Raw genomic sequence first — 112,270 nt, 5'->3', positions numbered from 1 at the left:
GGCGTGATGGCGCCTCCGTTCGTCAACGGCTACGACAAGGCCATGGCGGCCTACCCCAAGGCCGACGTGAACAAGGCCAAGGCGCTGCTGAAGGAAGCGGGCTACCCCGAAGGCTTCACCATCACCCTGCACACCCCCAACGACCGCTACGTGAACGACGAAGCCATCAGCACCGCGATTGCCGGCTTCCTGGGCCGCGTGGGCATCAAGACCGAAGTGTCCTCGCGCCCCATCGCGCAGCACAGCGTGTCCATCGTCAATGCCGACAGCGACTTCTACCTGTACGGCTGGGGCGTGCCGACCTATGACTCGGCCTACATCTTCGACTTCCTGGTTGCCACGCGCGGCAAGGAAGGCCGCGGCGCGCAGAACGCCACGCACTACAGCAACCCCGATCTGGACGCCAAGATCATCTCGCTGTCCTCGGAAAGCGATGTGGCCAAGCGCAACGCCACGATCAAGGACATCTGGAAGGTGGTGCAAAAGGACCGTTTCTACATCCCGCTGCATGACCAGGTCATCCATTTCGCCTCGGTCAAATCCATCGACGTTCCCGTGCACCCCGACAACGTGTTGCACTTCAAGGACGTGAAGATCAACAAGAACGCGAAGTAAAACCATGCTGGTCCATCTGCTGCGCAGACTGGGCCAGTCAGTTTTGGTACTGCTGGCCGTCTCGCTTATTTCCTTCATGGTGTTCCGCCACATCGGCGATCCCACCATCAGCTTGTTGGGCGAAGACGCCACGCTGGAAGAACGCACAGCCCTGGTCGAAGAGCTGGGCTTCAACAAATCCGTCCCCATGCAATACCTGTCCTATGTGGGCAAGGTGGTGCAGGGGGATCTGGGGATCTCGTACCGCTTGAAGCGCCCGGTGGCCGACGTGATTGCCGAACGTCTGCCCGCCACGCTGGAGCTGGCCATGACCGCCGCCGTGCTGGCGCTGGTGATCGGCGTGGTGCTGGGTGTCTATACCGCGATCCGCAAGGATGGGTGGCTCAGCCGCTCCATCATGACGGTGTCGCTGGTGGGTGTGTCACTTCCGACCTTCCTGATTGGTATTGGTCTGATCTATCTGTTCGCCGTCGAATTGCGCTGGCTGCCGTCCTTCGGGCGGGGCGAGACCGTCAAGATCGGCGGCTGGGAAACCGGTTTCCTCACGGCCTCGGGCTGGGCGGCGCTCATCATGCCGGCCATCACGCTGGGCTTTTACAACATGACGCTGATCATGCGCCTGGTGCGTGCCGAGATGCTGGAGGTGCTGCGCTCCGACTACATCCGCTTCGGCCGTGCGCGCGGCCTGCATGAGAAAAGCCTGTACTTCGGCCATGCGCTGCGCAACACGCTGATCCCCGTGATCACCATTGCCGGCCTGCAGATCGGCTCGCTGATCGCCTTTGCCATCGTCACGGAAACCGTGTTCCAGTGGCCGGGCGTGGGCCTGTTGTTCATCTCCTCGGTGCAGGGTGTGGACGTGCCGCTGATTGCCGCCTACCTGATGTTCATCGCGCTGCTGTACGTGGTGATCAACCTGTTCGTGGACTTTTTGTATGTGCTGGTGGACCCCCGCCTGCGAAAGAAATAAGGGGGCTGCAATGACCGAATCTCTCAAACCCGCGCCGGCCCCGACCGGCTGGAAGGCCAGCGACTCGCCCGTCAAGCGCGCTTTTGCCCGTTCGCGCCTGGTCCAAGTGGCCACCGGCGTGCTGGCCCTGCTGGTGCTGGCCACCATTTGCGCGCCGCTGCTGGCGCTGCACAACCCCTTCGATCCGGGCAGCCTGGACCTGATGGACGCCTTCACCCCACCCTGGAGCCAGGGCATGGGTGAGATGTTCTACCCCCTGGGGGCGGACGACCAGGGCCGTGACGTGTACTCGGCCATCCTGTATGGCCTGCGCATGTCCGTGTTCGTGGGCGTGTCGGCCGTGGCGCTGTCGCTGATCATCGGTGTGCCGCTGGGCCTGATCGCCGGCTATGCCGGTGGCTGGTTCGACACCCTGCTGATGCGCATCGCCGACGTGCAGCTGACCTTCCCGGTCATCCTGGTGGCGCTGCTGATCTTCGGCATCGCGCGCGGCCTGCTGCCCGAGGGCTACCGCGACGACATGGCCGTGTTCGTGATCATCATCGCCATCGGTCTGTCCGACTGGGTGCAGTACGCGCGCACCGTGCGCGGCGCCGTGATGGTGGAAAAGCAGAAGGACTATGTGCTGGCCGCCCAGCTCATCGGCCGCAGCAAGACCGCCATCCTCACCAAGCACATCCTGCCCAACATGCTGGCGCCCATCCTGGTGATCGCCACCATCAGCTTTGCGCACGCCATCGTGGCCGAGTCCACGCTGTCCTACCTCGGTGTGGGCCTGCCACCCACCGCGCCCTCGCTGGGCACGCTGATCCGCATCGGCCAGAGCTTCTTGTTCTCCGGTGAATGGTGGATCTTGCTGTTCCCCTCGCTGGTCCTGCTGGCCCTGGCCTTGTCCGTGAACCTGGTCGGCGACTGGCTGCGCGACGCCCTGAACCCCAAGCTGCAATGAACATGACCCCAGACACACACCAACCCGTGCCTGCCGGTGATGTCACCGGCACCCCCGTGCTGCGCGTGCGCAACCTCAGCGTCACCTTCGACACCTACAAGGGCCCCGTGCACGTGCTGCACGACGTCTCCTTCGACATCTTCCCCGGCGAAATCCTGGGCGTGGTCGGTGAATCCGGCGCCGGCAAGTCCATGACCGGCTCGGCCGTCACCGGCCTGATCGAGGCCCCGGGCCGCATCTCCGGCGGCACGGTGGAGCTGCAGGGCCTGCGCATCGACCACCTGCAGGGCGAAGACCTGCGCCGCATCCGCGGCAAGCGCATCGGCACCATCTTCCAGGACCCGCTGACCAGCCTGAACCCGGTCTACACCGTGGGCGACCACCTGGTCGAAACCATCCGCACTCACCTGCCGGTGAGCGAGAAGGAAGCCGAAGCCCGCGCCCTGGCGCTGCTGGAAGAGGTGGAGATTCCCCATGCCAAGGAGCGCATGGCGCAGTACCCGCACCAGTTCTCGGGTGGCATGCGCCAGCGCGTGGCGATTGCCCTGGCGCTGTGCGCCGAGCCCGAGCTGATCATTGCCGACGAGCCCACCACGGCGCTCGACGTGTCGGTGCAGGCGCAGATCATTGCCCTGCTGCGCCGCGTGTGCAAGGAGCGCGGTGCCGCTGCCATGCTGATCACGCACGACATGGGCGTGATCGCCGAGACGGCCGACCGCGTCATGGTCATGTACCACGGCCGGGTGCTGGAAACCGGGCCCGTGCGCCAGGTGCTGGACGCCCCGCGCGACCCCTACACCCAGGTGCTGATGGCCGCCATCCCCAGCGTGCACCAGCGCGTGGAACGCCTGCCCGTGCCCGAAGTGGGCGGTGGCCCGGTCGCCAAGGCCGTGCCGTGGACGCCCAAAGATGTCGCTGCGGGCGCCGATGCCGCCAGCGCCAAGCCGCTGTTGGAGGTCAAAGACCTGTGCAAGGACTATGACCTGTCGGCTGGCTGGCTGGCCCGCCTGCTGGCGCGCGAGGAGAAGAAGATCCTCAAGGCGGCCGACCACGTCAGCTTCCGCATCCGCAAGGGCACGACCTTCGGCCTGGTGGGCGAATCCGGCTCCGGCAAATCCACGGTGGCGCGCATGGTGGCCGGGTTGACCCCGCCCACCAGCGGGCAGATCCTGTTCGACGGCGTGGACAAATGGAGCCCCGCGGCCAACACCGTGGCCATGCGCCGGCGCTTCCAGATGATCTTCCAGGACCCGTACGCCAGCCTGAATCCACGCTGGACGGTGGAGCAGTTGATTGCCGAACCCCTGGTGGTGCTGGGCCTGACCTCAGGCCCCGCCGAGACGGCCGAGCGCGTGCAGGAAGCCCTGCGCCGCGTGCGCATGAAGCCCGACGACGCCAAGAAGTACCCGCACCAGTTCTCGGGCGGCCAACGCCAGCGCATCGCCGTGGCGCGCGCTCTGGCCAGCAAGCCCGAGTTCATCATCTGCGACGAACCGACCTCGGCCCTGGACGTGTCCGTGCAGGCCCAGGTGCTGAACCTGATGCGCGACCTGCAGGACGAGTTTGGCCTGACCTACCTGCTCATCAGCCACAACCTGGCCGTGATCCGCCACATGTGCGACGACATCGGCGTCATGCAGCGCGGCAAGCTGGTGGAAGTGGGCGATGCGCAGGTGGTGCTGGACGATCCGCAGCATGCCTATACCAAGGATTTGATGGCAGCGATTCCGGACATTGCGCACGTGCATTGAACGTGGGGCAGCGTTGGGAAAGCTGCTTTCAAAACTTGGTTTTTATTCAAAGGCTCACGGCTGAGGTTGTGGGCCTTTTTTAATTGTTAGTTTTTTTTGGCTCTAGCGCTTATCTGGTAAGCGCTGGTAGCTATGTTTTTGTTGTGCTTCTTGGTTTGGCGTTTGCGGTGTGTTTGTTTGCAGAGGCCGCTTATCGCGCGGCGGCGACCCGGTTTCTTTTGCTTCGTCAAAAGAAACCGGGGAAAGAAAAGACGACGCTTGCAGTGGGCTGGTCCGGCGGAACTCACTGCGCTCCTGCGTCGCTGCGTTCAAACAGCCGCCGGAAATATGAAGGACACCACCCAAGTGGGGCGCGACGCTTGCGCGCGCGGGGGCTTTGGCAAGTAGAGCTAAGAAGTTTGAGAGGCTGCTTTCGACCCGTTGCTGTCGTTCGCGCCTCGGTGCCCAATGTCTGCTGCCGACGTTAGCGTTCGTTCCCTGACGCAAGATTCTGCGCGCCAACCCTACAAGGCTGAGTTCCCCGCCAGCGGTCGTCGCGTCGACCAGCAAACGACCCTGAGTGGTCCCCGTCGCAAGCCATGGAAGCGGACCTTCAACGCTTAGGTTTACCTGCGCCGTAAGGAGCGCAGCGACTGAAGGGCACCAACACAGGCCATGAAAATGCCGAAGGCATGGCCAGTGTTGGCGTCCGCGTTGAACCGACAGTTAGATTTTTTCAAGGCTATCGAGCGTTGAAAATTGGACCCAGCAGACGTCGAAGTTGACCAATATTTTTGCCGGAGTATTTGTGTTTGCAATACTCGTTGTACATGGTGCGTCTCACGTGAATTTCATCTATGCCGGTTACCCCAGCAACTTTTGTGACAATATTCTTCAGTCGGTCTTTTGAGCGATCTCTGATATTGGCTTTTGTTAGCTGCAAGTAGTCAACTGCCGTTGTTAGGCTTCTAATATTTATCGCATGCCCCGGGAACATCCCGTTTAATTGATTTAGCAAATCATTGTTTGCTACTGCCTGGACTTCGAAGAGATCAATTAGGCCTTGCTCCGGTGTGCACGGCAGGTATGTTACACAATTCGCACTATTGTTGAATAATGCCAATAGGGCTTGGTTGTTTTGTCGTTGCGCTTCTGCCAGTGATTCTGTTTTTACGTCTGCGTCCAGCAAGGCATATCGCTTGACATGGCTGGGGAAGATGCCAGATGAGCTATTGAGCATTTCTAGGACTTGCACAAATCCGCCCACTGGAGCAACTTTGTATAAAGGTCTATATTTTGCATCCGGGTGACAATGTGCCATGTACATGCCAAACATCTGTTCGGCAAGCAGTTTTGCCTGCTTGTCTTCAACATAGAAGACAAAATCTGCCGCGAGCTCGTCATCGAATGCAACGTCGCCCAATACTTGCGCAGGGAAAGCCCCCTTCGTCACAGAAACGACACCATCGTCACCGGTTTTGAGATGGATTAGATTTTTTCTGTTAGCGTTTTTTATGAGGGTTGCGGAGTGCGTTGAAAAAAGAACTGTCAAATTCTTCTCTGTCGCCACTTCGGCAATTTTTCGCAAAAGACGTACTTGCGCCTGCGGATGCAGAGCCATTTCGACTTCATCGATTAACAGCAAGCTACGCTCCTCCACTGCGCATATCTTCTTTCCCAGCTTTAATACGCACAACTCACCCAGGCTAAAGCTCTTCTCAGAATAGTAGTAATTCCTGCCGCCTACTTTATAGGGGATTAGATATGCGGCGCTGCCTACGCCACGTTGTGTGTTCACGTAGTGAAGGTTGTCCCATTTCTCGTCGCCTAGCACATTCTCCAGAAATGACTTTAGTTGGGCGGATGCCTGCCTGAGTCGTCTTGGCTGTATTTCATCAGGAAATGGCTCAATTCGATCGGCGCTTGCCTCTATATACTCAATTGATGGGTAGGGGGAATGGTCAAATAACTTGGCGTTTCTTCTGGGGGTTGCCCTCCAACGTTGCCCGCCGTAGTGATATTTGACCACTTCCTCGTTTATCTCATACTCAATCTCTGCCGAATCGTAAGAGTCTAGGCGGTGTTCAAGTGGGCTTGTTTTATAAAATCTTTGAAATGCATGCTGAGCATGCATTCGATAGATTGAAGCAAACAGACTGGTCTTTCCGGATCCATTTAAACCAGTTAGAACCCATACGCCAGAACCTGGGATATTAAATCGCAACTCGCGAATTCTCTTGATGTTCTTAAGCGTAACAATCATCTTTGCTCACTGATGGAAGGGTTTGGTCGGAATGGGGGTGGTCGAAAAATCTAACGTTCAAATTAACGGGCGCCATCAGGCGTCCTTCTCGACTTGCCACTTGTGATACCCACAAAGGCCGCCGTTGTCCTGATCGTCAGGTCCAAGGGACTCACCGCAGAAGGCGCATTCTGTGTGCTGCAACGTACCGCGGCAGAGCAAACAGGCACCGGTTTCGACGTGAAAGGCGTGCTGACCGCAGTCGTGACAATCAACAATTGGAGGGTCACCACCGTCGGTCATGGCTATGTACGCTTCTCCAGCGAAAGCCTCGGAGATTGCCTCTCCCACGACGTCATCAAACTCGGACACTTCGCCACAAGACGTGCATAAGAACTCAAGTGACTGAAGATACTCGACGTCCGTTTCGACGGGCTTCACTAGTTCAGAATGACAATGAACGCAGCGAAGTTCTGATGCTATGTCCGCATACACGGCATCAGGCCAATCAATCTTGTCCAGATCGGCGCGGCAGGCTGCAAGCTGGGCTTCGAATACGGTGGATTGCTCCAACAGGAAATGCCAAGTCGCTACACCTAGCAAATCGAGCGGCTCGGCTTCAAGCTCTACTGTCACGAAGGAGCGAAGAACGGCGAACGTATCGGCGAGAGCACCTTGCACGGCGGCAGGCGCAGCGGTTGTGTAGTAATGTTCGAGGTCGTTCCGAAAGCGGACTAGTTGGTCGAAGCGCTTCCAATCGACAGATACCCCGAGGGCTTCAAAGCGGTCTTTGATTTGTTGAACATCAACAGTCTTTCGACCGGCCCCGATAAATGTGAGTTGTCCAGTCGAAGAAAGTGTGGGACGAAGCCTTTCCTTCAGCAATACCTCATCTGAGCTTGGCGGAGAAAGTCGCCGCAGTTTCTCTTTGAACAGTAGCAGTACACCCGCGGTGATGTTTCTTACTGCCGACGTAAGCCGGGCACGATCAGGCGATTGGTAGTCCTCCACTCCAAGTCGGACTGCGGAAATGGCGTTAGTGAGGAGGGTGTTCATGACGCCGAACGTAATGTAGACCGCAAAAAAGCGCATTCCATATCTGGCGCTTCCGGTCTAAATTTGAACGCAAGAAATACCGCAAGGGGCTTGAAGCCAGGCCTTGCGGTAGGTGTACTGGATGAAAATACAGTTCTAAATTCGGCCATGAAACCCGCCGCTTCTCCTGTGTTACGCACTGCACGGTTGTTGAATCAGATCCACTAGCTAATTTGTAACAAGCACTATAACCTCCGCACGGAGCATGTCTATGTGCAATGTACGGTTTGCGACCTCGCGTGACATGGGCTTGCAGGAAGTCGAGGTTTTCAGACCATATTGGCCAATGAGTGACGGCTTTCGCGCTTATCGCTGGATGGCGGCTCAGGGTCGATCGCTGGCCGTCATGAAGGACCGCTGATGGGTGCCCTCGGTTTATCGCGTTGCCCCATCAAGCTGCCATCCGGCGACAGACCGCTCACGCAGCCAAAAGCAGTCCCTTGCAGGAGCAGCCCCAAGGACTGCAACTGGCCGATAGCCGCCATAGTTGGCGGAGCGCTAACGGCACTACCCCACGCGCGCGTAAGCGTCGCGCGTGCCAAGGATAAACAATCAAATTTCCGGCGGCTGTTTGAGCGAAGCGCCAGAGGCGCGCAGCGAGTTCCGCCGGATCGGCCGCCTGCAAGGCGCGCCTTTTCTTTCCCCGGTTTCTTTTGGCAAGACAAAAGAAATCGGGTCGCCGCCGGTCGACTACCGGCCTCTGCAAGCAAACACACAGCAAAAACCAAACAAGAAGCACACCCACAAAAAAGGCTTGAAACCACGTCCAACGGTTTCAAGCCTTTGAAGCCTCTAGCGCTGATGCAGAAAGCGCTACCAGCTATGCTTTTAGATCAAGCAGCCTCCGCCACCGCGGGCACCGGCTTGGACCGCCGCGCCTGGGCCGTCAAGGCGCAGCCCATGGAGGCGGTCATGATCAACGCAATTGCCACGCACTGCGTGAAGCTCAGCACCTCGCCCAAAAACACCAGGGCCAGGAGCGCGGCTACGGCGGGTTCCATGCTGATCATGGTGCCGAAGACGTGTTTGGGCAGGTGCTTGAGGGCGAACAGCTCCAGCGAGATCGGGATGGCGCTGGAGATCAGGGCCACGGCCAGGCCGGTCAGCAGCACGCTGGGCGACAGCAGCGCCGCGCCGGCATGGGCCACGCCCACGGGCACCACCACCAGGGCGGCCACCGCTGCGCCCAGGGGGGCGGTGATGCTGATGGGCAGGTGGCCCACGCGCTTGCCAAAGACGATGTAGGAGGCCCAGCCAATGGCGCCGAACGCGGCGTAGGCGATGCCGGCGGGGTTGAGCGTGTTCACGTCGTGGCCCAGGGGCAACAGCAGGCCCAGGCCCAGCACGGCCAGGGCGATCCACCCATAGTCCAGCGGCCGGCGCGATGACCAGACGGCGACGGACAGGGGGCCGGCAAATTGGATCGCTACGGCAACGCCGAACGGCAGGGTGCGCAGCGACAGGTAGAACGACAGGCACATGACGCCCAGCGTGGCGCCGTACAGCGCGATGGAGCGCAGATCGTGGCGTGCGATGGGGGCCCGCCAGGGGCGCCAGAACAGCAGCATCAGCGCGGCGGCAAAGCCCAATCGCAGCGCCGTCGTGCCCTGCGCACCGATCTCCGGGAACAGGCTGTGCTTGGCCCAGGAGGTGCCGGTGCACAAAAAGGCGATGGAGCCCAGGATGGCCAGGATGGGAAGCAAAAAGGTGGGGCGCTGCGCAGACATAGGGCGTGAATGTAGCGCTTTGCGGGCCACCTTGGTGCGCGTGCGGCGGCAGGCACAGAGCGTGCGGTGGTGTAGCCGATCCACGGGACCGTCAGAGGCCTGTGGGGGGGATCCGGGCTTGCCGCTGGTGGACATGGCCGCCCGGTCTCTGTGGCCTGCCGTGGAGCCGGCATGTGGGCCTGGGCGCACGTGCGGCGGGTGGGCTGCAGGGCACCAGGGAAGTCCCAAGATCTGGGGTGCGTGCTTTGTTGGGTGCTTTCACTCTCTAGCACACGCAGGATCAGCGCAGTCTGCTCTGTTTTTTAGGGTGTGCACGCCTGCCAACCCTGCGTGGCGCAAGGGCTTGACCTTCCCATCATGGCAAGCCTTAGTCTGGCGCCATTGCATTTTGACCAGGAGTTTTGCCATGCAATTTCACATCGACAGCATGACCTGCGGCGGCTGCGCCCGCAGCGTGACCAAGGCGATCCAATCCGTGGATGCCGCCGCGCAGGTGACGGTGGACATCCCCACCCACACGGTGCAGGTGCAGACCACGGCCCCGCAGGCCGCGGTGGTGGCTGCGCTGGAAGAGGCGGGCTACCCCGCGCAGGTGCAGTAAGCGCGCTGCGCCACCCCGTGGGGGTTGGCGGCAGCGCCTGACCCACGCCACGCGCGTCCCAAAGGCCATGGCACATGCCATGGCCTTTTTTGTGGGGCGTTGCGGTGATGGGGGGCGGTTAACGAACGGGCGGGCAGCAGGTAGTTTGGGCCGGGGCCGTACCATCGTCCGCGCCGGGGGCGGAGAGGTCGGCCGTCTCCAGCCCTTGCAGGATGGGGCAGTCGGGCCGTTCATCGCCCGCGCAGCAGGCGGTCAGCGCCTGCAGGGTGTCGGACATCTGCTGCAGCTCCTGGATGCGCCGCTGCAGGTCCTGGATGTGCTGCAGCGCCACGCGCTTCACGTCCGCGCTTTTGCGGCTGCGGTCCCGCCACAGGTCCAGCAGGTCGTGAATCTCCGCCACCGCAAACCCCAGGTCGCGTGCGCGGCGGATGAAGCGCAGCATGTGCACATCCGACCCGCTGTACGCGCGGTAGCCGGACTCGGTGCGCTGGATGGGTGGAATCAGCCCCACCGACTCGTAATAGCGAATCATCTTGGCCGACACGCCCGAGGCCTTGGCCGCTTCTCCGATATTCATAGGCGTTCTCCGAAAATTTTCACAGTGCACCGATGGTTGGGAACATGTGGCACAGCGCTGGCACTACGGCAGACCTGCCGCAGCGCTGCTGCGCGACAGGTCGGCATCCATCTCCTGACGCGCCATGGATGTTTGAGCGGCGCGCTGGTACAGCGCACAGCGAGTTCCGCGGCGGGTAGGCCCAAGCGCATCTTTGGTGACCTTCTGGGCGCACCCAGAAAATCACTCGGCCGCCGGGACGAACTCCCGGCCTCTGCCGTCAAAGACGGGATGGTCGCCATCGATCAGGCCGCAGCCTCTGCCATCGGCGCCTTAAAGCTGCGCAAGCGCAAGGCATTGCCCAGCACAAACACACTCGACAGCGCCATGGCACCGGCCGCAAAAATCGGCGACAGCAGGACACCATACGCGGGATAGAGCGCGCCGGCGGCCACGGGGATCAGCGCCGTGTTGTAGGCAAAGGCCCAGAACAGGTTCTGCCGGATGTTGCCCATGGTGGCCTTGGACAGCGCAATCGCATTCGGCACGCCCTGCAGGCTGCCGGACATCAGCACCACGTCGGCGGCTTCCACGGCCACGTCGGTGCCGGTGCCGATCGCGATGCCGACATCGGCCGCGGCCAGTGCGGGCGCGTCGTTGATGCCATCGCCCACAAAGGCGACATGGCCGTGCGTGGCCTGCAGCTGCTGCAGTGTGGTCACCTTGCCTTCGGGCAGCACTTCGGCCACCACTTCGTCAATGCCCAGGCGTGCGGCAATCGCCTGTGCGGTGCGGGCGTTGTCGCCGGTGATCATGATGACCTTCAGCCCCAGGGCATGCAGGGCGGCAATGGCGCCGGGCGTGCTGGGCTTGATGGGGTCGGCCACGGCGATGATGGCGGCCAGTTGCCCATCGACCGCCACGTACAGCGGCGACTTGCCTTCGCTGCCCAGGCGGGCCGCCGTGGGGGCGAAGCGCGCCACGTCCAACCCCAGGGCGTGCATGAAGCGGTCGGCACCGACCTCCACGCGCTGGCCCAGGGCCGTGGCGCGCACGCCCATGCCGGTGATGGAGGCAAAGTCGCTGAGGGCGGGCACGGTCAACTGCTCGTGCTCGGCGGCTTGCACGATGGCGCGGGCAATCGGGTGCTCGGAGCGCGATTCGGCGGCCGCGGTCAGCGCCAGCACCTGGGCGCGGTCAAAGCCCTCGGCCACTTCCAGGTCGGTCAGCGCGGGGTGGCCTTCGGTCAGGGTGCCGGTCTTGTCCACGGCCACGGCCTGGGTGTGCTTCAGCAGCTGCAGCGCTTCGCCCTGGCGGAACAGCACGCCCAGCTCGGCGCCCCGCCCGGTGCCCACCATGATGGAGGTGGGGGTGGCCAGGCCCATGGCGCAGGGGCAGGCGATGATGAGCACGGCCACGGCATTGACCAGCGCAAAGCTCAGCGCCGGCGTGGGGCCGAACACCAGCCACACCAGGAAGGTGAGCACGGCGGCGGCCATCACGGCGGGCACGAACCACAGTGTGACCTTGTCCACCACGGCCTGGATGGGCAGCTTGCCGCTCTGGGCCTGCTCCACCAGCCGGATGATCTGCGCCAGCACGCTGGCGCTGCCCACGGCCGTGGCGCGCAGGGTGAAGGCCCCGGTCTGGTTGACCGTGCCGCCCACCACGCGGTCATCGATGGTTTTGGCCACGGGCACGGGCTCGCCGGTGATCATGGATTCGTCCACATAGCTTTGGCCTTCCAGCACCGTGCCGTCCACGGGCACGCGCTCGCCGGGGCGCACCTGGATGAGGTCGCCGGTCTGCACGTCGGCGGCCGGCAGCTCCACCCACTGCCCGTCGCGCTGAACGCGCGCCGTCTGCGGCTGCAGGCCGATGAGCCGCTGGATGGCCTGCGAGGTGCGGCCCTTGGCGCGGGCCTCCAGCATGCGGCCCAGCAGGATCAGCGCGACGATGACGGCGGCGGCCTCGAAGTACACATTCACCGTGCCGGCCGGCAGCAGGCCGGGCAGGAAGGTGGCGACCACGGAATAGCTGAATGCCGCCAGCGTGCCCACGGCGACCAGGGAATTCATGTCCGGCCCGCCGCGCAGCAGGGCGGGCAGGCCCTTGGTGTAGAAGCGCCGCCCGGGAATCAAGAGCACCAGCGCGGTCAGCACACACTGCAGGTACCAGCTGTTTTGCAGGCCGATGGTGCCCGCCACCCAGTGGTGCATGCCGGGGATCAGGTGCGAGCCCATCTCCAGCACAAACACCGGCAGTGCCAGCACCGTAGCAAGGGTGAAGTCGCGCTGCAGCGCGGCGTATTCGGCTTCCTTGTGTGCGGCCTGGGCCTCGGCTTGCGCCCGCGCGGCCTGGGTGTCGATGGGTTGGCCGGGGTAGCCGGCCTTGTCCAGCGCGGCCAGCAGGGCCTCCAGCGTGGCGCTGCCTTGGACCGTGGCGCGTTCGGTGGCCAGGTTCACCTGGGCCGCGGTCACGCCGGGCACTTTTTGCAGGGCACGTTCCACCCGGCCCACGCAACTGGCGCAGGTCATGCCTTCCACGGCCAGCTCGACGGTCTGGCTGGGCACCTCGTAGCCGGCCTTTTCAATCGCTTGCACCACGGCGGCAGTGTCCAGCGGGCCAGCAGGCTGGATGTGGATGCGCTCGGTGGCCAGGTTGACACTGACCTCGGCCACGCCGGGCACCTGGCGCACGGCCTTTTCGACCCGGCCCACGCAGCTGGCACAGCTCATGCCGTGCACGGGCAGGCTGAGGGCCGCCGCGGTGGCGGGGTGGGCGTGGGGCGTGGATGGTGGGGTGTACATAGGCAGAACCTGTGGTGCTAGAGGGAATAGGGTGCAGCGTAATCCTTGACATCATGGGAAGGTCAAGCGCAGGGGCATGGTGTCGTCTCCGGACAGCAAAAAGGCTTGCACAGCGTGCAAGCCTTTTGACCTTCCAGCGCTTGTCGCGTAAGCGCAGGCAGCTACGGTTTTGGTGGTTAGAGCAAGGACTTGGCGTTGTCCAGCACCAGGTCGCAGGCCTTTTCCTTGAGGTCGCCCTGGAGCTTGTCCATGCTGAAGCTCTGGCCATTGCTGCCAGTGATGGTGCCCGCCAATCCCTGGAGGTAGCCCGGGTCCTTGGGGGCGGGCTGCTGGGGTGTCACGCCCAGCTTGCCCAGCAGCTGGGTTTTCACCTGCTCGGCCTTGTTGGGGTTCAGGTAGTTGTTCTTCATGCAGTAGGTGATGACACCCGCCGCGTTGCCGGCCGTGCCGGAGGCCGGGACCCCCAGCGAAGACAGCATGCCGTTGGAGGCGGCGCCACTGTGGCCCAGCAGGCCACCCAGGGCCGAGGCGTTGTCGCTGGCTGCGGTGCTGCCACCGCCCAGCGAGGATGCCTGCTGGCGCAGCGTGTCGCCCCAGTTGGCGGCGTGGGCGCCCAGGGAGAGGCCGCCGGCAGCGGCACAGAGCAGGGTGGAAGCGATCCAGCGAGTCATGGCAGATTCCTTAATCGGGTGAAAGGGCCGCACCCAGGCGAGCGCGGTCCGGGATGGTGTCAGCGGGCGGCCCCTGCCGCGGCGGGGGCGGCGGTCGGCGTGGTCGTGGTGGTTGCGGGCGCGGGCGCGGGCGCGGGCTTGGCCTCCAGCGTGGTGCGGACCTGGCGCGTGCCGGCAGGAGGATTCGGGAAATCGGTCAGCGCCGCATCGAACAGCACGTTCCAGATCACCTGATCGTCCATGCGCACCTCGTCGTACTCGGCCGAGGTTTCGTAGACGATCTGCTGGGTCTGCTGATCGCGCAGCACCAGCTTGACGGCGCGGTAGTAGACCATGGGGGGCGTGTCCATCATCCAGTTCATGCCCAGGCCGCCGCCCCAGCGGCCACCGTAGGCCATGCCCCAGCCAAAGCGCGGGCCGTAGAACCAGTCGTCATAGGCGGGGTGGTAGGCCCGGCCCTGGGACGCCGTGGCCCCGACCTGGACCACCAGGCGTGCCAACTCGGGGCGCGGGTCGCGCGTCAGGCCCACGCGGCGCAGGGCCTGCTCGGCCGCGGCCTCGACCCGGGCAAAGCTCTGCTGCTGGGTCTGGGAGGGCAGCAGCTCCAGCCGGTAGGTGGCGGGCAGTTGCACGCCACCCATGCTGGCATAGGTCTGCACGCTGCTGGTGATCTGGCGCGGGCCGCTGGCGCAGCCAGCCAGCACGGCGGCGCTGGCCAGCACGGCAACCAGGGCCCAGCGGCGGCAAGTGGAGGGAAGGCGGTGTGGCTGCATGGACGCTCCTTGGTCGGTAGCTGGGACAACGTTCCTGCCCACCATTGTGCTGACAAGCACGGGCCGGGGGAACCTGGGGTCTGAAGATGGCCGTTGGAACCGCCGTGACCGCCACAAGTTCCTGTGGTTGCCGCAAGGGCGGGGCCCAGCGCCCACAAAAAAACCCCGCACAGGGCGGGGCTGGATGCCGGCGCAGGCGTGGCTTAGCCGATCTGCACCACCTGCACGCCGCCGGGCAGCGTGGGGGTGGTGGGCAGCTCTTCGTGGTCGAAGGCCATGTCGCCATTCGGGTCGGCCACGCCGGTGGCCTGGGCGTCCTTGAAGTTGTGCAGCGCGGGATCCATCATGTGTGTGGTCACGATGTTGCCCATGGCGCGGAACATGCTCTCGATGCGGCCGGGGAACTTCTTGTCCCACTCGCGCAGCATGTCGCCCACGGCCACGCGTTGCAGGCCGTCCTGGCTGCCGCAGAGGTTGCAGGGAATGATGGGGAAGTTCTGGTACTGGGCCCAGCGCGTGGTGTCCTTTTCGGGCACGTAGCACAGCGGACGGATGACCACGTGCTTGCCGTCGTCGCTGACCAGCTTGGGCGGCATGCCCTTCATGCGGCCACCGTAGAACATGTTCAGCATCAGCGTCTGCACGATGTCGTCGCGGTGGTGGCCCAGGGCCACCTTGGTGCAGCCCAGGCGGTCGGCCACCGAGTACAGGATGGCCCGGCGCAGGCGCGAGCACAGGCCGCAGGTGGTCTTGCCCTCGGGGATCACACGCTTGACGACGCTGTAGGTGTCCTGGGTTTCGATGTGGTAGTCCACGCCGATGGACTGGAAGTACTCGGGCAGGATGTGGTCGGGGAAACCGGGCTGCTTCTGGTCCAGGTTCACGGCCACGATTTCGAACTTCACGGGCGCACGCTTTTGCAGCTTGCGCAGGATGTCCAGCAGGGTGTAGCTGTCCTTGCCGCCGGACATGCAGACCATGATCTTGTCGCCGTCCTCGATCATGTTGAAGTCCATGATCGCGCGGCCCACTTCACGGCACAGGCGCTTTTCCAGCTTGATCTGCTCGCGTTCGATCTTGATCTTGCCGGGCTTGGTTTCGGCGGCGGTCTCGCCTTGCGCAGCTGCCTCGGCGGCTTCGTCGGCGATCCAGGGGTTTTCAGTCACAGCATTCATGTGCGGCACGTGGATGGAGGGTGTTGTCAGCGTAGGTGGGCGCCGCAGATGGGTGTGCAGCTTGTGCCCAAAACGTGCATTGTCGGGCCAACCGAATGGTCATGTCCGGGCTTGGAAAATTTTTGCCCCCCGTCCCTGGCCGGACGAAGAGCTGCAGAGCCTGCGGTGAATATTTTTCTTTTTTGATGATTCACGATTTGTTTATTTTCTTTTGTCAGTGATTTTGTATAAATGATTCAAAAAGTAAGAATAAATGTACAAGTTCACCGAAATAATCACTACATATTTCAATTAATACTGAAACAGTTAAATATATGTAATGCGATTGATTTTGATTTGCTTGTTTTTGATGGGCTTGCTGGGTTTGTTTCTATGTAATTGTGCTGATGCAAAAAAATGTTTTTTTGCGAGACAATCGTCAACAGCAATCTCGCTGTTTTCTCAATATTTTCAATTGGCTGTATTGGCTGAATGAATATTTTCAAATCCATCGAGAAATAAGAGGCTGGTTATTCAACGGGTCTGAAGCAGGCACATTCCATGCGCAAATCAAAGGGTTTTACGCTGATTGAGTTAATGGTAGCGGTGGCGGTCATCGGCATTTTGGCGGCGGTGGCCTATCCCAGCTACATGGAGCATGTGCGCAAGACACGCCGGGTGGAAACGCAGACGCTGATGATGGATGTGGTGACGCGCCAGCAACAGCGCATGCTGGATGTGCGCAGCTATGCCACGACTTTGTCTGACCTGGGGGTGACGTTGCCTGCGCAGGTCGACAGCGCCTACACCCTGACACTGACCCTGAGTGCAGCTGGTACGGTGCCTGCTTTTACGCTGACCGCAGCCCCGAAGGGGGCGCAGGCGCGCGAGTCGTGTGGCACGCTGAGCGTGACCAACCGTGCGGTCAAATCCCCGGCAAAGTGCTGGTAGGAGGCAGTGATGACCATCCCTTCCTCACCTTCCCGGCAGCAGGGCTTCACGCTGGTCGAGCTGATGGTCACGCTGGTGGTGCTGAGCGTCTTTCTGGGCCTGGCGGTGCCATCGTTCCGCGGGCTGCTGGACGCCCAGCGTCTGAAGGCCATGGCCTATGACATGGTGGCCGACCTGAGCCTGGCGCGCAGCGAGGCGCTCAAGCGGGGCAGCGACATCACCTTGACGCCGCAGCAAACCGGAGACTGGACCGCAGGCTGGACGTTGACGGTTGGTTCGGAAGTGGTGGCGCAGCGCGCAGGGGCCGGATCCAGCGTGCGTGTGGTGCAGGCGCCGGCGACCGTCACTTTTGATCGCAATGGCAGGGTGGCGAATGCCACCGCTGTCACGCGTTTTGGCCTTGAGGACCGGCAAGCGCACAACCACCGGTGCATTTCGCTGGACCCCTCGGGGCGGCCCAAGAGTGTGCTTTCGCCATGTCCAACGCCATGAAACCCTCTCTCGCCGTGCGCCACCGTGAACGTGGCGCCTCTTTGCTCGAAGTGCTGGTCGCCATGCTGGTGGTGGCCTTCGGCCTTCTGGGTTACATCGCCCTGCAAGGCAAAAGCGTGGCCGCCACCATGGAAGGGGCGCAGCGCACCCAGGCCTTGATGCTGGTGAACGATCTGGCGCAGCGCATGGAACTTAACCGCTGGAATGCCGATGCCTATGTGGCCAACGACATCGGTGTGACCGCGCCGGGAGATTGCACAACGGCCGGCTGGACGCAGGCGCAGCGTGATTTGTGCGAGTGGAGCCTGAACATCCGTGGGGCGGCGGAAACGGTGGGCACCAGCCAGGTCGGGTCCATGCTGGCGGGCAGGGGATGTGTGAGCAAGCTCAGCAGCCTGTCCACCCCGGCCATGCATTACTACCAGATCACGCTGGCGTGGCAGGGCATCAACGCCAGCGCTGCCCCTGTGGCCGTGTGTGGTAAGGATGCGTATGCGTCTGAAAATACCCGCCGGGTGGTGACTGCCGTGGTGCAGGTCGCACAGTTGCAGGAGGCCACACCATGACGCGGCGCAGTGCACCCCGTGCCCAGCTGGGCCTGAGCGTGGTCGAGCTGATGGTCGGCATGGCGGTTGGCCTGGTGCTGGTCGCCGGGCTGGCGCTGATGTTTGCCAACAGCAGCCGCTCCAGCAATGCGCTGAACCAGAGCTTGCGTCAGATCGAGAACGGCCGGTACGCCATGGAGTTGCTGCAGGACGACCTGAGCATGGCTGGTTTTTATGCCGAAGTCCCCATGGACAGTCTGGCGTATTCCTTGCCTGCAGCGTGTGCGACCGCGCTCAATGCCCTGGGCTGGGATGCCTCTTCACCGGCTACCCCCTTGGCACCGATGCCGCTGGTGGGGGTGGGTGCGACGGAGGCGCTGGCGTGCATCAGCAACCGGCGTGCGGGGACGCCGGCGTTCGTGGTGCACCGCTTGGGCACGGACAGCGTGGCTGTCGCATCGGCGCAGGCGGGCACGGTGTATGTGCAGACCTCACGTTGCAACAGTGATAGCGCCAGCACCCCGTTCGTGGCGGCAACGCAGACCGCCAGCTTTGTGCTGCGCGAGCGCAAGTGCAATCAGCTGACCGCAGTGCGCCCCTATGTCTCGCGCATCTACTACATCGCGTCGTGCAGCGAGTGCACCGGGGCCGGTGACGGCATCCCCACGCTGACCATGGCCGAGCTGCGCGGCGCGGCCTATGTGCCTGTGCCCCTGGTGGAAGGGGTGGAGAACATGGTGCTGGAATATGGGTTTGACACAACAGCCAGCAGTGCTGCAGCCAGCAGCAACGACAGCAAAGGCGCTCCCGATGTGTACCGCACCGCACTGAGCGGCGTGGCCGGGGCTGCAGACAACGACTGGAGCAATGTGATGAGCGTGCGCATGCATTTGCTGGTGCGTTCCCAGGATGCGTCGCCTGGCTTTGACGATGGTGGGCGCAAGTACCACCTGGCCGATGTGGAGCACGGGCCTTTCACCGATGGCTTCAAGCGGCGCGTGTATTCCAGCACGGTGCGGCTGAACAATGTGGCGGGGCGGCGTGAAGTGCCGGTGCCGACCGTGCCTGCCTCGTCGGGTGGCGGCGCGACCACGGGAGGGACGACACCATGAAGGCACGCATCCCCCACGCCGCGCAGCGGGGTTTCTCCCTGGTCGTGGCCTTGATCTTCCTGGCCATCCTGAGCATCTTGGCGGTGGCCGTTTTCCACAGCGTGAACAACGAGCTGCGCATCGTCGCCAATGCACAGTCGCGCCAGGAAAGCCTGTATGCCGCGCAGCTGACCATCGAGGAAACCATCGGCGCGACCGACTTTTTCAAGAACCCCGACGGCGTGGCCAACAAGTCGTTCGAAGTCGACATGAATGGCGATGGCGTGGCCGATTACGTGGCCAAGGTGGTGCCGCGGCCCACCTGCTACCGTGCCAAGAACATCCAGGCCTCGGAGCTGCCTGCCGCACCACGCGGCGGCACGGCGGCAGACCCGTACGCGCCTTGCCGTGCGGAACAAAAACAGGGCAGCACGTTTGTGGAGTCCGAGGCGGCGGTGGCCAGCGCCAGCCCCGAAAGTTGTGCGAACAGTGACTGGGATATCGGCGCACAAGTCACCGATGCCGCATCGCAAACCCGGGTGGCAGTCCACCAGGGGGTGAGTGTGGTGATCTTTGGCAATGAGGTCGCAAACTATTGCGGCACGGAATAAAAGAGGTCCGCTATGCAGACTGCCATCTGGAAAAAATTACCGCGCACCGTGCTGTGCATGCTGTGGGGTCTGGTAGCCGGCAGTGCCTCGGCACAGTACAGCAGCGATATCGACATCTACAGCGCGGCGGGCGGTTCAGGTGTGGCCAACGTGCTGTTCATCATCGACAACTCGGCCAACTGGAACGCCAACAACGGCCAGGGACCTTGTTATTACGAAGGCACCCAGGGTCCGACCACGAATGGCAAGAAGTTCAGCGTCGAACAGTGCGCGCTGTACCAGGTCATCAAGGGCTTGAGCGTGGGTGCGGGCGACGTGCCGCTGTTCAATATTGCGTTCATGGTCTTCAACGAGACCAATGTGGGTACCGGTGCGCGCGTCATCCAGGCGTTCACCCCGGTGAACGCGGCGGGCAAGACGACCTTGCTGAACACGGTGAAGAACCTGACGCAGAACCAGTCGCCCTCGCCCAGTTCGTACGGTCTGGCGATGCACGAGGCTTACCTGTATTACGCCGAGAAAGCGCCCTACGGTGGCCAGCGTGCCGGCACCTTGCCGTACGACCCGAATGCCTTCGAGGGCGGCAAGTACAAGCTCAACGCGACCGCGGCGAATTGCCCGAAAAACTACGTCATCCTGATTGCCAACGGCCCGCCGCAGGGCGACTTCGTCAAGGATTCGGTGGTGCAGGGCCTGCTCGATTCCATGGGCGGCAGCACGGCACAGATCACCTATTCCTCCGGCACGGTGGACACCAAGGACGCCAACAACTGGACAGATGAGTACGCCCGGTTCCTGCGTGGCGTCAACGCCAAGTCGACGGCACAGCTGGTCAATGTGACCACCCATGCGATCGCGGTGACCGGTGCGTCCAGCGACAAGGCCACCTATCCCGCGATCTACAAGGGCGTGGCCAGCCAGGGCGGGGGCGATTTCTACGAGGCCAGGACCGTGTCCGAGCTGACCTTGGCCCTGGGGGACATCTTCAACCGCATGCAGGCCGTGGACAGCGTGTTCTCCGCCGCCAGCCTGCCGGTCAGCGTGAACGCCCAAGGCACCTACCTGAACCAGATCTTCATGGGCATGTTCCGCCCCGATGGGAATGGGGCGCCCCGCTGGCGCGGCAACCTCAAGCAGTACCAGTTCGGCTATGACGTGGTGACCGACGGTTTGTTCCTGGCTGGCGCCAACGGGCGCAGCGCGGTCAGCTCCACCACCGGCTTCATCGAGCCGGGTGCGGTGTCGTTCTGGACGCAGCCGAGCAGCTTCTGGGCGAACGACCCCATGGGGACGCCGAAATCCACCTCGGACTCGCCCGATGGTGAGGTGGTCGAGAAGGGGGGCGCCGCGCAGATGCTGCGCGGGGTGTACGCCACCTCGCAGGATGCCCGCAAGGTGCTGACCTGTGTGGGCTGCGCCAAGGACACCAACCTGGTGACCAATGCGGCGACCCAGTTCTCGGTGGCAAACAGCAGCAACCTGAGCGCCGTGGCGGCCGACACCACCGAGCGCAACCAGCTGATTGCCTGGGTGCGTGGCACGGACAACCGCAGCCCGTCAGACGAGAAGGGGCCCGGCGGCACGACCACCATCCGTTCCAGCGTGCACGGGGATGTGCTGCATTCACGGCCCGCCGTGATCAACTACGGCACTGACAAGGCGCCGAATATCGTGGTGTTCTACGGATCCAACGATGGCATGCTGCATGCCATCAATGGCAATGTCCCGGCCGATTCCGCCGATGCCGGCAAGGAGCTGTGGGGCTTCATTCCTCAGGAGTTCTTCCCCAAGTTCAAGCGTCTGCGCGACCAGTCGCCCGACATTCGCCTGTCCACCACCACCCTGGCCAGCGCGACGCCCAGGGACTACTTTGTCGATGGGCCGATCAGCCTGTACCAGCATGTCAACTCATCGGGGACGACCACCAAGGCCTGGCTCTACATGGGCATGCGCCGCGGGGGGCGCATGGTCTATGCCCTGGATGTCACCGACCCGAGCAACCCCAAGTTCCTGTGGAAGAAGACATCGGCCGACACCGGGTTCTCGCAGTTGGGCCAGACCTGGTCGGAACCCCGGCTGGCCAGAATCCGGGATACCGCCGTCACCTCCAAGCTGGTGCTGATCATGGGGGCCGGCTATGACGCTACGGCCGAAGATGTCACGCCACCGGGCACCACCACCATGGGCAATGCGGTGCTGGTGCTGGATGCCGAAACCGGCGCCCTGCTGAAGTCGTTTGCGACCGTGCGCAGTGTGCCGGCGGATGTCAGCCTGCTGGACTCGGACGGTGATGGCTATACCGACCGGGCCTATGCGGTGGACACTGGGGGCAACCTGTACCGCATCGATTTTGAAACCATGGATACGGTCGGTGCGGATGTGTGGAAGAGCTTCCGGCTGGCCGCCTTGAGCAGCGATAGCGCCGTGCGCAAGTTCTTCTATGCCCCCAGCCTGGTCATGACCCGTGATTTCACGGCCATCCAGGTGGGTTCCGGGGACCGCGAGAAGCCCCTGGCGACGCAGAGCAGCGATGCTTTCTTCACGGTGTTTGACGATCACCTGGCCAAGGGCTGGACGCCACCTGCGGATTTCACGCCCGTGGCTTTCAGTGGCTTGGGGCGGGTCGGCGGGGAGAACCAGAACATGCAGGCCGGGTGCTACATCGCCATGGCCAACGGTGAGAAAGTGGTGAATGCCTCCACCACCTTCCGTGGGGTCACGTATTTCGGCACCAACCGGCCCGTGGCCAGCAACCTGTCGTGCACGGCCAACCTGGGCGAGGCCAAGTCCTATGCGGCCCCCTTGTTCTGCCGCGCACCCAGCTCGCAGATCCTCAATGGTGGTGGTCTGCCGCCCAGCCCGGTGTCCGGGTTCGTGAGCATCTCGTACACGGACAGTAACGGCCACACGGTGACCAAGAAGAAGGAATTCCTGATCGGCGCACCGAACGCCAAGGGCTCGGGCATCGAGACCAGCAACACCCCTTCCACCATCAACGTGCCGCGCAAGCGCCGCTACTGGTTCGAGGAATCGGCCCGCTGAAGGCGCGCGGAGGGCCTGCCGGGGGCAGGCCCTGGCCTCACCACTGTCCGGCTTCCAGGCGGATGGCCACTTCGCAATCGTCAAAGATCGCCAGCTTGGCCACCGTCACACGCACACCGCGCACACCGGGCAAGGCCAGCAGGTTCTGCGCCAGCAGGCCGGTCAGGCGCTCCAGCAGGTCGGAGTGGCCCGCCGTGCAGGTGGCGATGATGGCCTCGCGCGCCAGCCGGTAGTCCAGCACCTCGGCAATGTCATCGCGCGCCGGCAGCAGGGGCTGCGTTCCCAGGTTCAGTTCGGCATCCACCCGGATCGGCTGTGCGGCCGCGCGCTCGTGGTCCAGGATGCCCAGGTGCGCGTTCAGGCGCAGCCCGGTGAGGAAGATCGTGCGTTGGCCGGTGGCAGCAGAGGACATGGTGCAGCAGGTGCCGCCCCGGCTGGCGTGCAGCCGCGGACAGCGTGGTGGTGAATCGGGGGTGGCAGGGGTGTCCATCGTCGCCCTGGGCAGGTGCCGCATGCAGCTTGTGCGCCTGGGCTTTCGACTGCGACGACAATGCAGGGGTGATGACAGAACCCGCAATTTTAATGAGCGCCTTGCGTTCGCACATCGATCAGGCCATTGCCGAGGCCGGTGGCTGGCTGGGCTTTGACCGTTTCATGGCCCTGGCCCTGTACACCCCGGGGCTGGGCTATTACGCCAACGACACGGCCAAGTTCGGGGCCATGCCCGATTCCGGCAGTGATTTCGTGACCGCGCCCGAGCTGTCCCCCGTGTTTGGCCAGTTGCTGGCCGCGCAGGTGGCCGAGGCCCTGGCCGCCACCGGCACGCGCGAGGTGTGGGAGTTCGGTGCCGGCACCGGGGCCCTGGCCCTGCAGGTGCTGGATGAACTGCAGCGCCTGGGCGTGGCCATCGAGCGCTACACCATCGTCGACCTGTCCGGCACGCTGCGTGCGCGCCAGCAGGCGCGTCTGGCGGCCCATGCGCCGACCGTGGTCTGGGCCGATGCCCTGCCTGCGCGGATGCAGGGCGTGGTGATCGGTAACGAGGTGCTGGATGCCATGCCCGTGCAACTGCTGGCCCGTGTAGGCGGCGTGTGGCACGAGCGCGGCGTGGCACTGCAAGGCGAGGCCCTGGTCTGGGCCGACCGCCCCACCGACCTGCGCCCCCCGCTGGAGGTGGAGGGCGAGCACGATTACGAGACCGAAATCCACGCCCAGGGCGAGGCCTTCATCCGCACCCTGGGCGAGCGCCTGGAGCGCGGTGCCGCCTTCTTCATCGACTATGGTTTTGGCGAGTCGGAGTACTACCACCCGCAGCGCCACATGGGCACCACGGTCTGCCACTACCAGCACCAGGTGGACAGCGACCCGCTGGACAAGATCGGCCTCAAGGACATCACGGCCCACGTCAACTTCACCGGCACCGCCGTGGCTGCGCAGGAGGCCGGCCTGGAAGTGCTGGGCTACACCACCCAGGCGCATTTCCTCATTAACTGCGGGCTGCAGCAAAAACTGGAGCAGCTGACGCAGGTCCAGCGCGTGCCAGCGCTCAAATTGATGATGGAGCACGAGATGGGCGAGCTGTTCAAGGTCATCGGCCTGTGCAAGGGCGTCGAGCCCTGGAGCGCCCTGGGCTTTGTCCAGGGTGATCGCACCCACCGGCTCTGAGCCCCGCACCGGACGCTGCACATGATTCGCTGGATGCTGCTGATCTTTGTCCTGCTGGTGCTGCTCAACAGCGCCACCGGGGTGATCCGCAAGGTCGGCTTGGGCCGCCTGCCCGGGGACTTCACCTTCCGCCTGCTCGGGCGCGAGGTTTTCCTGCCCTGCGCCAGTGCCGTGCTGGTGACGGTGCTGCTGTTCAGCACCATCAAATTGCTGGCCTGGTTGTTCTGAAAAAGTGAGCTGCTGGCGCAGGCTGCGTCAGCGAAAAACCGCTTTTTGCTCAAGCACTGCCCGGCCGAGGGGCGCGCCTGACCGACTTGCAAAAGGCGGGCCCACCACCATGTGCAGGCTTTGAGAGTTCCTGGAGCCGCCATGACCACGCCCGAAGCCCTGCACATCGTCTGCCCCCACTGCCACAAGACCAACCGCGTGGCGGCCCAGCACCTGGGCCATGCGCCCGACTGCGGCAGCTGCCACCAGCCGCTGTTCACGGGGGAGCCCGTGGCGCTGGACGCCGACAGTTTTGCCAAGCACGTGGGGCGCAGCCACATCCCGGTGGTGGTGGACTTCTGGGCCCCCTGGTGCGGTCCCTGCCGCATGATGGCGCCGGCCTTTGCCCAGGCCGCCCAGCAACTGTCACCCCAGGTGCGGCTGGCCAAGCTGGACACCGAGGCCCACCCCCAGGCGGCCGCACCCTACAACGTGCGCAGCATTCCCACCATGATCGTGTTCCAGCACGGCGTGGAAAAGGCGCGCATCTCCGGGGCCTTGCCGGCCGGCGAGATCGTGCGCTGGGTGCGCTCGGTGGTGGGCTGAGCGCCGCTCAGCAGCGCAGGTCACGCAACTGGAGGCGGGCTTGGTAGAGCGCCAGCTCGGCCTGGCCTTTTTGGTCGGCGCGGGCCTGCGCAACCTGGGCTTCCAGGCTGGGTAAGCGCAGGTCCAGCCATTCGCAGTGCAGCTTCTCGGTGGCGCTGAGTCGCATTCTGCGTCGGTCGACAGCCAGTGCTTCCGGTGACTTGCAGGTGATCGGACGTATGGCTTCGGCGCGTGGGCGCTGGGTGATTGCGCGTTGCACATCGGGGTGGCGTTGTACGGTGCCGGTGGCGCGGCTGAGCCCCTGCGTCGGGCTGGTGTCAATCGCCTGGGCTCCGGGACAGGGTGCGTGGGAACAACGGGTGTTGCCGTGGATGTCACAGCGGTAGACCTGCTGCGCCTGTACGTGGCAGGCGACCAGGCCCCACAGCGCCGCCATGGCGAGAGGTGTTGAACGCATGCACCGGATGGTAGGGGCTACCTGCGGGTGACGTCCAGCGATGCCCGCAGGCCAGCCCCTCCACGGTGTTGCCTCCAGCAGACGCAGCCGCTCAGCGGGCGGGTGCTGCAGACAGCGTTTGCAAGGCCTGCACCAGCGCCTGGATGTCGGCATCGGTGGTGTGGGCGCTGACCGAGGCGCGGACCACGGCGCTCAAGCCGCGGGCCTGCATGTCCAGCGGGGTGAAGCCCATGCCGCTGGCGGCCACCTGGATGTGGCCCTGCAGCAGTGCCTGCTGCACCTGGGCAGGGGTGTGGCCCTGCAGCGTGAACGGCACGATGCCGCAGTCGGCGGGGGCGGCTGCCAGGCTGTGCAGGCGCAGGCCCGGCACATCCGCCAGGGCGCTGCGCAGTTGCCGCGCGCGCTCGGCGATGGCGGCAAAGCGCTGCGTCCAGCCCTCGGCCTGGGCCGTGTCCAGCGCGGCCAGCAGGCCCAGCTTGAGGGCGACCGAGGATTCGGACTGCTCCAGCATCCGCGCATCCTGGCGCAGCACCGGGCCGGTGGGGGTGATGGGGCAGGACACATGGTCCACCGTCATGGGCTGCAGCCGGGCGGCAAAGCCGGGTTTCAGGTACACCAGCCCGGTGCCGCGCGGGCCACACAGCCATTTGCGGCCCGGGGCCGTAAGCACATCGCACTGCAGGGCCTGCACATCGACGGGGATGTGGCCCAGGGCCTGGGCCGCATCGATGATGTAGGGGATGCCATGGCGGGCGCACAGCTGGCCCAGGGCCTGGGCGTCATACACCGTGCTGCCGTTGGCCGGCACCCAGGTCAGCGCGATGAGCTGGACGCGTGCGTCCAGCCCGGCCTCCAGCGCCTCCAGGTCGATGTGGCCGTCCGCGGTGCAGGGCATGGTCTCCACCACGCAGCCGGTGCGGGCCTGCAGCTGCAGCAGCATCGCGTAGTTGCCACCCCATTCGCCCGGCGTGACCAGCACGCGGTCCCCGGCCTGCAGCGGCAGGGCGCCGACCACGGCACACCAGCCGTGGGTGTTGCCGGTGGTCAGGGCGATATCGGCCGGCTGGCAGTGCAGCAGCGCCGCCAGCTGGGCATAGAGCTGCTGCAGCTGGGGCTGGGCCTGCTGGGCGGCCACGTAGGAGCCCAGGGCCTGCTCGCGCTGCATGTAGTCGGTGACGGCCTGCAGCACGCGGTCCGGCATCAGTCCGCCGGCGGCTTGGTTGAAGTAGTGCATGGTGGGGAAAAGAGGGGGCAGGGGCCCATGCTAGCGCGACCCGGCGGCGCGGCAGGGGCCGGGGCCGTGCTCACAGGCGGTCAGCCCCTTCGTGCATCGGCAACAGGCTAGCAGCGCAGTGCGCGAAAACGCGCCTGGGCCTGTTCCAGCGCGGCCTGGGCGGCGGCCTTGTCGGCGGGCGCCGCACGGTGCAGGCTGCGCGCCAGCACGGGCAACTGGGTGTCCTGGGCTGCACATTCCAGCTGGGCGGCATGGGGCAGCTGGCGCCGGCGTGCGGCAATCAGCAGGTGCTCGGGCGACAGCCCTTGCAGTTGGGCGGTACCGGCGCTGACCCGCAGGGCCAGTGCGCCCCCTGGCGGGGCACTGTGCGCCACCAGGGGCTGGGCCATGGTGGTTGGCGTGGCCAGGGCCCAGACAGCCCAGGCCATCGAGCGGCAGATGCTGCGCTTGCGGCGTGGTGGGCGTGGGATGGGCATGGCAGGCCGCACCGGGATGTCAACTGGCCCGCAGTTGGGCCAGCTCGGCATCGGTGAACACGCGCGAGCGGGTCAGGAAGGCCTTGCCTTCAGGGCCTTCCAGCGACAGGGTGCCGCCGCCATGGCCGTCGATCACGTCGATGATGAGCTGGGTGTGCTGCCAGTACTCGAACTGCGAGGCGCTCATGTAGAACGGCAGGCCGCCGATCTCGCCCAGCTGCACATCGCCGGGGCCGATGGTCAGCTCGCCCTCGATGTAGCAGTTGGCAGCGCTGTTGTCGCAGCAGCCCCCGGATTGGTGAAAGAACAGCCGGGGCCCGTACTTGGCGCGCAGCACGTCGATCAACTCCAGCGTGGCGGGCGTGGCAATGACGCGATCGACCATGGGGTGCTCCTGGTAAGAAAAAGAGAGCGCGGTGCGCAGGCTGTGCAAGCGCTATCAGGTGATTTCATTCAGATCCTGCAGCACCTGCAGTAGCTGCCGCCACCGGGTGGAGCGTGCCGCCGGCCCACCGTGGGCCCCAGGGCCACGGTGGTGTGGCGGCCCAGGGGGTGGTGGCGGGGGCGCGCTCCAGGCCCGGTTTAGAAGAAGCCCAGCTTGTGCTCGGAGTAGGACACCAGCAGGTTCTTGGTCTGCTGGTAGTGGTCCAGCATCTGCTTGTGGTTCTCGCGCCCGATGCCCGACTCCTTGTAGCCCCCGAACGCCGCGTGCGCGGGGTAGTGGTGGTAGCAGTTGGTCCACACGCGCCCGGCCTTGATGGCGCGGCCCATGCGGTAGGCCACGTTGCCGTTGCGGCTCCAGACGCCGGCGCCCAGGCCGTAGAGCGTGTCATTGGCCAGCGCCAGGGCTTCTTCCTCGGTCTTGAAGGTGGTCACGGCCAGCACGGGGCCGAAGATCTCTTCCTGGAAGATGCGCATCTTGTTGTGGCCCTTGAAGATGGTGGGCTGCACGTAGTAGCCGCCGGACAGGGCGCCGCCCAGCTGGGCCTGGGCGCCGCCGATCAGCACCTCGGCGCCTTCCTGCCGGCCCAGGTCCAGGTAGGACAGGATCTTGGTCAGCTGCTCCTTGCTGGCCTGGGCGCCCATCATGCTGCTGGGGTCCAGCGGGTCGGCGTGCTTGATGGCCGCCACGCGCTGGAGCACGCGTTCCATGAACTTCTCGTAGATCGACTCCTGGATCAGCGCGCGGCTGGGGCAGGTGCAGACCTCGCCCTGGTTGAAGGCGAACAGCACCAGGCCTTCGATGGCCTTGTCGAGGAAGCTGTCGTCCTTGTCCATCACGTCGGCGAAGAAGATGTTGGGCGACTTGCCACCCAGCTCCAACGTGGCCGGGATCAGGCTGTTGGCCGCCGCCTGGGCGATCACGCGGCCGGTGCTGGTGGAGCCGGTGAAGGCGATCTTGGCGATGCGCTTGCTTTGCGCCAGCGGCATGCCGGCCTCGCGGCCGAAGCCGTTGACGATGTTCAGCACGCCGGGCGGCAGCAGGTCACCGACCAGGCCCATCAGCACCAGGATGGACACGGGCGTGGATTCGGCGGGCTTGAGCACCACGCAGTTGCCCGCGGCCAGCGCGGGCGCCAGCTTCCAGGCCGCCATCAGGATGGGGAAGTTCCAGGGGATGATCTGCCCGACCACGCCCAGCGGCTCGTGGAAGTGGTAGGCCACGGTCTCGTTGTCGATCTGGCTGATGCCGCCTTCCTGGGTGCGCACCGCGCCGGCAAAGTAGCGGAAGTGGTCGGCGGCCAGCGGAATGTCGGCGGCCAGCGTCTCGCGGATGGCCTTGCCGTTGTCGATGGTCTCCACATACGCCAGCAGCTCGCGGTGGGCATCAATGCGGTCGGCCATCTGCAGCAGGATGTTGCTGCGCTCGGTGGCCGAGGTCTTGCCCCAGGCATCGGCGGCAGCGTGGGCCGCGTCCAGCGCCTTTTCGATGTCGGCCGCCGTGCCGCGTGCCACGCGCGTGTAGACCTGGCCGGTGATCGGCGTGACCACATCGAAATACTCGCCACCGCTGGGCGGCACCCACTGGCCGCCGATGTAGTTGTCGTAGCGGTCTTGGTAGTGGTGCAGCGCACCGGATTGGCCGGGAAGGGCATAAGCCATGGCAAACCTCCAGAACAAAGGAAACGAGGGTGGGTGTGGGCCGACGGGGGCCCAACCGGCACATGTTCCTCTGTGTCCCTGCCCGGGTGTTTGGCGGTTTTCCCTGGGAAGCGCTGCCTCGGCGTCCCCGCCTACAGCACCTGGGCCACGGCCTGCTGGCGCGCGCTGGCCACGGCCTCGCCAATCGCCGGGCCCTTCAGCCCGCGCTGGGCCGCGGCCTGTGCAACGGGCGCGGTGTCCACGGCCAGGGCCGCGTCCAGCGCCGTCTGCAGGCGCTGGCGCTGGGGATAGGGGCGGTCCTCGAAGCCGGTGCGCCCCCGGGCATCGCATTCGCAGGCCAGCAGGGCCTCGGCAAAGCGCGCGGGCTTGCGCAGGGCGTCGCAGCGCTCCAGCAGGCGCAGCACGGCCGCGGCGTTCAGCTCCCCGCTGCGGTGGATGTTGCCGTGTTCGCGCGCCACCACGTCGGCCAGTTCCTTGCAATCGTTGGGCACGCGCCAGCGCGCGCACACGCCCTGCAGCAGGCGGGCGCTGCGCTGCTCGTGGCCGATGTGGCGCGGCAGCATCTCGGCCGGTGTGGTGCCCTTGCCGAAGTCGTGGCACAGGCAGGCAAAGCGCACGCTCAGCGGCGATTGCAGCTGCGCGGCCATGTCCAGCACCAGCATGGCGTGCACGCCGCTGTCCACCTCGGGGTGGTATTCGGCGCGCTGGGGCACGCCCCACAGGCGGTCCAGCTCGGGCAGCAGCACGCGCAGGGCGCCGCAGGCGCGCAGCACCTCGAACATGCGCGAGGGCCGGGCTTCCATCAGCCCGCGGCTGATTTCCTGCCAGACGCGCTCGGGCACCAGGTGGTCGGCTTCGCCCGCGTCGACCATCTCGCGCATCAGTTGCAGGGTCTCGGGGGCCACGTGGAAGTCGGTGAAGCGCGCGGCAAAACGCGCCACGCGCAGGATGCGCACCGGGTCTTCGCGGAAGGCCTCGGTCACATGGCGCAGCACCCTGGCCTGTAGGTCGGCCTGGCCGTGATAGGGGTCAAAAACGTCTTCAGTGCCCGTCCAGCCTGCGGGAGCTGCTATCGCATTAATGGTCAGGTCGCGCCGCGCCAGGTCTTCTTCCAGCGTCACGTCGGGGGCGGTGTGGACCACAAAGCCGCGGTAGCCCCTGCCACTCTTGCGCTCGGTGCGCGCCAGGGCGTATTCCTCGTGGGTCTCGGGGTGCAGGAACACCGGGAAATCGCGCCCCACGGGTGTGAAGCCGCGCGCCGTCATGTCCTCGGGGGAGGCGCCCACGACCACCCAGTCGGTGTCGTGCACCGGGCGCTGCAACAGGCGGTCGCGCACCGCGCCGCCAACCATGTAAATCTTCATGTAGCCAAGTGTAGGGCCGCTGCCGTCGCCGACGCCCGGCAGCGTGCGATGCACCGCGCCCGCCGGGGGACGGATTTTGTTTGTATAGTCGCCCCCTTCTTGCCCTGGGGTGCGCCATGTCCTTGCTTTCTTCCCTCACCATTGCCCAGTTGAACCCGGATGGCAGCGTGCCCGTGCCCGAGGCCCCGGACGCCCAGGCCCAGGCCGCCGCCGCGGCACTGGAGCGCGAAGCCCAGTTGGAAACCCTGCAGGAACAAATGGAGGCGCTGCAGGAGGTGCTGGCCAAGCCGCTCAAGGACATCCTGGCCGACCACGCGCAGAGCCAGAAGACCGCCGCCGCCTGGGAGGCCTTCGGCGCCATGTGGATGCTGTCGCAGCGCGCCATGCGCCGCGTGGCCATGGAGCTGGCCGCGCAGCAGGGCGTGAGCGAGGACGAGGTGGTGGCCCGGGCCCTGCGCTACGCCAACGCGGTGCTCAACACCGAGGACGAGGACCTGGGCGGCACCCTGGCCCCGGCCCAGCTGGCGCACATTGCGCGGCACAAGCCCATGCTGCGCAAGCAGTTCAAGTAGGCCCGCCCGCCAGGGGCGCACCGGTGCGCCGCCGGCGCGTTTCAGCGCTGGGTGCGGTAGGGTTCGTCGAAGTCGCGGAAGTCGTGCTCGGCCTCGGCCTGCGTGATCCAGGCCTGGACGGCCGGCACGGCGCGCACGCGCTGCACGTAGTCGGCAATCGCGGGTGGCACGGGCAGGCCGTAGGTGTGCAGGCGCATGCACACCGGGGCGAAGTAGGCGTCGACCATGCTGAACCGGCCGAACAGCATGGGGCCGCCGTGGGATTGCAGCAGTTCGCTCCACATGTCGACCAGGCGGGCCACATTGGCGCGCACGGCCGCCTGCTCGGCCCAGATCTTGGCGCCGACCTCGGGCAGCCGGGCCTCGATGTTCATGGGACAGTGGCTGCGCAGGGCGGTGAAGCCGCTGTGCATCTCGGCGCAGAGGCTGCGGGCGCGGGCGCGGTCGGTCACCGACGCCGGCCAGATGCCGGCCTTGGGGAAGGTCTCGGCCAGGTACTCGGCAATCGCCAACGTGTCCCAGATGGCCAGATCGTCGTGCACCAGCACGGGCACGGTGCCCGTGGGCGTCAGCGGGCGCAGCGTGCGCTTGAACTGCGAATCGGGCGCGAAGCTGTCGAAGCGCACCATGACCTCGTCGAAGGCGATGCCCAGCTGGCGCATCGCCACCCAGGGGCGCATGGACCAGGACGAGTAGTTCTTGTTGCCGATGTAAAGCTGCAGCATAGGAGGTCCGTTCTCACAACCATGTGACGTCGTGGCACTGTAGCGCGTGTTGTAATTCCGGCCTATGCATACCTCTGCGCTTGTGATGTTTTCGGGTGGACAGGACTCCACCACCTGCCTGGCCCACGCCCTGTCGAAGTACGACCGGGTCGAATCCCTGGGCTTTGACTATGGCCAGCGCCACAGCGTGGAGCTGCAGGCGCGGCTGACGGTGCTGCAGCAGCTGCGCACGCAGTTTCCCCAGTGGGCGCCCAAGCTGGGTGAGGACCATGTGCTGAGCCTGGACGTGCTCAAGCAGATCGGCGGCTCTTCCCTGACCGAGGACGTGGCCTTCGCCATGCAGGCCGATGGCCTGCCCAACACCTTTGTGCCCGGGCGCAACCTGCTGTTCTTGACGCTGGCCGGCGCCCTGGCTTACCGGCGCGGGCTGCAGGTCCTCGTGACCGGTGTCTGCGAGACGGATTTCTCCGGCTACCCCGACTGCCGCGACGACACCATGAAGGCCATGCAGCTGGCGCTGAACCTGGGGCTGGAGCGGCGCCTGCGCATCGAGACGCCGCTGATGTGGATCGACAAGGCCGCCACCTGGCAGATGGCCCAGGACCTGGGCGGCGACGCCCTGGTGCAGCTGATCGTGCAGGACACGCACACTTGCTACGAGGGCACGCGCGATGTGCTGCACGCCTGGGGGCACGGCTGCGGCCACTGCCCGGCCTGCGAGCTGCGCGCCAAGGGCTGGCAGCGCTGGCGCGCGGCCCAGGCCATCTGAGCGCGGAGGGGGCGGGTTAGACCCGGGCGATGGCCGGATGCTCAACCCTTAGCCCTTAGCCCTTAGCCCTTAGCCCTTAGCCCTTAGCCCTTAGCCCTTAGCCCTTAGCCCTTAGCCCTTAGCCCAGGGATGGCGCGTCCGATGGACATGCCCGGCACCTGCTGCGTGCCATCGGGGGGAAGAAGACAACTGCTCATTTTCAGGAGCTGCCTGCGCACGCTGTCCAAGCGTTTGCAGGTGTTTTAAGCCTGCATCGCAAGGCAGGTGTGCGCATCACGCTTCCTTTTTTGAACGTGGACGCAGCCCGGCCTGGGCGGCGCGGGTTTGCGCCACCATGTCGGCCATCCAGGCCTGGCTTTCGGGCAGGGCGAACAGGAAGTCCCAGATGGCGTCATGCTGGCGCGGCGTCAGGCTGTGCGGGCCGTGGCGGCGCATGTGGCCTTGCAGGCGCTGCACCTCGGCGCGGGTCAGCGGCAGGTGCATGGGGGTAAGGGGCGGGCGCGATTGCAGACGGCGCTGCGGGACGGATTTTTGCTTGCGAACGGGCATACCAACAGTCAAACAGGCCAGACCACGCCGTTGTCGTTCAGGATGGCATCCAGCGGCAGGTCGTGGGATTCCGGCAGGAAATCTTCAATGAAACCCTGGGTGAAGCCCAGCCCCACCGTGTGCGGTGCGGGGCGCAGGCCGGCCAGGGTGCGGTCGTAAAAGCCCCCGCCATAGCCCAGGCGGTAACCGCCGGGGCCGTAGCCCACGCAGGGCACGAACAGCAGGGTGGGGGTGATCACCTCGGTGTCCTTGGGCTTGGGAATGCCGTAGGCATCCTCCTCCATGGGACAGCCAGGGTGCCAGGCATGGAAGCGCATGGTCTTGGTGATCTTGTCGATCACCGGCAGGCCGATGCGGCGGCGCTGGGGTTTGTCCAGCAGTTCGCCGTCCTCCTTCCAGCGGTGCAGCACGGGCAGGGGGTCGAACTCGCCCTTGATCGGCCAGTAGGCGCCGATCACGGTGTCCGGACGGTCCACCAGCCAGATGCGCATGACACGTTGCAAATCGTCCGCGCGCTGTAGGCGATCCACCATAGTGAGGCGTTGCTGTACCAAGGTGCGTCGAAGGGCCGCTTTGTCCATCACATAATTCCTCTATGCCATTGCACAAGATTCTGACACCGCTTTGCGCGGCCCTCGTTTTTAGCGTTCCAGTTTTCTCGGCCGTTGCCCAGACCGCCGCGGGCGACAACGTGTTGCTGCAGATGCAGGAAGCGGCGCGCAAGGGCGACAAGGCACGGCTGGCGGCCCTGCTGCCCCAGACCGCCGGACACCCGCTGGAGCCCTGGGCGGCCTACTGGGAATTGAAGGCCCGCCTGGAAACCTCGAACCAGGCCGAGGTTGATGCCTTCCTGCAGCGCTGGCGCGGCACCTACCAGGAAGACCGTCTGCGCAATGACTGGCTGTTGCTGCTGGGGCAGCGCCGCCAGTGGTCCGACTTTGCCCGCATGCTGGCCGATTTCCGTATGCAGGACGACCGAGAGGTGCGCTGCTACGACATGGCTGTGCAGACCATCGAGCGCCGCCAGCCCGAGCATGCCGCCCAGGAGGTGGTGCGTCTGTGGCACGCCCAGCGCGATGCCGACGATGGCTGCACCTATGCCGCCAGCGAGCTGTACGCCATCAAGCAGCTCGACGATCTGGCCGTGTGGAAGCGCGCGCGCCTGTCCGCCGAGCAAAACCGCCAGACCGGCACACGCCGTGCCGTCACCATCGTGGCGCCCGACGCCCTGTCGCACCTGACCGAAGTGTTTGCCTCGCCGGCCAAGTACCTGGCCGGCACTAGCAAGGTGCGCGGCAACACCCGGCGCGAACTGGCCGTGCTGGCGCTGATTCGCATGGCCAGCACCGACCCCGACCAGGCCGCCAGCCTGATGGACAGCCGCTGGGCCGCCCAACTGCGGGCCGAAGAGCGTGACTGGGTCTGGGGCGTCATCGGCAAGGTCAGCGCACGGCGCCTGGACAGCAATGCGGTGGCCTATTACGACAAGGTCGGCAAGCCGGAGCGCATGTCCGACGAGTCGCAGGAATGGATGGTGCGCGCCAACCTGCGGGCCGGCCAGTGGCACACCGTGCGCAAGACCATCGATGCCATGCCACCGTCGCTGCAGGCCGACAGCGCCTGGGTCTACTGGAAGGCCCGGGCCCTGCTGAACGACCGCCGCGGCGGCGAGGCCGAGCGCGCCGAGGCCCAGCGCCTGCTGCAGAGCATTGCCAGCGTCAAGGGCTTCTACGAAAAACTGGCGCTGGAGGACCTGGGCCAGGCCGTCACCGTACCGCCCGCCCCACAACCGCTGACGGCACAGGAACAGGCGGCCGCAGCCAGCAACCCCGGCCTGCAGCGCGCGCTGTATGCCATCCGAATCGGCCTGCGCAGCGAGGGCGTGCGCGAGTGGAACTACAGCGTGGGCCTGCATGTGCCGGGCGGCATGAACGACCGCGAGCTGCTGGCCGCAGCCGATCTGGCCTGCAAGGCCCAGGTCTGGGACCGCTGCATCAACACCAGCGAACGCACGCGCGAAGCCATCGATTGGAAGCAGCGCTTCCCCATGCCCTTCCACGACGCGGTGATCGCCAAGGCCAACAGCATCGGTTTGGATCCGGCCTACGTCTACGGGCTGATCCGCCAGGAAAGCCGCTTCATCATGGATGCGCGTTCGCACGTCGGGGCCTCGGGCCTGATGCAGGTGATGCCGGCGACCGCCAAGTGGACGGCGCGCAAGATCGGCATGACCGACTTCCAGCCGCAGATGATCAACGACCGCGATGTGAACATCACCATCGGCACGTCCTACCTGAAGCTGGCGCTGGACGACTTCGAGGGCTCCATGGCCATGGCCGCCGCCGGTTACAACGCCGGCCCGGGGCGCCCCCGCAACTGGCGCAACGGCCCGGTGCTGGAGGGTGCCATCTGGGCGGAGAACGTGCCATTCACCGAAACGCGCGACTACGTCAAGAAAGTGCTGTCCAATACCACCAACTACGCGGCCATGATCACCGGCCGCCCCCAGTCGCTGAAGGCGCGCCTGGGCACGGTGGGCCCCAAGGTGACCACGGCCGAGTACAACCCCGACCTGCCCTGAGCGTCATTCGGCCCCAGCCCCACGGCGTGGGGCCTGCACGGTCTCAGCGGTTGAGCAGCAGCGGGGTTCCGTCGCGCACCTCCAGCGCGGCGGCCTGGCTGGCCACCAGCTCCTGCACCAGGGTCTCGACCCACTGCGTGGGCGACTGGGCGTCAAAGTACCGGGCGTGCAGCAGGCCCAGGTAGGGCGTTTGCCGGCACCAGGCGTGCACCTGGTCCAATGGCAGTTGCTGCCACTCCAGCAGCTTGTACTTGAGCAACACCTTGGCGGCGTAGCGGGCATGGCGCTCGGGCTGGGCGATGAACCCCTGCAAACGCTGGCGCGCCCGCGCCAGGGCTGCGGCCACGTCCGTGAACAGCGGGCCGTGGCCGGGCAGCACCAGGGCGGGTTGCAACTGCTCAATCACGTCCAGCGTGGCGGCCACTTCGGCAAATGCCTGCACCCCTTCGATTTCCGGAAACACCACGCCAAAGCCGTGCTCCCACAGCGCATCGGCAGAGATCAGCAGCCGGCGCTCGGGCTCGAACAGCACGATGGAGTGCGGGTCATGGCCGGGCGCGGCGTGCACCTGCCAGGGGCGTCCGCCCAGGGTGACCGTGCTGCCGGGCAGCAGCACACCGTCGGCCCGAAAACGGGGGCAGGACTGGCCGGTGGGGGTGTAGCTCAGGGCCACGGGGTCCCAGTCCTGCACCTGGGCGGCCTGCCCCGGGGCAATCCAGGTCTGCACGTCCGGCCAGCGCGCCTGCAGGGCAGCATTGCCGCCGCAGTGGTCGCTGTGCAGGTGGGTGTTCAGGACGTGGGTGAGCGGTCGCATGTCCAGGGTGCTGGCCACCAGGTCCACCGTCTGCTCCGCATGGCTGCAGTAGCCGGTGTCCACCAGGGCGGCGTCGTCGGGGCCCAGCAACAGGACGTTGTTGGCCGAGAGCCAGCCGCGTTCGAAAAAAAACATGCCGGGCCACAGGCCCGGCGTGGTCGAGTCCTGGGGCATGGCTAGTGGGGAGCGGTCTCGGGGCGGGGGGCTGGTGCGGGCGCTGCCGTGGGGCGCAGCTCGCGGCGCAAGATCTTGCCGACGTTGGTCTTGGGCAGCTCGTCGCGGAACTCGATGTACTTGGGCCGCTTGTAACCCGTGAGGTTGTCGTGGCAGTAGCGCAGCAGGCGCTCCTCGGTCAGCGTGGGGTCGTTCTTGATGACGAACACCTTGATGGCCTCGCCGGAGTGTTCATCCGGCACGCCCACGGCGGCGCATTCCACCACGCCGGGGCACAGGGAGATGACGTTCTCCAGCTCGTTCGGGAAGACGTTGAAGCCGCTGACCAGGATCATGTCCTTCTTGCGGTCGATGATCTTGAAGAAGCCCTGTGCGTCCATCAGGCCGATGTCGCCGGTGCGCATGAAGCCATCGGCGGTGAAGGCCTTGGTCGTTTCCTCGGGCTGGCGGTAGTAGCCCTGCATGACGTTGGGGCCGCGGATGCAGATTTCGCCGTGCTCGCCCTGCGGCAGGGTGTTGCCGTCATCGTCCTTGATGGCCAGGTCAATCCCGGGCAGCGGCAGGCCGATGGTGCCGCTGAAGCGGGTGGCGTTGACCGGGTTGTTGGTGCCGATGGCGCAGGTCTCGCTCATGCCCCAGCCTTCGATCATGGCCTTGCCGGTCACTTTCTGCCATTCGCGGGCCGTACCCTCAGAGGCCGCCATGCCGCCGGCCTGGGACACGGCCAGTGCCGAAAAGTCCAGGGTGCGGAACTTGGGGTTCTGCAGCAGCGCGTTGAACAGGGTGTTCACGGCTGGCAGGGTGTGGAAGGGGCGCTTGCGCAGCACCTCGACAAACTTGGGGATGTCGCGCGGGTTGGGAATCAGGCTGAGGCTGGAGCCCTGGCGCAGCGACAGCAGCAGCAGGGTCAGTGCGAAGATGTGGTACAGCGGCAGCGCGGCGATGCCGTGGATCTTGCGCATGTCGCTTTGCCCGGCGTAGGCCGGGGCAAACCAGGCCTCGGCCTGCAGCGTGGCGGCAATGATGTTGCGGTGCGTCAGGATGGCGCCCTTGGACAGGCCGGTGGTGCCGCCGGTGTACTGCAGGAAGGCAATGCTGTCACCGCTGACGTGGGGTTTGCGCAGCTGCAGGCGCGCACCGCGCGCCAGGGCTTGCTTGAACGGGGTGACACTGCGGCCGTCCAGGGGCAGCTCGTAGGCGGGCACCATCTTGGCCAGGTGGCGCACGGCGAAGGTGATCCAGTGGCCGTACCAAAAGCCCAGCAGGTCGCCCATGGAGGCCATGCACACGTGCTGGATCGGGGTGCGGGGCAGGACGTCGGCCAGCGTGTGCGCGAAGTTTTCCAGGATGATGATGGCGGTGGCGCCGGAATCCTTGAGCTGGTGCTCCAGTTCGCGTGCCGTGTACAGCGGGTTGACGTTGACGCAGGTGTAGCCGGCACGCAGCACGCCGGCCATGCTGACGGCGAACTGCGGGATATTGGGCAGCATGATGGCCACGCGGGCGTCGGGCTCCAGGTGCAGGCTTTGCAGCCAGGCGCCCAGGTGCCGCGAGTGCTGGTCCAGGTCGCGGTAGCGCATCCATACGTCCATGCAGACCGTGAAGGGCTGGTCGGCATTGGTCCGCAAGGATTCCTCCAGCAGTTCCACCACCGAGGGGTAGGCCTCGGGGTCGATGGCATGGGGCACCCCGGCGGGGTAGTGGTTGAGCCACGGACGATCCATATCAGCGCCTTTCTGTCTGAAAACCACAATCAAGATGCAGAGCCCATTGTTGGAGGGGCGGCTGCCGCCCCGGGATGGGGCTTTTCCTAGGAACGCGGGCAAACCAGGGGGTGGGTTGGCCTGGACGCTCAAGAAAAATGCGTGCAACGTGCGGTTTTCGCAAATATCGTGGCACAACCTGCCTGCCTCCGTGGTGGGGTGCATAAAATCTTCCGACATGAGCACAGAACACACCCTCGATAAGCTGGACCGTTCCATCCTGCGTCGTCTGCAGGAAAACGGCCGTGAGACCTATGACGTGATCGGCGAGCAAGTCGGCCTGTCGCCCAGCGCCGTGCTGCGCCGGGTCAAGCGTCTGGAGGAAGCGGGGGTGATTGAGCGCTACGTGGCCCTGGTGCCGCCGGAAAAGGTGGGCCTGGGGCTGACGGCCTACCTGAATGTGCGCCTGGAAAAGAGCACCGAAATTCACAAGCGCAACCCCATGGATGCCTTCAAGCAGAGCGTGCAGAACTGGCCCGAGGTGGTGGAATGCGCCTCGCTGACCGGGGACATGGATTACCTGCTGCGCGTGGTGGTGTCGGACATGCAGCACTACAGCCGCTTCATCATGGAAACCCTGCTCAAGCACCCCAGCGTGGCCGACTGCAAGACCAGCTTTGTGCTGGACCGCGTCAAGGCGACCACGTCGGTGCCGGTGTGAGCTTCTGAAAGCAGAGCGCTTGGCCTTCGTTGCATAAGAGATTCGGATGTATATCTAACTGAATTGAAGATTGAACAAGCACTGGCAGCTACGGTTTTTGCAACTAGCGCCGCAACTCGCCACCACAGCACCAACCGGTGCTGTTTTTTTTGTGGTGCAAATGCCGCGCAGCGGTCGCCAGAATGACAGCCGCTTGCCCATGCAGGTACACAGTGCATGCGTTTTATGTTGCAATGCAGCAATTAAGCGTAAACCCTAGGTTTGTGCGCCGCCTGGGAAACACTGCTGTGGATGTGGCGCGCGATGCCTGAAAGAATGTGCCCAGCCGCACAGGACTTTTGACCCATGACCGAGCCTCTCCGTTGGATCACTGCCCCTTGGAAAGCCAGCCAGCAATGGCTGCGCAAAGCCGCGTCGGCCCGCAGCGTGCCGACCCTGGTGCCCATCCGTGAACTGTCGCCCCGCCACCGCGATCGCATCCGTGCGCACCTGCTCAAGCTGGACCCCAGCGACCGCTACCTGCGCTTCGGCTACGCCGCCAACGACGAGCAGGTCAAGCGCTATGCGGACAACCTGGACTTCGACCGCGACGATATCTTCGGCATCTTCAACCGCCGGCTGGAACTGATCGCCATGGCGCACCTGGCCTATACCGACCTGGCGCACCACAGCAACTGCGCGGAATTCGGGGTGTCGGTGCTGAAGACCGCACGGGGCCTGGGCCTGGGCACGCGCCTGTTCGCCCGTGCCGTCCTGCATTCGCGCAACCAGGGCGTGGAGATGATGTTCATCCACGCGCTGAGCGAGAACACCGCCATGCTCAAGATCGCCCGCAATGCCGGCGCCCGCGTGCAGCGTGACGGCACCGAGTCCGAGGCCTACCTGCAACTGCCCGCCGCCGGGCTGGACACCCATGTCTCCGAGCTGTGGGACAACCAGGTGGCCGAGGTGGACTACCAGCTCAAGAAGCAGGCCAAGCAGTTCTGGTCCATCCTGGCCGACGTGCAGGAAATCCGCCAGGACGTGCGCGAAGGCCGCCACAAATCGGCGCAGTAAGCCCTTTTCCCCGGGTGCGCCCCGCCCAGGCGCGCGGCACCGAGCTTGGAGGGCCGCAGTGAATCCGCTATCCTTGGTGCCCTCTCCACAACTGCATGTCCTGCACTGAACGTCTGTGTCAGACCCGCACCCTGCGCGCCACCCGGAGCGCGAAGACAAGCGCAGCTTTCTGCAAAAGATTGTCGAATTCATCCACCCGGGGCTCGACTCCAAGGATGAACTCATCGAGACCCTGGCCGAAGCCGAGGACAACGAAGTCATCGGCACCGAGGCCCGCGTGATGCTGGAGGGTGTGATCCGCATGGCGGACCGCACGGCCACCGACATTATGGTGGCCGCCCCGCGCATGGACGTGCTGGACATCCACGCCCCCTACGACGAACTGCTGGGCCAGGTGATCCGCACGGCGCACTCGCGCTTCCCGGTCTACGAGGGGGAGCGGGACAACATCATCGGCATTCTGATGGCCAAGGACCTGCTGAAGCTGCAGCGCTCGCCGTCCTTGAATCTGCGCTCCCTGCTGCGCCCGGCGATCTTCGTGCCGGAGACCAAGGGCCTGTACGACCTGCTGCGCGAATTTCGCACCAACCGCAACCACATGAGCATCCTGATCGATGAGTTCGGCAAGGTGTCGGGCCTGGTGACCATGGAGGACGTGCTGGAGGAAATCGTCGGTGAGATCGAGGACGAGTTCGACATCCCCGAAGAGCACGGCGACATTTTCGCCCTGGCCGACAACACCTACCGTGTGGCAGGGCACACCCCGCTGGAGCGGCTGGCCGATGCTTTTGGCGTGCGCTTCGACCAGGAGGCGGAGGCCGAAGACTTTGAAACGATTGGTGGCTGGGTGAGCCATGCCATGGGGCGCCTGCCCAAGCGTGGCGAGTCCTGGGAGGTAGCCGGTCTGCAGTTCGTGGTGTTGCACGCCAAGGGCGGCGCGGTGCGCTGGTTCCAGGTGCGGCGCGTAGACGATGGAACGACGGAAAGTGTGAGCGAATGACGATGGCGCGGGCCCATGGGCTCTCTTTCAGGGCACCTGCCCGACCCGCCTGGGGATGGTGGTGCGGGGTGCTGCTGGCCGGTGGGCTGCAGGCTACGGCCCTGGCCTGGCCTGGCAGCGGACAACCGCTGTGGTGGCTGCAAATCCTGTCACTCAGCCTGCTGTGCCTGGCGGTGCAGCGCGCGTCCAGTGCCAGGCAGGCCGCATGGCGCAGCTGGCTGTTTGCCACCGCCTGGCTGTGCGGCACCTTCTGGTGGTTGTTCATTTCGATGCATACCTATGGCGGCCTGCCGGCGCCCCTGGCGGTGCTGGCCGTCCTGGCGTTGGCCGCCTTCCTGGGCAGTTACTACGCCGTGGCCGCCTGGGTCTGGCGCCGTGCGGACTGTGCCGGATGGCGCGCCGTGCTGTTGTTTGCCGCATGCTGGACCATCGCAGAACTGGCGCGTGGCACCTTGTGGACCGGTTTCCCCTGGGGGGCAGGCGGCTACGCCCATGTTGAGGGCCCATTGTCGGTCTGGCCGCGCTGGCTGGGAGTCTACGGCACCGGTGCGGTGGCTGCCGCCTTGGCGATGGCGCTGGTCCAGGTGGCACCGCTGTGGCAGCGCGCCTGGGTGTCGCTGGGCGTGGGCGCGGTGGTGCTGGGTCTGTGGGTGGCTGCCGCCTGGGTGCAGCAGCAGGCCCAGGCCGTGCCGGGGCGCTCACCGGTGTCGGTGGCCTTGCTGCAGGGCAATATTCCGCAGGATGAAAAATTCATCCCAAGTGGCGGCATCGCGCGGGCCTTGGAGTGGTACGGGCAGCAACTGCTGCAAAAGCCAGCAGCGCTGGTGGTAGCGCCCGAAACGGCGATTCCGGTGTTGCCCCAGCAATTGCCTGCGGACTATCTGGCCGCCATCTCGGCCCCCTACCGGGAGCCGGGCAGCCCTTCGGCCGCCCTGATCGGCATGCCCTTGGGGAGTGAAACGCAGGGCTATAGCAATGCGGTGGTGGGTTGGGTGCCGGGGGAAATGACAGAATATCGGTACGACAAGCACCACTTGGTGCCCTTTGGCGAGTTCGTGCCGCCCTTGTTCCAGTGGTTCGTCCGCATGATGGACATTCCCCTGGGGAGCTTTGCCCGCGGCAGCGTCGGGCAGGCGCCGATGGCGTGGCATGGCGAGCGCTGGGCCCCGAATATCTGCTACGAAGACCTGTTCGGTGAAGAACTGGGGGCGCATTTCAGCCAGGCTGCGACCGCCCCCACCGTGCTGGTCAATGTGAGCAATATTGCGTGGTTTGGCGACAGCATTGCGGTGGACCAGCATTTGCACATCAGCCGCATGCGGGCGCTGGAGTTCGAGCGTCCGATGCTGCGTGCCACCAACACCGGAGCCACTGTGGTGATCGATCACCGGGGGGCGGTCACGGCCTCGCTGCCGTCGCACACCCAGGGGGTCCTGGTGGCCGAGGTTCAAGGGCGTGATGGCGTGACGCCGTTTGCCTTCTGGGTGTCGCGCCTGGGTTTGTGGCTGCTGTGGCTGTGCTGCGTGGCGGTGGTGGTCTGGGGTGCCAGACCGCGCAGAAAAAATTGAGCAAACAGGGTGTGATTGACACGTTGTGCGGAGTTTGCAGGGACTTTCGGCCGAGAAACGGCCTGTGAACTTCCATAATGTGCGGCTGTACGCCGCGCATGTATAAACTCCTGCGATTACACACACGAGAAACCAAGCAGTGGCAGATGCCACTGCCAAGCAAGTTAGACAAATGGCTGATTCTTTTTCCTACGAACAACTGATCGCTTCCGGTGAGGGTAAGTTGTTCAAGCCCGACAGCGGGCGTTTGCCCCTGCCTCCGATGCTGATGTTCGACCGCATCACGCACATCGATACCGACGGTGGCGCGCACGGCCTGGGCAAGATCGTGGCGGAGCTGGACGTGAACCCCGATCTGTGGTTCTTCAAGTGCCATTTCCAGGGCGACCCCGTCATGCCTGGCTGCCTGGGCCTGGATGCCATGTGGCAGCTGATCGGCTTTTACCTGACCTGGCTGCAACTGCCCGGCCGTGGCCGCGCGCTGGGTGCCGGCGAAGTCAAGTTCACAGGCGAAGTGGGTCCGAATGTGAAGCTGGTGCGCTACGAGATCGACATCAAGCGCGTGATCAAGCGCAAGCTGAACATGGCGATTGGGGATGCACGTTTGCTGGCCGACGGCCAGGAAATCTATGTGGCCAACGATCTGCGCGTGGGGCTGTTCCTGCGTGAAGGCGACGGCCAAGGGACAGCGGCATGAAAAAGCGCGTAGTCATCACGGGCGCGGGCATTGTCTCGTGCATTGGTAACGATCTGGCCACCGTAGAGACCTCCCTGCGGGAAGGTCGCTCTGGCATCAAGGCAATGCCACAGTTCACCGAACTGGGCATGCGCAGCCAGGTTGCCGGTATTCCCGAGATCGACATCGAAGCGCGCATTGACCGCAAGCAGCTGCGTTTCATGGGCGATGCGGCAGCCTATGCCCAGATCGCTCTGGAAGACGCGATTGCCCAGGCGGGCCTGACGCCCGAGATGGTGAGCCATCCGCGCACTGGTCTGATCATGGGTTCGGGCGGCGGTTCGCCGGCCAACCAGATCGAGGCGGCCGATACCCTGCGCGAGAAGGGCATCCGCCGCGTGGGGCCGTACCAGGTCACGCGCTGCATGAGTTCCACGGTCTCGGCCTGTCTGGCGACCAACTTCAAGGTCAAGGGCATCAACTACTCCATCACCTCGGCCTGCTCCACCTCGGCCCACTGCATCGGTGCCGCGGCCCAGCAGATCGCCTGGGGCATGCAGGACGTGATGTTTGCCGGCGGCGGTGAAGAGCTGTCCTGGGGTATGTCCCTGCTGTTCGACGGCATGGGCGCCATGTCCAGCAAGTACAACGAGACGCCCGAGAAGGCCTCGCGTGCCTACGACGCCCATCGCGATGGCTTTGTGATCGCCGGCGGCGGCGGTGCCGTGGTGCTGGAGAGCCTGGAGCATGCGCTGGCGCGCGGTGCGACCATCCTGGCCGAAGTGGTGGGCTTTGGCGCCACCAGCGATGGCGAAGACATGGTGGCGCCTTCGGGCGACGGCGCCATCGCTTGCATGAAGCAGGCCATGGAAACTGTGGATGGTCCTATCGACTACATCAACACCCATGGCACCTCGACCCCGGTGGGCGACATGCAGGAAGTGCGCGCGATGCAGGTGCTGTTTGGCGACCAGGTGCCACCTTTCTCGTCCACCAAGTCGCTGACCGGCCATTCGCTGGGGGCGACCGGTGCGCAGGAAGCCATCTACTGCCTGATCATGCTGAACAAGGGCTTCATCGCCGGGTCCGCCAACGTGGACACGCCCGATGACAGCCTGGGCGCCATGCCGCTGGTGACGAAGACGCGTGATGCGCAGCTGACCACTGTGTTGTCCAACAGCTTCGGCTTTGGCGGCACCAATGCCAGCCTGGTGCTGCGTCGCTGGACGGGGGCCTAAAGCTGCACCATCATAGAAGCGGCGCGCACGGGCGGCACAAGCTGTGGCCCGTGGCGCCGCTGGCAGTTGCCCTCTCTCACGTTTGCTGCGATTCACACCTATGAAGCTGGCCATCCTGGATCGGATCGGGACCCTCCATGCCGAGGGCGAGGATGCACTTGTCCCTCTCAAGGACTGGCAGCCCCAGCCCGGCGTGCTGGAGGCGATTGCGCAGCTTAACCGGGGTGGCTGGCACGTGGCGCTGGCCACCAACCAGCCCGGTCTGGGGCGTGGGAGCTTCGATGTGACGGAACTCAACGCCCTGCATTTGCGCATGCAGCGCGAGCTGGCGGCGGTGGGTGCCCGGGTCGAGGCTGTGTTCTTCTGCCCGCACACCCCCGACGAAGCCTGCCAGTGCCGCAAACCGGCGCCCGGTCTGCTGCAGCAGATCGCCAGCCGCTATGGGGCTGAACCCCACCAGGTGTGGGTCATCGGCCAGGACGCCGTCCACCTGCAGGCCGGCGAGGCGATGGGCGCCCGCCTGGTGTGGGTGGGCCCCGATGTCGCCCAAGCCGCCGTCTCCCCCGTGGCGCAGCCGGTGGCCTGCTACCCAGACTGGGCCGCGGTGGCGGATGCGCTGGCTCCGGATGCCCAGGCGTCGCCCCCCTTGCAGGTGGCATGAGGCCGGATTGCAACCGTTTGGCAACACCGGCCTCTTTGCATTTTTAGGATTGTTCCCATGTCATTTCTGCGCTCCCTGGTCCACATGCTGTGGATGGGCATCACCGTCATCCCCTACACGCTGCTGATCTTGCTGGTGCGTGTGTGCGGCGGCTCGCCGGCGGCCCGCTGGACGATTGCACGCGCCTGGCTCAAGCTGAGCGTGGACAGCGCGGGCTGGTTCTGCGGCGTCAAGTACCGCGTGCAGGGCATGGAGCACCTGCCCACCGACCCGCAGCAGGGCGTGGTGCTGCTGTGCAAGCACCAGTCCACCTATGAGACCTTTCTGATGCCGGCCATCATGCCGCGCGCCCTGGCCTATGTGTTCAAGAAGGAGCTGCTGAGCATCCCTTTCTTCGGTTGGTCCATCGGCAGCCTGGACATGATCCACATCGACCGCAAGCACGGCTCGCGCGCCTTCCACAAGGTGGTGGAGCAGGGCAAGCGCCTGCTGGCCCAGGGCATCTGGGTCATCATGTTCCCCGAAGGCACGCGCGTGGCGCGTGGCGAAGCGGGCGAGTACAAGACCGGCGCCACGCGCCTGGCCATCATGACCGGTGTGCCCGTGGTGCCGATCGCCGTCACCTCGGCCAAGTGCTGGCCGCGCAAGTCCTTCGTCAAGACCCCTGGCGTGGTGGATGTCTCCATCGGCCCGATGATCCCCAGCGCGGGGCGCAAGCACGAAGAGCTGATGGAAGAGGTGCAGGCCTGGATCGAAGGCGAGATGCGCCGCCTGGACCCCGCGGCCTATCCTGCGGCACTGCCTGACCGCTCCAGCACGCCTGCCGCTTGAACGCCCCGGCCTACGCCCACCCGCAAGCCACGCACACCGTCCCTCTGGGCGGTGCCCGCGTGGCTTATTTGCTGGTGCGCAGTCGCCGGCGCAGCATCGGGCTGGAAGTCGGGGCCAGCGGCCTGACCATCCGCGCGCCCTTGCGCGTCAGCGTGGCCCAGATTGAATCCGCCCTGCAGGACAAGGCCCAGTGGGTGCTGGACAAGCTGGCCGCCTCGGCCCTGCGCGTGCAGCAGACCCCGCAGGTGGACTGGGGCCAGGGCGCGCAGCTGCCATATCTGGGCGGGCTGCTGACCTTGCAGTTGCACCCGGCCGCCCCGCGCGGCTGCGAGCTGCTGGCCGTGGGCGAGGGGCACTGGGTGCTGCATGTGCCGTTGCCGGTGGATGCGCCGCCCGCCAGCGTGCGCGCCCAGGTCCATGCCTGGTGGTTGCGCCACGCGCGCCAGCTGTTGACACAGCGCCTGCAGCGCTTCGCCCCGGACTTGGGCGTGCAATGGCGCAGCCTGCGCCTGACGAATGCGCGCACCCGCTGGGGCAGCGCCAAGCACGACGGCGGCATCATGCTGAACTGGCGCTTGCTGCACTTTCGCCTGCCGGTGCTGGACTATGTGGTGGTGCACGAGCTGTCCCACCTGCGCGTGATGGACCACAGCCCGCGTTTCTGGGCGGTGGTGGCCACGGTGTGCCCGGACTACACCCGCCTGCGTGCCGAGCTGCGCCAGCAGCCGATTCCGGAGTGGGATCTGTAAAAAGTGAGCGCTTGGCGCACGGATGGCTGCACTTTGAAAGCTATTTGTACTTGAAGTGATAGTTAGGCAGGCGCAAGCAGCTATGCTTTTTGCTACACCTGGATTGGCAGCCCACCCCCGCTGTGCCACACTGGCGGGCAGTTTTTCCCCAAGGATGGCCATGACCACACCCCAAGATTTGACCGTGATTCCCGCTGCCGCCTATGCCGGCGATATTCCGGCTGCGCTGGCCTGGCAGTGGGTGCAGGCCGGTTCGGCCGTGCTGGTGGATGTGCGCACGGACGCCGAGCGGGCCTGGGTGGGCCAGGTGCCCGGTGCCGTGCCGGTCGAGTGGAAGCAATGGCCCGGCATGGCCAACAACCCGAATTTCGACGCCCAGTTGCAGGCGGCGGTGCCGCCGGGCGGCAAGGTCGTGCTGCTGTGCCGCAGCGGCGTGCGCTCGGTCGCCGCGGCCACGCGGGCGGCGCAGTTGGGCATCGAGGCCTACAACATCCTCGAGGGTTTCGAGGGCGACATCGACGCCAACGGCCACCGTGGCCAGTTGGGCGGCTGGCGCAAGCAAGGCCTGCCCTGGCGGCAGTGACCGGGGCGTGAAGCGGCCGTGCAAGGCGGCCCCTTTCCCGTTGCGGGCGTGCTGTGCGGACCCTCTGGGGCGTGATGGCATGATCCCACCATGCAAAAAAGGCGCCCGAGGGCGCCTTTTTTGCTGGGAGTACGGGCGGTCACAGCGCCGGAATGCGCAGCTTCTGTCCCGGGTAAATCTTGTCCGGGTGGGACAGCATGGGCTTGTTGGCCTCGAAGATAGCGGGGTACTTGTTGGCATCGCCGTAGTACTTCTTGGCAATCGCCGACAGCGTGTCGCCGCGCACCACGTCGTGGTACTGGGCCTCGGGCTCCGGCTGGGTCACGGTCATCTGGTTGTCCACGGCGGTCACGCTGGCCACGTTGCCGCAGCACAGGGTGACCTTTTCCTTGATGGCCTGGGTGGGGGCCTCGCCGGTCACGGTGACCTTGCCCTGGTTGCCGTCGTAGTGCACCTTGAGCTGGCTGACACCCAGCTTCTGCACCCCGATGTAGGTTTCAATCGCCGCTGCCGCCTTGGCATTCAGCGCCTCCTGGGAGGTGTCGGGTGCCGCGGCGTGGGCATCCTTGCCGCCGAACAGCTTTTCGCCGGCTTCCTTGATGAAACTGAACAGGCCCATGCGTGTACTCCTGAAAAAGGGTGGGGATGGAACTGGCACTGTAGCGGCAAGGTGCGGGGGGACTGGGTCAGACCGTTCCTACGTGGAATTTTTTGACAATCTGTGGCGCGCCATGGGCGGGTGAAGGGCTGAATCGCCAAAAGCACAGAGGTGGCCGGGCAAAAATCTTGATAATGCCGCCCATGACTTTTTTGGCCATCGATATCGGCAACACCCGCTTGAAGTGGGCGATGTATGACTCTCCCCGTCCCGGCGCGGCCTTGCTGGCGCATGGCGCGGAGTTTCTGGAGCACATTGAGCGCCTGGCGGAAGGCCCCTGGAGCAAGCTGCCGCCGCCGACGCGCATGCTGGGCTGCGTGGTGGCCGGCGAGACCGCGCGCCGCCGGGTGCACGATCAGATGGAGCTGATGCTGGGCTGGGAGGTGGAGCCGCGGTGGGTGGTGCCGGCGCTGCAGGAGGCGGGCGTGACCAATGGCTACGACCATCCCTCGCGCCTGGGCGCCGACCGCTGGGTGGCCATGATCGGGGCGCGCCACCACATCCTGCAGCGTGGCAACGAGCGGCCCCTGATCGTGGTCATGGTGGGCACGGCCGTGACGGTGGATGCCCTGGATGCCCAGGGCCACTTCCTGGGCGGGCTGATCCTGCCGGGCCACGGCATCATGCTGCGCGCGCTGGAAAGCGGCACCGCCGGCCTGCATGTGCCGACCGGATCGGTCACCCCGTTTCCCAGGAACACCAGCGATGCGCTGACCAGCGGCGGCACCTATGCGATCGCCGGGGCGGTGGAGCGCACCTACCAGCACTTGTACCTGCACTGCAGCATGGAGCCGGCCTGCATCATGGCCGGTGGTGCGGGCTGGAAGATGGTGCCCAGCATGACGCGCCCGTTCGAGCTGGTGGACAACCTGATCTTCGAAGGCCTGCTGGTGATGGCGCAGCAGCGCTGGGGCTGAGGCCGGCAGCGCCAGGGGGATGGCGGCTGTCCGATAATGCAGCCTCTGTCTTTTGCAACCCTGGACCCTCATCCATGATTTTTGTCACCGGCGGCGCCGGCTTCATTGGCGCCAACTTCGTGCTCGACTGGCTGGCCACCACGGGCGAGCCCGTGGTCAACATCGACAAGCTGACCTATGCCGGCAACCTGGAGAATCTGGCGTCGGTGCGTGATGATGCACGCCACACCTTCGTCCAGGCCGACATCGGTGACAGCGCCGTGATCGCGCAGCTGCTGGCGCAGCACCAGCCGCGTGCCGTGCTGAACTTCGCGGCGGAAAGCCATGTGGACCGCTCCATCCACGGTCCGGAAGACTTCATCCAGACCAATGTGGTGGGCACCTTCCGCCTGCTGGAGGCTGTGCGCGCCTATTGGAGTGGTTTGCCGGCGGATGCCAAATCGGCCTTCCGCTTTCTGCACGTGTCCACGGACGAGGTCTATGGCACGCTGGGCGCCACCGACCCGGCCTTCACCGAATCGCACAACTACGAGCCCAACAGCCCGTACTCGGCCAGCAAGGCAGCCAGCGACCACCTGGTGCGCGCCTGGCACCACACCTATGGCCTGCCGGTGCTGACCACCAATTGCAGCAACAACTACGGCCCGCTGCATTTCCCCGAAAAGCTCATCCCGCTGATGATCGTGAACGCCCTGGCGGGCAAGCCTCTGCCCATCTATGGCGATGGCCAGCAGATCCGCGACTGGCTGTATGTACGCGACCATTGCAGCGCCATCCGCCGCGTGCTGGAAGCTGGCCGGCTGGGCGACACCTACAACGTCGGGGGCTGGAACGAGCAGGCCAACATCGACATCGTGCAGACCGTGTGCGCCCTGCTGGACGAGCTGCGCCCGCGCGAAGATGGTAAGTCCTACGCCGAACAGATCCGCTTCGTGCAGGACCGCCCCGGCCACGATCGTCGCTATGCCATCGATGCGCGCAAGCTGGAGCGCGAGCTGGGCTGGAAGCCCGCCGAAACCTTCGACACCGGCATCCGCAAGACCGTGCAGTGGTACCTGGACCACCCCGAGTGGGTGGCCCACGTGCAGTCCGGCAGTTATCGCGACTGGGTGCTCCAGCAGTACAGCGCGCAGGAGCCGGCATGAAGATTCTGCTGCTGGGCTGCGCGGGCCAGGTCGGCTGGGAGCTGCAGCGCAGCCTGGCGGTGCTGGGCGAGGTGGTGGCCCTGGACCGCCGCAGCACGCCGCTGTGCGGCGACATCGGCCAGCTGCAGGCCCTGGCGCAGACCGTGCGCACGGTACGCCCGGACGTGATCGTCAATGCCGCGGCCCACACGGCCGTGGACCGCGCCGAAGGCGAACCCGAACTGGCGCGCCTGCTGAACGCGGCGGCCCCGGGCGTGCTGGCGCACGAGGCCCTGGCCCTGGATGCGCTGCTGGTGCACTACAGCACCGACTATGTGTTCGATGGCAGCGGCACGGCGCCGCGTGACGAACAGGCTCCGGTGGCGCCGCTGTCGGTGTACGGCAAGACCAAGCTGGAGGGCGAGCAGGCCATTCAAGCCAGTGGCTGTCGGCATCTGATTTTTCGCACCAGCTGGGTCTACGCCGCGCGCGGCGGCAACTTTGCCAAGACCATGCTGCGCCTGGGCCAGGAGCGCGAGCGCTTGACGGTCATCAACGACCAGTGGGGTGCCCCCACGGGCGCGGACCTGCTGGCCGATGTGACGGCGCATGCCATCCGCCATGTGCAGCGCCACCCCCAGGACCAGGGCCTGTACCACTGCGTCGCCGGCGGCGCGACCACCTGGCATGCCTATGCCAGTGAGGTCATCGACCAGGCGCGGCAGCTGCGCCCGGACCTGCACTGGCCGGTGCGCGAGGTGGCGCCGGTGCCGACCAGCGCCTTTCCCACACCGGCACGGCGCCCGGCCAATTCGCGGCTGTCGTCCGATAAGCTGCAGCGTACGATGGGCCTGTACCTGCCGCCGTGGCAGCAGGGCGTGGCCCGCATGCTGCGCGAGATTTTGTAGTAAACCGTTAAAACCGGCTCCAGCTCTTATCCATAAAGCGCTGACAGCTCCTTATTTTTTGAACCATGACCACACCACGCAAAGGCATCATTCTGGCGGGCGGCTCGGGCACACGCTTGCACCCGGCCACGCTGGCCATCAGCAAGCAGCTGCTGCCGGTCTATGACAAGCCCATGATCTATTACCCGCTGAGCACCCTGATGCTGGCGGGCATCCGCGAGATCCTGATCATCAGCACCCCCCAGGACACGCCGCGCTTCACGCAGCTGCTGGGCGACGGCAGCCAGTGGGGCCTGAACCTGCAGTACGCCGTGCAACCCAGCCCGGACGGACTGGCCCAGGCCTTCCTGATTGGCGAGCAGTTCCTCGATGGCGCACCCAGCGCCCTGGTGCTGGGCGACAACATCTTCTATGGCCACGACTTCCAGAAGTTGCTGGGGGATGCGGATGCGCAGCAGACCGGCTCGACCGTGTTTGCCTACCACGTGCAGGACCCCGAGCGCTACGGCGTGGCCGAGTTCGATGCCCAGGGCCGCGTGCTGTCGCTGGAGGAAAAACCGAAGGTGCCCAAGTCCAACTACGCGGTGACCGGCCTGTACTTCTATGACGCGCAGGTGGTAGAGCTGGCCAAGTCCCTGAAGCCCTCGGCGCGTGGCGAGCTGGAGATCACCGACCTGAACACGCTGTACCTGCAGCAAGGCCAGCTGAATGTGCAGTTGATGCGCCGTGGCTATGCCTGGCTGGACACCGGCACGCACGACAGCCTGCTGGAGGCGGGGCAGTTCATCGCCACGCTGGAGCAGCGCCAGGGCCTGAAGGTGGCCTGCCCCGAGGAGATCGCGTTCCGCGCCGGCTGGATCGATGCCGCCCAGCTGGAGCAGCTGGCCCAGCCGCTGCTGAAGAACGGCTATGGCAAGTACCTGGTCCAATGCCTGAAGGGTGGCGTGCGATGAAGGCCACGCCCACCCGCATTCCCGACGTCATGGTGGTGGAGCCCAAGGTGTTCGGGGATGCCCGCGGCTTCTTCTACGAAAGCTTCAACCAGGCGGCGTTCAATGCCGCCACGGGCACGGCGTTCACGTTCGTGCAGGACAACCACAGCCGCTCCAGCCAGGGCGTGTTGCGCGGCCTGCACTACCAGTTGCCGCCGCACGCCCAGGGCAAGCTGGTGCGCGTGGTGCGCGGTGCGGTCTGGGACGTGGCGGTGGACATCCGCCAGGGTTCGCCCACCTTTGGTCAGTGGGTGGGTGAAGAGCTCACCGAATACAGCCACAAGCAGTTCTGGATTCCACCGGGCTTTGCGCACGGCTTCGTGGTGCTCAGCGAGAGCGCGGATTTTCTGTACAAGACCACGAACTACTACGCACCGCAGTCGGACCGGGGCATCGCTTGGAACGACCCGGACCTGGACATTGCCTGGCCGAACCTGGGCATGGACTTTGTGCTGTCGGACAAGGATCGGCAGCAGCCGGCCTTGCGGCAGGCCGAGGTGTTCACGCTGTAAGAGGCATCCAGGGTGGCGCGCACGAGCCTTCGTGCCGCTGGGCCATCACTGCTTCCCGGGCTGCCGTGGCAGCCCTTGGGCTGTGTGGGGCGACGGCGGAGTCCGTCATGCCGTCAGGCGTTCTGGGCCACGCTCCACACCAGCACGGCGACGATCAGGGCGGCCATCACGGCCAGGGCGATCTTCACCCAGCTGTAGGGCCGCTCGCCGGCGATCGCACCGGTGTAGCCATTCGCCACGATCTGGTAGTTCTGGCTGCCGTAGGTGTAGCCCACCAGCCACACCGGCACCAGCACGTGCTTGAAGGTGCGACCGCTGTACGTGCGCTGCACCTGCAGGTTGCGGTAGGTGTCGCCAGGGATCTGGCGTGCACACAGCGCGCGCACCTCGGCGTCCATGTCCTGCTCGTTGAGCTGGGCGGCCTTGCGCAGGTCCACCTGGTAGCGTTCCACCGTCCAGCCGCGCACGAATTCGGGGGTGTAGGGCTGCAGGTCCGTGGTGGTGGGGAAGGGTTCGACCTGGCGCAGCAGTTTGGTGTGCACGCCCACGGTGCCGGGCACCAGGGCATCGTCGAAGAAGTGGCGCAGGCTGCCGGAGGCCGATTCCCAGCGCACGTGGCGCACCTCGCGCGTCTGCGTGTTGCCGCTGGCGTCGCGGTAGGTCTCGGTGGTGTAGTAGTAATAGCCGGCCTCGGCCTGCCAGCGGGCGCTGACGTGGGCGTCAAACGTCCAGTAGGGCAGGTAGACGCCGTGCAGCGTGTCCGTCAGTGCGGCGTGCTTGAGCTTGTTGGGCGCAAACCAGCGGCTGCCGTACCACTGGCGGATGCGGTCGCGGATCTGGCCGTCGCTGACCTTGAAGGGCAGGATGCTTTGCGGCGTGATGGCGTCGCTGCGTTCCTCGTGCGCGACGATGGACGGCGAGCCGCAGAAGTCGCAGCGCTGGGCCACGCGCCCGTCGACGAAGACCGAAATCGCACGGCAGTTCTGGCATTGCACTTCATAGCGCTGCGGCCCCCAGCCGCGGCCGTTCTGCGGGTTGCGCAGGGCCTCGGCCAGGTCCTGTTCGACCACGGCCTGGCCCAGCTCCTCGCGCACCTCCTCGCTCCACGGCACCACGGTGCCGCAATACGGGCATTTCAGCGATTGCGCGCGGGCATTCCACTCCAGGTTGGCGCCGCACTCCGGGCAGGGGTGCTTGCCCACCATGGAGGGCGGGGCCGCATCAGGGGCTGCAGTGTAGGAAGAGGCGTGGGTATCGGTCACGGCAGGATGGCCACAGGGCGCGGAAAACAGCGGGGGCACCGCGCAGGACGGGCCGTCGCGCTGCGGTTCATTACTGGAACGCAGCGGTGCGGCAGTGCGGTGCAGGGTGGGCTCAGCCCTGGAGGAATTCGTCCAGTGCGGCCTGCGCAATGCGCCAGTTCGCACCGATCTTGCGGCCCTTGAGGTGGCCGGCCTCCAGCTCGGCCAGCACGTCGGCCACGTCCACGCCCAGCAGCTGGGCGGCCTGCTCCGGCGTGTAGACCTGCAACGCCGGGGCGGCGCCGGCTGGCGTGGCCTGGGCAGCTTGGGCGGCCTGGGCCGCGGCGGGCGAGAAGGCATCGTGGGCCCCCTGTGCCCCCAAGGCCGGCTGGCCGGCAGCCGTCGCGGGCTGCTGCATCTGTTTCATCATCTCCTGGGCCATGCCAAAGCCCATGGCCATGGTGGCAGGCATGGTGGCTGCCACCGCACCTTCGCCGCCGCTGGCCATGGCCTGGCCCATCTGGTACTTCACATAGTCGTTGAGGTTGCCAATGGCGCCCATGCTGGAGCGCTTGTCGATGGCCTGCTCCACCTCGGGCGGCACGGAGACGTTCTCCAGCACAAAGCTGGTCACCTCAATGCCGTACTTCTCGACCATCGCCGGGTTGATGATCTGCACCAGCGCCTGGCCCAGGTCGCCATAGCGCGTGGCCACGTCCAGCACCGGCACCTGGGCCTTGGCCAGGGCCTCGGTGAAGACGCTGACGATGCGCGAGCGCATGGTGTCGGCAAACTCGTCGATGCGGAAGTTCTGGTCCGTGCCCGCCACTTCCTTGAGGAACAGCGCGGGCTGCACGATGCGGAAGTCGTAGGTGCCGAAGGCGCGGATGCGCACCACGCCAAAGTCCTTGTCGCGCATCAGCACGGGGTTGGAGGTGCCCCACTTGTTGCCCGTGAACAGACGCGTGTTGATGTAGTAGACGTCGCACTTGAATGGCGACTGGAAACCGTACTTCCAGCCCAGGATGGTGGACAGCACGGGCACGTTCTCGGTGCTCAGCGTGTGCTTGCCGGGGCCGAACAGGTCGGCGTACTGGCCGGCGGCCACGAACTGCACCTGCTGCGATTCGCGCACGATCAGTTGGGCACCGTTCTTGATTTCCTTGTCGTCGTCCGGCCAGCGGTAGGAGAGCGTGTCGCGCGAGTCATCGGTCCATTCGATGACCTCGATCAGTTGGTTCTTGATGATGTTGAACAGGTTCATGCCACGCCTCGCCCGCAGGGTTACAGGAAAAAGATGGAAAACATTGTAGGGGCCGGATACGCCGCTCCTGGCGGGGGCGTTTTCAAAAAATGTAGCTGTTTGCGTACGTCTGCCGGTTGTTTTGAGGTCATTGCGATTGAAAACCATGGAAAAACAAGCGCTACCAGCTCACTTTTTGATGCAAGCCGGCCTGCTGGGCGCTGCGGCGCCGGGACCGGCTGCGTCAAACCCCGGCCCGCGGGCCTAAAATCGCTGTTTTGCGCGCCCGTGCGCGGCACCCCGTGTGCCCGTTGGCCGAGCGCATCCACACCGACCCCAACGCGCCCGCGCCGCGCACCAAGACACCTTCTGAAGTCATGCTGACCTTCCAACAAATCATTCTGAAACTGCAGTCCTACTGGGCCGAACACGGCTGCGCACTGCTCCAGCCCTATGACATGGAAGTCGGCGCCGGCACGTCGCACACCGCCACCTTCCTGCGCGCCATCGGTCCCGAGCCCTGGAAGGCCGCCTACGTGCAGCCCAGCCGCCGACCCAAGGACGGCCGCTATGGCGAGAACCCCAACCGCCTGCAGCACTACTACCAGTTTCAGGTGGTCCTCAAGCCCGCGCCCGACAACATCCTGGAGCTGTATCTGGGCTCGCTCGAAGCCCTGGGCTTCGATCTGAAGAAGAACGACATCCGCTTCGTCGAGGACGACTGGGAGAACCCCACGCTGGGCGCCTGGGGCCTGGGCTGGGAAGTCTGGCTCAACGGCATGGAAGTGACCCAGTTCACCTATTTCCAGCAGGTCGCCGGCATCGACTGCAAGCCCGCCACGGGCGAGATCACCTACGGCCTGGAGCGTCTGGCCATGTACCTGCAGGGCAAGGAATCGGTGTACGACCTGGTCTATACCGACGGCCTGACCTACGGCGACGTGTTCCACCAGAACGAGGTGGAGCAGTCCACCTACAACTTCGAGCATTCGAACGTGGACTTCCTGTTCAGCGCGTTCAATGCCCACGAAGGCACGGCCAACCAACTGATGGAAGCGCAACTGGCGCTGCCGGCGTACGAGCAGGTGCTCAAGGCCGCCCACACCTTCAACCTGCTGGACGCGCGCGGCGCCATCTCGGTGACCGAACGTGCCGCCTACATCGGCCGCATCCGCAACCTGGCGCGCGCCGTGGGCAAGAGCTACCTGGACAGCCGCGCGCGCCTGGGCTTCCCCATGGCCCCCAAGGCCCATGCCGAGGAAGTGCTGGCCGAGCTGGCCAAGGCCGCCGAGCAGCAAGCCAAGAAGGTCGCCTGAGCGCGCTGTGCGCCCCGTGTCCATCGATTAACGCATTAATTGGCCGCCAGCCCTTATCCACTAAGCGCTGGCAGCTATCAAAACACCATGAACGCATCCAATCTGCTTATTGAACTGTTTGTCGAAGAGCTGCCCCCCAAGGCCCTGCAAAAGCTGGGTGAGTCCTTTGGCGCCGTGCTGTTCGAGCAACTCAAGGCCCAGGGCCTGCTGGCCTCCAGCGAATCGCGCCTGACGGCCTACGCCTCGCCCCGCCGCCTGGCCGCCCACATCACCGAAGTGCTGCCCCAGGCCGAAGACAAGGCCGTGTCGCAAAAGCTGATGCCCGTGGCCGTGGGCCTGGACGCCGCAGGCCAGCCCACCCCCGCGCTGCTCAAGAAGCTGGCGGCCCTGGGTGCCGATGCCTCCGCCGTCGCCGGCCTGCAGCGCCAGGGCGATGGCAAGGCCGAAGCCCTGTTTTACGCCTCCACCGTCAAGGGCGTGGTGCTGACCGATGGTCTGCAAAAAGCCCTGGACGACACCATCGCCAAGCTGCCCATCCCCAAGGTCATGCGCTACCAGCTGCAGGACGGCTGGACCAGCGTCAACTTCGTGCGCCCCGCGCACGGTCTGGTGGCCCTGCATGGCACGCAGGTGCTGATCGGGGTGAAGGCTCTGGGCCTGAGCGCCGGCACCGCCACCCACGGTCACCGCTTTGAAGCCAAGGTGGACCCCGTGGTCATCCGCGACGCCGACAGCTATGCCGAGCAACTGCGCGAAGAGGGCGCCGTGATCGCCAGCTTCGCCGAACGCCGTGCCGAGATCGTGCGCCAGCTGCAGGCTGCGGCCGACCGCGTGGGCGGTGGCGTGCGCCCCATCGACGACGAGGCCCTGCTGGACGAGGTGACGGCCCTGGTCGAGCGCCCCAACGTGCTGGTCTGCGAATTCGAGAAGGAATTCCTGGCCGTGCCCCAGGAATGCCTGATCCTGACCATGAAGGCCAACCAGAAGTACTTCCCGCTGTTGGACACCCAGGGCAAGCTGACCCACCAGTTCCTGATCGTCAGCAACATCACGCCCCAGGATGCCAGCGCCGTCATCGGCGGCAACGAACGCGTGGTGCGCCCCCGCCTGGCCGATGCCAAGTTCTTCTTCGACCAGGACCGCAAGAAAACCCTGGCCAGCCGCGTTGAAGCCCTGGGCAAGGTGGTCTACCACAACAAGCTGGGCACCCAGGGCGAGCGCGTGGACCGCGTGCGCGCCATCGCCAAGGGCATTGCCCAGCAGCTGGGCAACACCGCCCTGGCGCAGCAGGTCGATCTGGCCGCCATGCTGGCCAAGACCGACCTGATCACCGACATGGTCGGTGAATTCCCCGAACTGCAAGGCACCATGGGCCGCTACTACGCCCAGAACGACGGCCTGGATGCGGCCGTGGCCGATGCCATCGAAGACCACTACAAGCCCCGCTTCGCCGGCGACGAACTGCCGCGCGGCGATGTCGGCGTGGTCGTGGCCCTGGCCGACAAGCTGGAGACCCTGGTCGGCATGTTCGGCATCGGCAACCTGCCCACCGGCGACCGCGACCCGTTTGCCCTGCGCCGCCACGCCCTGGGCGTGATCCGCATGCTGGTGGAAAAGGACCTGGCGCTGGACCTGGACACTTTGCTGGTCAGCACCCTGCCGGCCTTCGGCGACAAGATCACCGATGCGACCGCACAGCTGCAGGAATTCTTCTACGACCGTCTGGCGGTCAGCCTGCGCGAACAAGGCTTCAGCGCCCAGGAGATCGACGCCGTGCTGGCCCTGCGCCCACAGCGCCTGTCCGACGTGCAAAAACGCCTGGAAGCCGTGCGTGCCTTTGCCGCCCTGCCCGAAGCCCCCGCCCTGGCCGCCGCCAACAAGCGCGTGGGCAACATCCTGAAGAAGGCCGAAACCGCGGTGCACGCCCAGGTGAACGCAGCCTTGCTGGTGGAGCAGGCCGAAAAGGACTTGTTCGCCGTCCTGCAGACCGTGGCCCCCAAGGCCGAGCAACTGCTGGTAGCCGGTGACTACACCGCCAACCTGCAAACCCTGGCGGCCCTGCGCACCCCCGTGGATGCCTTCTTCGAGCACGTCATGGTGAATGCCGAGGACGCCGCGCTCAAGGCCAACCGCCTGGGCCTGCTTGCCACCCTGCATGCGGCGATGAACCGCGTGGCGGATTTGGCGAAGCTGGCAGCTTAAAACTGAGGGCTGCAGCATCCCTGGGCTTGCGAACTCCGTGTCTCGATTGGGGCACGGCCGGTTCTCCTAGGGTGCTGCCGTGCAAGAGTTCTGGCTATGCGAGTGTCAGGCTCGGGGCGAGTGTAGCAAGTGCTCGTATACGCCGAGCAGAGCATCAGTCATTTTCTCTACGGTAAACAGGGCTTCGTAGCGGCGGCGGCTCCCCTCTCCGAGTCGACGTGCCAAGGCCGGGTCATCCAGCACTTGCCGGATCACCTGTGCCAGGGACACCGGATCGCCTGGCTCTGCGTTGAGCCCACTTTCGCCGTGCGCGTTCACCCATGGGACGCCAGACCCCACGATATTGGTCGCAATCACAGGGCGACTTAAAGCCATGGCTTCAGGCATCACCAATCCAAAAGCTTCGGAGCGCAACAATGAGGGAAGGCAGAACAGGTCTGCAGCTTCATAGTGTGCCGGCAGATCGGCGTCTTCAAGACGGCCTAACAGGTGCACTTTATTGCTAAGGCCTGCCGAGATGACTTTATCGCGCAGCGGTTGCAGTAGTTCACCACTCCCACCGATCAGGACGACGGTGTCGTCGCCGAGCAAAGCTGCAGCGTCTATGAGAACGTCAAAGCCCTTGTAGTAGGTCATTCTGCCAAGCGCGAAGACGATTTTCTTGCCTGGGTAGCGAGCGCGCAATGCTGCTGCGTGCTCACGGCGCTTCACGGCGTCGTCTAGTGCTGCCGTATCCCGTACGCACAGCGGCACGATGTGGACTTTCTTCGCGAAAGCCTTCAGCCATGGCGAGGTCTCCGCGTAGGGCGGGGAGGTCGCGATGATGGCGTCAGCGCGGCGCAGCAACCAGTTCTGCAGTGGTGCATACAGCTTGAGTAGTCGTTGCTGCTTGACAATGTCGCTGTGCCAGTGAACGATTAAAAGCGCGTTGGGGCGTGTGAGCCATAGCGCCAGGTTGGCCATGGGGTTGGGCAGATGCACGTGCACGATCTCATGCTCAGCTTGACGACGCCGCAGCCAGGTGATGAGCGATGGGGTTAGCGACGTGGAGGCAACTTGGCCCCATGAGGCTACGCGTGTGACAGGTATGGCACCGGTTTCCACAACGGTCTCACGGCGATTGTTGGCGCACAGAATCTCGACTTGCCATTGGCGTGATGACAGGCCATCAGCAATATCACGTACGGCAGTTTCAATCCCTCCGTTGATTGGAGGGTAGAACTTCGTCAACTGCAGGCTGCGCATGATAGAGGGAGACATAGCGAATAAATTAGTGTGCACTGCCAAACTGAGGCCATTTATGGGGTCGGTTGGGTGGACGAGTGCAGTTGGGCACTGTCCAGCATCCACGCCAATGTGTCGGAGAGCGGTCGGGGTTGCCAGTCTGGCATTAGCTTTCGCAGCCGGGCCGCACTGCCGCGTAGGACACGCACTTCGTTGGCGCGAACGAACTGAGGGTTGACTTCGATATCCAGCGAGTGATCAGACAGGTGGCTCGCCATTGCAAGGATCTCACGCAGTGTGTGTACTTGCTCTGAGCACACATTGAGTGTCGTGCGTGGTGACAGCATCAGCAGTCGCGTGTACACCTCAACGACATCTCGTACGTCGGAGAAATCGCGGTAGATGTCCAGGTTGCCCAGTTCCAGCTTGGGCGATCGTTGTGCGAATGCATTAACGATCTTTGGAATCAGGAATTGCAGGGACTGACCAACACCGGTGTAGTTGAAGGGGCGCACCACGGTAATGGGGAGCCGATCCGACCACAGTGCGGCCATCTGCTCCATCGCAGCTTTACTGATGGCATAGTCATTGGCAGGGTGAGGCGGTTGATCTTCATTGATCAGCGTCACTTCGGTATTGCCATAGATATTGGCGCTGCTTGCTAGCAGTACGGTGCTCAGCGTCGATGCGATGCTGGAGGAGGCGAGCGCGCTCAGCAGGTTTCTGCTGCCAACGATGTTGGTGCGATAGATATCGTCTACATCGTTGTGTGCCACGAAGGATACCGCAGCGAGATGAATGACATGGCGCGGTCGTACCGTCTCGATTGCTTCAAGCAGGGCTGCCCGATCATTCAGTTCAGCTACATGCCGCTCAGGTCCTGTGGGCTCGCCAGTACGTACCGTGCCATGCACCTCATAGCCGGCACGTCCCAGAGCCACCGCGAGGTGGTGCCCAGTGAAGCTGTTCAGCCCCGTCACAAGGACGCGCCCTTGCTGTGTGCTCATATCAGAACGATGCGCCGCGTTCGATGCGCCGGATGTCTTCCTTGACCATCATGGCACACAGATCCTCTAGCGTTGTAGTGGGCTTCCAGCCCAGTATGCGCTCGGCCTTGGCAGGGTCGCCGATCAGCAACTCTACTTCTGCAGGGCGATAAAACGCCGGGTTGACACGCACCAGCGTACGTCCCGTGGCAGCGTCTATGCCGACCTCTTGCTCGCCGCTGCCTTCGAACTTCAGCGTGTAGCCGGCGGCCTTTGCCGTCATGGCAACGAAATCCCGCACCGTCTCAGTCCGGTTGGTTGCCAGCACAAAGGTGTCAGGCTTATCTGCCTGCAGCATGCGCCACATGCCTTCGACGTAGTCCTTGGCAAAACCCCAGTCGCGCTTGGCATCCAGGTTGCCCAGTTCCAGTGTCTCTTGTTTACCTGCGCGGATGCGGGCAAAGGCGTCAGTAATTTTGCGGGTCACAAATTCACGACCGCGCAACGGCGATTCATGGTTGAACAGAATGCCGCTGGTGGCGAACAGACCATGCGCCTCGCGGTAGTTGACGGTCATCCAGTGCGCGTACAACTTGGCCACGCCATAGGGGCTGCGAGGGTAGAAGGGGGTGTCTTCGGTCTGTGGGATGGCCTGGACCTTACCGAACATCTCTGACGTGGATGCTTGGTAAAAGCGGATTTTGGGGTTGACCAGACGGATGGCCTCAAGCAGGTGCAAGGCACCCACGCCGGTGATTTGTGCCGTGGTGGTGGGTTGCTCGAACGATACTCCCACAAAGCTCTGCGCGGCCAAGTTGTAGATTTCGTCGGGTTGGATGCGTTTGATCAGTGAGATGCAGACACCCGGGTCGGTCAGGTCGAATTCCACCAACTTCAGCCGCTCGTGGTTGACGACGCCCAGTTCTTCCAGGCGCCAGAAATTCACTGAACTGGTGCGACGGTAGGCACCATAGACGGTATACCCTTTGGACAGCAGGAGCTCAGCGAGGTAAGCACCGTCTTGGCCGGTAACGCCAGTAATCAAGGCAATTCGAGACATAAAAAGCTTTCGAAAATACGGAGGTTTGTTCGCAGGGGGATGTTATGTCGGTGATGACTGACTCGGTCGGTCGGCCGATTGGGAGGTCAGCCCGGCTGTGTTCAGGTGGTCAAACAATTGGCGCGCGCCGCGTTCCCAGGTGAACTGGCCCACCCGGACGGCGCCACGCTGGCGCAGCGTCTCGCGCAGTGTGCCGTCTGTCAGGATGCGCTCCAATGCGGTGGTGATATCGGGAATGTCGAGCGGATCAAAGAACAGCGCGGCATCACCGCAGATCTCTGGAATCGAGGCCGCTTGTGCTGCCACGACCGGGCAGCCGAGCGACATCGCCTCCAGCGGGGGGATACCAAAGCCTTCATACAGTGACGGAAAGATAAAGGCGTGGGCGTGGCGGTAGAGCTCACTTAGCTCTCCGTCGCTGATGGCGCCGGTGGTGATTACACGCGGGTCGCTGGTCGTGTCTAGCGACTCCCCAGCAAACACCGCATTGTTACCACCGCCTACAAGCACCAGGCGCACGTCAGACGCGCTGGTGGCGCGGAAAGCCGAAACCAGTGCGGGTAAATTCTTCGTCGGATTCATGCTGCCCACGGCGAGCAGGTACTTGACGTCGCTGAGTGCGAGGCGCTCTAAAACCGCGGGTTCAGGCGTCACGCTCTTCATGTGTGTGGCGGCGCAATAAACCAGCTGAAGGCGGCGAGCGTGCGGACCCAAGACATGAATGAGCCGCTGGCGCGAGAACTCCGAGATCGTCAGCACCAGTCGCGCCGAATGGCTGACGGCACGGAACAGCAGCCGGTACCAGGTTCCGTAGGCGGCCGTGTAGGCCTGTGGGTGGTCGTAGACGGCTGCGTCAGGAATCATGCAGACCTGCTTGCGCTTGAACAGTGGCGCGGGGCCTGCGAGATTTAGCAGGGTGCGGCCAGCCGTATAGATGGGCAGAAAGAACTGTTCCCACGCATGAAGGCCACCGGGCATTGCGCCGACAAAACGCACTTCAATACGCTTGAGTACCGGTGGCTTCGCTCCTGGCGGACAGAGCAAGACCCAGTGGTCCGTATTGCCGGGCTCCTGTAGGAGCTGGTCCAGCGCCTGAAGCAAGCTGGCAGCGAGTCGTTGCACGCCGGTCATACGTTGGGCAGCGAACTTGCCGTTGATGAAAAGGGTGTGCATAGAGTTCAGGGGGGCGTCGTTGTCGCCAACGTCGCAGGTGGAATGGCGGGGCCTGGGAGGGGCGGCGATGAGGCCGTTCGTGGCGATGCACTTTTGAGGATGAGGCCGAAGAATACCCAGATGAAAACGACGGTGTACGTAGGGAAAGCGTTCCAGTACAGCAACACACCGGTCAAGCCCAGCAACCAATGTCGCCGGCCAGGGCCGGTGCGTTTCCAAGCCAGACGAAGCAACGAGAGCAAAAAACCGCAGAACAGCACCAGTCCAACCAAGCCCATTTCGGAGACCAGTTCTGCATAGATGTTGTTGGCGATGCGACGATAGCTTTCATCGTAGATAGTGAGAAGTGGTCCGGATAGCAGTTCGTTGCTGAGAAACCCGTAGGTTTGCAGGCCCTGGCCAAATATAGGAGCGTTCTCAAAGAGCAGCAGAGCGGCGTTGATGGACTCAAGGCGGTCAATGCGCGAGAACGATGCCGGCGTGACCTCTTCTTCGAAGAGCTTCTCGTGAATGCCAAAGTCCAAACCTGCCAGCATGAGCCCGATGGCCATAGCTGGTGTGACAATGAATACTGTGAGGCTGCGTAGCAAAAGCCTGCTACGTGTGCGGGCGGCAAAGACGTAATAAATGCTCAGCAGCATCGCCAACAAGACCAGGCTGGCCGAACTCTGTGACAGCACCACTCCAATCAATGCCAGAAAGAGGTAGCAGTTGGCGGCTCGTGATGGTGCTGCTCGGCGGTATTCCAGCGCCACGAAGATCGACAGCAGGTAGTACATACCGGCCAGATTGCCTTCATTGAAGGTGCCGGCTCGCTGCAGCAGGGGGGCGGCAGTAATGACATAGGTGAGCGCGTGCAGTACCACTGCTACCGTCAGACCCTTCAGCCACCAGCGCATCAACTGGCGAATCGGGTGGCGGGTGTGGCGTACCACCTCTAAGGCTATGAGGACCAGCATTACCTGCAGCAGCCGTACCAACACCACGCGGGAGTAGGCCACGCCACCAGTGGTCAAATGCAGGGTCCGCTTACCCATCCCATCCAGGTGCATGTAACCATATAAGCCTGACGCCAAGCAGTAGACGAAAAACACCACGACCCACTTTCGAAGTGCGCCTGGATCTCTTAGCCACAGCCGAAGGGCCAGTGGCTGCATGAGTGCGTACAAGGCCCACAGCAGCAGGAACAGGCTGGCCGCTGGTGGACGGTAGGCGGCGCTAGCCGGAATGGCGAACTGCGGCAGCAGCCACATGAACAACGCCATGGCCGGCAGGTGCCCCGACGTGCTGGCGTTATGCTCGCAGTCGGGTATGGGCTGTGGCGGGGTGAGGCTCATCGTGCCTGCGCGGTGGCTACTCGCATGGTCTGCGTGACGTAGTCGACGTAGAGTTGCCCGAAGGCGCGCAAGCGTTGCTGATAGCTGGCTGTAATGGCTGCTTCATCCACAGGTGGGGTGGGTTCGGCGAGCGTTTGGGCCATGTGGTCGGCCAGCGCGGTGGCGTCATCCGTGGCGAAGAAACGGCCATTCTGCGGTGCCTGCTCGCGGTGGACAGCCAGGTCCGACAGTAGCAAACGCTTTTGCAGCGTTTTGGCTTCTTCCACCGAGGTGCTCCAGCCTTCAAAGCGCGAGGGGTTGATCACCGCCGCCGAGTGGGCCATCAGACCCTGCAGATCCGTATGCGGCACCACGCCAAGCACCCGGAAGCGGTCATCCACACCCTGTGCCTGGCAGTGGGCCATCAGTTCGTCAAAGTATTGCGGCATGCGTGCGTCATAGGGCTTGCCGGTGCAGACAATGGTGGCGTGAATGCCACGCTGCTTCAGCAGCGCCAGCGCGTCAATCGCCAGTCGATGGTTTTTGTTGGACCAGAACTGATTAGGGAGATGAAAGTAGCGCTCCGGCAAGTGGTAACGCGTGCGCATCTCCTGTGCAGAGGGCAGGCACGAGAAGTCCACCGGGTTGGAGACGAACTGCATCACGTACACCGGTTTTTGGTATCCGGGCGCGAACGTGTAAAGGTCGTCGCGGGCATCCTCGCTGCTGACGATGATGCCGTCGCCATGCTTGCAGGCGTTGTGGTAGCGCTTGGTCGACCAAGCGATCTGCTTGGGCGTCCAGTACTCTGGCAGATGCATGAACTGGAAGTCATACAGCCAGGGAAGTGTGCGGATGGAGGATCGTTTGCCAAGGTAGGCGGAATGTGACAGCAGATCGATGCTGTGGCGCGATAGGTAGCACGACAGCAGGTAGTCGTTCTCGAACCCCCGCAGCGTCACCTGGCGCGCGAACCAAGCTGGTGCCAGCCGATCCATCAACGGCGTTCGCAGCACCTCCAGCCAGGGAAATTCTTCCGGAAGGGATGAGACGGTTTTGTTACCAAGCACCAGCACGATCTGCCAAGATGGAGGAGCGACTTCGTGGATGGCACTGAACAGGCTGGCGAAGTAGTTGCGGCCGCCCAGCCAGTCTTTGTCGTTGAAGTGGTACGCGAAAGCGATGCGCATGCTCAGAGGTGTCCTTCAGTCTTGAACCAGTTGGCGTAGCGCTGCAGCCCCTGCTGTAGGTCGATACAAGGCTGGAAACCCAGGGTGACGGCGGCGCGCTCGTGGCTGGCGGTCAGCCGGCGCGGATTGCCTGGATGGGCCTCGCCAGAAAATATCGGCTGTAGTCCTGTATTGCCGGCCTCGGCCAACAGCGTCAGGACTTCCCGGGTGTTGGCGCGGACATGGCCGCCGTTGTATATGGCATGGCCCGCACCGTGGGCCAACGCGGCAGTGCACAGCAGCCGTGCGGCGTCATCCACATGAATCCAGTCACGTAGCTCTTCACCGGTACCGAAAAACGATGGTGTGCCATGCTGGAACTTGTTGAGCGCATCCCACAGCAGCTGCTTGCGCAGGCCTTCGCCATATACGGAGAACAGCCGAACGATGCGGGTCTCCAGGCCAAAAAAGCGGCTGTAGGACTCACAGAGCATCTCGGCCATGGCCTTGTGATACCCATAGGGGGATATCGGTGCGACGGGGGTGTTCTCGCGAATGTCGCGGTCGCCCTGGTCTCCATAGACCGCGGCGCTGGAAGCCAGCACCACGCGCGGAGGAGTGGGCAGCAGCCGCGCGAACTCCAGCATTGCCAGCGTGGTGTCCACCGAGCGCGAGAAATCGGTTGCCGGCGCAGAAAATGAGTGCGAGACCGCGCCGCTGCCGGCGCAATGCACGACCAGCACGGGCTGGTGGTCTGCGCAGATGGATTGGATGGTGGCGGGCGTGATGTCCGCGTCCAGCCAGGCAATCAGGCCATGCTGTTGGCGCTCTTCGGTGTTCCACTGGCCGTGGCCCAGACCCAGCACGCTGAAACCTTGTGCAGCCAGCTGCCGGCAGACATGACGCCCGACGAAGCCGGCGGCGCCCAGAACCAGGGCCGTGCGGCGGTCGCTTTGAACAGTTGGGTCACTCATAGATATTTGGGTCGGGGCTTAGCTCTTCAGTTGGAGGACGTAGTCGGCTTCTTGCGGGATTGTCGCTAGATGGTGTGCCAGCGCTGCGTCTCGCGCAAGCGTGTCATCAGGCAGGCGGGTCCAGCAACGAGTGGGCCAGTCGAAGACCTTCAGTACCCGCGCCGGCTGACCGCCAGCGAGGCACAATGGTGGCAGCGACTGTCGCACCACCGAACCTGCGGCTACCACAGTGCCGTAGCCGACCTCGATGCCGCCCAGTAACGTACTACCTACGCCAATCCAGGTGTTGGGTCCCAGGCGCATGCGGCCGTAGGACAGCACTGGCGCTGCCACATAGGGCAGGGTTGGATCGTCATAGGCATGTCCTGCGGCAAGCAATTGGCAGGCGGCGCCAATGTTGCACTGGCGGCCGATGTGGATGGATTCGCCGGCGGAGAAGAAGCAGTGGCGGCCAACGAAGCTACCGTCCTCGATGACGATGCGCGTGCCGTCATCGTTGTCGTTCGTGTGAAAGTGCGTGCCCGGGTCGATGATGACTCCAGTCCCTAACCTCACCTGCCGCCACAGCCGCGCGGAGGCATGGCGGGAGATTGAGGCATGCAGGCCAGCGGCGCCCCAGCGGCCCGTTAGGTCGGCGATCCCACGCAGGGAGCGCAAGCGAGCAATCGCTCGCCGCAGCGGAAATGGCACCATGGCTCTCAGCCAATGACGAAGCGATTCATTCATGTGCGGGAAGGGACCTCGGACGGAGCGGGCACCAGCGCGCCGATGATGTGACGGCGGGCGTAGTAGCTGAAATACAGCGCACCGGGTAGCACCACCAGCAGCGTGGCCAGCGGAATCGCGGCGATGCCTGCCGCGTGGCGCTGCAACAGGAAGAACAGTGGAAGGAACAGTGCCGTGGATGCGATGGCAAACAGAATCTGTAGGCGCAGCCGCTCCGCTGCATTCAGGAAAACGGCTCCGGCATAGGCCACCATCTGGACTGCCACCTGGGCTGCGAACCAGAACACTTCCGCTGGCTGGACTTCCAGCTGGCCATGGCTGTATAGGCGCACGAACGGCGCGACCACCATCATTGAGATCGCCAGTAACAGCACGCCGCCCCCCACACTGGCCGCCAATAACTGAACCTGTAGCCGCTTAACATTCGCCACCTGTCGTTGGCTGATCAACGTGGCGATGGTAGACCAGGCGACGGCGATCAACACATTGAACAAAGTCATCGGGATCTGATAGACCTTGTTCAGGATGTCGTAGCGTGCTGCAGCGCCGGCCGAAAAGTAGGTGTAGGCCAGGTAGGTACCCAGGTTGAAAAGTACCAGGGCGGTCATCTGCAGAATGAAAAAGGCCCCGCCGATGCGCAGCAGTGGCAGCGCATCGGCCAGTGGCCGTCTGCTGACCAGGCGGGCGCCGAAGCCCTGCTGACTGAGACCCAGCGCACGGTATGCACGCAAGAAAGTGTAGGTGCCATGGAGCAGCCAGAGCATGGCGAACGCCACAGCCAGAGTGTGCAGGGACGCTTCACGCCCCAATGCCAGCACCAGCAGCAGCCAGGCCAGGCTCTGCAGCATTGAGGCCTGGAACGAGACGGTAGACCGGTTCAGCCCCTGCAGAATGTTCACGCCGATCATGGCAGGCAGGCACAGGAAAGCGCAGATGTAGAGCACGCTGGCTTCCAGCGGAAAATCCCGTACCACCGACAGACGCGACCCGCCCAGCACGTACAGCACGATCAGCGCCAGGCCGATCAGGAACGCCAGGCGCACCGCTACGGCGATCTGGTCGCACAGCACTTCCAAGTCCCCCCGCGCTGCGACACGGTTCTTGATGACGTACCCGATGCCCAGGTCAGACATCTGAATCCACACCAATGCCGACACCAGTGTTGCCCAGGCGCCATAGTGCTCCGGCCCCAGGTTCCGGATCAGGAGGGAGACGCTGGCGAAGCTGAAGCCTATGGTGCCGATGCGGTAGAGCAGCGACAGGATTGTTTCGCGGGAAGCAATCATGTCCGTGGTGGTGGCAGCGGAATGAGCGTGCACGTAGGCAAAATTATGGAGTGATGCATTAGATCGTTGCTCAGGCTGACATCCTTGTGCGCCGTAGGCGCCAGAGGCAACGCAGAAGGCGAAGACGGCCTAGCAGCGTGGCGTGTTTGAACACTGCATGCCGCCAGAAGAAGTCACGCGCCTTTACGAGGTCGCCTTTGGCGATCAGATTGTCAACACCAGCCAGTACGTTCCGGTTGATGACCTCTGCGCGGTACTGATCGATATCGACCTTTGCGTGAATCGGGTGATGGCCTGTGCGTAGGAGTTGGGTGATCTTGTCGGTCCAGCGCACCACATCCTTCATCCACCGGTCGGTGCCGTGAAAGGCATGTGTGCCGGAGCCATTCCAGTAACGGTATAGGCCGATGACTTTCGGGACAAAGACCGACTTGCCTAATAGCAACGCACGCTGAACGAAATCACTGTCGGCTGCTGTGATTTCCATTTTTTCGTCAAAGGCTCCTATGCGCTTGAGGAAGTCCTGCCGGATGAGGATGCCTGGCAACCGGGCATCGACGGAGTAAGCGAACCTCGTGAAGCCGTCACCGGTTGCGAAGACTTCCTGCGCGGCAGGGACATAACCGCCGAACTTTTGGTCTTGCCCATCGATGAAATCGCAACCGAACACCAGGATATCCGCATCGGCGTGCTGACGCAGTGCGTCGGTCACAATGGCTCTTGCCTCTGGAAGGAAAAGGTCGTCATCCGAAGGAATGAAAACGTGCGTGCAGTCGGCGTCCACTAAAGACAAGGCTCGATTCCAGTTTGCGAACATCTCCACCATCACTGGTGAGTGCGACACCTTAACTCGTCCGTCTATGGGTGGATCCAGTGGCAGCAGACTAGAGTCGTTGTCACTGACATAGATGGACCAGTCGGACGGGATTGTTCCGATCAAGCGGTCGAGCATCTCGCGGCGCTTATAGGTCGGAATCGCGACGGCAATCTTATTTGGGCTCATGTCTAGCGGCGGAACGAGTAAGAAGCAATGAAGGTATCTGGGGTCAAGCGATATGTGCGTCCTGCACATTGGCTACCAGCCGTGGCAGCTCTCCGGGACGCAGGCCCAGCTCTCCAGGCTGGAGTTGACCAGTGGCTGCCCAGACCTCCCACCAATGTCGAGCGAACTCAAGCAAGGATTGGGCGCGACCAGTGCCGACGTTGCGGAGGTGTGGCAGGCCTGGCGCGACGTCAGTGAAGTTCAGCGCTTCGACGAACGTGCGCGCGACTAGCTCAACTGGCACGAAGTCGCGCACCTGCAGTCCGGCGCTCATTGGAAAATCGCGGCCGTCCTTTGCAGCTTGCCGGAGCGAGGGCCAGAAGCGTGTCGCCGCTTCACCCTCGCCGAACACCTGGAATATGCGTAGGACCTGCAAACGTAAATCCAGGTTGCGTGCTAGGCCGAGACATGCAGTAGTTGCCGCTGCCTTGGAGATGGGGTAGGTCAGCGAAGGGCGCATCTCGGTGGCAGGATGCACAAAGTCCTGACCCTCCGCTGCAGTGCCATATTCAAAGCAAGTCCCCGCGACCAACACGTCCCGGATACCTTGCGCTGCTGCTTGCTGCAGTAGACGCGTTGTCGCGTAAACGTTCCAGTACAGGCATTCATCCAGCGGCGCGTAGGGCGGATTCGGCGTGTGGGACGCCAGGTGCACGATGGCGTCGCAGCCGGCAAGCTCGGCTCTGAAGTCTTGGTCCAATGCGCGGTCCACCCAGACCGGCTCGCGCGTCAGCGGCAGACGCGAGTGGCTGCCAGGTCGGCGCTGCGCAATCACGTCGTGGCCGGCGGCCAGCGCCTGCTGGAGGAAGTGTGAACCGACGAAGCCGGTGCCTCCGGTGACGAACAGTTTCATGGTCAGAACGGGTTATCGAAATCGGCGAATGCGGGATGGGCGCGATCGCGCGCAGACACGATGGGCCGATCGAGGCCCCAGTGGAGCCCGAAGGAGTCCCAGCGGATGCCCGCATCGTTCTCCGGCGCATACACGCTGGTTACCTTGTAGGCCATTAACACGTCCTCGGTCAGTGCTAGGAACCCGTGCGCCATACCCTTGGGAATCATTAGGCCGTGACCGCGTGCCGCGTCCAGTTCGACCGCGATGTGCCGACCGTGCGTCGGCGAGGCCTTGCGCAGATCTAGCACAACGTCCAGCACTCGCCCCTGCATGCAGTAGACGAGTTTTTCGTGATCATGCGGAGGTGTCTGGAAGTGCATACCGCGGATCACGCCCTTGCGGGAACTGGAGTAGTACTCCTCGCGCCACTCGGTTGGCAGACCCAGAGCCGAGAAGCGCTCTGCATGGAAGGTCTTCACAAAGGTGCCGCGCTCGTCTTGGGCGAAGAAGGGGCGGACCTCATAGCAGCCTACCAAGGGGGTGGGGATCAGCTCCATCGACAGAATCTCAGAAGTTCACGCCGAAAAACTCTTCGAGCTTGTCCGCGATGTAGTCCAACTGCTCCTGGCCCAGTGCCGGGAAGGTGCCCAGCCAGAAGGTCTGGTTCATTACGATGTCGGTGTTGGTCAGCTCGCCGCTGATACGGAAGTTGCGTCCGGCCATGTAAGGCTGCTTGGTCAGGTTTCCGGCAAACAGCAGCCGCGTGCCGATCTTGTTCTCTTCCAGGAAATTGATCAGGTCAGTGCGCTTTACGCCGGCCGTCTCCTTCAGTACCAGCGGGAACCCGAACCACGACGGTTCGCTGTTCGGCGTTGCTTCCGGCAAGTGCAGAAATTCGGCGACGCTTGCCAGCTTGGCCTTCAGGTATGTGAAGTTGGCGCGGCGCTTGGCGATGAATTCCTCGACCCGGTCCATCTGCGCCAGAGCGCAGGCTGCCTGCATGTCGGAGATCTTGAGGTTGTAGCCCAGATGGCTGTACGTGTACTTGTGGTCGTAGCCGTCGGGCAGGTCGCCGCCCAGCTGTTCCTTGGTCCAGCAAAAGCGCTTGTCGCAGGTGTTGTCCTTGCCGGGCGGGCAGTAGCAGTCGCGGCCCCAGTCACGGAAAGACTCGGCGATCAGCTTGAGTTCAGGATTGTTGGTGAACACGGCGCCGCCTTCACCCATCGTGATGTGGTGAGCAGGGTAGAAACTCAACGTACCGATATCGCCGAAGGTGCCGACCAGTTTGCCGTCGTAGGTGGCGCCCAGCGCGTCACAGCAGTCCTCGACCAACCACAGCTTGTATTTCTTGCACAGCGCTGTCACCACTTCCAGGTTGAAAGGGTTGCCCAGGCTGTGCGCCAGCATGATGGCCTTGGTCTTGGGTGTGATTGCAGCTTCGATCTTGCTGGCGTCAATATTGTGCGTGGCCAGGTCCACGTCTACAAATACTGGCACGGCGCCAAACTGCAGGATAGGGTTGACCGTGGTCGGGAAGCCGGCTGCCACACCAATCACCTCGTCGCCCTGCTTGATTGCGCGATCACCCAGCTTGGGGCTGGTCAGTGTCGAGAAGGCCACCAGGTTGGCTGAAGAGCCCGAGTTGACGGTGATCAGGTACTTGACGCCCAGAAATTCGGACAGGCGTTGCTCGAACATGGCGTTGAAGCGGCCGGTGGTTAGCCAGCCGTCCAGCGAGGCATCGACCATCATCTTCAGCTCGCCTGCGCCGATCACCTTGCCCGAGACGGGCACGGCGCTTTGGCCGGGCACAAAGGGCTTTGGAGCGTAGGCGATATCGGCATACTGCTGGACCAATTCGCTGATCTGGCTGCGCAGTTTGTCCAGCTGGGGTTGAAAATTAACTGGCGTGCTGTTCATACGTGGGATCGATATTGGGAAATTTGATGCAGGCACAGGGCTCGCATGTCCTGGTTTGCAAGCCACGCTTGATGCCATTCGGTGATGCGAGAAAGCGCTGTCTCGAGCGACCAGCGCGGGGCCCATTGCAGACGCTGTCGCGCTTTGGAGATATCCAATTTCAGAAAATTGGCTTCGTGCGGGTGCTCTCCGGGTTGCAGCGTCCAGCTTGCCCCGTTGCCCCAATCCTGGCACAAATGCTCGACGATCCATTGCACCGGTTTGGCGTCTTCGTCGCGCGGACCAAAGTTCCAGCCTTCGGCATTTGCTTGCCCTTGATTGTAAAGGCGCTCAGCCAGCAGCAGGTAACCGGACAGGGGCTCAAGAACGTGCTGCCAAGGGCGGATCGCGTGGGGGTTGCGGATAAGCACCGGCTGGTTTTGCTGTAGGGCCCGGAGGACATCGGGGACCAAGCGGTCAACTGCCCAGTCACCTCCGCCGATCACATTGCCCGCACGGGCGGTTGCAATCGCAATGCCGTCTTTCGACAGGAAAGATTTGCGATACGCCGCACTAACCAATTCCGCACAACCTTTACTATTGGAATAGGGGTCATGTCCCCCCATGGGCTCATCTTCGCGATAGCCCCAGGCCCACTCCCGGTTTTCGTAACATTTATCGGTTGTGACATTGACGATGGCTTTGACGGATCCCGCATGGCGGGCGGCTTCCAGCACATGCACGGTGCCCATGACATTGGTCGCATAGGTTTCGACTGGCTGTTGGTAAGACAGCCGTACCAGCGGCTGCGCTGCCATGTGGAGGATGATTTCCGGCTGGAATGCGGATATCTGCGACTGCACCGCGGAAAAATCACGGATATCACCGACGCAATGCTCCATGCCTTCCGCCACGCGGGCCACGTGAAACAGCGCGGGTTCTGTGGGGGCGGGTAATGCGAAACCGCGCACCACGGCGCCCATTGATTGCAGCCAGAGGCTCAGCCAGCTTCCTTTGAATCCCGTGTGCCCGGTCAGAAAAACCCGTTTTCCCTGCCAGAAGGCGGTGTCTGTCTGCGTGATCTGAGTCATTTCCAGATTTTCCAAGGTGCTTGGCCAGTGGCCCACAGCTCTTCAAGGTGATTTTTGTCGCGCAGTGTGTCCATGGGTTGCCAGAAGCCTTGGTGTTCGTAGGCCATAAGCTGTCCTTCGGAGGCGAGACGCTGCAGGGGTTGTTGCTCCCATATGGTCGAATCGCCATCCAAGTAGTCCAAGACACGGGGCGAGAGTACAAAGAAGCCACCGTTGATCATGGCCCCGTCGCCTTTGGGCTTTTCCTTAAAGCTCATGACCTGCTGGCTCTGAATATCCAGTGCGCCAAATCGGCCTGGCGGGTAGGTTGCTGTCAGCGTAGCGGCCTTGCCATGTTGCTTGTGGAACTGGATGGTTGCTGAAATGTCCACGTCGCCCACTCCGTCGCCATACGTGAAACAAAATGCTTCATCATTGCGAACATAGTTGGCAACGCGTCGCAGGCGTCCACCAGTCATCGATTCATCGCCGGTGTCTACCAGCGTCACACTCCATGGTTCTGCACGCTTGTGATGGACTTCCATGTGATTGTTGCGCATGTCAAAAGTGACATCCGACATGTGCAGGAAGTAATTGGCAAAGTATTCCTTGATGACATAGCCTTTGTAGCCGCAGCAAATCACAAAATCAGTGACTCCATGGTGCGAGTACATCTTCATGATGTGCCAAAGAATGGGTTTTCCGCCAATTTCTACCATGGGCTTGGGGCGTGTCGAAGTTTCTTCGCTCAAGCGGGTTCCGAGTCCACCAGCAAGAATCACAGCTTTCATAGAAAATTCTCTAATTAATTGATATTGTTTGAAGAAACAAAAGCGTCTGAATAAAAGGACTTCGCTGGCAGTCCAGCGTTAGTCAAAGACTGTTTGGCACTTTGGATCATGGCGTCCGAGCCGCAGGCATACACCATGGCTTGCTTCAGCTCGATTGTGCTATTCAGTACAGCATCTTGCACATACCCTCGAATACCCTGCCAGCCAGGGTGCTCTCTCGATAGAACGAAGTTCCAGTTCTGAATTTCGACGGCGCTTTCTGGCTTGATATAGAAATCATCAGGCGTACGGCCTCCCCAAAAAATATGTATGGAACGAGGGCGATTGTTGGCGGGCATGCTGTCTATGGAGGCCAGCATGGACTTGATGGGGGCAATACCCGTGCCTGTCGCCAAGAAGATGAGATCCGTACCTTGCACGTCGCGAAGAAAGAACGTACCCAGAGGTCCGTGGATGCGCAAGAGATCGTTGGGCTTTGCTTGGCTGAACCAGTAGTTGCTCATGGCGCCACCGTCGACCTTGCGAACATGCAGTTCCAGTTGTCGATTCAGAAAATCTGCATTGGCCAGTGAGTAACTGCGGCGAATACCACCGGGTCCAATTACATCCACATATTGGCCGGGCAAGAATTGGAAATCCGCCGTAGGAGGGAAGCGCAAGAAGACACGGACCACATCTGGGGCCAAGAAATCTATCTGACTGATGCGGCAGGGCAACGTCTTTGCGTCGGGAACGCAGAAATCTCCCAGATCTTCAGCCTCCAAGACCATGTTGATGGTGGCGGCGCTGATGCAACTGAGAATCCAGCCTTCGGATTTCTCCTGTGCATCTAACCCTATTGCATCCTGCAAGGTATCAGCCTTGCCGCTAATTACGCGGCATTTGCAACTGCTGCACCGCCCCGTCTTGCAGCTGTAGTTGAGGCGAATTCCTGCGCGAGCGGCGGCATCAAGTAGAGGCTCGTTGACTTTGGCTTGAAATTTTTTTCCGTTGATTAATTCGACGGTGAACATTGATTAATTACGATTTGATTTTTGAATTTATAGAAATTCAATAGACATGATGGGCGTGCGAGGTGGATATCAGAGATCACCTCGGCCATAACTGTCTTCTAGTCGCACAATGTCATCTTCGCCTAGATAACTGCCTGATTGTACTTCGACGATTTCCAACGGAATCGTGCCTGGGTTGGCCAGTCGGTGGACGGTTCCAAGCGGGATATACGTTGATTGGTTCTCGGTCAGCATGATCACTTTGTCACCATTGGTGATTTCCGCCGTGCCTTTGACCACCACCCAGTGCTCTGCGCGATGGTGGTGCTTTTGCAGGCTGAGGCTGGCTTGGGGTTTGACTTGAATGCGTTTGACCTTGAAGCGTTCGCCTTCATCAATGCTGTCATACCAGCCCCAGGGACGGTGTACTTTGCGATGCAGGCTGCGCTCGTCCCGTTGTTTCCGGTCGAGCGTGGTGACAATGTGTTTGACATCTTGGCAGCGGCCTTTGGCAGCCACAAGTATTGCATCGGGAGTTTCTACAACCACCATGTCGTTGACTCCGACCAGGGCCACCAGTCGGCTGGTGGCATGGGTCAGGTTGTTGCTGCTGTCAGTCGTGATCACATCCCCGACGCTGGCATTTCCATATGCGTCTTTCGGAAGAACTTGCCAGACTGCATCCCAGGCGCCTAGATCGTTCCAACCGGCCTCCAGCGGAACCATCTTGATCGAGAATTCGCTGCCTGGGCAATGCTCCATCACCGCGTAGTCAATTGACTCGGCCGCAACCGTTGCAAAGAGAACTGGGTCGGGGCGGGTGAATTGGGCATCTACTCTGCGCGCCTGCCAGGCTTGTTGGACTGTTTCCAGGATGTCTGGCCGGAAATGGGCAAGTGCTTTGAGCCAGACCGATGCCTTCAGAACAAAAATGCCGGCATTCCAAAAATAGTGACCCGCTTCTAGATAGGCTTGGGCTCGCGCGGCATCGGGTTTCTCGATGAACTGCTGAACGTTCCATGGCTCCATGGTCGATTCAGGATGTTCGCCAAGTATGTATCCATATCCCGTCTCAGGCCGATGCGGTGTAATGCCGAGGATGGTGATGCTGCCCTTCTCGGCTTCCTTGATGGCCTGGTGCATGGCCAGCTTGAAGGCCTGAGCATCGGTTATGGTCTGATCTGCCGGTGTGACGGCCAAGATGGTGTCTTGGCCTGATTCCACGGCTGCTAGGGCTGCAAGAGTAAGGGCGGGTGCTGTATTGCGGCCTATGGGTTCTAACAGTGCGCTGCCCAGTGGGATATCCATTTCTCGCAACTGTTCAGAGGTCAAAAAGCGGTGCTCTTCGCCTGTTACCACGAGAGGCGGCGCTACTTGCACTTCTTCTGTTGCCAATGCGGCCAGTCGCTGAGTCGCTTGTTGAAAAAGGCTGGTTTGACCCGTGAGGCAGATAAATTGCTTGGGAAATCCTGCACGTGACAATGGCCACAAGCGGGTACCCGAACCTCCGCAAAGAATGACGGGTGTAACGTTAATAGCTTTTACTTGTGGTGTCATTTCTTGGGGATCCAGCGAAAAAATGCCAATTTGCTATACATCGAAATATAAAGTGCCAGGCAAAAAAGTAAAGAAATAAGCGTAAATGGTTTACTCTGATAAAAGTAAACGGCTGCAGCGCACGATGTTAGCGCATATCCCCAGAGGAACGGCGATGTAAATCCATTTTGAGTTGTCTTTGTTGCATTTGGGAATAATTTTCTGGCCCAGCGTTTATTAGCCAGTGTATGCAAGTGCACAGCATCGGGTTGCGTGGCAGGATGCCCTTCTCGCCAGAACCTGCGTCTGAATATGCTGAAAACTACTTCAGTGATGGGGTAGGAGCAAATAAGGAGGCTGGTCCATGGAGATATTGCTGAGTTTCTTTCAGGCAGCAACACAGCAATCCATGCCAATGTGAACCCCAAAAAATAGGCGCCGCCATCGCCAAGGAAGATTTTCCCGCTGGGCCAGTTGACCAGAAAAAAACCTGCCACAGATCCTGCCACCAGCAGACAGGTAAAGGCCAAGGGCAAGTCTCCCACTTGGCGCGCAATCAGGCCAAACGCGGTCAGCATGATCAAGGCAGTGCCTGCAGTCAGTCCGTTGAATCCATCGATGATATTGATGGCGTTTGCGACGCCGCCCACTGCGAATGCAGTAAATAAAACAGAAATAACTGTGTAACCCAGCAGCCAATCGATACCAGGTAAATCCAGATGTGTCAGTGCAGTGCCTGTAATTCCCCAGCCAAGGATGCCGGATGCCATGGTAGCCAGTAAGCGGATCTTGACAGTTACTTTTTTGGTAACGTCTTCCAATAATCCGAAAATAAATGCTGGAATTCCTGCCAAGAGAATCGCGCTGAGAATTGCGCGCTTCTCTGCAGCAGCGATGCCATGGCTGGATGCTGCGAATCCCGCCAAAACGCCGATGGCAATCGCAATGCCACCGATGCGAGGCGTCGGGCTTGTATGGACCTTTTGCACTCCTTTGCTTGAGTCCATGGAGAAAGTTCCATGCCATTTCTTTGTGCATACCAACAATAGACAGGTCACGAATGATGCAAGAAGGGCAATCACTGCGTCATACCGAAGGATCTCAGTGATAGAGAAGTTGGAGGGAGGCATGTATTGGAGTTTTATGGGCAGATTTTTCGAACAACGTGGATGAAGTCTGCGTGTTCGATGTAAGCGGCTGATAGTAGATTGTCTCAGGGTGTAGATGGGGTATGAGTCAACACACTTGCGGCACAATGCGGCATTTCTTCTATCTTGTATTGTTCCACGCCACGCCACGCGCAACTGATTGCCATGACCGACACCATCACCCACATCGCCCCCCGCGACAAAGCCGAAATCCTCGCCCAGGCGCTGCCCTACATCCGCAAGTTCCATGGCAAGACCATGGTCATCAAGTATGGCGGCAACGCCATGACCGATCCTGCGCTGCAGGCGGATTTCGCGGAAGACGTGGTGCTCTTGAAGTTGGTGGGGATCAACCCGGTGGTGGTGCATGGCGGGGGGCCGCAGATTGAGACCGCATTGAACCGATTGGGCAAGAAGGGTGAGTTCATCCAGGGCATGCGCGTGACCGACGCGGAGACCATGGAAGTGGTGGAGTGGGTGCTGGCCGGCGAGGTGCAGCAGGACATCGTGGGTCTGATCCACCAGGCGGGTGGCAAGGCCGTGGGCCTGACCGGGCGTGACGGGGGCCTGATCCGTGCTAAGAAGCTGAAGATGCTCGACAACAAGGACCCTTCGATCGAGCACGATGTGGGGCAGGTGGGCGATATCGTGGCGATCGACCCCAGCGTGGTGCGTGCGCTACAGGACGATGCCTTCATTCCCGTGATCAGCCCCATCGGCTTTGGCGAAGAGAACGAGAGTTACAACATCAATGCCGACGTGGTGGCCAGCAAGCTGGCGACGGTGCTGCAGGCCGAAAAGCTGGTGCTGCTGACCAACACCCCCGGTGTGCTGGACAAGGGCGGCAACCTGCTGACCGATCTGACCGCGCGTGAGATCGATGGGCTGTTTGCCGATGGCACCATCTCGGGCGGGATGCTGCCCAAGATCAGCGGTGCGCTGGATGCCGCCAAGGCGGGCGTGAACGCCGTGCACATCATCGACGGCCGTGTGCCGCATGCCATGCTGCTGGAGATCCTGACGGATCAGGCCTATGGCACCATGATCCGCAGCCACTGATCGCGCGACACCCCAACGCCGAGATTGTTGACAGTCTCGGCGTTTTTTTATGGGCAAACGGAGGGGGCACATGCCGAAGGGGCCCCGGAAAAGCTTCTAATATTTCAGCATAGACCGGTGGAGCGGGGACGAGGCGTCGCGCCACCGCAAGCCATGGAGCGCTCTGCAGACCAAGAAGCGCACACAAAGGGGGCATCTGATGCGGTTGTTGTTGGTGGAAGACGATTTGATGGTGGCCAGCGGGATCAAGCTGGGCCTGACCGATGCGGGCTATGCGGTGGATTGGGTCAGCAGCGCCGAGCGTGCGCTGGACGTGCTGGAGCACGAGTCGTTCGACATCGCCATCCTGGACATCGGACTGCCTGGCATGGATGGGCTGGAGTTGCTGCACCGCATGCGTGCCAAAGGCATGGCATGCACCGGCATGCCGGTGCTGATGCTGACGGCGCGCGATGCCTTGCACGACCGGGTGCGCGGCCTGGACCTGGGGGCGGACGACTACATGGTCAAGCCCTATGAGCTGCCCGAGCTGCTGGCGCGGCTGCGCGCCTTGTTGCGCCGCTCGCAGGCGGCGAACTCCGCCGTGCTGAGCTTTGGGCCGCTGGTGCTGGACACGGCGGCGCGCAGTGCCGGGGCCCGGCTGGGCGGGCTGGAGGGCGAGGGGGAGCTGCATTCCATCGACCTGGGGCCGCGCGAATGGACGGTGCTGGAGTACCTGCTGATCCATGCGCCCAAGCCGGCCAGTAAGGAAAAGCTGCTACAGGCCTTGACCGGCTGGGACAAGGAGATCACACCGAATGCGGTCGAGGTCTATGTTTCGCGCCTGCGTGCCAAGCTGGAGCCCTACGGGGTGGCGTTGCGCTCCATCCGCGGCTTTGGCTACCGGCTGGATGTGCAGACGCAGGAAACCGAAGCTGCTTGATTTTTGATAGCTTGCTGCGCAGCTACATTGAGCAATACCGATAGTTTGTAGTGAGAAGTGCGCAGCATCGCTGCGCAACGCGCTCACTTTTTTGAGAAGACCATGTCTTTGCCGGTCCACAAGCGTTTGTTGGCATTGCTTCTGCCCATGTTGTTGCCGGTGCTGGGGCTGGTGCTGGCGGCCGCGTGGCTGGGCTACAGCGTGGCGGCGCAGATTGCCCGGTCGCCGGAGCAGTCGCCCGATCTGGCCGAGATCGGGCTGGCGGTGCTGCCGGCCTTGCTGATGCTGCTGTTGCTGGGCGTGATGGCCCACATGGCAGCGCGCAAGGCCCTGATGCCCTGGGTGCTGCTGGCGCAGACGGTGCAGGCCCGCTCGCCCAAGGACCTGCGGCCCATCCCGATTGCGCCACAAACGCCGGCGGATGTGCAGGTCATGGCCGAGGCGCTGAACCGCCTGTTCGCGCGTGCGAACGAGGAAAGCGATGCCCAGCAGCGCTTCATCGCCGATGCGGCGCACCAGTTGCGCACGCCGCTGGCCGCATTGCAGTCGCAGGTCGAAGCTTGGGCGCTGATGGCGCAGTCGGCCCCGGACAAGAGCATCCACCTGCCTGTGACCCAGGTCGAACGCCTGCGCCAGGCCTCGCGCCGCACCACGCAGCTGGCCAACCAGCTACTGGCCTTGTCGCGGGTCGAAAGCTCATTGGGGCAGGCGGCGGGCACGCAGCGCGTGGACATCAAGAACCTGTGCGAGACCGTGCTGGAGTCCTTCCTGGATGACGCCCTGGCCAAGCAGCTGGACCTGGGGCTGGAGGCCGAGGCCGCGCATGTCACCGGCCACGAATGGCTGTTGCGCGAGTTGATCGCGAATGTGCTGGACAACGCCGTCAAGTACACCCCGCAGGGCGGGCGGGTCACCTTGCGCTGCGGCCGCAGGCTGTCGCCACAGCGACAGATCCGTGTGTATGTGGAGGTAGAGGACGATGGCCCCGGCGTGCCCGTGGGTGAGTATGCACGCCTGACGCACCGCTTTTACCGAGGGCCTGGCACCACGGTGGAAGGCACGGGGTTGGGGCTGGCGATCGCCCAGGAAATTGCCCAGGGCCATGGTGCGCACCTGCAGTTCGCCCCCGGTGCCCTGGGCCGTGGCATGCGGGTGACCCTGATGTTTGGCGAGTGATGGCGGCGATTTTGTTGGCCGGACAAACGGTTACTTCTGCATATGTCTGTGAGAGAATGAATCGATTTACCTGTTGATTTGTCTGCCTTATGTCCGTATCTGAAGTTCTGACCCCTCCGACCGAAACAGCCGAGACTGTCGTTGCTAACGCCACATTGGAGGAGCAGCCCCGCACGCGTAAACGCCCCAAACCGGGCGAGCGCCGCGAGCAGATTCTTCAGGCACTGGCCTCCATGCTGGAGAAGCCCGGCAGCGATCGCATCACCACGGCTGCCCTGGCTGCCAACCTCTCCGTCAGCGAAGCGGCCCTGTACCGCCATTTCGCCAGCAAGGCGCAGATGTTCGAGGGGCTGATCGACTTCATCGAGCAAACCGTGTTTGGCCTGGTGCAGCAAGTCGCAGGCCGTGAAGGTGAACCCCTGGAGTGCACCCCCGAGGACGGCGCCCGTCGTGCGGCCCGCATCGTGGCCCTGCTGCTGCAGTTTGCCGAGCGCAATCCCGGCATGGTGCGCGTGCTGGTGGGCGATGCCCTGCTGCTGGAACACGACCGCCTGCAGGCACGCATGAACCAGTTCTTTGACCGCATCGAATCCACGCTGCGCCAGTGCCTGCGCCCGGCGGCTGGCGCGCTGGGCTCCAGCACCCCGACGGTGGATGCCCAGGTGGCCGCCAGCGTGCTGATGTCCTTCGTGCAGGGGCGCCTGCAGCGCTATGTGCGCACCGGCTTCCGCCGCCAACCCACCGAGCACCTGGATGCCAGCCTGGCCATGCTGATCTGAGCGGGCCACACGACCACCAAAAACCAGGGCGACTGCACAGTCGCCCTTTTTTATGCCGGGTCGGCGGTTGCACGACTAAATCGGGGGCGCAAGGGTTTGCACCTATGCTCAAAGTCCGAGGAAGTTTTTACGATCCAAAAAAGAACGAACGTTCGTTTTTATTGGTGATGCATGCCCTCGACCCCACACATTTTCCCCGCCGTCCCCAGCAGCCCGGCCGCCGATCGTAAACCGCGCGGCGCGGCAGCGGGGCACCGCATTTCTCCCAAAGGCCTGCAGACCAAGGCCCACATCGTGGATGTGGCCCTGCAACTGGCCATGCACAACGGGCTGGAAAGCCTGTCGATCGGTGGCTTGGCCGAAGCCACGCAGATGAGCAAATCCGGTGTGTTTGCTCACTTTGGTTCCCGCGAAGAGCTGCAGATTTCCGTGATCCGCGAGTACCACCACCGCTTCGAGCAGGAGGTGTTCTACCCCGCGCTGCAGGCCGAGCGCGGGCTGCCCCGTCTGCGCGCCCTGTTCGACCACTGGATGAAGCGCACCACCATCGAGCTGGACTCTGGCTGCATCTATATCAGCGGCGCGATCGAGTTCCACGACAACATCGGCCCCGTGCGCAACGCGCTGGTGGAGTCGGTCAGCATCTGGCACGCCGCCATGCGCCGCACCATCAACCAGTGCAAGGAACTGCACGACCTGCGGCCCGATGCCGACGAGAACCAGATCCTGTCCGAGATCCATGCCCTGATCCTGGTGCTGCACTACGAAGCGCGCTTCCTGCGCAGCCCGGGCGCCATGCAGCGTGCCCTGACCGGTTTCGACAACATCCTGTGGCGCTATGGCGCCCCGGCCTCGGCAAAGAACTGAGACCGCCTCCCACCCCCTTGATTGCTGATTTACAGGAGACAACCATGCCCAGCTACACCCCGCCTCTGCGCGACATGCAATTTCTGATGCATGAAGTGTTCAAGATCGAAGAAGAATTCAAGGCCCTGCCCAAGCATGCCGAGGTGGATGCCGACACCATCAATGCCGTGCTGGAAGAGGCCGGCAAGTTCGCCGCCAACGTCACCTTCCCGCTGAACATCAGCGGCGACGAAGAGGGCTGCCAGCTGGACAAGACCACGCACGAGGTCACCACCCCCAAGGGCTACAAGGAGGCCTACCAGCAGTTTGTCGAGGGCGGCTGGCCCGCACTGTCGTGCGACCCCGAGTATGGCGGCCAGGGCCTGCCGTTCGTGGTGAACTCGGCGCTGTACGAAATGCTCAACAGCGCCAACCAGGCCTGGACCATGTACCCCGGCCTGTCGCATGGCGCCTATGAAGCCCTGCACGCCCATGGCGCCCCGGCATTGAAGGCCAAGTACCTGCCCAAGCTGACCAGTGGCGAGTGGACCGGCACCATGTGCCTGACCGAACCCCACTGCGGCACCGACCTGGGCCTGCTGCGTACCAAGGCTGAGCCCCAGGCCGACGGCACCTATAAGATCACCGGCAACAAGATCTTCATCTCCGCCGGTGAGCACGACTTCACCGACAACATCGTCCACCTGGTGTTGGCGCGCCTGCCGGACGCACCGGCCGGCTCCAAGGGCATCAGTCTGTTCGTGGTGCCCAAGTACCTGGTGAATGCCGACGGCAGCCTGGGTGCGCGCAACGGCATCTACTGCGGCGGGCTGGAGCACAAGATGGGCATCAAGTCCAACGCCACCGCCCAGATCGTGATGGAAGACGCCGTGGGCGAGCTGGTGGGTCAGCCCCACAAGGGCCTGCAGGCCATGTTCGTGATGATGAACGCGGCCCGCCTGGGGGTGGGCAACCAGTCCCTGGGCCTGACCGAAGTGGCGTTCCAGAACGCCCTGGCCTATGCCAAAGACCGTCTGCAGATGCGCAGCCTGTCCGGCACCAAGGCCAAGGACAAGCCCGCCGACCCCATCATCGTCCACCCCGATGTGCGCCGCATGCTGCTGACGGCCAAGGCCTATGCCGAAGGTGGCCGCGCGCTGTCGACCTTCTGCGCGCTGCTGATCGACAAGGAACTGAACCACCCCGATGAGAAAGTGCGCAGCGACAGCGCCGACCTGGTGGCTCTGCTGACCCCCATCGTCAAGGCCTTCTTGACCGACAACGGCTGGATCGCCACCACGCAAAGCCAGCAGGTGTTTGGTGGCCACGGCTTTATCAAAGAGTGGGGCATGGAGCAGTTCGTGCGCGACAACCGCATCAACATGATCTATGAGGGCACGAACGGCGTGCAGGCACTGGACCTGCTGGGCCGCAAGGTGCTGGGCAACCAGGGCGCCACGCTGAAGAAGTTCGGCAAGCTGGTGGCGCAGCTGGTGGAGGAAGAAGGCGTCAATGAAAAGATGGCCGAATTCATCAACCCCATCGCCATGCTGGGCGACCAGATGACCAAGTTCACCACCGAGATCGGCTTCAAGGGCATGCAGAACCCCGACGAAGTGGGCGCGGCATCCGTCGACTACCTGCGCGTGGCCGGCCACCTGGTGTTTGGCTACCTGTTTGCCCGCATGGCCCAGGTGTCGCTGCGCGCCATCGCCGCCGGCAGCACCGATCCGTTCTACACCGCCAAGCTGCAGGTGGCGCGCTTTTACTTCGCCAAGCTGTTCCCCGAGACCGCCACCCTGATGCGCACCGCCCGTGCGGGCAGCAAGGTGCTGATGGACTCGGACGCTGCTCTTGCTTAAGTAGCGGCTAGCGCACGCATTTCCTTGAATGTAGAAGCCTTTGAGACGGAGATTCTTATGAAGCAAGCGTTGGCAGCTCTGTTTTTCGTAGTGCTCGGTGCACCCGCGATGGCGCAGATGACCCCCGTGGGGGTGTGGAAGAGCCTGGACGACAAGACCGGCGCACCCAAATCGCAGGTGCGCATCAGCGACCACGGTGGGGTGCTGACCGGCCAGGTCGAGCGCGTCCTGCGCGAGGGGGCCGATCCCCAGGCCGTGTGCGACAAGTGCACGGACGACCGCAAGGACAAGCCCATCGTGGGGCTGGAGATCATCCGCGGCGCCAAGCAGGCCGAGGGCAAGACCGTCTGGGAGGACGGCAAGATCCTCGACCCCGAAAACGGCAAGACCTACACCCTGCGCCTGACGCCGGTGGAGGGCGGCAGCAAGCTGGAAGTGCGTGGCTCCATCGGTCCCTTTGGCCGTACCCAGACCTGGGTGCGTGTGCAGTAACGAACAACCTTGCTGACCCTGCCCGCATGGCGCCATCCTGGTGGGGCGCCATGCGGGCGTCTGGGCAGCATTCCATGGAAACCATCCCATGTCCCGATTCAATGTGAAGAAAGTCGCCGTGCTGGGTGCCGGCGTGATGGGCGCGCAGATTGCCGCCCATCTGGTCAACGTGAAGGTGCCGGTCATCCTGTTTGACCTGCCCGCCAAGGAAGGCCCTAAGAGCGGCATCGCCGAACGTGCCATCGCCAACCTGAAAAAACTCAAGCCCTCGCCCATCGGTGTGGCCGAGGATGCCGACCTGATCCAGGCCGCCAATTACGAAGAACACCTGAAGCTGCTCAAGCAGTGCGACCTGGTGATCGAGGCGATTGCCGAGCGCATGGACTGGAAGCTGGACCTGTACACCAAGATTGCGCCGTTTGTGGCCAAGCACGCGCTGGTGGCATCCAACACCTCGGGCCTGAGCATCACCAAGCTGTCCGAGGCGCTGCCCGAAGCCATCCAGCCGCGTTTTTGCGGCATCCACTTCTTCAACCCACCGCGCTACATGCCGCTGGTGGAGCTGATTGCCACCCCCACCACCGAACCCCAGGTGCTGGACCAGCTGGAAGCCTTTGTCACCAGCGGCCTGGGCAAGGGCGTGGTGCGCGCCAAGGACACGCCCAACTTCATCGCCAACCGCATCGGCATCGCCGGCATGCTGTCGACCATGAAGGAGGTCGAGAACTTCGGCCTGACCTACGACGTGGTGGACGACCTGACCGGCAAGAAGCTGGGCCGGGCCTCCAGCGGCACCTTCCGCACCGCCGACGTGGTGGGCCTGGACACCATGGCCCACGTCATCAAGACGCTGCAGGACAACCTGAGCCTGGAGACCGACCCCTTCTACGGCAGCTTCGGTACGCCGCCCGTGCTGGCCAAGCTGATCGAACTGGGCCGCCTGGGCCAGAAGACCAAGGCCGGCTTCTTCAAGAAGGTGGGCCGCGACATCCTGCAGTTCGAGCTGGACAGCGAGGACTACATCCCCGCCGGCGGCAAGGCCGACGAGGTGTATGCGCGCATGCTCAAGAAGCCTGCGGCCGAACGCCTGCGCCTGCTGCGCAATGCCGAAGGCGCACCCGGCCAGTTCCTGTGGGCCATCCTGCGCAACAGCTTCCATTACGCCGCCCTGCACCTGGCGACGATTGCCGAGTCCGCGCGAGACGTGGACCAGGCCATGCGCTGGGGCTTTGGCATGAAGCAGGGCCCGTTTGAGCTGTGGCAGGAAGCCGGCTGGCTGGAGGTGGCGCAGATGATCCAGGAGGACATCGACGCCGGCAAGGCGCTGTGCAAGGCACCCCTGCCGAAGTGGGTGTTCGAAGGCCCCGTGGCCGAGGCCGGTGGCGTGCACACGGCCCAGGGTTCGTGGAGCCCGGCGCTGCAGAAATTTGTAGCGCGCCGCGTCCTGCCCGTCTACGAAAGACAGCTTTTCCCTGAAAAACTGCTGGGCGAGGACAACCTGCCCGACTGGAAGACGGCCGGCACCACGGTGTTCGAATCCAAGGCGCTGCGCACCTGGACGCTGGATGGCGAGATCCTGATCGCCAGCATCAAGAACAAGATGCACGCCATCAGCCCCGAAGTCATGGAAGGCCTGATGGAGGCCGTGGACACGGCCGAAAGCGACTTCCAGGGCATGGTGATCTGGTCCGGCGATGCCCCGTTCAGCGTGGGCGCCGACCTGGAAGCCACCATGCCGGCCTTTGTGGTCGGCGGTGCCGATGCCATCGACAGCATCGAAAGCGAGCTGCAGAACCTGATGCTGCGCATCCGCTATGCGCAGGTGCCGGTGGTGGCTGCCATCCACGGCATGGCGCTGGGCGGCGGTTGCGAGCTGGCCGTCTACAGCGCGCGCCGCGTGGCCCACATGGAAAGCTACATCGGCCTGGTGGAAGTGGGGGTGGGCCTGGTGCCCGGCGCCGGCGGCCTGACCTACATCGCCCGCCGTGCGGCCGAGAACATGGCCAGCTCCACCGGCAAGGACGTGCTGCCCTTCCTGACCGAAGGCTTCACTGCGGCCGCCATGGCCAAGGTGGGCACCAGCGCCATCGAGTCGCGCAAGCTGGGCTACCTGCTGGACAGCGACCTGATCGTGCCGCACAAGGACGAGGTGCTGTTCACTGCCATCAACGAGGCCCGCAGCATGGCCGCCGGTGGCTGGCGCCCCCCGCTGCAGCGCCCCTTCCCCGTGGCGGGCCGCAGCGGCCTGGCCACCATCAAGGCCCAGTTGGTGAACATGCGCGACGGCGGCTTCATCAGCGCCTACGACTTCAAGATCGCCGCCATGATCGCGGAAGTGGTCTGCGGCGGCGAGGTGGATGCCGGCTCGCTGGTGACCGAGGAGTACCTGCTCAAGCTGGAGCGCAAGGTGTTCTGCCACCTGATCGGCCAGCCCAAGACGCACGAACGTATCCTGGGCATGCTCAACACCGGCAAGCCGGTTCGCAACTGATGAAGCTACTGCGCGTCCTGCATGCCGCGTTGTGCGGTGCTCACCATCCTCACGTACAGCAAGTATGTTGCGGTGGTTGCGCTCCGTCCGCCTTGCCTGCCGGCCGCTCGCGACGCTTCCTCAGCCGCGAACGCAGTGTCTTTCAACCGCATCACTGAAAGATCCAACATGAAACAAGTACAAGACGCCTACATCGTTGCCGCCACGCGCACGCCCATCGGCCGCTCGGGCCGGGGCTATTTCAAGAACACCCGCCCCGACGATTTGCTGGTGGGCAGCATCCGTGCCGCCATGGCCCAGGTGCCCACGCTGGACCCCAAGGCCATCGAGGACGCCATCATCGGCTGCTCCTTCCCCGAGGGCGAGCAGGGCATGAACATGGCGCGCATCGCCGTGGGTCTGGCGTTCGACCATCCCATCGGCGGCGTGACGGTGAACCGTTTCTGCGCCTCGGGCATCACCGCCATCCAGATGGCGGCCGACCGCATCCGGGTGGGCGAAGCCGATGTGCTGATCGCGGGCGGTGCCGAGTCCATGAGCATGGTGCCCATGGGCGGCAACAAGCCCTCGTTCAACCCCGAGGTGTTCGCCCGTGACGAGAACGTGGGCATCGCCTACGGCATGGGGCTGACGGCCGAGAAGGTGGCCCAGCAGTGGAAGGTGAGCCGCGAGCAGCAAGACGCCTTCGCGCTGGAGTCGCACCTGCGTGCCGTGAAGGCCCAGCAGGCGGGCGAGTTCACCGATGAAATCACGCCCATCGAGATCGTCGACCGTTTCCCCAACCTGGCCACCGGCGAAGTTGGCACCCGGACCCGCACCGTGCACCTGGACGAAGGCCCGCGCCCCGACACCACGCTCGAAGCCCTGGGCAAGCTGCGCCCGGTGTTTGCCGCGCGTGGCAGCGTGACGGCCGGCAACAGCTCGCAGACCAGCGACGGCGCCGGCGCGCTGATCCTGGCCAGCGAAAAGGCGGTCAAGCAGTTCGGCCTGACCCCGCTGGCCCGCTTTGTCAGCTTTGCCGCCCGCGGTGTGCCGCCGGAAATCATGGGCATCGGCCCCATCGAAGCCATTCCCGCAGCCCTGCGCTACGCCGGCATCCACCACCAGGACATCGGCTGGTTCGAGCTGAACGAGGCTTTTGCGGCCCAGTCGCTGGCGGTGATCAACACCCTGGGCCTGGACCCCGCCAAGGTCAACCCCATGGGCGGTGCCATCGCCCTGGGCCACCCGCTGGGGGCCACCGGTGCCATCCGCGCCGCGACCGTGGTGCACGCGCTGCGCCGCCACAACCTGAAGTACGGCATGGTGACCATGTGCGTGGGCACCGGCCAGGGCGCGGCCGGCATCATCGAGCGCGTCTGAGCCCATGACGCAGGCGCGCGCAGCCAACACGGGCGTGGAGGTGCGCTGGCAGGCTGGCACGCTCGAGGTGCCGGGCAACGCAGGGCCGTTGGCCCTGCGCCAGTGCCAGCCTGTCAGCCAGGCGGTCTGTGCCCAGGTGGTGATCGCGGCCGCGATTGGCGTGCCGCAGCGTTTTTACGCTGTGTTTGCGCAGTGGCTGGCCGCCCATGGCTATGCCGTCACCACCTTCGACTACCGGGGGCATGCCGAGTCCCTGCATGGTCCCTTGCGCCAGGCCCGTGCCGATTTGCGCGACTGGGCGGTCGACTGCGCCGCCGTGGCCCAGCATGTGCGCGCCCAGGCCCCCGGCCTGCCGGTGCTGTGGGTGGGGCACAGCGTGGGCGCCCAGTTGCCGGGCATGAGCGCGCAGGCTCTGCCCATCGACGGCATGCTGTGCGTGGCCAGCGGCAGCGGCTACTGGCGTGACAACGCACCGCCCACGCGGCGCAAGGTCTTGCTGTGGTGGTACGGCATTGCACCGCTGCTCACGGCACTGCATGGCTGCCTGCCGGGACGGCGCTGGGGCCTGGTGGGGGACCTGCCCGCCGGTGTGCTGTGGCAGTGGCGCCAGTGGTGCCTGCACCCCAACTATGGCATCGGGGTGGTGGGCGAACCGCTGCGCACGGCCTATGCCGCGGCGCGCTATCCGCTGCATGCCTTTTCGATCGACGACGACGAGATGATGTCCTGGCGCTCGACCACTTCCCTGGTCAGCTGGTACCGCCATTGCCCGTCGCGCGTGGAGCGCTTGCATGCCGTGCATGTGCCGGCCGGGCGCATCGGGCATTTCGGTTTTTTCCGTGCCGAGATGGAGGGCGCGCTGTGGCCGCGCGCCCTGGCGGTGCTGGAGCGTTGGCGCGACCGTGCGCAGGCCATGACGCCTAGGGGTCAGCCATATCCGGAGCGGCGCTCTACAGTCACTAAGATGGACCCTGGTGCGGGCTCGCCACAGCCCGGACAAGGTGAGCTTTTCTCGGAGACCGCATGCTATGAACACCTCGCAAGCCCCTGAGCCGGGCGCCACACCCGGCGTCCACCCTCTGGATATGGCCCTCAGACTGATTCCCGAACACGACGGCAGCGCGCGCGGTGTGGCACCGGCTGCGTACTGGAACATGGTGGGGCCGTATGGCGGCATCACCGTCGCACAGATGCTGCAGGCCGTGCTGCAGCACCCCGAACGGCTGGGCGACCCGCTGTCCATCACCGTGAATTTTGCCGGGCCGGTGGAGGCGGGCGATGTCCGCATTGAGGCCGTGCCCGTGCGCACCAACCGCTCGACCCAGCACTGGACTGTGTCGATGGGCCAGCGCGATGCGCAAGGGGCCTTCGTGGTCAGCACCACGGCCACGGTGATCACGGCCGTGCGCCGCGACACCTTCAGCGTGGACGACCTGCCGCGCCCCGCCATGCCGGACCCGATGCGTTGCGAACGCTTCGACACGCGCGGTGCCATGGAATGGCTGCAGCGCTACGACATGCGCGTGGTGCAGGGCGCGATCCCCAAGACCTGGGATGACAGTGGCCATGAAAGTCTGTCCCAGCTGTGGGTGCGCGACGATCCACCGCGTCCGCTGGACTTCGTGGCGCTGTCGGCGCTGTGCGATGTGTTCTATCCTCGCGTCTGGCTGCGCCGTGCGCGCCGGGTGCCGGCAGGCACCGTGGGGATGACCATCTATTTCCACGCCGATGCCGCACAACTGGCACGCCAGGGCGACAAGCACCTGCTGGCGCAGGCCAGCGCCCAGGCGTTTCGCAACGGCTTCTTTGACCAGACCGCCCAGCTGTGGGACAGCGAGGGCGTGCTGCTGGCCACCAGCCACCAAATCGTTTACTACAAGGAGTGACAGGCGCCGGTTGCGCCACCGGCCCGCAAGACCGCGGGTGGGGCGCAGCCTGGCTTGCTGCTGCTTGGTTTTTTTGCAGGAAATTTCATGACCACGACCGCCTCCCCCGACATCCTGGTGCACACCGAAGCCGGTGTGCGCACCATCACGCTCAACCGCGTGGACAAGAAGAACTCCATCACCCAGGCCATGTACAGCCGCATGGCCGAGGCGCTGACCAGCGCCGCCACCGACGAGGCCGTGCGCGTGGTCGTGCTCCAGGGTGATGCCACCGTGTTCAGCGCGGGCAATGACATCGGCGACTTCCTGGCACGCCAGGGCGGCCAGGGCCTGCCCGAGCAAAGCCCGGTGTTCCAGTTCCTGCACGCGCTGGCCGACTTCCCCAAGCCGCTGATCGCGGCCGTGGCCGGCCCCGCCGTGGGCATTGGCACCACCATGCTGCTGCACTGCGACCTGGTCTATGCGGGCGACAACGCGGCCTTCTCCATGCCCTTCGTGAACCTGGGTCTGTGCCCCGAAGCCGCCTCCAGCCTGCTGCTGCCCCGCCTGATGGGCTACCAGCGCGCGGCCGAGGCGCTGCTGCTGGGCGAGCCCTTCATGGCCGAAGCGGCCCTGGAAGCCGGCCTGGTCAACCGCGTGGTGCCGCCCACCGAAGTCAACGGTGTGGCCCAGGCCCAGGCGGCCAAGCTGGCGGCCAAGCCGCTGTCGGCGCTGATGGCGACCAAGCGCCTGATGAAGGCCGGCCAGCGTGCCGAGATCAAGGCCCAGATGGCCGAGGAAGGCCAGAGCTTTGGCCGCATGCTGACCGAGCCCGCGGCCCGCGAAGCCTTCACCGCGTTCATGGAAAAGCGCAAACCCGATTTCAGCCAATGCTGAAGCCGGGCGTGCCGCATGAGCGGCACGCGCTGTGCGGCCAGTGAGCGTTTTGACCCCAAGAGACACGCGGATTGCAGGCCGTGCGGACACCGGGGTCTGGCGGGTCCCGGCTTGGGTTCGTCACAGGTGGCGTTCCCACCCCCAACGCCAGTCCGATGTTGGCCCATGCTGAAGTCGCTCGGGCCGTGAGTGCTTTCTAGGCCACGCCGTCAAGCGTTGCCTTGTGAAGCGCACGCCTGGCCTGCAACCGGGGCCGGTGCTTGCCAGCGCCGCGGGCACAGGCCGGGCGGTGGAGCTTAGCGCGGGAGCGGCCCCAACGCCCGCGAGCCGTCACGCCGTGCCGCAACCGGCGCAGACACCGTGGCAGGCCGCACGGTGGGTGAGTGTGGGGGAATCCTGTTTCATGAGCTTGCTGCGCACGTATTTCAAGGGTTTCAGCGTGTTTTCTATCTGAAATCCTTTTTTATCGTGCGCAACCAGCTCTTCTTTTTGAAGTGTTACCATGCATGCCAAAAAAACCGAAGCCGCGCCCGTGACGTTCGAGCCGGAGTTCATCGCCGCCATCAAGCAGCTGTCCGAGGAGCTGATCTGCTTCAACCAGGTGCTGGGCCTGAAGCTGGACCACATCACCCCGAACGAGGTCACGGCGCACATCGACATGCGGCCGCAGTTGGTGGGGCACTTTGCCTACAACCGCATCCACGGCGGCGCGATCAGTGCCGGGCTGGATGCCATGGGCGGCATCGCGCTGATGGTGGCCCTGGCCGCCAAGCACATGGACGAGCCGGTGCTGCAGCGCATGCAGCGCTTTGCCAAGATCGGCACCATCGACCTGCGCGTGGACTACCTGCGCCCCGGCATCGGCGAGCGCTTCACGCTGCGGGCCGAGGTGCTGCGCCTGGGCTCGCGCGTGGGCACGACGCGCATGGAGTTTTTGGGCGCCGATGGCGCGCTGCTGTCGGCGGGCATGGCCGCCTACATCGTTTCCTGATTTTTTTCATAGCACGCCCCGCTGCGCTGTCGGCCTGCGCAGGCATGAACGCGCCAGCATGGCCCAGGGGTGTGTGCGCAGGCAACAGCGGTAAGCAGACGCCACGGTCGTAGTCTTTGCTTACGCATGTTGCGAAACGAGGGATGGTGTGGCGCGCGGTGCTTTCTAAGCTCATGGCTTTCTATCAGGAGGATGCATGGCCGTGAACAACCCCTTTTTCACCAAGCGCGACACACAGAACTTTGCGACCCGCCCTGGCACGGTCGGCAGCTTGAACAGCACTCCCGGCAACGGCCTGAACAGCCACACCCCAGTGGCCGAGCCGCAGCAGCCCCGTGCCGTGGCCCCCGAGGTCAGCGCCGCCCCCGCCACCACGGACAGTCCCGTGGCCGAGCAGGGCGGCAGCAAGCTGACCGTGGGCCCCAACATCAAGCTCAAGGGGGTCGAGATCACGGACTGCGACACGCTGGTGGTGGAAGGCACGGTGGAGGCGACCATGGACTCGCGCGTCATTCACATCGCGCAGCAGGGGGCTTTCCACGGTTCGGCCGAGATCGACATCGCCGAGATCCATGGCGAATTCACCGGCGCCCTGACCGTGCGCCAGAAGCTGGTGATCCACAGCACCGGCAAGGTCAGCGGCAAGATCCGCTACGGCAAGCTGGTGGTCGAAGAGGGTGGCCAACTGGCCGGTGAGGTCGAGGTGGGCGTGGGCAGCCGCACCGAGCGTGCACCCGTCAGCGCACCGGCCGCCAAGCCGGCCGCGCAGATCGCCGTCGCCTGAGCGGCGCCTGGGGCCATGCCAGCCCCATGCACAAAGCCCGGTGCGGTCACGTACCGGGCTTTTTTGCCGGGTGGTGGTGGGTCAGCCCTGGGGCACCAGGCTGGCGGGCGCGGGATCGGCCGCGGGCAGGTCCAGCGGGCGCGAGTTGCCGTGCGCGTCGATGGCCACGTAGGTCAACACGGCTTCGGTCACCTTCACGTACTCGCCCTGGTGGGTCATGCGTTCGGCAAACACCTCGACATCCACCGTCACCGAGGTGCGGCCCACGCGCGTGACGCAGGAGTAGAACGAGAGCACGTCGCCCACGCGCACGGGCTGCTTGAAGATGAATTCCTTCACGGCCACGGTGGCCATGCGGTTGCCGCCGGCCAGGCGCATGGCCAGCACGCAGCCGGCCAGGTCGACCTGCGACATGACCCAGCCACCGAAGATGTCCCCGTTGGCATTGCAGTCCCCGGGCATGGGAACGACCTTGAGCACCAACTCTTTGTCCGTGGGCAGTGCAACGCTGGGTAAGTCTGGGGAACGGGGCATGGGAGACAATCCGGGAACAAAAACAACCCGGAATTGTCCCCCATGCGTCGCAGCGGTGAAACAGCCTCCCCACAACCCTCAGCTTCCAACGTGGCTAATGCCGCCGAATGGTCCGCCCTGCGCCGTTTGCTGCCCTACCTGTGGCAGTACAAATGGCGCGTGCTGGCCGCGCTGCTGTTCATGGTGGGTGCCAAGCTGGCGAACGTCGGCGTGCCGCTGCTGCTCAAGCAGTTGGTCGACGCCCTGGGCGTGCGCCCCGGCGATGCCAGCGCGCTGCTGGTGGTACCGGCGGGCCTGCTGCTGGCCTACGGCGCGCTGCGCTTTTCCACCTCGCTGTTCACCGAGCTGCGCGATCTGGTGTTCGCCAAGGCCACGCAGGGTGCGGCGCGTTCCATCGCCCTGACCACCTTCCGCCACCTGCATGCCCTGAGCCTGCGCTTCCACCTGGAGCGCCAGACCGGCGGCATGACGCGCGACATCGAGCGCGGCGTGCGCAGCACCGAATCGCTGGTCTCGTACTCACTCTACAGCATTCTGCCCACGCTGATCGAAATGCTGCTGGTGCTGGGCATTCTGGCCTTCACCTTTGACTGGGGCTTTGCTGCCATCACGGCCGTGGCACTGCTCAGCTACATCACCTTCACCGTCAAGCTGACGGAGTGGCGCACCCAGTTCCGCCGCGCGGCGAATGTGCAGGACTCGGCCGCGCACACCAAGGCCGTGGATGCGCTGCTGAACTACGAGACCGTCAAGTACTTCAACAACGAGGACTTCGAGGCCCACCGCTACGACGAGAACCTGCAGGAGCTGCGGCGCGTGCGCCTCAAGAGCCAGCGCTCGCTGAGCCTGCTCAACGGTGGGCAGCAGCTCATCATCGCCACGGCCCTGGTGGCCATGCTGTGGCGCGCCACGCAGGGCGTGGTGGCCGGCGAGATGACGCTGGGCGACTTCGTCATGGTCAACGCCTTCATGATCCAGCTGTACATCCCGCTGAACTTCCTGGGCACGCTGTACCGCGAGATCAAGCAGAGCCTGGCGGACCTGTCGCGCATGTTTGTGCTGATGGACCAGGCCCGCGAGGTGGCCGATGCGCCGGGCGCGGAGCCCCTGCAACTGCAGGGCCAGCCCGAGTTGCGCTTTGACGACGTGCAGTTTGCCTACGACTCGGCACGGCCCATCCTGCAGGGCGTGAGCTTCACCGTGCCCGCCGGGCGCACCGTGGCCGTGGTGGGGGCCTCGGGCGCGGGCAAGAGCACCCTGGCGCGGCTGCTGTACCGCTTCTATGACGTGCAGGCGGGCCGCATCACCATCGCCGGCCAGGACATCCGCCAGGTCACCCAGGACAGCGTGCGCCGCGCCATCGGTATCGTGCCGCAGGATACGGTGCTGTTCAACGACACGGTGGCCTACAACATCGCCTATGGCCGCCCCGGCGCCACGCAGGCCGAGGTGGAGGCCGCCGCCCGGGCCGCGCGCATCCACGACTTCATCCAGTCCACCCCGCAGGGCTATGCCACCAAGGTGGGTGAGCGTGGCCTGAAGCTGTCGGGCGGCGAAAAGCAGCGCGTGGCGATTGCACGTACCCTGCTGAAAAACCCGCCCATCCTGATCTTTGACGAGGCCACCTCGGCCCTGGACAGCCACACCGAGCGCGCCATCCAGCAGGAGCTGGCCAGTGCCGCCCAGGGCAAGACCACGCTGGTGATCGCGCACCGTCTGTCCACGGTGGTCGATGCCCACGAGATCCTGGTGATGGACGCAGGCCGCATCGTCGAGCGCGGCACCCATGCTGCTTTGCTGGCACAAGGCGGGCGCTATGCCCAAATGTGGGCGCTGCAGCAAAGCGCGGAGCACCAATAATGCTGGTTTTCCCCTGACTGCTGATTGCGATTGCCCATGTCTGCCTCCAAGCCGCTGTTGTTGGTGCTGCACGTTCTGTCCGATGCCCACCTGTCCCAACTTGCCCAGCCCTTCGACGTGCTCTATGCACCGGATGCTGTGCGCTGCGCTGAGGCGCTGGCCGCCCACGGGCCCCGGGTGCAGGCGGTGCTGACCGTGGGTGCCATCGGCCTGAGCGCGGCGCAGATGCAGGCCATGCCCCAGCTGCGCTGGGTGGGGGCCCTGGGGGCCGGCTATGAAAACATCGATGTGGCCTACGCCCGGGCCCACGGCATCGCCGTGAGCAACGGTGCCGGCACCAACGACCAGTGCGTGGCCGACCACGCCTTCGGGCTGGTGATCGCCGCCGTGCGTGGCCTGGTGCGGCTGGACCGACTGACACGCCAGGGCGTGTGGCGCAACGACATCCCGCTGCCGCCCAACGTCTCCGGCAAGCGCCTGGGCATTCTGGGCCTGGGCACCATCGGCCAGAAGGTTGCGCGGCGCGCGCAGGCCTTTGACATGCCCGTGGGCTACCACAACCGCCGCCCCAAGGACGGCGTGGACTTCACCTATTTCGACAGTGTGCTGGCGCTGGCGCAGTGGGCCGATGTGCTGCTGGTGGCCACCCCCGGCGGCGCCGGGACCCGGCACCTGGTGGATGCGCCGGTGATCGCGGCGCTGGGGCCGCAAGGCTATGTGGTGAACATTGCGCGCGGCTCGGTGGTGGACACCGCGGCCCTGGCGCAGGCCCTGCGCACCGGGGCGCTGGCCGGTGCCGGCCTGGATGTGTATGAAAGCGAACCGCTGCCGCCCGCCGAGTTGCTGGACCTGGACAACGTGGTGCTGACCCCGCACGTGGCGGGCTGGTCGCCCGAGGCGGTGCAGGCCACGGTGGATTTGTTCCTGGACAATGCGCACCGTCATTTCGCCGGCCAACCGCTGGTGACGCCGGTGTAAGCCCCTGCGCCCACCTACACTGCGCAGTTCCGCTCGCGTCCGCTGTGGCGGCACCCAGGTCCGCCGGCGTGCCCGGCAGGATCCGTAGCGGCATTACCTCTAACGACTGCCCAAGGTGTGATGTGCTCAGTCCTCCCGCTTATTCCAAACATTCGCTGATCGTCCTGGCTTTTGCGGCGCTGGCCTGGTCGTTCTGGTTCAGCCACGGCTGGCTGGTGCTGTGCGCGGGCCTGGCCCTGTTCCTGTTCGGCATGCAGAACCTGGAGCAGGGCCTTAAAAGCCTGGCCGGGGGCAAGCTGGAGGGCTGGCTGTCGCAAAGCACGGCCACGCCGTTCAAGGGGCTGCTGTTCGGTACCGCCGCCACCTTTGTGCTGCAGTCCAGCACCCTGGTGTCGCTGCTGACGATCGCCTTCCTCAGCGCCGGGCTGATCACGCTGGCGGGCAGCATTGCCGTGCTGTTCGGCGCCAATCTGGGGGCCACCAGCGGCATCTGGCTGTTGGCCATGGCCGGGCAGAACCTGAGCATGGCGCCGCTGGCCATGCCCCTGCTGGTGTTCGGCGTGCTGCTGGGCTTTGCCGGCGACAAGGGCAAGGCCATCGGCCGCTTCCTGCTGGGCATTTCACTGATCTTCCTGGGGATTGACGAGATCAAGCAGGGCTTCTCCAGCTTCGGGGATCTGCAGCTGAACCGCTACAGCGCCGAAGGCGTGCGTGGCGCGCTGCTGTTCGTTGGGGTGGGCACGCTGATCACGGTGGTGCTGCAGTCCAGCCACGCGACCCTGATGCTGACCCTGGCCGCTCTGGCCAACCAGCAGCTGGAGCTGCCCCAGGCCCTGGCGATCGCGATTGGCTCCAACGTCGGCTCGGCCGTGTCCACGGCCGTCATGGGCATGATCGGCAGCGCACGCCCAGGCCAGCGGCTGGCCTTGGCGCACGTGGTGTTCAACTGCACCACGGCGGTGATCGCCTTTCTGCTGCTGGCGCCCATGACCTGGGGGGTGCAGCAGACGGCCGCGGCCGTGGGCCTGGGCGACAACCCGCTGATCCAGCTGGCTATGTTCCACACCCTGTTCAACGTCATGGGGGTGTTGGTGTTCTGGCCCCTGCAGCGCCAACTGGCGCGGGCGCTGGAGCGCTGGCTGCCGGACCTGCAGGAGCCCGAGGTACTGATTGCCACGCACACCGAGCAGGTGGCGCAGACTACGCGCGCCCGCTACCTGCAGCCTGCCGCGCTGCAGTCGGTCGAGAGTGCCTGCAGCGCGGTGTCCAAGGAGCTGCAGCACATGGGCCGCCTGGGGCTGGAAGTGGTGGCCCACGCGCTGTACGCGCCGGTGCAAAGCCTGCAGGCGCCGCTGGAGCGCGAGGATCCCGAGCTGCGCCTGCGCCTGCAGCAGCAGGCCATCAATGCCGACCTGCTCTACAAGACCCACATCAAGGGGGTGTACGCCGATTTGCTGGAATTCATGGGCAGCATGGTCCTGCCCATGGATGGCGTGCAGCAGGACTACTGGCACAACAGCCAGGTCGCGGCCTTCCAGCTGGTGGAAGCCGTCAAGGACGCCCACCGCCTGCAGCGCAACATGCACCACTACCTGCAGGGTCCCGACGATGCCCCGGCCCGCAGCAGCTACCTGGAGCTGCGCCTGCACATGCTGCAGACGCTGCGGGACATGCGCATGCTCAGCGTCTCCGACATGCCCGAGCCCGAATGGGCGGCGCAGTTGCAGGCCATGGACGAGCGCATCGCCGCCTTCGACACCCAGTTCCGCAAGCACCTGTTCGCGGCCATCCGCGGCGGGCTGCTGGACAGTCTGACGGTCAGCTCGCTGATGAACGACCTGGGCTTTTCGCACAGCATCATCCAGGGCCTGCGCCATGTGCTGCTGCTGGGCGAAGGCCATGAAGCGGCGCGCCAGCAGCAGCTGCTGATGGGGGAAGCGCCGCTGATCCAGGCGGCGTGAGGATGGGCGCCAAAAAGGCCGCTGGCCCAGGTCCATCCTGCGCAGATAGCTATTTTTCTTGATGTCGCTGGACTGTGTGACGGGGGGCGCCAGTCCCGATGGCGCGGTGCGCGGGCCGCGTGCTCCGTGGCAACCCGGCTGGTGCTGTGCAGGCAGCGCCCCTAAGATGGCGGACCCCGGCGCCGGCGTGCGCCCGTTGCCCCATGGGCGCCCCTGCGGGGCACGGCCCAGGGGCCTCCACCATCACTACACACATCGGGAGCCTCACACATGCAATGGCTGGCCAGTTTCCTCGTCGCCGCGGTGGCGATCTTGCACCTCTACATCCTCGTGCTGGAGATGTTTCTGTGGACCAAGCCCCAGGGCCGCCGGGCATTCGGCATGACGCAGGAGCAGGCCCAGCAGACCAAGGTGCTGGCGGCCAACCAGGGGCTGTACAACGGTTTCCTGGCCGCGGGGCTGATCACGGGCCTGTGCATGGGCGCCGAAGGGCTGGCCTTCCAGGTCTTCTTTCTGGTCTGCGTCATGGTCGCCGGGGTCTATGGCGCGATGACGGCGTCCAAAAAGATCCTGTTCATCCAGACCGTGCCGGCCGCCCTGGCCCTGGCTGCCGTGCTGGCGGCGTGAGCCGGCGCATGCCCCGGCCTGCGCTGCCCCTGCGGGCACAGGTGCGTGCGGGGCGGGCATAAAAAAACGGCGCAGACCGTGCGTGGGTCTGCGCCGTGCAAGCGGGGCCGGTCAGGCCCCGGAATGCATCACTGCTTGCGTGCGGCAATCGCCTTTTCGGCCATGTCCACCAGGTTGGTGCCGATCTGCGGCTTCCACTTGGTGTAGACGCTCTTGGTGGCGTCGGCAAACACCTTGCGCTGCGCGGGGCTCAGGTCGGTCACGGTCACGCCCTGGGCGGTCAGTTCCTTGACCAGGGGCTTGTCGGCCTCGCTCATGCCCTTGCGGGAGATGGCGATCTGCTCCTTGGCGGCATCCAGCGCGGCCTGCTTGACGATGGCCTGGTCGGCCGGGGTCCAGCTGGCCCACACGTCCTTGTTCACCACGTAGATCAGCGGGTCGTTCATGTAGCCCCACAGCGTCATGTACTTCTGGCCCACGGTGCTCAGCTTGGCCGCCATGTACACGGACACGGGGTTTTCCTGGCCGTCCACGGCGCCGCTGGCCATGGCGGGCTGGGCGTCGGCCCAGCTCATCTGTGTGGGGTTGGCGCCCAGGGCGGTGAAGGTGTCCAGGAACAGCGGCGAGCCGACCACGCGGATCTTCATGCCCTTGAGGTCTTCGGGCTTGCTGATGGCCTTCTTGGAGTTGGAGATCTCGCGGTAGCCGTTCTCGCCCCAGGCCAGGGGCAGCACGCCGGCCTTGTCGATGGTCTTGAAGATTTCCTGGCCGACCTGGCCCTGGACCACGGCATCCACGGCCGCATAGTCGGGGAACAGGAAGGGCAGCGAGAACAGGTTCAGCGCCTTGACCTGGGGCGACCAGTTGATGGTGGAGCCCACGGCCATGTCGATCACGCCCTGGCGGATGGCGCTGAATTCGCGCGTCTGGTCGCCCTGGACCAGGGAGGTGCCGGGATAGAGCTTGATGTTGATGCGACCCTGGGTGCGTTCGCGCACCTTGTCGGCCCAGATTTCCGCGCCCTTGCCCCAGGGGAAGGCCGTGCCCAGCACCACGGACAGGCGGTACTCACTCTTGTAGTTGGCGGGCGCCTGGGCGTGCGCAGGCACGCCCAGGGCCAGCAGGGTGGCGGCAGCGGCCGAGGCCGTCAGAAAGGTACGCAGTTGCATGGGTTGTCTCCTCTTGGGTTGGGTTTTTGCAAGCACTCGGGGGAAAGCAGGGGGCTCAGTAGCCCAGTCGGGCCGGCAGCCACAGCGCCAGCTGCGGGAAGGCAATCACCAGCAGCATGACCAGGAACATGGCGATCAGCATCGGAATGACCCAGCGCACGGTGGATTCCATGGGCACGCCGGCGATGCGGCAGGACACCATCAGGTTCACGGCCAGCGGCGGCGTGAACTGGCCCAGGGCCACCTTCAGCGTCAGGATCACACCGAACCACACGGGGTCCCAGCCGTAGTGCTGCATGATGGGCAGCAGCAGCGGCACGAAGATCAGGAAGATGGAGATGCCGTCCAGGAACATGCCCACGGTGATCAGCAGCAGGATCAGCAGCATCAGCACGCCGTACTCGCCCAGGCCCGAATGCACGATGGCCTTGGCCACCGGATCGATCACGCCCAGCGTGGACAGCGAGAAAGCGAAGATGCCCGCCAGCGACACCACCAGCAGGATCACGGCCGACAGCTCGCCCGCCTCGCGCAGGATGGGGAACAGGTCGCGCACGCCGATGGTGCGGTGGATGCACATGCCCACGAACAGGCCGTAGAAGACGGCGACCACGGCCGCCTCGGTGGGGGTGAACCAGCCGGCGCGCATGCCGCCCAGGATCAGCACCGGGGCCGCCAGACCCCAGATGGCCTCCTTGAAGCTTTGCCACAGCGCGGGGCGCGGCAGATCGGCTTCGAGGTGGCCCATCTTGTGGCGGCGCGCCATCCACACGGCGGGTACGACCAGGGCCAGGCCGGCCAGGATGCCGGGGATCATGCCGGCCGCAAACAGCGCCGGCACCGAGGCGCCGGGCACCAGCACCGAGTAGATGATGAACGCCACGGAGGGCGGGATCAGGATGTCCGTGGCGGCGGCGGCGCCGACCACGCTGGCCGAGAAGCTCCCGGGGTAGCCGGCCCGGTACATGGCCGCAATCATCACCCCACCCACGGCGGCGGCATTGGCCGGGCCGGAGCCGGAGATGCCGCCCAGGAACATGGCCACGGCAATCGCCACCAGCGGCAGCATGCCGGGGCCACGGCCGACGATGGCAATCGCAAAGTTCACCAGCCGCGCGGCCACACCGGAGCGGTCGAAGATGGACCCCACCAGCACGAACATGGGGATGGCCAGCAGCGGGTACTTGCCCAGGCCGGCATAGAAGTTCTGCGGCACGGCCAGCAGGCCGAACCATTGCACATCCAGGTTGGCCAGCGCAATGCAGGCCGCACCCGCCAGGCCCAGGGCCGCGCCGATCGGCACGCCCAGGAACATCAGGACCAGAAAGGCCACGAACAGCAGGGCAGCGATCATGCGGACTCCTGCTCTTCGGTGGCTACTTCCTCGAACTGCGCCAGGCGGCCCTGGCGCCGGAACAGGCCGATGGCCCGTGCCGTGATGGCCAGCGAGCAGATCGGCAGCCACACGGAATACCACCACTGCGGCACACCGATGCCGGGCGAGGTTTCCTCATAGCGCCAGTCGTCCCAGACGACGCGCGCGCTGAGTGCCGCAATCAAAGCAAAAAGCAGAGCTACTGACGCAGATCCCAGGCGGGCTAGAAGCTGTTTTCGTGCAGCAGTGCCGCGGCTGGTCAGGAATTCGATGCGGATGTGCTGGTCGCGGGCGACGGCGGCACTGCCGGCCACCATGGCCAGCAGGATCATCAGGAAGATGGAGATTTCCTCGGTCCAGGCAAACGAGGCGTCGGTGAAATAACGCACCAGGACGTTGGCGAAGGTGATCAGGGCCAGCAAGGCCATGATGATGACGGTGAGCCAGTCTTCAATGCGCAGGGCACGTGGCTGCTCGGGGCCTTCGGCCTGTGGGGCCGGGCTGTGGGAAGGTTCGGACATGTCGCGGAATCGTGAACAAAAGCAAGGCAAACGCTAGTGCGATTCCGGTCCTGTCGGTGTTGTGCACGCACAGCCGGACGCTGAGCCCTAGCACGGATGGCAGCGAGAACTCGAAACGCATTATTGAGACTTTCGCAGCCCTTGGCTATGCGGGTGGCCCTAGGGTGTCAGGCTACGGCAAGGCGATAATCAGGGGCATGGAAACCAAATGGCTTGAAGATTTTGTCAGTCTGGCTGAAACGCGCAGCTTCAGCCGCTCTGCCCAGTTGCGCCACGTCACGCAGCCAGCTTTCTCGCGCCGTATCCAGGCGCTGGAGGCCTGGGCCGGGACCGACCTGGTGGATCGCAGCTCTTACCCCACGCGGCTGACGTCGGCGGGCAAGACCATGTACGACCAGGCGCTGGAGATGCTGCAGTCCCTGCAGAGCACGCGCTCCATGCTGCGGGCCCATGCCAGCAGCGACAAGGGCATGGTCGGCTTTGCCGTGCCGCACACCTTGGCCTTCACCTTCTTCCCGGCCTGGGTGTCGCAGGTGCAGGAGCAGTTCGGCTCCTTCAAGAGCCGCCTGATCGCCCTCAACGTCCACGATGCGGTGATGCGCCTAGTTGAAGGCGGCTGTGACCTGCTGATCGCCTACCACCACAGCTCCCAGCCTTTCCAGCTGGACATGGCGCGCTATGAAATGGTGCGCCTGGGTGAAGAGTTGCTGGCGCCGTATGCCAAGCCCGATGCCAATGGCAAGCCCCTGTTCATGCTGCCGGGCCATGCCAGCGAACCCCTGCCGTTCCTGGCCTACGGCCCGGGTGCCTACCTGGGGCGCCTGACCGAATTGCTGCTCAAGGAGGCATCCATGCCGGTGCACCTGGAGCGGGTCTACGAAACCGACATGGCCGAAGGCCTCAAGGCCATGGCCATCGAGGGCCACGGCGTGGCCTTCCTGCCGTACAGCGCGGTGCGCAACGAGCTGCAGTCCGGCCGCCTGGTCAGTGCCGTGCCCGAGGGGTCGCAGAAGTTCCAGCTGCCCATGGATGTGCTGGCCTACCGGGAAAAGCCCACTGGCAAGGACGGCGCCAAGAGCGTGGTCCAGGCCCTGTGGAGCTTCCTGCAATCCCAGGCCGAAGGGCTGGAGAAGGCCAAGGCGCAGTGAGGTTCTTGCTCTAAGAGTTGGCACAGGTATTGCTTGCATTTGCGACAGTGCCTCCCGAGAAAAAAGCGACTTTCCCGAGGCCGGGAACGTCGCTTTTTTTCATTGGTCCGCGGTCTGGATGCAAGAAAACTGCCTGTTCTAGGTGTTTCTCCGCATCAAACTTCTTCTTCAAATTGGTGCATACCTTTTAGGATGGAAGTCATTCCGCTTGGCTAAGCCGGGTGGCGGAAAAGTCTGTCGCGTAGCTGACAAGTTGTGGCAGATTATGTACATTGTGCATGACCTCATGCGTAAGCTGTCGGCTGCATGAGATTGCGTTGTCTCTAGTAAATCTGAGGAGCACTGAATGAAGAAACATTTGCTGGCCGTGGCTGTGATGGCATTGGCTGCTGGTAGCGCCATGGCGCAGGCCAACGACACATTGGCCAAGGTGAAATCGTCGGGCACCATCACCCTGGGTGTGCGCGAATCTTCGGGTGCACTGGGTTACACCCTGGGCGATGGCAAGTACGTGGGCTTCCACACCGAGATGGCGGAAAACATCGCTTCCGACCTGCGCAAGCAACTGGGCCTGTCCAAGCTGGAAACCAAGTACCAGCCCGTGACGTCGCAAAACCGTATTCCGCTGGTGGTGAATGGCACCGTGGACCTGGAGTGCGGCTCCACCACCAATGACCTGAACCGTCAGAAGGACGTGGACTTCGCCAACACCACCTACGTGGAGCAGGTGCGCATCGCCGTGAAGGCCAACTCCGGCATCAACGATGTCAAGGACCTGAACGGCAAGACCGTGGCCACCACCACGGGCACGACCTCGGTGCAGCTGCTGCGCCAGAACAAGCGCGCCGAAGGCATCGAGTTCAAGAACATCATGGGCAAGGACCACGCCGACAGCTTCCTGCTGCTGGAAACCGGCCGTGCCGATGCGTTCGTGATGGATGGCTCCATCTTGGCGGGCAACATCTCCAAGTCCAAGAATGCCAAGGACTTCAAGATCGTGGGTGAGCCCCTGTCCACCGAGCCGATCGCCTGTATGGTGCGCAAGAACGATCCCGCCTTCCTGAAGGCTGTGAATGACTCGATCGCCCGCCAGGTCAAGGATGGCACGCTGGCCAAGCTGTGGGACAAGTGGTTCATCCAGCCTATTCCTCCAGCCAACGTGGCAGTGGGTCTGCCCCTGTCGGAAGCCACCAAGAATGCTTGGAACAACCCCAACAACAAGCCTAAGGAAGATTACAACAAGTAATTCTTAGCCGACGGGATGCGCCCCACCTGCATCTTGCGGGCCGGGGCGTTTTCCGTTGGAGGGCCTGTCATAGACGGGCATAAGGTGGTTAACTGGAAGGAAATCCTATGAATTGGGATTGGCAAATGTTCTGCGAGGACACGCTGGACCGCACGGTGCGCGAAGGCTGTTTTGGCAAGGACGGCGACATCACCTACCTGGACTGGATGCTGTCGGCCTGGGGCTGGACCGTGTCCGTGTCCCTGCTGGCGCTGGTGCTGGCTTTGGTGGTGGGTGTGGTGATCGGTACCTTGCGTACCTTGGAAAACCGTCCCTGGACGGTGCGTTTCGGCAATGCGTGGGTGGAGTTTTTCCGCAATATCCCGTTGCTGGTGCAAATTTTTATCTGGTACCACGTGGTGCCGTCCATCTTCCCGGCGATGAAGTCCGTCTCGGGCTTTGTGCTGGTGGTGTTGGCCTTGGGCTTTTTCACTTCGGCGCGTATTGCCGAGCAGGTGCGCTCCGGCATCCAGGCGCTGCCACGCGGGCAGCGCTATGCGGGCATGGCCATGGGGTTCACCACCTGGCAGACCTACCGCTACGTGCTGCTGCCGAATGCCTTCCGCATCATCATTCCGCCGCTGACCAGCGAGACGATGAACATCTTCAAGAACTCGTCGGTGGCGTTTGCGGTGTCGGTGACCGAGCTGACCATGTTCGCCATGCAGGCACAGGAAGAAACGGGTCGCGGCATCGAGGTCTATCTGGCGGTGACCGGCCTGTACATCGTCTCGGCCTTCACCATCAACCGCATCATGGCCTTCATTGAAAAGCGCGTGCGTGTGCCTGGTCTGGTGGCGCCCGGTGCGGCGGGAGGGCACTAAACCATGAATTTCTCTTTGGACTGGTCGTTTTACAACTGGGACCTGATCAGCAACTTCGTGATCAAGGGCCTGGGTTTCAGCCTGATGCTGACCGTCATCGCCACCCTGGGCGGCATCTTCTTCGGCACGGTGCTGGCGTTGATGCGGCTGTCGGGCAAGAAGTGGCTGGATCTGCCTGCCACCATCTACGTCAACGGCATGCGCTCCATCCCGCTGGTGATGGTGATCCTGTGGTTCTTTCTGCTGGTGCCGCTGGTGATCGGCAAGCCGATCGGCGCCGAGATGTCGGCCATCATCACCTTCATTGCCTTCGAGGCGGCCTACTTCTCCGAGATCATGCGTGCGGGCATCCAGTCCGTGCCGCGTGGTCAGGTGTTTGCCGGCCAGGCCCTGGGCATGACCTATGGGCAGAACATGCGTCTGGTGGTGCTGCCCCAGGCCTTCCGCAACATGCTGCCGGTGCTGCTGACGCAGACCATCATCCTGTTCCAGGACACGTCCCTGGTGTACGCAATCGGTGCCTACGACATGCTCAAGGGCTTCGAAGTGGCCGGCAAGAACTTTGGTCGCCCGATGGAAGCCTATCTGGCCGCCGCCGTTATTTACTTTGTGATCTGCTTTGCCCTGTCCTACGGGGTCAAGCGCCTGCACAAGAAGATCGCCATCATCCGTTGATGTGCGCTCTGCAAGATTGAGGATTTATTCATGATCGAACTCAAGAACGTCTCCAAGTGGTACGGCAGCTTCCAGGTGCTCAACGACTGCTCCACCCACATCAAAAAGGGTGAAGTGGTGGTGGTGTGCGGCCCCTCCGGCTCCGGCAAGTCCACGCTGATCAAGACCATCAATGCGCTGGAGCCTATCCAGAAGGGCGAGATCTGGGTGAACGGCACGCCCGTGCACGACCCCAAGACCAACTTGCCCAAGCTGCGTTCCACCGTGGGCATGGTGTTCCAGCACTTCGAGCTGTTCCCCCACCTGACGGTGACCGAGAACCTGACGATCGCCCAGATCAAGGTGCTGGGCCGCAGCCCCGACGAAGCCAAAGTGCGTGGCCTGAAGATGCTGGACCGCGTGGGCCTGATGGCGCACAAGGACAAGGTGCCCGGCCAGCTGTCGGGTGGCCAGCAGCAGCGCGTGGCGATTGCCCGTGCGCTGTCCATGGACCCGAACGTGATGTTGTTCGACGAGCCCACGTCGGCGCTGGACCCCGAGATGGTGGGCGAAGTGCTGGACGTGATGGTGAGCCTGGCGCACGATGGCATGACCATGATGTGCGTGACGCACGAAATGGGCTTCGCCAAGAAGGTGGCCAGCCGCGTGATCTTCATGGACGTGGGCGGCAAGATCCTGGAGGACTGCACCAAGGAAGACTTCTTTGGCAATCCCGATGCGCGCCAACCCCGCACCAAGGACTTTCTGGGCAAGATCCTGCAGCACTGAGTGCAGGCCCCTGGCCCCAGGCACCCCAAAAGCCGCTGTCACCAGCGGCTTTTTTCATGACCTAAAAGGCCTGCAGAGCTTATGAAGCCTGCGCTGATTGCTATGGTTGCTGCATCAGTCCTGGTCGGCCAGCTCGGCGTGGTGCGCGACTTCGCCGTGCTTCCAGTAGGCGGCGATGCGCATGCGCTTGGGCGCGGCACCCTTGGCCAGGGCGATCTTGCGCAGGGCCGCCATGTCGCTGTGTTCGCCGGCGGCCCAGACAAAGCCGCTGCCCTCGGGCAGTGCCAGTGCCTCGGCCGCATCGGTCAGTGCATCCACCCACTGCAGGTCGACCTGGGCCTGCGAGGGCAGGGCGCGGCGGTCGGCCTCGGGCACAGCCAGGCGCACTGTCACCTGGGCGCTGGCGGGCAGCTCGGCCAGGGCGCGCTCGACGGCCGGCAGGCCGCTGGCATCGGCCAGCATCCAGTACCAGTTGAAGTCCTTGCGGATGACCAGTGAGCCGCGCGGGCCGGCCGCGCCCACCCACGAACCCATGGCGGCGGTGCGGGCCCATTCGGTGGCGGGGCCGTGGTCGTGCAGGGCAAAGTCCACGGTCAGGGTGTTGGTGGTCCAGCGCAGCGGCGTGTAGTCGCGCATGGTGGGGCGGGGGCCGTCGACCATGGGCTTGCCGTCCACCAACTGGGGCAGCAGGGGCTTGTCCAGGCCGGACTGCGGCAGGATGAGCTTGAAGTGGTCGTCAAACCCTGCGCTGGCGAAGTCGCGCAGCTCACCCACCAGGGTCAGGCGCAGAAAGCCGGGGCTGATCTGCTCGCGCGACAGCAGTTGCAGGTGGCGGGCCTTGAAGGGGTGGCGCACGCGTTCGAAAGCGGGGGCAGGGGCGGTCACGTCGGTGGTCATACTGGTTTTATTAAATGAGAGTGCTTCTCATTATGCACATGCGCAGGATTTCTGCAGGACCGCAGTCAATGGGACAATACGGCCATGACTGCCCCCACGACCCTCACCCTGACCCGTCCCGATGATTGGCACCTGCACGTGCGCGATGGCGATGCCATGCGCTGCGTGGTGCCGCACAGCGCCCGCCAGATGGGCCGCGCCATCATCATGCCGAACCTGAAGCCGCCCGTGACCACGGCCGAGATGGCGCTGGCCTACCGCGCGCGCATTCTGTCAGCCGTGCCCGCCGGCAGCCGCTTCCAGCCGCTGATGACGCTGTACCTGACGGACAACCTGGGCCCCGAGGAGATCGTGCGCGCCAAGGCCGCCGGCGTGGTGGCCTGCAAGCTGTACCCCGCCGGGGCCACGACCAATTCTGACCATGGTGTGACCGACCTGCGCAAGATCTACCCCACGCTGGAAGCCATGCAGCGCGAAGGCCTGGTGCTGCTGGTGCACGGCGAAGTGACCGACCCCAGCATCGACCTGTTCGACCGCGAGGCGGTGTTCATCGAGCAGCAGCTCCGGCCCCTGCGCCAGGATTTTCCTGAACTGAAGATCGTCATGGAGCACGTGACGACCAAGGAAGCGGCCGAGTACGTGGCCGCCGCCGACGACTTCCTGGGCGCCACCATCACCCCCCAGCACCTGCTGTTCAACCGCAACGCCATCTTCCTGGGCGGCGTGCGCCCGCACTTCTACTGCCTGCCGGTGCTCAAGCGCGAAACCCACCGCCTGGCCCTGGTGCAGGCCGCCACCAGCGGCAGCAAGAAGTTCTTCCTGGGCACCGACAGCGCGCCCCATGCCGCCCACCTGAAGGAAGCGGCCACGGGCTGCGCCGGCTGCTACAGCGCCCACGCGGCGATCGAGATGTACGCCGAGGTGTTTGACAACGCGGGCGCCCTGGACAAGCTGGAAGCCTTTGCCTCCTTCCATGGCGCGGACTTCTACGGCCTGCCGCGCAACACCGACACCATCACCCTGGTCAAGGAAAGCTGGACCCCGCCCGCCAGCTTCGAGTACGGCGAAGGGGCCCAGCTCAAGCCGCTGCGCTTCGGTGAAGCCCTGCCCTGGAAGCTGCTGGACTGAAAAAAGAGAAGCGGCCTGCGCTGGATTCGCAAGGAATTCAGGCGCAAAGCATGCTAAAAACCAGCAAGGAGCTGCGCAAGCAGCTCCTTTTTTTGTATTGGCAAGCCGCAGCGGCTCGGGTAGGCTGTGCAGCAGTCCAAGGAGTGCCTGCATGCCCACCGATGTCCAGCCGCGAATCGCCCTCTTGATCGATGCCGACAACGCCCCGTCGGAGATGATCGATGAAATCCTGACCGAGCTGTCCACTTTCGGCGTCATCAACACCCGCCGCGCGTATGGCAACTGGACCAAGCCCGGCCTGCACGGCTGGCAGTCCAAGCTGCTGGAGTACGCCCTGCGGCCCATGCAGCAGTTCGACTATTCCAAGGGCAAGAACGCCACCGACATGGCCATGACCGTGGATGCCATGGAGCTGCTGTACACCGAAAAGCCCGATGCCTTCGGCATCGTCTCTTCCGACGCCGACTTCACCCCGCTGGTCATGCACCTGCGCGCCAAGGGGGCTGCCGTCTATGGCTTTGGGGCCAGCCAGACGCCCAAGGCCTTCGTCAACGCCTGTTCGCGCTTTCTGTACTTCGATGCGCTGTCGGAGCTGGGCGACGGCGTCACCAGCCGGGCCGAGCGCCGCAGCCTGGCGCAGGAGGCGGAGGCCGGCGACAGCCTGGATCTGCCTGGCGTGCCGGTGCCCGAGCCGGCCACCACGGCGCCGGCCGGGGCGCCGCTGGCGCTGGATGTGGCCCAGCCCTGCGGCTTCAGCCTGCGCGTGCCCTCGCAGCAGCTGCGCCAGGACCGCCAACTGGTCGCCATGCTGCGCGATGCCGTCAAGGCCACCCAGGACGAAAGCGGCTGGGCCCGCGTCGGCGCCGTGGGCACGCACATCGGTAACAAGCTGCCCTTCGATGCACGCAACTACGGCTATGCCACCCTGACCAAACTGCTGGCGGCCACCCAGATGTTCGAGCTGCGCGACGAGGGCACCTCGCGCGTGGCCGTGCGCGACAAACGCTTTGTGGAACTGCCTGCGCCCGGCAAGTAGGACGATGCTGTCAGCAGGCCGTGTCGGCGAACTTTTCCTTCTATGATGACTCCTATACATCGCGCGGCAGGCACTCCATAAGATCACGACAACATCGGAGCCTGGGACTGGTGACAAGCGCTTGAATCTGGCTGCCAGCGCCCCCAACTGGCAGGCTGTGGGCCATCGGCCCGATTTCCCCTGGTGGAGAAACTCACAATGAAACGAATCGCTCTTTTTCTGTTGACCAACATTGCCGTGGTGGCGGTGCTGGGCATCACGGCCAGCCTGCTGGGCGTGAACCGCTTCCTGACCTCCAACGGCCTGAACCTGGGTGCGCTGCTGGGCTTTGCCTTCATCATGGGCTTTGGCGGCGCCATCATCTCGCTGCTGATTTCCAAGCCCGTGGCCAAGTGGAGCTCGGGCGTGCACGTGATCGAGCAGCCCCGCAACGCCGACGAAGCCTGGATCGTGGACACCGTGCGCAAGTTCGCCGACAAGGCCGGCATTGGCATGCCCGAAGTCGGGATCTACGAGGGTGAGCCGAACGCCTTCGCCACCGGCGCCTTCAAGAACAGCGCCCTGGTGGCCGTGTCCACCGGCCTGCTGCAGGGCATGACGCGCGAAGAGGTCGAGGCCGTGATCGGCCACGAGGTGGCCCACATCGCCAACGGCGACATGGTGACCATGACGCTGATCCAGGGCGTGATGAACACCTTCGTGGTCTTCCTGTCGCGCGTCATCGGCTATGCCGTGGACAGCTTCCTGCGCAAGGGCGATTCCGAAAGCTCCGGCCCCGGCATTGGCTACTACGTGACCACCATCGTCATGGACATCCTGCTGGGCTTCGTGGCCGCCATGATCGTCGCCTGGTTCTCGCGCCAACGCGAGTTCCGCGCCGACGCCGGCGCCGCCCAGCTGATGGGCCGCAAGCAGCCCATGGTGAACGCCCTGGCGCGCCTGGGCGGCATGGTGCCCGGCGAGCTGCCCAAGAGCATGCAGGCCATGGGCATCACCGGTGGCATCGGCAAGCTGTTCTCCAGCCACCCGCCCATCGAAGAGCGCATTGCTGCGCTGCAAAACAGCCACTGAGGCGTGCGATGTGTCGGCCCTGCCTGCGCCGACACATCTTGCGCGGCTTCTTTACCCGCGCTTTACAGCTTCGACAAGAACCCCGGTCAGCATGGTGCCGGGGTTTTGCGTTATGGAATGTGTCACCTTGTTAGGAGCTGCTATGCGATGGACTGATTCCTCTGTGCGATGGACCCGCTTCAGCCCGCGCGGCTGGGCGGCGCTGGGTGTGGCAGGGGCGGTGGCTCTACTCAGTGGCTGCGTGGTGGCTCCGGTGGATGACGGCTATGCCGACTATGGTTACTCCAGCACCACGGTCTACACCACCTATGGCTATCCGCCACCCCCGCGCGTCGAGTACCGCACTGTGGCACCCGCGCCCAACTACATCTGGATTGGCGGGGACTGGTTCTGGACAGGCAACCGCTATGACTGGCGCCCTGGGCGCTGGGCACCCCCCGGCTACCACTATGTGCCGCCCCCACCACCGCGGCCCCATTTCCGGCCGCCGCCACCGCCGGTGCGCCCGGCGCCCTGGCCTTCGCGGCCCGAAGTGCGCCCCGACGACCGGCCCCGTCCGCCGTTCTGGCGCCCTGATGACGGACCGCGCCCGCCCCAGGTGCGGCCCGATCGCCCAGACCGCCCGGACCGTGGAGAGGGTCGTCCACCGCAATGGCGCCCCGATGGCGATGGCCGTCCCCAGGTGCGCCCGGACCGGCCACGCCCGCCCGAGGGCCGGCCCGAGCGTCCGTCGCGGGAAGAGGGGCGCGCCTGGCCCTCGCACCGGCGCGACCGCGAGGAGGGGGGGCGCAACTGAGCGTGCGCGGCGATCCCACAGCACCCGCAGGCCTGTGCCTGCGG

Annotated in this window: 109 protein-coding genes (1 of these 109 cut by a window edge); 62 read left to right on the top strand and 47 right to left on the bottom strand. The window is 64.1% G+C overall.

Going from position 1 to position 112,270, the window contains the following annotated elements; all coding sequences use genetic code 11:
• The 4 genes in view from FYM52_RS06955 to FYM52_RS06940 are tightly spaced (at most 10 nt apart) and all read left to right on the top strand, a layout consistent with a single transcriptional unit that may run on beyond the window.
• On the top strand, positions 1–615 hold the final stretch of the coding sequence (locus FYM52_RS06955; RefSeq protein WP_154163571.1) for an ABC transporter substrate-binding protein. 987 nt of this gene lie to the left of the window's left edge; 615 of the gene's 1,602 nt are visible here — the last part of the coding sequence; its start codon lies beyond the left edge, outside the window; it ends in the stop codon at positions 613–615.
• A 4-nt stretch (positions 616–619) separates the two neighbouring features.
• Positions 620–1,585 carry an ABC transporter permease gene (locus FYM52_RS06950; RefSeq protein WP_042414653.1) on the top strand — a complete coding sequence of 322 codons (966 nt, stop codon included), beginning with the start codon at positions 620–622 and terminating at the stop codon, positions 1,583–1,585.
• A 10-nt stretch (positions 1,586–1,595) separates the two neighbouring features.
• Positions 1,596–2,534: an ABC transporter permease gene (locus FYM52_RS06945; RefSeq protein ID WP_042414652.1), complete on the top strand. Its 939-nt coding sequence runs from the start codon at positions 1,596–1,598 to the stop codon at positions 2,532–2,534.
• Positions 2,535–2,536: 2 nt separating this feature from the next.
• Positions 2,537–4,285 carry an ABC transporter ATP-binding protein gene (locus FYM52_RS06940; RefSeq protein WP_370513808.1) on the top strand — a complete coding sequence of 583 codons (1,749 nt, stop codon included), beginning with the start codon at positions 2,537–2,539 and terminating at the stop codon, positions 4,283–4,285.
• A 721-nt stretch (positions 4,286–5,006) separates the two neighbouring features.
• Here the strand turns inward: FYM52_RS06940 and FYM52_RS06935 are convergent.
• Together FYM52_RS06935 and FYM52_RS06930 are read right to left on the bottom strand one after the other, a co-directional pair.
• Entirely contained in the window at positions 5,007–6,527 is a 1,521-nt protein-coding gene (locus FYM52_RS06935) for an AAA family ATPase (RefSeq protein ID WP_154163569.1), read from the bottom strand.
• 75 nt (positions 6,528–6,602) lie between these two features.
• The gene (locus tag FYM52_RS06930; protein ID WP_154163568.1) at positions 6,603–7,562 is read right to left on the bottom strand and encodes a hypothetical protein; all 960 of its coding nucleotides are present in this window, start codon (positions 7,560–7,562) and stop codon (positions 6,603–6,605) included.
• Positions 7,563–8,172: 610 nt separating this feature from the next.
• On the opposite strand from FYM52_RS06930, the gene FYM52_RS06925 reads away from it, so the two are divergent.
• Positions 8,173–8,388: a hypothetical protein gene (locus tag FYM52_RS06925; RefSeq protein WP_154163567.1), complete on the top strand. Its 216-nt coding sequence runs from the start codon at positions 8,173–8,175 to the stop codon at positions 8,386–8,388.
• 46 nt (positions 8,389–8,434) lie between these two features.
• Here FYM52_RS06925 and FYM52_RS06920 read toward each other — a convergent pair whose 3' ends face one another.
• Positions 8,435–9,328, bottom strand: coding sequence for a DMT family transporter (locus FYM52_RS06920; protein ID WP_154163566.1), 894 nt, complete (start codon positions 9,326–9,328; stop codon positions 8,435–8,437).
• A gap of 406 nt (positions 9,329–9,734) precedes the next feature.
• Here FYM52_RS06920 and FYM52_RS06915 point away from each other — a divergent pair, with 406 nt between their 5' ends.
• Positions 9,735–9,929, top strand: coding sequence for a heavy-metal-associated domain-containing protein (locus tag FYM52_RS06915; protein ID WP_042420287.1), 195 nt, complete (start codon positions 9,735–9,737; stop codon positions 9,927–9,929).
• Between the two features lie 118 nt (positions 9,930–10,047).
• Here FYM52_RS06915 and cueR read toward each other — a convergent pair whose 3' ends face one another.
• The 5 genes from cueR to ttcA all read right to left on the bottom strand — a co-directional run bounded on the left by cueR (position 10,048) and on the right by ttcA (position 15,914).
• On the bottom strand, positions 10,048–10,506 hold the full coding sequence (cueR, locus tag FYM52_RS06910) for a Cu(I)-responsive transcriptional regulator (protein WP_042420273.1): 459 nt from the start codon (positions 10,504–10,506) through the stop codon (positions 10,048–10,050).
• A gap of 284 nt (positions 10,507–10,790) precedes the next feature.
• Positions 10,791–13,295 (bottom strand): heavy metal translocating P-type ATPase, encoded by a 2,505-nt coding sequence (locus tag FYM52_RS06905; protein ID WP_154163565.1) that lies wholly within the window; start codon positions 13,293–13,295, stop codon positions 10,791–10,793.
• A gap of 176 nt (positions 13,296–13,471) precedes the next feature.
• Complete coding sequence (locus FYM52_RS06900) at positions 13,472–13,966, bottom strand: DUF2501 domain-containing protein (protein WP_154163564.1); 495 nt, start codon at positions 13,964–13,966, stop codon at positions 13,472–13,474.
• Positions 13,967–14,025: 59 nt separating this feature from the next.
• Positions 14,026–14,739: a DUF4136 domain-containing protein gene (locus FYM52_RS06895; protein WP_154163563.1), complete on the bottom strand. Its 714-nt coding sequence runs from the start codon at positions 14,737–14,739 to the stop codon at positions 14,026–14,028.
• A 203-nt stretch (positions 14,740–14,942) separates the two neighbouring features.
• Positions 14,943–15,914, bottom strand: a complete 972-nt coding sequence (ttcA, locus tag FYM52_RS06890; RefSeq protein WP_042420284.1) for a tRNA 2-thiocytidine(32) synthetase TtcA — start codon at positions 15,912–15,914, stop codon at positions 14,943–14,945.
• A 540-nt stretch (positions 15,915–16,454) separates the two neighbouring features.
• On the opposite strand from ttcA, the gene FYM52_RS06885 reads away from it, so the two are divergent.
• Genes FYM52_RS06885 through FYM52_RS06860 form a run of 6 tightly spaced genes read left to right on the top strand, consistent with a single transcriptional unit; the run spans position 16,455 to position 22,625 of the window.
• On the top strand, positions 16,455–16,844 hold the full coding sequence (locus tag FYM52_RS06885; RefSeq protein WP_154163562.1) for a type IV pilin protein: 390 nt from the start codon (positions 16,455–16,457) through the stop codon (positions 16,842–16,844).
• Between the two features lie 9 nt (positions 16,845–16,853).
• Positions 16,854–17,336, top strand: a complete 483-nt coding sequence (locus FYM52_RS06880) for a GspH/FimT family pseudopilin (RefSeq protein ID WP_154163561.1) — start codon at positions 16,854–16,856, stop codon at positions 17,334–17,336.
• Positions 17,333–17,902: a type IV pilus modification protein PilV gene (gene pilV / locus FYM52_RS06875; RefSeq protein WP_154163560.1), complete on the top strand. Its 570-nt coding sequence runs from the start codon at positions 17,333–17,335 to the stop codon at positions 17,900–17,902. Before FYM52_RS06880 ends, pilV begins: the two co-directional genes overlap by 4 nt.
• Entirely contained in the window at positions 17,899–18,993 is a 1,095-nt protein-coding gene (locus tag FYM52_RS06870) for a PilW family protein (protein ID WP_179954935.1), read from the top strand. Before pilV ends, FYM52_RS06870 begins: the two co-directional genes overlap by 4 nt.
• Entirely contained in the window at positions 18,990–19,583 is a 594-nt protein-coding gene (locus FYM52_RS06865) for a PilX N-terminal domain-containing pilus assembly protein (protein ID WP_042418001.1), read from the top strand. The genes FYM52_RS06870 and FYM52_RS06865 overlap by 4 nt, the downstream gene beginning before the upstream one ends.
• A 12-nt stretch (positions 19,584–19,595) precedes the next feature.
• Positions 19,596–22,625, top strand: coding sequence for a pilus assembly protein (locus tag FYM52_RS06860; RefSeq protein WP_154163559.1), 3,030 nt, complete (start codon positions 19,596–19,598; stop codon positions 22,623–22,625).
• 37 nt (positions 22,626–22,662) lie between these two features.
• Here FYM52_RS06860 and FYM52_RS06855 read toward each other — a convergent pair whose 3' ends face one another.
• Positions 22,663–23,037 (bottom strand): dihydroneopterin aldolase, encoded by a 375-nt coding sequence (locus FYM52_RS06855; RefSeq protein WP_154163558.1) that lies wholly within the window; start codon positions 23,035–23,037, stop codon positions 22,663–22,665.
• Positions 23,038–23,279: 242 nt separating this feature from the next.
• Here FYM52_RS06855 and FYM52_RS06850 point away from each other — a divergent pair, with 242 nt between their 5' ends.
• The 3 genes from FYM52_RS06850 (at position 23,280) to trxC (ending at position 25,103) form a co-directional block, all read left to right on the top strand.
• Positions 23,280–24,290 (top strand): class I SAM-dependent methyltransferase, encoded by a 1,011-nt coding sequence (locus FYM52_RS06850; protein WP_154163585.1) that lies wholly within the window; start codon positions 23,280–23,282, stop codon positions 24,288–24,290.
• A gap of 21 nt (positions 24,291–24,311) precedes the next feature.
• A complete protein-coding gene (locus FYM52_RS06845) occupies positions 24,312–24,518 on the top strand; it encodes a DUF2905 family protein (RefSeq protein ID WP_042417995.1) in 207 nt (68 codons plus the stop codon).
• 141 nt (positions 24,519–24,659) lie between these two features.
• Positions 24,660–25,103 (top strand): thioredoxin TrxC, encoded by a 444-nt coding sequence (gene trxC / locus FYM52_RS06840; protein ID WP_154163557.1) that lies wholly within the window; start codon positions 24,660–24,662, stop codon positions 25,101–25,103.
• 7 nt (positions 25,104–25,110) lie between these two features.
• Here trxC and FYM52_RS06835 read toward each other — a convergent pair whose 3' ends face one another.
• From FYM52_RS06835 to FYM52_RS06810, 6 genes are all read right to left on the bottom strand, one after another.
• Positions 25,111–25,560 (bottom strand): DUF4124 domain-containing protein, encoded by a 450-nt coding sequence (locus tag FYM52_RS06835; RefSeq protein ID WP_154163556.1) that lies wholly within the window; start codon positions 25,558–25,560, stop codon positions 25,111–25,113.
• A gap of 91 nt (positions 25,561–25,651) precedes the next feature.
• Positions 25,652–26,794, bottom strand: coding sequence for an aminotransferase class V-fold PLP-dependent enzyme (locus tag FYM52_RS06830; RefSeq protein ID WP_154163555.1), 1,143 nt, complete (start codon positions 26,792–26,794; stop codon positions 25,652–25,654).
• A 107-nt stretch (positions 26,795–26,901) separates the two neighbouring features.
• Positions 26,902–27,270 (bottom strand): hypothetical protein, encoded by a 369-nt coding sequence (locus FYM52_RS06825; protein WP_154163554.1) that lies wholly within the window; start codon positions 27,268–27,270, stop codon positions 26,902–26,904.
• Between the two features lie 19 nt (positions 27,271–27,289).
• A complete protein-coding gene (locus FYM52_RS06820; protein WP_154163553.1) occupies positions 27,290–27,655 on the bottom strand; it encodes a DUF779 domain-containing protein in 366 nt (121 codons plus the stop codon).
• Positions 27,656–27,852: 197 nt separating this feature from the next.
• On the bottom strand, positions 27,853–29,373 hold the full coding sequence (locus tag FYM52_RS06815) for an aldehyde dehydrogenase family protein (RefSeq protein ID WP_154163552.1): 1,521 nt from the start codon (positions 29,371–29,373) through the stop codon (positions 27,853–27,855).
• Positions 29,374–29,504: 131 nt separating this feature from the next.
• Positions 29,505–30,737, bottom strand: a complete 1,233-nt coding sequence (locus tag FYM52_RS06810; protein WP_154163551.1) for a multifunctional CCA addition/repair protein — start codon at positions 30,735–30,737, stop codon at positions 29,505–29,507.
• 116 nt (positions 30,738–30,853) lie between these two features.
• On the opposite strand from FYM52_RS06810, the gene FYM52_RS06805 reads away from it, so the two are divergent.
• On the top strand, positions 30,854–31,309 hold the full coding sequence (locus FYM52_RS06805) for a hypothetical protein (RefSeq protein WP_042417972.1): 456 nt from the start codon (positions 30,854–30,856) through the stop codon (positions 31,307–31,309).
• Positions 31,310–31,350: 41 nt separating this feature from the next.
• Here FYM52_RS06805 and FYM52_RS06800 read toward each other — a convergent pair whose 3' ends face one another.
• Positions 31,351–32,034, bottom strand: coding sequence for a glutathione S-transferase family protein (locus FYM52_RS06800; RefSeq protein ID WP_045266096.1), 684 nt, complete (start codon positions 32,032–32,034; stop codon positions 31,351–31,353).
• A gap of 64 nt (positions 32,035–32,098) precedes the next feature.
• Between FYM52_RS06800 and queC the strand changes: the two genes are divergently transcribed.
• On the top strand, positions 32,099–32,803 hold the full coding sequence (gene queC / locus FYM52_RS06795; RefSeq protein ID WP_154163550.1) for a 7-cyano-7-deazaguanine synthase QueC: 705 nt from the start codon (positions 32,099–32,101) through the stop codon (positions 32,801–32,803).
• A 273-nt stretch (positions 32,804–33,076) separates the two neighbouring features.
• Here queC and FYM52_RS06790 read toward each other — a convergent pair whose 3' ends face one another.
• Entirely contained in the window at positions 33,077–33,286 is a 210-nt protein-coding gene (locus tag FYM52_RS06790) for a hypothetical protein (RefSeq protein ID WP_231907219.1), read from the bottom strand.
• Between the two features lie 74 nt (positions 33,287–33,360).
• On the bottom strand, positions 33,361–33,933 hold the full coding sequence (locus FYM52_RS06785) for a 5-formyltetrahydrofolate cyclo-ligase (protein ID WP_042417960.1): 573 nt from the start codon (positions 33,931–33,933) through the stop codon (positions 33,361–33,363).
• Positions 33,934–33,947: 14 nt separating this feature from the next.
• Between FYM52_RS06785 and FYM52_RS06780 the strand changes: the two genes are divergently transcribed.
• Complete coding sequence (locus FYM52_RS06780) at positions 33,948–35,933, top strand: lytic transglycosylase domain-containing protein (RefSeq protein ID WP_154163549.1); 1,986 nt, start codon at positions 33,948–33,950, stop codon at positions 35,931–35,933.
• A 43-nt stretch (positions 35,934–35,976) separates the two neighbouring features.
• Here FYM52_RS06780 and FYM52_RS06775 read toward each other — a convergent pair whose 3' ends face one another.
• The gene (locus FYM52_RS06775) at positions 35,977–36,921 is read right to left on the bottom strand and encodes an MBL fold metallo-hydrolase (protein ID WP_154163548.1); all 945 of its coding nucleotides are present in this window, start codon (positions 36,919–36,921) and stop codon (positions 35,977–35,979) included.
• Between the two features lie 2 nt (positions 36,922–36,923).
• Complete coding sequence (locus tag FYM52_RS06770; protein WP_154163547.1) at positions 36,924–38,645, bottom strand: AMP-binding protein; 1,722 nt, start codon at positions 38,643–38,645, stop codon at positions 36,924–36,926.
• 217 nt (positions 38,646–38,862) lie between these two features.
• Here FYM52_RS06770 and FYM52_RS06765 point away from each other — a divergent pair, with 217 nt between their 5' ends.
• From FYM52_RS06765 to FYM52_RS06720, 10 genes are all read left to right on the top strand, one after another.
• Positions 38,863–39,345, top strand: coding sequence for an Lrp/AsnC family transcriptional regulator (locus FYM52_RS06765; protein WP_042417951.1), 483 nt, complete (start codon positions 38,863–38,865; stop codon positions 39,343–39,345).
• Between the two features lie 345 nt (positions 39,346–39,690).
• Entirely contained in the window at positions 39,691–40,401 is a 711-nt protein-coding gene (locus FYM52_RS06760; RefSeq protein WP_043383095.1) for a GNAT family N-acetyltransferase, read from the top strand.
• Positions 40,402–40,516: 115 nt separating this feature from the next.
• Complete coding sequence (locus tag FYM52_RS06755; protein ID WP_162524669.1) at positions 40,517–41,401, top strand: transporter associated domain-containing protein; 885 nt, start codon at positions 40,517–40,519, stop codon at positions 41,399–41,401.
• Between the two features lie 2 nt (positions 41,402–41,403).
• Complete coding sequence (lnt, locus tag FYM52_RS06750; RefSeq protein WP_154163583.1) at positions 41,404–42,969, top strand: apolipoprotein N-acyltransferase; 1,566 nt, start codon at positions 41,404–41,406, stop codon at positions 42,967–42,969.
• A 172-nt stretch (positions 42,970–43,141) separates the two neighbouring features.
• Entirely contained in the window at positions 43,142–43,666 is a 525-nt protein-coding gene (fabA, locus tag FYM52_RS06745; RefSeq protein ID WP_043383086.1) for a bifunctional 3-hydroxydecanoyl-ACP dehydratase/trans-2-decenoyl-ACP isomerase, read from the top strand.
• A complete protein-coding gene (gene fabB, locus FYM52_RS06740) occupies positions 43,663–44,883 on the top strand; it encodes a beta-ketoacyl-ACP synthase I (protein ID WP_042417934.1) in 1,221 nt (406 codons plus the stop codon). The genes fabA and fabB overlap by 4 nt, the downstream gene beginning before the upstream one ends.
• Before the next feature lie 100 nt (positions 44,884–44,983).
• A complete protein-coding gene (locus tag FYM52_RS06735) occupies positions 44,984–45,544 on the top strand; it encodes an HAD-IIIA family hydrolase (protein WP_154163546.1) in 561 nt (186 codons plus the stop codon).
• A gap of 57 nt (positions 45,545–45,601) precedes the next feature.
• On the top strand, positions 45,602–46,375 hold the full coding sequence (locus FYM52_RS06730; protein ID WP_154163545.1) for a 1-acyl-sn-glycerol-3-phosphate acyltransferase: 774 nt from the start codon (positions 45,602–45,604) through the stop codon (positions 46,373–46,375).
• Positions 46,372–47,124 carry a M48 family metallopeptidase gene (locus FYM52_RS06725; RefSeq protein WP_154163544.1) on the top strand — a complete coding sequence of 251 codons (753 nt, stop codon included), beginning with the start codon at positions 46,372–46,374 and terminating at the stop codon, positions 47,122–47,124. Before FYM52_RS06730 ends, FYM52_RS06725 begins: the two co-directional genes overlap by 4 nt.
• Positions 47,125–47,278: 154 nt before the next feature.
• On the top strand, positions 47,279–47,707 hold the full coding sequence (locus FYM52_RS06720; RefSeq protein WP_042417922.1) for a rhodanese-like domain-containing protein: 429 nt from the start codon (positions 47,279–47,281) through the stop codon (positions 47,705–47,707).
• 139 nt (positions 47,708–47,846) lie between these two features.
• Here the strand turns inward: FYM52_RS06720 and lysM are convergent, their stop codons facing one another.
• A complete protein-coding gene (gene lysM / locus FYM52_RS06715) occupies positions 47,847–48,326 on the bottom strand; it encodes a peptidoglycan-binding protein LysM (RefSeq protein WP_043383079.1) in 480 nt (159 codons plus the stop codon).
• 182 nt (positions 48,327–48,508) lie between these two features.
• Between lysM and FYM52_RS06710 the strand changes: the two genes are divergently transcribed.
• From FYM52_RS06710 to rfbC (FYM52_RS06690), 5 genes are all read left to right on the top strand, one after another.
• Entirely contained in the window at positions 48,509–49,282 is a 774-nt protein-coding gene (locus FYM52_RS06710) for a type III pantothenate kinase (RefSeq protein WP_042418018.1), read from the top strand.
• A gap of 74 nt (positions 49,283–49,356) precedes the next feature.
• Entirely contained in the window at positions 49,357–50,427 is a 1,071-nt protein-coding gene (gene rfbB / locus FYM52_RS06705; protein WP_154163543.1) for a dTDP-glucose 4,6-dehydratase, read from the top strand.
• The gene (rfbD, locus tag FYM52_RS06700; RefSeq protein WP_043383073.1) at positions 50,424–51,314 is read left to right on the top strand and encodes a dTDP-4-dehydrorhamnose reductase; all 891 of its coding nucleotides are present in this window, start codon (positions 50,424–50,426) and stop codon (positions 51,312–51,314) included. The genes rfbB and rfbD overlap by 4 nt, the downstream gene beginning before the upstream one ends.
• 65 nt (positions 51,315–51,379) lie before the next feature.
• On the top strand, positions 51,380–52,267 hold the full coding sequence (rfbA, locus tag FYM52_RS06695; RefSeq protein ID WP_043383070.1) for a glucose-1-phosphate thymidylyltransferase RfbA: 888 nt from the start codon (positions 51,380–51,382) through the stop codon (positions 52,265–52,267).
• The gene (rfbC, locus tag FYM52_RS06690) at positions 52,264–52,818 is read left to right on the top strand and encodes a dTDP-4-dehydrorhamnose 3,5-epimerase (protein WP_042417907.1); all 555 of its coding nucleotides are present in this window, start codon (positions 52,264–52,266) and stop codon (positions 52,816–52,818) included. Before rfbA ends, rfbC (FYM52_RS06690) begins: the two co-directional genes overlap by 4 nt.
• A gap of 113 nt (positions 52,819–52,931) precedes the next feature.
• Here the strand turns inward: rfbC (FYM52_RS06690) and FYM52_RS06685 are convergent, their stop codons facing one another.
• Both FYM52_RS06685 and FYM52_RS06680 read right to left on the bottom strand, forming a co-directional pair.
• Positions 52,932–54,080, bottom strand: coding sequence for a zinc ribbon domain-containing protein (locus tag FYM52_RS06685; protein WP_370513807.1), 1,149 nt, complete (start codon positions 54,078–54,080; stop codon positions 52,932–52,934).
• Positions 54,081–54,192: 112 nt separating this feature from the next.
• Complete coding sequence (locus tag FYM52_RS06680) at positions 54,193–55,323, bottom strand: SPFH and helix-turn-helix domain-containing protein (RefSeq protein ID WP_154163542.1); 1,131 nt, start codon at positions 55,321–55,323, stop codon at positions 54,193–54,195.
• Between the two features lie 356 nt (positions 55,324–55,679).
• Between FYM52_RS06680 and glyQ the strand changes: the two genes are divergently transcribed.
• Both glyQ and glyS read left to right on the top strand, forming a co-directional pair.
• Entirely contained in the window at positions 55,680–56,618 is a 939-nt protein-coding gene (glyQ, locus tag FYM52_RS06675) for a glycine--tRNA ligase subunit alpha (RefSeq protein WP_154163581.1), read from the top strand.
• 87 nt (positions 56,619–56,705) lie between these two features.
• Positions 56,706–58,820 carry a glycine--tRNA ligase subunit beta gene (gene glyS / locus FYM52_RS06670; protein ID WP_154163541.1) on the top strand — a complete coding sequence of 705 codons (2,115 nt, stop codon included), beginning with the start codon at positions 56,706–56,708 and terminating at the stop codon, positions 58,818–58,820.
• A gap of 105 nt (positions 58,821–58,925) precedes the next feature.
• On the opposite strand, the gene FYM52_RS06665 is transcribed toward glyS, so the two are convergent.
• From FYM52_RS06665 to FYM52_RS06580, 18 genes are all read right to left on the bottom strand, one after another.
• Positions 58,926–60,080, bottom strand: a complete 1,155-nt coding sequence (locus tag FYM52_RS06665) for a glycosyltransferase (RefSeq protein WP_154163540.1) — start codon at positions 60,078–60,080, stop codon at positions 58,926–58,928.
• Between the two features lie 38 nt (positions 60,081–60,118).
• Positions 60,119–61,051 carry a GDP-mannose 4,6-dehydratase gene (locus FYM52_RS06660; protein ID WP_154163539.1) on the bottom strand — a complete coding sequence of 311 codons (933 nt, stop codon included), beginning with the start codon at positions 61,049–61,051 and terminating at the stop codon, positions 60,119–60,121.
• A 1-nt stretch (position 61,052) separates the two neighbouring features.
• Positions 61,053–62,090, bottom strand: coding sequence for a GDP-mannose 4,6-dehydratase (gene gmd / locus FYM52_RS06655; RefSeq protein WP_154163538.1), 1,038 nt, complete (start codon positions 62,088–62,090; stop codon positions 61,053–61,055).
• A gap of 42 nt (positions 62,091–62,132) precedes the next feature.
• The gene (locus FYM52_RS06650) at positions 62,133–63,263 is read right to left on the bottom strand and encodes a glycosyltransferase family 1 protein (RefSeq protein ID WP_154163537.1); all 1,131 of its coding nucleotides are present in this window, start codon (positions 63,261–63,263) and stop codon (positions 62,133–62,135) included.
• A gap of 5 nt (positions 63,264–63,268) precedes the next feature.
• A complete protein-coding gene (locus FYM52_RS06645) occupies positions 63,269–64,600 on the bottom strand; it encodes an O-antigen ligase (RefSeq protein WP_154163536.1) in 1,332 nt (443 codons plus the stop codon).
• Entirely contained in the window at positions 64,597–65,769 is a 1,173-nt protein-coding gene (locus FYM52_RS06640) for a glycosyltransferase family 1 protein (protein WP_154163535.1), read from the bottom strand. Before FYM52_RS06640 ends, FYM52_RS06645 begins: the two co-directional genes overlap by 4 nt.
• Positions 65,770–65,771: 2 nt before the next feature.
• Complete coding sequence (locus FYM52_RS06635; protein ID WP_154163534.1) at positions 65,772–66,722, bottom strand: NAD(P)-dependent oxidoreductase; 951 nt, start codon at positions 66,720–66,722, stop codon at positions 65,772–65,774.
• A gap of 18 nt (positions 66,723–66,740) precedes the next feature.
• Entirely contained in the window at positions 66,741–67,448 is a 708-nt protein-coding gene (locus tag FYM52_RS06630; protein ID WP_154163533.1) for a DapH/DapD/GlmU-related protein, read from the bottom strand.
• Entirely contained in the window at positions 67,445–68,734 is a 1,290-nt protein-coding gene (locus FYM52_RS06625; protein ID WP_154163532.1) for a lipopolysaccharide biosynthesis protein, read from the bottom strand. The genes FYM52_RS06630 and FYM52_RS06625 overlap by 4 nt, the downstream gene beginning before the upstream one ends.
• A 70-nt stretch (positions 68,735–68,804) precedes the next feature.
• Positions 68,805–69,737: a hypothetical protein gene (locus FYM52_RS06620; RefSeq protein ID WP_154163531.1), complete on the bottom strand. Its 933-nt coding sequence runs from the start codon at positions 69,735–69,737 to the stop codon at positions 68,805–68,807.
• Positions 69,738–69,780: 43 nt separating this feature from the next.
• The gene (locus tag FYM52_RS06615; protein WP_154163530.1) at positions 69,781–70,629 is read right to left on the bottom strand and encodes an NAD(P)-dependent oxidoreductase; all 849 of its coding nucleotides are present in this window, start codon (positions 70,627–70,629) and stop codon (positions 69,781–69,783) included.
• Positions 70,630–70,631: 2 nt separating this feature from the next.
• Positions 70,632–71,168 (bottom strand): dTDP-4-dehydrorhamnose 3,5-epimerase, encoded by a 537-nt coding sequence (gene rfbC / locus FYM52_RS06610; RefSeq protein ID WP_154163529.1) that lies wholly within the window; start codon positions 71,166–71,168, stop codon positions 70,632–70,634.
• 10 nt (positions 71,169–71,178) lie between these two features.
• Complete coding sequence (gene rfbH / locus FYM52_RS06605) at positions 71,179–72,531, bottom strand: lipopolysaccharide biosynthesis protein RfbH (protein ID WP_154163528.1); 1,353 nt, start codon at positions 72,529–72,531, stop codon at positions 71,179–71,181.
• On the bottom strand, positions 72,528–73,601 hold the full coding sequence (gene rfbG, locus FYM52_RS06600; protein WP_154163527.1) for a CDP-glucose 4,6-dehydratase: 1,074 nt from the start codon (positions 73,599–73,601) through the stop codon (positions 72,528–72,530). The genes rfbH and rfbG overlap by 4 nt, the downstream gene beginning before the upstream one ends.
• On the bottom strand, positions 73,598–74,371 hold the full coding sequence (gene rfbF / locus FYM52_RS06595; protein ID WP_154163526.1) for a glucose-1-phosphate cytidylyltransferase: 774 nt from the start codon (positions 74,369–74,371) through the stop codon (positions 73,598–73,600). The genes rfbG and rfbF overlap by 4 nt, the downstream gene beginning before the upstream one ends.
• A gap of 14 nt (positions 74,372–74,385) precedes the next feature.
• Complete coding sequence (locus tag FYM52_RS06590) at positions 74,386–75,384, bottom strand: 2Fe-2S iron-sulfur cluster-binding protein (RefSeq protein ID WP_154163525.1); 999 nt, start codon at positions 75,382–75,384, stop codon at positions 74,386–74,388.
• A gap of 69 nt (positions 75,385–75,453) precedes the next feature.
• The gene (locus tag FYM52_RS06585) at positions 75,454–76,920 is read right to left on the bottom strand and encodes a mannose-1-phosphate guanylyltransferase/mannose-6-phosphate isomerase (protein WP_154163524.1); all 1,467 of its coding nucleotides are present in this window, start codon (positions 76,918–76,920) and stop codon (positions 75,454–75,456) included.
• Positions 76,917–77,906, bottom strand: a complete 990-nt coding sequence (locus FYM52_RS06580; RefSeq protein ID WP_238826151.1) for a glycosyltransferase — start codon at positions 77,904–77,906, stop codon at positions 76,917–76,919. The genes FYM52_RS06585 and FYM52_RS06580 overlap by 4 nt, the downstream gene beginning before the upstream one ends.
• A gap of 306 nt (positions 77,907–78,212) precedes the next feature.
• Between FYM52_RS06580 and argB the strand changes: the two genes are divergently transcribed.
• The 12 genes from argB to FYM52_RS06520 all read left to right on the top strand — a co-directional run bounded on the left by argB (position 78,213) and on the right by FYM52_RS06520 (position 91,798).
• Positions 78,213–79,106, top strand: coding sequence for an acetylglutamate kinase (gene argB / locus FYM52_RS06575; protein WP_043383047.1), 894 nt, complete (start codon positions 78,213–78,215; stop codon positions 79,104–79,106).
• Positions 79,107–79,305: 199 nt separating this feature from the next.
• Positions 79,306–80,028, top strand: a complete 723-nt coding sequence (locus FYM52_RS06570; protein ID WP_154163522.1) for a response regulator transcription factor — start codon at positions 79,306–79,308, stop codon at positions 80,026–80,028.
• 102 nt (positions 80,029–80,130) lie between these two features.
• Complete coding sequence (locus FYM52_RS06565; protein ID WP_154163521.1) at positions 80,131–81,204, top strand: ATP-binding protein; 1,074 nt, start codon at positions 80,131–80,133, stop codon at positions 81,202–81,204.
• Between the two features lie 89 nt (positions 81,205–81,293).
• Entirely contained in the window at positions 81,294–81,983 is a 690-nt protein-coding gene (gene slmA, locus FYM52_RS06560) for a nucleoid occlusion factor SlmA (RefSeq protein ID WP_043383042.1), read from the top strand.
• Positions 81,984–82,154: 171 nt separating this feature from the next.
• Positions 82,155–82,850 (top strand): TetR/AcrR family transcriptional regulator, encoded by a 696-nt coding sequence (locus FYM52_RS06555; protein WP_154163520.1) that lies wholly within the window; start codon positions 82,155–82,157, stop codon positions 82,848–82,850.
• Positions 82,851–82,894: 44 nt separating this feature from the next.
• On the top strand, positions 82,895–84,691 hold the full coding sequence (locus tag FYM52_RS06550) for an acyl-CoA dehydrogenase C-terminal domain-containing protein (protein WP_043383039.1): 1,797 nt from the start codon (positions 82,895–82,897) through the stop codon (positions 84,689–84,691).
• A 57-nt stretch (positions 84,692–84,748) separates the two neighbouring features.
• Entirely contained in the window at positions 84,749–85,183 is a 435-nt protein-coding gene (locus FYM52_RS06545) for a DUF2147 domain-containing protein (protein WP_045266171.1), read from the top strand.
• A gap of 88 nt (positions 85,184–85,271) precedes the next feature.
• A complete protein-coding gene (locus FYM52_RS06540) occupies positions 85,272–87,674 on the top strand; it encodes a 3-hydroxyacyl-CoA dehydrogenase/enoyl-CoA hydratase family protein (RefSeq protein WP_154163519.1) in 2,403 nt (800 codons plus the stop codon).
• 168 nt (positions 87,675–87,842) lie between these two features.
• Positions 87,843–89,036, top strand: a complete 1,194-nt coding sequence (locus FYM52_RS06535) for an acetyl-CoA C-acyltransferase (protein ID WP_154163518.1) — start codon at positions 87,843–87,845, stop codon at positions 89,034–89,036.
• Positions 89,037–89,040: 4 nt separating this feature from the next.
• Positions 89,041–90,087, top strand: coding sequence for a serine aminopeptidase domain-containing protein (locus FYM52_RS06530; RefSeq protein ID WP_154163517.1), 1,047 nt, complete (start codon positions 89,041–89,043; stop codon positions 90,085–90,087).
• Complete coding sequence (locus tag FYM52_RS06525) at positions 90,065–90,922, top strand: acyl-CoA thioesterase (RefSeq protein ID WP_370513806.1); 858 nt, start codon at positions 90,065–90,067, stop codon at positions 90,920–90,922. The genes FYM52_RS06530 and FYM52_RS06525 overlap by 23 nt, the downstream gene beginning before the upstream one ends.
• 87 nt (positions 90,923–91,009) lie before the next feature.
• On the top strand, positions 91,010–91,798 hold the full coding sequence (locus FYM52_RS06520; RefSeq protein ID WP_042418062.1) for an enoyl-CoA hydratase: 789 nt from the start codon (positions 91,010–91,012) through the stop codon (positions 91,796–91,798).
• Positions 91,799–92,128: 330 nt separating this feature from the next.
• On the opposite strand, the gene FYM52_RS06515 is transcribed toward FYM52_RS06520, so the two are convergent.
• Positions 92,129–92,302, bottom strand: coding sequence for a hypothetical protein (locus FYM52_RS06515; RefSeq protein ID WP_154163516.1), 174 nt, complete (start codon positions 92,300–92,302; stop codon positions 92,129–92,131).
• Here FYM52_RS06515 and FYM52_RS06510 point away from each other — a divergent pair.
• The gene (locus FYM52_RS06510) at positions 92,301–92,789 is read left to right on the top strand and encodes a thioesterase family protein (RefSeq protein ID WP_154163515.1); all 489 of its coding nucleotides are present in this window, start codon (positions 92,301–92,303) and stop codon (positions 92,787–92,789) included. The two genes, FYM52_RS06515 and FYM52_RS06510, sit on opposite strands and share 2 nt — an antisense overlap.
• A 196-nt stretch (positions 92,790–92,985) precedes the next feature.
• A complete protein-coding gene (locus FYM52_RS06505) occupies positions 92,986–93,573 on the top strand; it encodes a polymer-forming cytoskeletal protein (RefSeq protein ID WP_154163514.1) in 588 nt (195 codons plus the stop codon).
• An 81-nt stretch (positions 93,574–93,654) separates the two neighbouring features.
• Here FYM52_RS06505 and FYM52_RS06500 read toward each other — a convergent pair whose 3' ends face one another.
• Positions 93,655–94,107 (bottom strand): acyl-CoA thioesterase, encoded by a 453-nt coding sequence (locus FYM52_RS06500; RefSeq protein WP_043383025.1) that lies wholly within the window; start codon positions 94,105–94,107, stop codon positions 93,655–93,657.
• A gap of 42 nt (positions 94,108–94,149) precedes the next feature.
• Between FYM52_RS06500 and FYM52_RS06495 the strand changes: the two genes are divergently transcribed.
• The 4 genes from FYM52_RS06495 (at position 94,150) to FYM52_RS06480 (ending at position 99,533) form a co-directional block, all read left to right on the top strand.
• Positions 94,150–95,967, top strand: a complete 1,818-nt coding sequence (locus FYM52_RS06495) for an ABC transporter ATP-binding protein/permease (RefSeq protein WP_154163513.1) — start codon at positions 94,150–94,152, stop codon at positions 95,965–95,967.
• Positions 95,968–96,003: 36 nt separating this feature from the next.
• Positions 96,004–96,945, top strand: coding sequence for a 2-hydroxyacid dehydrogenase (locus FYM52_RS06490; protein ID WP_154163512.1), 942 nt, complete (start codon positions 96,004–96,006; stop codon positions 96,943–96,945).
• 122 nt (positions 96,946–97,067) lie between these two features.
• Positions 97,068–98,906, top strand: a complete 1,839-nt coding sequence (locus tag FYM52_RS06485) for a Na/Pi symporter (RefSeq protein WP_179954933.1) — start codon at positions 97,068–97,070, stop codon at positions 98,904–98,906.
• 270 nt (positions 98,907–99,176) lie between these two features.
• Entirely contained in the window at positions 99,177–99,533 is a 357-nt protein-coding gene (locus tag FYM52_RS06480; protein ID WP_174435618.1) for a DUF1304 domain-containing protein, read from the top strand.
• A gap of 128 nt (positions 99,534–99,661) precedes the next feature.
• Here FYM52_RS06480 and FYM52_RS06475 read toward each other — a convergent pair whose 3' ends face one another.
• The 3 genes from FYM52_RS06475 to FYM52_RS06465 are packed head-to-tail and all read right to left on the bottom strand — an operon-like array spanning position 99,662 to position 102,598.
• Positions 99,662–100,702, bottom strand: coding sequence for a DctP family TRAP transporter solute-binding subunit (locus tag FYM52_RS06475; protein WP_154163511.1), 1,041 nt, complete (start codon positions 100,700–100,702; stop codon positions 99,662–99,664).
• A gap of 55 nt (positions 100,703–100,757) precedes the next feature.
• The gene (locus FYM52_RS06470; protein ID WP_154163510.1) at positions 100,758–102,056 is read right to left on the bottom strand and encodes a TRAP transporter large permease; all 1,299 of its coding nucleotides are present in this window, start codon (positions 102,054–102,056) and stop codon (positions 100,758–100,760) included.
• A complete protein-coding gene (locus FYM52_RS06465; RefSeq protein WP_154163509.1) occupies positions 102,053–102,598 on the bottom strand; it encodes a TRAP transporter small permease in 546 nt (181 codons plus the stop codon). The genes FYM52_RS06470 and FYM52_RS06465 overlap by 4 nt, the downstream gene beginning before the upstream one ends.
• 197 nt (positions 102,599–102,795) lie before the next feature.
• On the opposite strand from FYM52_RS06465, the gene FYM52_RS06460 reads away from it, so the two are divergent.
• The 5 genes from FYM52_RS06460 (at position 102,796) to FYM52_RS06440 (ending at position 107,298) form a co-directional block, all read left to right on the top strand.
• Positions 102,796–103,746 (top strand): LysR substrate-binding domain-containing protein, encoded by a 951-nt coding sequence (locus FYM52_RS06460; protein ID WP_081770705.1) that lies wholly within the window; start codon positions 102,796–102,798, stop codon positions 103,744–103,746.
• A gap of 346 nt (positions 103,747–104,092) precedes the next feature.
• Positions 104,093–104,992: an amino acid ABC transporter substrate-binding protein gene (locus FYM52_RS06455; protein ID WP_154163508.1), complete on the top strand. Its 900-nt coding sequence runs from the start codon at positions 104,093–104,095 to the stop codon at positions 104,990–104,992.
• 107 nt (positions 104,993–105,099) lie between these two features.
• Positions 105,100–105,855, top strand: a complete 756-nt coding sequence (locus FYM52_RS06450) for an amino acid ABC transporter permease (RefSeq protein WP_042418090.1) — start codon at positions 105,100–105,102, stop codon at positions 105,853–105,855.
• Positions 105,856–105,858: 3 nt separating this feature from the next.
• Positions 105,859–106,530, top strand: coding sequence for an amino acid ABC transporter permease (locus FYM52_RS06445; RefSeq protein WP_154163507.1), 672 nt, complete (start codon positions 105,859–105,861; stop codon positions 106,528–106,530).
• A 30-nt stretch (positions 106,531–106,560) separates the two neighbouring features.
• Positions 106,561–107,298: an amino acid ABC transporter ATP-binding protein gene (locus FYM52_RS06440; RefSeq protein ID WP_154163506.1), complete on the top strand. Its 738-nt coding sequence runs from the start codon at positions 106,561–106,563 to the stop codon at positions 107,296–107,298.
• Between the two features lie 114 nt (positions 107,299–107,412).
• On the opposite strand, the gene FYM52_RS06435 is transcribed toward FYM52_RS06440, so the two are convergent.
• Positions 107,413–108,195: a siderophore-interacting protein gene (locus tag FYM52_RS06435; RefSeq protein WP_154163505.1), complete on the bottom strand. Its 783-nt coding sequence runs from the start codon at positions 108,193–108,195 to the stop codon at positions 107,413–107,415.
• An 84-nt stretch (positions 108,196–108,279) separates the two neighbouring features.
• Between FYM52_RS06435 and pyrC the strand changes: the two genes are divergently transcribed.
• From pyrC to FYM52_RS06415, 4 genes are all read left to right on the top strand, one after another.
• Positions 108,280–109,323: a dihydroorotase gene (pyrC, locus tag FYM52_RS06430; RefSeq protein ID WP_154163504.1), complete on the top strand. Its 1,044-nt coding sequence runs from the start codon at positions 108,280–108,282 to the stop codon at positions 109,321–109,323.
• A gap of 151 nt (positions 109,324–109,474) precedes the next feature.
• The gene (locus FYM52_RS06425) at positions 109,475–110,359 is read left to right on the top strand and encodes an NYN domain-containing protein (RefSeq protein WP_154163503.1); all 885 of its coding nucleotides are present in this window, start codon (positions 109,475–109,477) and stop codon (positions 110,357–110,359) included.
• Positions 110,360–110,557: 198 nt separating this feature from the next.
• Entirely contained in the window at positions 110,558–111,430 is an 873-nt protein-coding gene (gene htpX, locus FYM52_RS06420; RefSeq protein WP_154163502.1) for a protease HtpX, read from the top strand.
• Between the two features lie 163 nt (positions 111,431–111,593).
• Complete coding sequence (locus FYM52_RS06415) at positions 111,594–112,226, top strand: YXWGXW repeat-containing protein (RefSeq protein WP_162524668.1); 633 nt, start codon at positions 111,594–111,596, stop codon at positions 112,224–112,226.
• Positions 112,227–112,270: the final 44 nt, after the last annotated feature.

This window comes from Comamonas sp. CAH-2 (assembly GCF_009668305.1).
Lineage (GTDB): Bacteria > Pseudomonadota > Gammaproteobacteria > Burkholderiales > Burkholderiaceae_C > Comamonas > Comamonas aquatica.
Note: the sequence above shows the minus strand (reverse complement) of the source record. Positions and strands in the feature narration are given on the sequence as shown.

Bases quoted from the DNA above. Each gene is read 5' to 3' on its own strand.
- FYM52_RS06950 (WP_042414653.1), top strand. From the start codon at position 620: ATGCTGGTCCATCTGCTGCGCAGACTGGGCCAGTCAGTTTTGGTACTG.
- FYM52_RS06945 (WP_042414652.1), top strand. From the start codon at position 1,596: ATGACCGAATCTCTCAAACCCGCGCCGGCCCCGACCGGCTGGAAGGCC.
- FYM52_RS06940 (WP_370513808.1), top strand. From the start codon at position 2,537: ATGACCCCAGACACACACCAACCCGTGCCTGCCGGTGATGTCACCGGC.
- FYM52_RS06935 (WP_154163569.1), bottom strand. From the start codon at position 6,527: ATGATTGTTACGCTTAAGAACATCAAGAGAATTCGCGAGTTGCGATTT.
- FYM52_RS06930 (WP_154163568.1), bottom strand. From the start codon at position 7,562: ATGAACACCCTCCTCACTAACGCCATTTCCGCAGTCCGACTTGGAGTG.
- FYM52_RS06920 (WP_154163566.1), bottom strand. From the start codon at position 9,328: ATGTCTGCGCAGCGCCCCACCTTTTTGCTTCCCATCCTGGCCATCCTG.
- FYM52_RS06915 (WP_042420287.1), top strand. From the start codon at position 9,735: ATGCAATTTCACATCGACAGCATGACCTGCGGCGGCTGCGCCCGCAGC.
- cueR (WP_042420273.1), bottom strand. From the start codon at position 10,506: ATGAATATCGGAGAAGCGGCCAAGGCCTCGGGCGTGTCGGCCAAGATG.
- FYM52_RS06905 (WP_154163565.1), bottom strand. From the start codon at position 13,295: ATGTACACCCCACCATCCACGCCCCACGCCCACCCCGCCACCGCGGCG.
- FYM52_RS06900 (WP_154163564.1), bottom strand. From the start codon at position 13,966: ATGACTCGCTGGATCGCTTCCACCCTGCTCTGTGCCGCTGCCGGCGGC.
- FYM52_RS06895 (WP_154163563.1), bottom strand. From the start codon at position 14,739: ATGCAGCCACACCGCCTTCCCTCCACTTGCCGCCGCTGGGCCCTGGTT.
- ttcA (WP_042420284.1), bottom strand. From the start codon at position 15,914: ATGAATGCTGTGACTGAAAACCCCTGGATCGCCGACGAAGCCGCCGAG.
- FYM52_RS06885 (WP_154163562.1), top strand. From the start codon at position 16,455: ATGCGCAAATCAAAGGGTTTTACGCTGATTGAGTTAATGGTAGCGGTG.
- FYM52_RS06880 (WP_154163561.1), top strand. From the start codon at position 16,854: ATGACCATCCCTTCCTCACCTTCCCGGCAGCAGGGCTTCACGCTGGTC.
- pilV (WP_154163560.1), top strand. From the start codon at position 17,333: ATGAAACCCTCTCTCGCCGTGCGCCACCGTGAACGTGGCGCCTCTTTG.
- FYM52_RS06870 (WP_179954935.1), top strand. From the start codon at position 17,899: ATGACGCGGCGCAGTGCACCCCGTGCCCAGCTGGGCCTGAGCGTGGTC.
- FYM52_RS06865 (WP_042418001.1), top strand. From the start codon at position 18,990: ATGAAGGCACGCATCCCCCACGCCGCGCAGCGGGGTTTCTCCCTGGTC.
- FYM52_RS06860 (WP_154163559.1), top strand. From the start codon at position 19,596: ATGCAGACTGCCATCTGGAAAAAATTACCGCGCACCGTGCTGTGCATG.
- FYM52_RS06855 (WP_154163558.1), bottom strand. From the start codon at position 23,037: ATGTCCTCTGCTGCCACCGGCCAACGCACGATCTTCCTCACCGGGCTG.
- FYM52_RS06850 (WP_154163585.1), top strand. From the start codon at position 23,280: ATGGCCCTGGCCCTGTACACCCCGGGGCTGGGCTATTACGCCAACGAC.
- FYM52_RS06845 (WP_042417995.1), top strand. From the start codon at position 24,312: ATGATTCGCTGGATGCTGCTGATCTTTGTCCTGCTGGTGCTGCTCAAC.
- trxC (WP_154163557.1), top strand. From the start codon at position 24,660: ATGACCACGCCCGAAGCCCTGCACATCGTCTGCCCCCACTGCCACAAG.
- FYM52_RS06835 (WP_154163556.1), bottom strand. From the start codon at position 25,560: ATGCGTTCAACACCTCTCGCCATGGCGGCGCTGTGGGGCCTGGTCGCC.
- FYM52_RS06830 (WP_154163555.1), bottom strand. From the start codon at position 26,794: ATGCACTACTTCAACCAAGCCGCCGGCGGACTGATGCCGGACCGCGTG.
- FYM52_RS06825 (WP_154163554.1), bottom strand. From the start codon at position 27,270: ATGCCCATCCCACGCCCACCACGCCGCAAGCGCAGCATCTGCCGCTCG.
- FYM52_RS06820 (WP_154163553.1), bottom strand. From the start codon at position 27,655: ATGGTCGATCGCGTCATTGCCACGCCCGCCACGCTGGAGTTGATCGAC.
- FYM52_RS06815 (WP_154163552.1), bottom strand. From the start codon at position 29,373: ATGGCTTATGCCCTTCCCGGCCAATCCGGTGCGCTGCACCACTACCAA.
- FYM52_RS06810 (WP_154163551.1), bottom strand. From the start codon at position 30,737: ATGAAGATTTACATGGTTGGCGGCGCGGTGCGCGACCGCCTGTTGCAG.
- FYM52_RS06805 (WP_042417972.1), top strand. From the start codon at position 30,854: ATGTCCTTGCTTTCTTCCCTCACCATTGCCCAGTTGAACCCGGATGGC.
- FYM52_RS06800 (WP_045266096.1), bottom strand. From the start codon at position 32,034: ATGCTGCAGCTTTACATCGGCAACAAGAACTACTCGTCCTGGTCCATG.
- queC (WP_154163550.1), top strand. From the start codon at position 32,099: ATGCATACCTCTGCGCTTGTGATGTTTTCGGGTGGACAGGACTCCACC.
- FYM52_RS06790 (WP_231907219.1), bottom strand. From the start codon at position 33,286: ATGCACCTGCCGCTGACCCGCGCCGAGGTGCAGCGCCTGCAAGGCCAC.
- FYM52_RS06785 (WP_042417960.1), bottom strand. From the start codon at position 33,933: ATGGACAAAGCGGCCCTTCGACGCACCTTGGTACAGCAACGCCTCACT.
- FYM52_RS06780 (WP_154163549.1), top strand. From the start codon at position 33,948: ATGCCATTGCACAAGATTCTGACACCGCTTTGCGCGGCCCTCGTTTTT.
- FYM52_RS06775 (WP_154163548.1), bottom strand. From the start codon at position 36,921: ATGCCCCAGGACTCGACCACGCCGGGCCTGTGGCCCGGCATGTTTTTT.
- FYM52_RS06770 (WP_154163547.1), bottom strand. From the start codon at position 38,645: ATGGATCGTCCGTGGCTCAACCACTACCCCGCCGGGGTGCCCCATGCC.
- FYM52_RS06765 (WP_042417951.1), top strand. From the start codon at position 38,863: ATGAGCACAGAACACACCCTCGATAAGCTGGACCGTTCCATCCTGCGT.
- FYM52_RS06760 (WP_043383095.1), top strand. From the start codon at position 39,691: ATGACCGAGCCTCTCCGTTGGATCACTGCCCCTTGGAAAGCCAGCCAG.
- lnt (WP_154163583.1), top strand. From the start codon at position 41,404: ATGGCGCGGGCCCATGGGCTCTCTTTCAGGGCACCTGCCCGACCCGCC.
- fabA (WP_043383086.1), top strand. From the start codon at position 43,142: ATGGCTGATTCTTTTTCCTACGAACAACTGATCGCTTCCGGTGAGGGT.
- fabB (WP_042417934.1), top strand. From the start codon at position 43,663: ATGAAAAAGCGCGTAGTCATCACGGGCGCGGGCATTGTCTCGTGCATT.
- FYM52_RS06735 (WP_154163546.1), top strand. From the start codon at position 44,984: ATGAAGCTGGCCATCCTGGATCGGATCGGGACCCTCCATGCCGAGGGC.
- FYM52_RS06730 (WP_154163545.1), top strand. From the start codon at position 45,602: ATGTCATTTCTGCGCTCCCTGGTCCACATGCTGTGGATGGGCATCACC.
- FYM52_RS06720 (WP_042417922.1), top strand. From the start codon at position 47,279: ATGGCCATGACCACACCCCAAGATTTGACCGTGATTCCCGCTGCCGCC.
- lysM (WP_043383079.1), bottom strand. From the start codon at position 48,326: ATGGGCCTGTTCAGTTTCATCAAGGAAGCCGGCGAAAAGCTGTTCGGC.
- FYM52_RS06710 (WP_042418018.1), top strand. From the start codon at position 48,509: ATGACTTTTTTGGCCATCGATATCGGCAACACCCGCTTGAAGTGGGCG.
- rfbB (WP_154163543.1), top strand. From the start codon at position 49,357: ATGATTTTTGTCACCGGCGGCGCCGGCTTCATTGGCGCCAACTTCGTG.
- rfbD (WP_043383073.1), top strand. From the start codon at position 50,424: ATGAAGATTCTGCTGCTGGGCTGCGCGGGCCAGGTCGGCTGGGAGCTG.
- rfbA (WP_043383070.1), top strand. From the start codon at position 51,380: ATGACCACACCACGCAAAGGCATCATTCTGGCGGGCGGCTCGGGCACA.
- rfbC (WP_042417907.1), top strand. From the start codon at position 52,264: ATGAAGGCCACGCCCACCCGCATTCCCGACGTCATGGTGGTGGAGCCC.
- FYM52_RS06680 (WP_154163542.1), bottom strand. From the start codon at position 55,323: ATGAACCTGTTCAACATCATCAAGAACCAACTGATCGAGGTCATCGAA.
- glyQ (WP_154163581.1), top strand. From the start codon at position 55,680: ATGCTGACCTTCCAACAAATCATTCTGAAACTGCAGTCCTACTGGGCC.
- glyS (WP_154163541.1), top strand. From the start codon at position 56,706: ATGAACGCATCCAATCTGCTTATTGAACTGTTTGTCGAAGAGCTGCCC.
- FYM52_RS06665 (WP_154163540.1), bottom strand. From the start codon at position 60,080: ATGTCTCCCTCTATCATGCGCAGCCTGCAGTTGACGAAGTTCTACCCT.
- FYM52_RS06660 (WP_154163539.1), bottom strand. From the start codon at position 61,051: ATGAGCACACAGCAAGGGCGCGTCCTTGTGACGGGGCTGAACAGCTTC.
- gmd (WP_154163538.1), bottom strand. From the start codon at position 62,090: ATGTCTCGAATTGCCTTGATTACTGGCGTTACCGGCCAAGACGGTGCT.
- FYM52_RS06650 (WP_154163537.1), bottom strand. From the start codon at position 63,263: ATGCACACCCTTTTCATCAACGGCAAGTTCGCTGCCCAACGTATGACC.
- FYM52_RS06645 (WP_154163536.1), bottom strand. From the start codon at position 64,600: ATGAGCCTCACCCCGCCACAGCCCATACCCGACTGCGAGCATAACGCC.
- FYM52_RS06640 (WP_154163535.1), bottom strand. From the start codon at position 65,769: ATGCGCATCGCTTTCGCGTACCACTTCAACGACAAAGACTGGCTGGGC.
- FYM52_RS06635 (WP_154163534.1), bottom strand. From the start codon at position 66,722: ATGAGTGACCCAACTGTTCAAAGCGACCGCCGCACGGCCCTGGTTCTG.
- FYM52_RS06630 (WP_154163533.1), bottom strand. From the start codon at position 67,448: ATGAATGAATCGCTTCGTCATTGGCTGAGAGCCATGGTGCCATTTCCG.
- FYM52_RS06625 (WP_154163532.1), bottom strand. From the start codon at position 68,734: ATGATTGCTTCCCGCGAAACAATCCTGTCGCTGCTCTACCGCATCGGC.
- FYM52_RS06620 (WP_154163531.1), bottom strand. From the start codon at position 69,737: ATGAGCCCAAATAAGATTGCCGTCGCGATTCCGACCTATAAGCGCCGC.
- FYM52_RS06615 (WP_154163530.1), bottom strand. From the start codon at position 70,629: ATGAAACTGTTCGTCACCGGAGGCACCGGCTTCGTCGGTTCACACTTC.
- rfbC (WP_154163529.1), bottom strand. From the start codon at position 71,168: ATGGAGCTGATCCCCACCCCCTTGGTAGGCTGCTATGAGGTCCGCCCC.
- rfbH (WP_154163528.1), bottom strand. From the start codon at position 72,531: ATGAACAGCACGCCAGTTAATTTTCAACCCCAGCTGGACAAACTGCGC.
- rfbG (WP_154163527.1), bottom strand. From the start codon at position 73,601: ATGACTCAGATCACGCAGACAGACACCGCCTTCTGGCAGGGAAAACGG.
- rfbF (WP_154163526.1), bottom strand. From the start codon at position 74,371: ATGAAAGCTGTGATTCTTGCTGGTGGACTCGGAACCCGCTTGAGCGAA.
- FYM52_RS06590 (WP_154163525.1), bottom strand. From the start codon at position 75,384: ATGTTCACCGTCGAATTAATCAACGGAAAAAAATTTCAAGCCAAAGTC.
- FYM52_RS06585 (WP_154163524.1), bottom strand. From the start codon at position 76,920: ATGACACCACAAGTAAAAGCTATTAACGTTACACCCGTCATTCTTTGC.
- FYM52_RS06580 (WP_238826151.1), bottom strand. From the start codon at position 77,906: ATGGACTCAAGCAAAGGAGTGCAAAAGGTCCATACAAGCCCGACGCCT.
- argB (WP_043383047.1), top strand. From the start codon at position 78,213: ATGACCGACACCATCACCCACATCGCCCCCCGCGACAAAGCCGAAATC.
- FYM52_RS06570 (WP_154163522.1), top strand. From the start codon at position 79,306: ATGCGGTTGTTGTTGGTGGAAGACGATTTGATGGTGGCCAGCGGGATC.
- FYM52_RS06565 (WP_154163521.1), top strand. From the start codon at position 80,131: ATGTCTTTGCCGGTCCACAAGCGTTTGTTGGCATTGCTTCTGCCCATG.
- slmA (WP_043383042.1), top strand. From the start codon at position 81,294: ATGTCCGTATCTGAAGTTCTGACCCCTCCGACCGAAACAGCCGAGACT.
- FYM52_RS06555 (WP_154163520.1), top strand. From the start codon at position 82,155: ATGCCCTCGACCCCACACATTTTCCCCGCCGTCCCCAGCAGCCCGGCC.
- FYM52_RS06550 (WP_043383039.1), top strand. From the start codon at position 82,895: ATGCCCAGCTACACCCCGCCTCTGCGCGACATGCAATTTCTGATGCAT.
- FYM52_RS06545 (WP_045266171.1), top strand. From the start codon at position 84,749: ATGAAGCAAGCGTTGGCAGCTCTGTTTTTCGTAGTGCTCGGTGCACCC.
- FYM52_RS06540 (WP_154163519.1), top strand. From the start codon at position 85,272: ATGTCCCGATTCAATGTGAAGAAAGTCGCCGTGCTGGGTGCCGGCGTG.
- FYM52_RS06535 (WP_154163518.1), top strand. From the start codon at position 87,843: ATGAAACAAGTACAAGACGCCTACATCGTTGCCGCCACGCGCACGCCC.
- FYM52_RS06530 (WP_154163517.1), top strand. From the start codon at position 89,041: ATGACGCAGGCGCGCGCAGCCAACACGGGCGTGGAGGTGCGCTGGCAG.
- FYM52_RS06525 (WP_370513806.1), top strand. From the start codon at position 90,065: ATGAACACCTCGCAAGCCCCTGAGCCGGGCGCCACACCCGGCGTCCAC.
- FYM52_RS06520 (WP_042418062.1), top strand. From the start codon at position 91,010: ATGACCACGACCGCCTCCCCCGACATCCTGGTGCACACCGAAGCCGGT.
- FYM52_RS06510 (WP_154163515.1), top strand. From the start codon at position 92,301: ATGCATGCCAAAAAAACCGAAGCCGCGCCCGTGACGTTCGAGCCGGAG.
- FYM52_RS06515 (WP_154163516.1), bottom strand. From the start codon at position 92,302: ATGGTAACACTTCAAAAAGAAGAGCTGGTTGCGCACGATAAAAAAGGA.
- FYM52_RS06505 (WP_154163514.1), top strand. From the start codon at position 92,986: ATGGCCGTGAACAACCCCTTTTTCACCAAGCGCGACACACAGAACTTT.
- FYM52_RS06500 (WP_043383025.1), bottom strand. From the start codon at position 94,107: ATGCCCCGTTCCCCAGACTTACCCAGCGTTGCACTGCCCACGGACAAA.
- FYM52_RS06495 (WP_154163513.1), top strand. From the start codon at position 94,150: ATGCGTCGCAGCGGTGAAACAGCCTCCCCACAACCCTCAGCTTCCAAC.
- FYM52_RS06490 (WP_154163512.1), top strand. From the start codon at position 96,004: ATGTCTGCCTCCAAGCCGCTGTTGTTGGTGCTGCACGTTCTGTCCGAT.
- FYM52_RS06480 (WP_174435618.1), top strand. From the start codon at position 99,177: ATGCAATGGCTGGCCAGTTTCCTCGTCGCCGCGGTGGCGATCTTGCAC.
- FYM52_RS06475 (WP_154163511.1), bottom strand. From the start codon at position 100,702: ATGCAACTGCGTACCTTTCTGACGGCCTCGGCCGCTGCCGCCACCCTG.
- FYM52_RS06470 (WP_154163510.1), bottom strand. From the start codon at position 102,056: ATGATCGCTGCCCTGCTGTTCGTGGCCTTTCTGGTCCTGATGTTCCTG.
- FYM52_RS06465 (WP_154163509.1), bottom strand. From the start codon at position 102,598: ATGTCCGAACCTTCCCACAGCCCGGCCCCACAGGCCGAAGGCCCCGAG.
- FYM52_RS06460 (WP_081770705.1), top strand. From the start codon at position 102,796: ATGGAAACCAAATGGCTTGAAGATTTTGTCAGTCTGGCTGAAACGCGC.
- FYM52_RS06455 (WP_154163508.1), top strand. From the start codon at position 104,093: ATGAAGAAACATTTGCTGGCCGTGGCTGTGATGGCATTGGCTGCTGGT.
- FYM52_RS06450 (WP_042418090.1), top strand. From the start codon at position 105,100: ATGAATTGGGATTGGCAAATGTTCTGCGAGGACACGCTGGACCGCACG.
- FYM52_RS06445 (WP_154163507.1), top strand. From the start codon at position 105,859: ATGAATTTCTCTTTGGACTGGTCGTTTTACAACTGGGACCTGATCAGC.
- FYM52_RS06440 (WP_154163506.1), top strand. From the start codon at position 106,561: ATGATCGAACTCAAGAACGTCTCCAAGTGGTACGGCAGCTTCCAGGTG.
- FYM52_RS06435 (WP_154163505.1), bottom strand. From the start codon at position 108,195: ATGACCACCGACGTGACCGCCCCTGCCCCCGCTTTCGAACGCGTGCGC.
- pyrC (WP_154163504.1), top strand. From the start codon at position 108,280: ATGACTGCCCCCACGACCCTCACCCTGACCCGTCCCGATGATTGGCAC.
- FYM52_RS06425 (WP_154163503.1), top strand. From the start codon at position 109,475: ATGCCCACCGATGTCCAGCCGCGAATCGCCCTCTTGATCGATGCCGAC.
- htpX (WP_154163502.1), top strand. From the start codon at position 110,558: ATGAAACGAATCGCTCTTTTTCTGTTGACCAACATTGCCGTGGTGGCG.